The sequence below is a fragment of the Streptomyces sp. CA-135486 genome (genome assembly GCF_050936555.1).
In the GTDB taxonomy this organism is placed as follows: domain Bacteria; phylum Actinomycetota; class Actinomycetes; order Streptomycetales; family Streptomycetaceae; genus Streptomyces.
Window position 1 is genome coordinate 453,604 of record NZ_JBNJMM010000002.1, and the last position, 111,172, is coordinate 564,775.

122 protein-coding genes and 2 pseudogenes (2 of these 124 running past the window's edge) are annotated in these 111,172 nt (G+C 67.4%); 95 read left to right on the forward strand and 29 right to left on the reverse strand.

The features are described from left to right. From ACQEVG_RS21145 to ACQEVG_RS21240, 20 genes are all read left to right on the forward strand, one after another. A protein-coding gene (locus tag ACQEVG_RS21145) for a VRR-NUC domain-containing protein (protein ID WP_432986266.1) crosses the window boundary here: on the forward strand, window positions 1–416 show its 3' portion. 49 nt of this gene lie to the left of the window's left edge; 416 of the gene's 465 nt are visible here — the last part of the coding sequence; its start codon lies beyond the left edge, outside the window; the stop codon is at window positions 414–416. After that, complete coding sequence (locus tag ACQEVG_RS21150; protein WP_432986268.1) at window positions 413–616, forward strand: hypothetical protein; 204 nt, start codon at window positions 413–415, stop codon at window positions 614–616. The genes ACQEVG_RS21145 and ACQEVG_RS21150 overlap by 4 nt, the downstream gene beginning before the upstream one ends. Then, a complete protein-coding gene (locus tag ACQEVG_RS21155) occupies window positions 613–795 on the forward strand; it encodes a hypothetical protein (protein ID WP_432986270.1) in 183 nt (60 codons plus the stop codon). Before ACQEVG_RS21150 ends, ACQEVG_RS21155 begins: the two co-directional genes overlap by 4 nt. Further along, complete coding sequence (locus ACQEVG_RS21160) at window positions 792–1,208, forward strand: DUF6193 family natural product biosynthesis protein (protein ID WP_432986272.1); 417 nt, start codon at window positions 792–794, stop codon at window positions 1,206–1,208. Before ACQEVG_RS21155 ends, ACQEVG_RS21160 begins: the two co-directional genes overlap by 4 nt. Before the next feature lie 15 nt (window positions 1,209–1,223). Further along, window positions 1,224–1,766: a hypothetical protein gene (locus ACQEVG_RS21165; protein WP_432986274.1), complete on the forward strand. Its 543-nt coding sequence runs from the start codon at window positions 1,224–1,226 to the stop codon at window positions 1,764–1,766. After that, the gene (locus ACQEVG_RS21170; protein WP_432986276.1) at window positions 1,763–3,223 is read left to right on the forward strand and encodes a terminase large subunit domain-containing protein; all 1,461 of its coding nucleotides are present in this window, start codon (window positions 1,763–1,765) and stop codon (window positions 3,221–3,223) included. The genes ACQEVG_RS21165 and ACQEVG_RS21170 overlap by 4 nt, the downstream gene beginning before the upstream one ends. Before the next feature lie 83 nt (window positions 3,224–3,306). Continuing rightward, window positions 3,307–4,554 (forward strand): restriction endonuclease, encoded by a 1,248-nt coding sequence (locus ACQEVG_RS21175; RefSeq protein ID WP_432986278.1) that lies wholly within the window; start codon window positions 3,307–3,309, stop codon window positions 4,552–4,554. A gap of 198 nt (window positions 4,555–4,752) precedes the next feature. Continuing rightward, window positions 4,753–6,216, forward strand: coding sequence for a hypothetical protein (locus ACQEVG_RS21180; protein WP_432986280.1), 1,464 nt, complete (start codon window positions 4,753–4,755; stop codon window positions 6,214–6,216). 80 nt (window positions 6,217–6,296) lie between these two features. After that, entirely contained in the window at window positions 6,297–6,953 is a 657-nt protein-coding gene (locus tag ACQEVG_RS21185) for a hypothetical protein (protein WP_432986282.1), read from the forward strand. Between the two features lie 72 nt (window positions 6,954–7,025). Further along, window positions 7,026–8,114 (forward strand): helix-turn-helix domain-containing protein, encoded by a 1,089-nt coding sequence (locus ACQEVG_RS21190; RefSeq protein WP_432986284.1) that lies wholly within the window; start codon window positions 7,026–7,028, stop codon window positions 8,112–8,114. Window positions 8,115–8,207: 93 nt separating this feature from the next. After that, window positions 8,208–8,942 carry a hypothetical protein gene (locus ACQEVG_RS21195; RefSeq protein ID WP_432986286.1) on the forward strand — a complete coding sequence of 245 codons (735 nt, stop codon included), beginning with the start codon at window positions 8,208–8,210 and terminating at the stop codon, window positions 8,940–8,942. A 103-nt stretch (window positions 8,943–9,045) separates the two neighbouring features. Next, a complete protein-coding gene (locus ACQEVG_RS21200; RefSeq protein WP_432986288.1) occupies window positions 9,046–9,456 on the forward strand; it encodes a head decoration protein in 411 nt (136 codons plus the stop codon). A 15-nt stretch (window positions 9,457–9,471) separates the two neighbouring features. Next, window positions 9,472–10,518: a major capsid protein gene (locus ACQEVG_RS21205; RefSeq protein ID WP_432986290.1), complete on the forward strand. Its 1,047-nt coding sequence runs from the start codon at window positions 9,472–9,474 to the stop codon at window positions 10,516–10,518. Then, window positions 10,518–10,703, forward strand: coding sequence for a hypothetical protein (locus ACQEVG_RS21210; RefSeq protein ID WP_432986292.1), 186 nt, complete (start codon window positions 10,518–10,520; stop codon window positions 10,701–10,703). Before ACQEVG_RS21205 ends, ACQEVG_RS21210 begins: the two co-directional genes overlap by 1 nt. Further along, window positions 10,700–11,005, forward strand: a complete 306-nt coding sequence (locus ACQEVG_RS21215) for a hypothetical protein (RefSeq protein ID WP_432986294.1) — start codon at window positions 10,700–10,702, stop codon at window positions 11,003–11,005. Before ACQEVG_RS21210 ends, ACQEVG_RS21215 begins: the two co-directional genes overlap by 4 nt. Before the next feature lie 246 nt (window positions 11,006–11,251). Further along, complete coding sequence (locus tag ACQEVG_RS21220; protein ID WP_432986296.1) at window positions 11,252–11,731, forward strand: hypothetical protein; 480 nt, start codon at window positions 11,252–11,254, stop codon at window positions 11,729–11,731. Then, window positions 11,728–13,827, forward strand: coding sequence for a DEAD/DEAH box helicase family protein (locus tag ACQEVG_RS21225; RefSeq protein WP_432986298.1), 2,100 nt, complete (start codon window positions 11,728–11,730; stop codon window positions 13,825–13,827). Before ACQEVG_RS21220 ends, ACQEVG_RS21225 begins: the two co-directional genes overlap by 4 nt. A gap of 25 nt (window positions 13,828–13,852) precedes the next feature. After that, window positions 13,853–14,017, forward strand: a complete 165-nt coding sequence (locus tag ACQEVG_RS21230) for a hypothetical protein (protein WP_432986300.1) — start codon at window positions 13,853–13,855, stop codon at window positions 14,015–14,017. Further along, window positions 14,014–16,080, forward strand: coding sequence for an AAA family ATPase (locus ACQEVG_RS21235; protein ID WP_432986302.1), 2,067 nt, complete (start codon window positions 14,014–14,016; stop codon window positions 16,078–16,080). Before ACQEVG_RS21230 ends, ACQEVG_RS21235 begins: the two co-directional genes overlap by 4 nt. Then, window positions 16,077–16,568 (forward strand): DNA phosphorothioation-associated protein 4, encoded by a 492-nt coding sequence (locus ACQEVG_RS21240; protein ID WP_432986304.1) that lies wholly within the window; start codon window positions 16,077–16,079, stop codon window positions 16,566–16,568. Before ACQEVG_RS21235 ends, ACQEVG_RS21240 begins: the two co-directional genes overlap by 4 nt. A 106-nt stretch (window positions 16,569–16,674) precedes the next feature. Here ACQEVG_RS21240 and dndE read toward each other — a convergent pair whose 3' ends face one another. The 4 genes from dndE to dndB are packed head-to-tail and all read right to left on the reverse strand — an operon-like array spanning window position 16,675 to window position 21,640. Then, window positions 16,675–17,052: a DNA sulfur modification protein DndE gene (dndE, locus tag ACQEVG_RS21245; RefSeq protein ID WP_432986306.1), complete on the reverse strand. Its 378-nt coding sequence runs from the start codon at window positions 17,050–17,052 to the stop codon at window positions 16,675–16,677. Next, complete coding sequence (dndD, locus tag ACQEVG_RS21250) at window positions 17,042–19,036, reverse strand: DNA sulfur modification protein DndD (protein ID WP_432986308.1); 1,995 nt, start codon at window positions 19,034–19,036, stop codon at window positions 17,042–17,044. The genes dndE and dndD overlap by 11 nt, the downstream gene beginning before the upstream one ends. Further along, window positions 19,023–20,513, reverse strand: a complete 1,491-nt coding sequence (dndC, locus tag ACQEVG_RS21255) for a DNA phosphorothioation system sulfurtransferase DndC (protein ID WP_432986310.1) — start codon at window positions 20,511–20,513, stop codon at window positions 19,023–19,025. The genes dndD and dndC overlap by 14 nt, the downstream gene beginning before the upstream one ends. Beyond that, on the reverse strand, window positions 20,510–21,640 hold the full coding sequence (dndB, locus tag ACQEVG_RS21260) for a DNA sulfur modification protein DndB (RefSeq protein WP_432986312.1): 1,131 nt from the start codon (window positions 21,638–21,640) through the stop codon (window positions 20,510–20,512). Before dndB ends, dndC begins: the two co-directional genes overlap by 4 nt. Window positions 21,641–21,717: 77 nt before the next feature. Between dndB and dndA the strand changes: the two genes are divergently transcribed. Further along, complete coding sequence (dndA, locus tag ACQEVG_RS21265; protein WP_432992782.1) at window positions 21,718–22,860, forward strand: cysteine desulfurase DndA; 1,143 nt, start codon at window positions 21,718–21,720, stop codon at window positions 22,858–22,860. A 5-nt stretch (window positions 22,861–22,865) separates the two neighbouring features. Here the strand turns inward: dndA and ACQEVG_RS21270 are convergent, their stop codons facing one another. The 3 genes from ACQEVG_RS21270 to ACQEVG_RS21280 all read right to left on the reverse strand — a co-directional run bounded on the left by ACQEVG_RS21270 (window position 22,866) and on the right by ACQEVG_RS21280 (window position 29,268). After that, window positions 22,866–24,302, reverse strand: a complete 1,437-nt coding sequence (locus tag ACQEVG_RS21270) for a DNA phosphorothioation-associated putative methyltransferase (RefSeq protein WP_432986314.1) — start codon at window positions 24,300–24,302, stop codon at window positions 22,866–22,868. A gap of 197 nt (window positions 24,303–24,499) precedes the next feature. Continuing rightward, window positions 24,500–25,714: a damage-control phosphatase ARMT1 family protein gene (locus ACQEVG_RS21275; RefSeq protein ID WP_432986316.1), complete on the reverse strand. Its 1,215-nt coding sequence runs from the start codon at window positions 25,712–25,714 to the stop codon at window positions 24,500–24,502. After that, complete coding sequence (locus tag ACQEVG_RS21280; protein ID WP_432986318.1) at window positions 25,711–29,268, reverse strand: NB-ARC domain-containing protein; 3,558 nt, start codon at window positions 29,266–29,268, stop codon at window positions 25,711–25,713. The genes ACQEVG_RS21275 and ACQEVG_RS21280 overlap by 4 nt, the downstream gene beginning before the upstream one ends. A gap of 264 nt (window positions 29,269–29,532) precedes the next feature. Here ACQEVG_RS21280 and ACQEVG_RS21285 point away from each other — a divergent pair, with 264 nt between their 5' ends. The 4 genes from ACQEVG_RS21285 to ACQEVG_RS21300 are packed head-to-tail and all read left to right on the forward strand — an operon-like array spanning window position 29,533 to window position 32,898. Further along, the gene (locus ACQEVG_RS21285) at window positions 29,533–29,889 is read left to right on the forward strand and encodes a hypothetical protein (protein ID WP_432986320.1); all 357 of its coding nucleotides are present in this window, start codon (window positions 29,533–29,535) and stop codon (window positions 29,887–29,889) included. A 5-nt stretch (window positions 29,890–29,894) separates the two neighbouring features. After that, window positions 29,895–31,196 carry a radical SAM protein gene (locus ACQEVG_RS21290; protein WP_432986322.1) on the forward strand — a complete coding sequence of 434 codons (1,302 nt, stop codon included), beginning with the start codon at window positions 29,895–29,897 and terminating at the stop codon, window positions 31,194–31,196. After that, window positions 31,193–32,089 (forward strand): radical SAM protein, encoded by an 897-nt coding sequence (locus ACQEVG_RS21295; protein WP_432986324.1) that lies wholly within the window; start codon window positions 31,193–31,195, stop codon window positions 32,087–32,089. Before ACQEVG_RS21290 ends, ACQEVG_RS21295 begins: the two co-directional genes overlap by 4 nt. A gap of 17 nt (window positions 32,090–32,106) precedes the next feature. Beyond that, the gene (locus tag ACQEVG_RS21300) at window positions 32,107–32,898 is read left to right on the forward strand and encodes a hypothetical protein (RefSeq protein ID WP_432986326.1); all 792 of its coding nucleotides are present in this window, start codon (window positions 32,107–32,109) and stop codon (window positions 32,896–32,898) included. A gap of 70 nt (window positions 32,899–32,968) precedes the next feature. Here the strand turns inward: ACQEVG_RS21300 and aspS are convergent, their stop codons facing one another. The 3 genes and pseudogenes from aspS to ACQEVG_RS21315 all read right to left on the reverse strand — a co-directional run. Continuing rightward, window positions 32,969–34,291: an aspartate--tRNA(Asn) ligase gene (gene aspS, locus ACQEVG_RS21305; RefSeq protein ID WP_432986328.1), complete on the reverse strand. Its 1,323-nt coding sequence runs from the start codon at window positions 34,289–34,291 to the stop codon at window positions 32,969–32,971. Window positions 34,292–34,760: 469 nt separating this feature from the next. Then, window positions 34,761–35,363 carry a hypothetical protein gene (locus tag ACQEVG_RS21310; RefSeq protein WP_432986330.1) on the reverse strand — a complete coding sequence of 201 codons (603 nt, stop codon included), beginning with the start codon at window positions 35,361–35,363 and terminating at the stop codon, window positions 34,761–34,763. A gap of 501 nt (window positions 35,364–35,864) precedes the next feature. Then, window positions 35,865–36,311: pseudogene (locus tag ACQEVG_RS21315) on the reverse strand (class I tRNA ligase family protein); the annotation flags it as partial. A 54-nt stretch (window positions 36,312–36,365) separates the two neighbouring features. On the opposite strand from ACQEVG_RS21315, the gene ACQEVG_RS21320 reads away from it, so the two are divergent. Further along, window positions 36,366–36,554 carry a hypothetical protein gene (locus ACQEVG_RS21320; protein WP_432986332.1) on the forward strand — a complete coding sequence of 63 codons (189 nt, stop codon included), beginning with the start codon at window positions 36,366–36,368 and terminating at the stop codon, window positions 36,552–36,554. Window positions 36,555–36,652: 98 nt separating this feature from the next. On the opposite strand, the gene ACQEVG_RS21325 is transcribed toward ACQEVG_RS21320, so the two are convergent. Further along, entirely contained in the window at window positions 36,653–36,877 is a 225-nt protein-coding gene (locus ACQEVG_RS21325) for a hypothetical protein (protein ID WP_432986334.1), read from the reverse strand. Window positions 36,878–36,964: 87 nt separating this feature from the next. Here ACQEVG_RS21325 and ACQEVG_RS21330 point away from each other — a divergent pair, with 87 nt between their 5' ends. The 13 genes from ACQEVG_RS21330 to ACQEVG_RS21390 all read left to right on the forward strand — a co-directional run bounded on the left by ACQEVG_RS21330 (window position 36,965) and on the right by ACQEVG_RS21390 (window position 51,565). After that, window positions 36,965–37,255: a hypothetical protein gene (locus tag ACQEVG_RS21330; protein ID WP_432986336.1), complete on the forward strand. Its 291-nt coding sequence runs from the start codon at window positions 36,965–36,967 to the stop codon at window positions 37,253–37,255. Continuing rightward, complete coding sequence (locus ACQEVG_RS21335; RefSeq protein ID WP_432986338.1) at window positions 37,245–37,661, forward strand: DUF6093 family protein; 417 nt, start codon at window positions 37,245–37,247, stop codon at window positions 37,659–37,661. Before ACQEVG_RS21330 ends, ACQEVG_RS21335 begins: the two co-directional genes overlap by 11 nt. Then, window positions 37,661–38,089 carry an HK97 gp10 family phage protein gene (locus tag ACQEVG_RS21340; RefSeq protein ID WP_432986340.1) on the forward strand — a complete coding sequence of 143 codons (429 nt, stop codon included), beginning with the start codon at window positions 37,661–37,663 and terminating at the stop codon, window positions 38,087–38,089. Before ACQEVG_RS21335 ends, ACQEVG_RS21340 begins: the two co-directional genes overlap by 1 nt. Then, entirely contained in the window at window positions 38,086–38,511 is a 426-nt protein-coding gene (locus ACQEVG_RS21345; protein WP_432986342.1) for a hypothetical protein, read from the forward strand. Before ACQEVG_RS21340 ends, ACQEVG_RS21345 begins: the two co-directional genes overlap by 4 nt. Before the next feature lie 93 nt (window positions 38,512–38,604). Continuing rightward, window positions 38,605–39,084, forward strand: a complete 480-nt coding sequence (locus ACQEVG_RS21350) for a hypothetical protein (protein WP_432986344.1) — start codon at window positions 38,605–38,607, stop codon at window positions 39,082–39,084. Continuing rightward, on the forward strand, window positions 39,084–39,602 hold the full coding sequence (locus ACQEVG_RS21355) for a hypothetical protein (protein WP_432986346.1): 519 nt from the start codon (window positions 39,084–39,086) through the stop codon (window positions 39,600–39,602). The genes ACQEVG_RS21350 and ACQEVG_RS21355 overlap by 1 nt, the downstream gene beginning before the upstream one ends. Beyond that, on the forward strand, window positions 39,602–39,946 hold the full coding sequence (locus tag ACQEVG_RS21360; RefSeq protein WP_432986348.1) for a hypothetical protein: 345 nt from the start codon (window positions 39,602–39,604) through the stop codon (window positions 39,944–39,946). Before ACQEVG_RS21355 ends, ACQEVG_RS21360 begins: the two co-directional genes overlap by 1 nt. A gap of 19 nt (window positions 39,947–39,965) precedes the next feature. Beyond that, window positions 39,966–44,990: a phage tail tape measure protein gene (locus tag ACQEVG_RS21365; RefSeq protein ID WP_432986350.1), complete on the forward strand. Its 5,025-nt coding sequence runs from the start codon at window positions 39,966–39,968 to the stop codon at window positions 44,988–44,990. Beyond that, window positions 44,990–45,883 carry a hypothetical protein gene (locus ACQEVG_RS21370; RefSeq protein WP_432986352.1) on the forward strand — a complete coding sequence of 298 codons (894 nt, stop codon included), beginning with the start codon at window positions 44,990–44,992 and terminating at the stop codon, window positions 45,881–45,883. Before ACQEVG_RS21365 ends, ACQEVG_RS21370 begins: the two co-directional genes overlap by 1 nt. 17 nt (window positions 45,884–45,900) lie before the next feature. Beyond that, window positions 45,901–46,830, forward strand: coding sequence for a hypothetical protein (locus tag ACQEVG_RS21375; protein ID WP_432986354.1), 930 nt, complete (start codon window positions 45,901–45,903; stop codon window positions 46,828–46,830). After that, complete coding sequence (locus ACQEVG_RS21380) at window positions 46,827–47,927, forward strand: hypothetical protein (RefSeq protein ID WP_432986356.1); 1,101 nt, start codon at window positions 46,827–46,829, stop codon at window positions 47,925–47,927. Before ACQEVG_RS21375 ends, ACQEVG_RS21380 begins: the two co-directional genes overlap by 4 nt. A gap of 4 nt (window positions 47,928–47,931) precedes the next feature. Beyond that, window positions 47,932–50,211 carry a hypothetical protein gene (locus ACQEVG_RS21385; protein ID WP_432986358.1) on the forward strand — a complete coding sequence of 760 codons (2,280 nt, stop codon included), beginning with the start codon at window positions 47,932–47,934 and terminating at the stop codon, window positions 50,209–50,211. Window positions 50,212–50,233: 22 nt separating this feature from the next. Then, on the forward strand, window positions 50,234–51,565 hold the full coding sequence (locus tag ACQEVG_RS21390; RefSeq protein ID WP_432986360.1) for a glycoside hydrolase family 6 protein: 1,332 nt from the start codon (window positions 50,234–50,236) through the stop codon (window positions 51,563–51,565). 47 nt (window positions 51,566–51,612) lie between these two features. On the opposite strand, the gene ACQEVG_RS21395 is transcribed toward ACQEVG_RS21390, so the two are convergent. Then, the gene (locus ACQEVG_RS21395) at window positions 51,613–52,551 is read right to left on the reverse strand and encodes a hypothetical protein (protein ID WP_432986362.1); all 939 of its coding nucleotides are present in this window, start codon (window positions 52,549–52,551) and stop codon (window positions 51,613–51,615) included. Between the two features lie 254 nt (window positions 52,552–52,805). On the opposite strand from ACQEVG_RS21395, the gene ACQEVG_RS21400 reads away from it, so the two are divergent. The 6 genes from ACQEVG_RS21400 to ACQEVG_RS21425 all read left to right on the forward strand — a co-directional run bounded on the left by ACQEVG_RS21400 (window position 52,806) and on the right by ACQEVG_RS21425 (window position 56,706). Then, the gene (locus ACQEVG_RS21400; protein WP_432986364.1) at window positions 52,806–53,681 is read left to right on the forward strand and encodes a peptidoglycan-binding protein; all 876 of its coding nucleotides are present in this window, start codon (window positions 52,806–52,808) and stop codon (window positions 53,679–53,681) included. Between the two features lie 25 nt (window positions 53,682–53,706). Continuing rightward, window positions 53,707–53,973, forward strand: a complete 267-nt coding sequence (locus ACQEVG_RS21405; RefSeq protein WP_432986366.1) for a holin — start codon at window positions 53,707–53,709, stop codon at window positions 53,971–53,973. A 13-nt stretch (window positions 53,974–53,986) separates the two neighbouring features. Next, a complete protein-coding gene (locus tag ACQEVG_RS21410; RefSeq protein WP_432986368.1) occupies window positions 53,987–54,232 on the forward strand; it encodes a hypothetical protein in 246 nt (81 codons plus the stop codon). Between the two features lie 839 nt (window positions 54,233–55,071). Next, the gene (locus ACQEVG_RS21415) at window positions 55,072–55,689 is read left to right on the forward strand and encodes a hypothetical protein (protein ID WP_432986370.1); all 618 of its coding nucleotides are present in this window, start codon (window positions 55,072–55,074) and stop codon (window positions 55,687–55,689) included. An 8-nt stretch (window positions 55,690–55,697) separates the two neighbouring features. After that, a complete protein-coding gene (locus ACQEVG_RS21420; protein WP_432986372.1) occupies window positions 55,698–55,874 on the forward strand; it encodes a hypothetical protein in 177 nt (58 codons plus the stop codon). A 181-nt stretch (window positions 55,875–56,055) separates the two neighbouring features. Beyond that, window positions 56,056–56,706, forward strand: coding sequence for a hypothetical protein (locus tag ACQEVG_RS21425; protein WP_432986374.1), 651 nt, complete (start codon window positions 56,056–56,058; stop codon window positions 56,704–56,706). 187 nt (window positions 56,707–56,893) lie between these two features. Here ACQEVG_RS21425 and ACQEVG_RS21430 read toward each other — a convergent pair whose 3' ends face one another. Beyond that, the gene (locus ACQEVG_RS21430; protein ID WP_432986375.1) at window positions 56,894–57,367 is read right to left on the reverse strand and encodes a hypothetical protein; all 474 of its coding nucleotides are present in this window, start codon (window positions 57,365–57,367) and stop codon (window positions 56,894–56,896) included. A 392-nt stretch (window positions 57,368–57,759) separates the two neighbouring features. On the opposite strand from ACQEVG_RS21430, the gene ACQEVG_RS21435 reads away from it, so the two are divergent. Continuing rightward, window positions 57,760–58,182: an effector-associated constant component EACC1 gene (locus ACQEVG_RS21435; RefSeq protein ID WP_432986377.1), complete on the forward strand. Its 423-nt coding sequence runs from the start codon at window positions 57,760–57,762 to the stop codon at window positions 58,180–58,182. A gap of 2 nt (window positions 58,183–58,184) precedes the next feature. Beyond that, complete coding sequence (locus ACQEVG_RS21440; RefSeq protein ID WP_432986379.1) at window positions 58,185–59,135, forward strand: hypothetical protein; 951 nt, start codon at window positions 58,185–58,187, stop codon at window positions 59,133–59,135. Window positions 59,136–59,232: 97 nt separating this feature from the next. On the opposite strand, the gene ACQEVG_RS21445 is transcribed toward ACQEVG_RS21440, so the two are convergent. Further along, complete coding sequence (locus ACQEVG_RS21445) at window positions 59,233–59,727, reverse strand: hypothetical protein (protein WP_432986381.1); 495 nt, start codon at window positions 59,725–59,727, stop codon at window positions 59,233–59,235. Between the two features lie 276 nt (window positions 59,728–60,003). On the opposite strand from ACQEVG_RS21445, the gene ACQEVG_RS21450 reads away from it, so the two are divergent. From ACQEVG_RS21450 to ACQEVG_RS21545, 20 genes are all read left to right on the forward strand, one after another. After that, window positions 60,004–60,393: a hypothetical protein gene (locus ACQEVG_RS21450; RefSeq protein WP_432986383.1), complete on the forward strand. Its 390-nt coding sequence runs from the start codon at window positions 60,004–60,006 to the stop codon at window positions 60,391–60,393. An 83-nt stretch (window positions 60,394–60,476) separates the two neighbouring features. After that, window positions 60,477–61,604 carry a phage recombination protein Bet gene (gene bet, locus ACQEVG_RS21455; RefSeq protein ID WP_432986385.1) on the forward strand — a complete coding sequence of 376 codons (1,128 nt, stop codon included), beginning with the start codon at window positions 60,477–60,479 and terminating at the stop codon, window positions 61,602–61,604. Window positions 61,605–61,653: 49 nt separating this feature from the next. Then, entirely contained in the window at window positions 61,654–62,697 is a 1,044-nt protein-coding gene (locus ACQEVG_RS21460; protein WP_432986387.1) for a PD-(D/E)XK nuclease family protein, read from the forward strand. Window positions 62,698–62,837: 140 nt separating this feature from the next. Continuing rightward, on the forward strand, window positions 62,838–63,155 hold the full coding sequence (locus tag ACQEVG_RS21465; protein WP_432986389.1) for a hypothetical protein: 318 nt from the start codon (window positions 62,838–62,840) through the stop codon (window positions 63,153–63,155). Continuing rightward, complete coding sequence (locus ACQEVG_RS21470; RefSeq protein WP_432986391.1) at window positions 63,152–64,030, forward strand: helix-turn-helix domain-containing protein; 879 nt, start codon at window positions 63,152–63,154, stop codon at window positions 64,028–64,030. The genes ACQEVG_RS21465 and ACQEVG_RS21470 overlap by 4 nt, the downstream gene beginning before the upstream one ends. Before the next feature lie 54 nt (window positions 64,031–64,084). Continuing rightward, entirely contained in the window at window positions 64,085–64,357 is a 273-nt protein-coding gene (locus tag ACQEVG_RS21475) for a hypothetical protein (RefSeq protein WP_432986393.1), read from the forward strand. Window positions 64,358–64,455: 98 nt separating this feature from the next. Then, window positions 64,456–64,755: a hypothetical protein gene (locus tag ACQEVG_RS21480; protein WP_432986395.1), complete on the forward strand. Its 300-nt coding sequence runs from the start codon at window positions 64,456–64,458 to the stop codon at window positions 64,753–64,755. Window positions 64,756–64,784: 29 nt separating this feature from the next. After that, the gene (locus tag ACQEVG_RS21485) at window positions 64,785–65,471 is read left to right on the forward strand and encodes a hypothetical protein (RefSeq protein ID WP_432986397.1); all 687 of its coding nucleotides are present in this window, start codon (window positions 64,785–64,787) and stop codon (window positions 65,469–65,471) included. Between the two features lie 60 nt (window positions 65,472–65,531). After that, window positions 65,532–66,215, forward strand: coding sequence for a PP2C family protein-serine/threonine phosphatase (locus tag ACQEVG_RS21490; RefSeq protein ID WP_432986399.1), 684 nt, complete (start codon window positions 65,532–65,534; stop codon window positions 66,213–66,215). 25 nt (window positions 66,216–66,240) lie between these two features. Next, window positions 66,241–67,011 carry a hypothetical protein gene (locus ACQEVG_RS21495; protein WP_432986401.1) on the forward strand — a complete coding sequence of 257 codons (771 nt, stop codon included), beginning with the start codon at window positions 66,241–66,243 and terminating at the stop codon, window positions 67,009–67,011. Between the two features lie 20 nt (window positions 67,012–67,031). Next, window positions 67,032–67,751 carry a hypothetical protein gene (locus ACQEVG_RS21500; RefSeq protein ID WP_432986403.1) on the forward strand — a complete coding sequence of 240 codons (720 nt, stop codon included), beginning with the start codon at window positions 67,032–67,034 and terminating at the stop codon, window positions 67,749–67,751. A gap of 23 nt (window positions 67,752–67,774) precedes the next feature. Beyond that, entirely contained in the window at window positions 67,775–68,290 is a 516-nt protein-coding gene (locus ACQEVG_RS21505; RefSeq protein WP_432986405.1) for a hypothetical protein, read from the forward strand. Between the two features lie 78 nt (window positions 68,291–68,368). Further along, window positions 68,369–68,725, forward strand: coding sequence for a hypothetical protein (locus ACQEVG_RS21510; RefSeq protein ID WP_432986407.1), 357 nt, complete (start codon window positions 68,369–68,371; stop codon window positions 68,723–68,725). Further along, window positions 68,722–69,111 carry a hypothetical protein gene (locus ACQEVG_RS21515; RefSeq protein ID WP_432986409.1) on the forward strand — a complete coding sequence of 130 codons (390 nt, stop codon included), beginning with the start codon at window positions 68,722–68,724 and terminating at the stop codon, window positions 69,109–69,111. Before ACQEVG_RS21510 ends, ACQEVG_RS21515 begins: the two co-directional genes overlap by 4 nt. A 184-nt stretch (window positions 69,112–69,295) precedes the next feature. Then, window positions 69,296–70,252, forward strand: coding sequence for an N-6 DNA methylase (locus ACQEVG_RS21520; RefSeq protein WP_432986411.1), 957 nt, complete (start codon window positions 69,296–69,298; stop codon window positions 70,250–70,252). Next, window positions 70,249–70,422: a hypothetical protein gene (locus tag ACQEVG_RS21525; RefSeq protein WP_432986413.1), complete on the forward strand. Its 174-nt coding sequence runs from the start codon at window positions 70,249–70,251 to the stop codon at window positions 70,420–70,422. Before ACQEVG_RS21520 ends, ACQEVG_RS21525 begins: the two co-directional genes overlap by 4 nt. 33 nt (window positions 70,423–70,455) lie before the next feature. Continuing rightward, the gene (locus ACQEVG_RS21530; RefSeq protein WP_432986415.1) at window positions 70,456–71,124 is read left to right on the forward strand and encodes a hypothetical protein; all 669 of its coding nucleotides are present in this window, start codon (window positions 70,456–70,458) and stop codon (window positions 71,122–71,124) included. Between the two features lie 74 nt (window positions 71,125–71,198). Further along, entirely contained in the window at window positions 71,199–71,669 is a 471-nt protein-coding gene (locus ACQEVG_RS21535) for a hypothetical protein (RefSeq protein ID WP_432986417.1), read from the forward strand. Between the two features lie 10 nt (window positions 71,670–71,679). Beyond that, window positions 71,680–72,030, forward strand: coding sequence for a hypothetical protein (locus ACQEVG_RS21540; RefSeq protein WP_432986419.1), 351 nt, complete (start codon window positions 71,680–71,682; stop codon window positions 72,028–72,030). Continuing rightward, window positions 72,027–72,758 carry a YgjP-like metallopeptidase domain-containing protein gene (locus tag ACQEVG_RS21545; RefSeq protein ID WP_432986421.1) on the forward strand — a complete coding sequence of 244 codons (732 nt, stop codon included), beginning with the start codon at window positions 72,027–72,029 and terminating at the stop codon, window positions 72,756–72,758. Before ACQEVG_RS21540 ends, ACQEVG_RS21545 begins: the two co-directional genes overlap by 4 nt. 419 nt (window positions 72,759–73,177) lie before the next feature. On the opposite strand, the pseudogene ACQEVG_RS21550 reads toward ACQEVG_RS21545, so the two are convergent. Beyond that, a pseudogene (locus tag ACQEVG_RS21550) lies at window positions 73,178–74,003 on the reverse strand (tyrosine-type recombinase/integrase); the annotation flags it as partial. A gap of 96 nt (window positions 74,004–74,099) precedes the next feature. Further along, a complete protein-coding gene (locus tag ACQEVG_RS21555; RefSeq protein WP_432986423.1) occupies window positions 74,100–74,294 on the reverse strand; it encodes an SseB family protein in 195 nt (64 codons plus the stop codon). A 189-nt stretch (window positions 74,295–74,483) separates the two neighbouring features. Here ACQEVG_RS21555 and ACQEVG_RS21560 point away from each other — a divergent pair, with 189 nt between their 5' ends. From ACQEVG_RS21560 to ACQEVG_RS21575, 4 genes are all read left to right on the forward strand, one after another. Then, window positions 74,484–75,170 (forward strand): FadR/GntR family transcriptional regulator, encoded by a 687-nt coding sequence (locus tag ACQEVG_RS21560; protein WP_432986425.1) that lies wholly within the window; start codon window positions 74,484–74,486, stop codon window positions 75,168–75,170. Between the two features lie 29 nt (window positions 75,171–75,199). Further along, a complete protein-coding gene (locus tag ACQEVG_RS21565) occupies window positions 75,200–76,558 on the forward strand; it encodes a hypothetical protein (protein WP_432986427.1) in 1,359 nt (452 codons plus the stop codon). Further along, entirely contained in the window at window positions 76,555–78,396 is a 1,842-nt protein-coding gene (locus tag ACQEVG_RS21570) for a GMC family oxidoreductase N-terminal domain-containing protein (protein ID WP_432986429.1), read from the forward strand. Before ACQEVG_RS21565 ends, ACQEVG_RS21570 begins: the two co-directional genes overlap by 4 nt. A 137-nt stretch (window positions 78,397–78,533) precedes the next feature. Then, on the forward strand, window positions 78,534–78,878 hold the full coding sequence (locus ACQEVG_RS21575; RefSeq protein ID WP_432986431.1) for a VOC family protein: 345 nt from the start codon (window positions 78,534–78,536) through the stop codon (window positions 78,876–78,878). A 61-nt stretch (window positions 78,879–78,939) separates the two neighbouring features. On the opposite strand, the gene ACQEVG_RS21580 is transcribed toward ACQEVG_RS21575, so the two are convergent. Continuing rightward, window positions 78,940–79,812 carry a sigma-70 family RNA polymerase sigma factor gene (locus tag ACQEVG_RS21580; RefSeq protein WP_432986433.1) on the reverse strand — a complete coding sequence of 291 codons (873 nt, stop codon included), beginning with the start codon at window positions 79,810–79,812 and terminating at the stop codon, window positions 78,940–78,942. A 125-nt stretch (window positions 79,813–79,937) separates the two neighbouring features. Here ACQEVG_RS21580 and tsaA point away from each other — a divergent pair, with 125 nt between their 5' ends. The 5 genes from tsaA (at window position 79,938) to ACQEVG_RS21605 (ending at window position 83,506) form a co-directional block, all read left to right on the forward strand. Further along, window positions 79,938–80,354, forward strand: a complete 417-nt coding sequence (gene tsaA, locus ACQEVG_RS21585) for a tRNA (N6-threonylcarbamoyladenosine(37)-N6)-methyltransferase TrmO (protein ID WP_432986435.1) — start codon at window positions 79,938–79,940, stop codon at window positions 80,352–80,354. Next, window positions 80,354–80,812 (forward strand): pyridoxamine 5'-phosphate oxidase family protein, encoded by a 459-nt coding sequence (locus ACQEVG_RS21590; protein WP_432986437.1) that lies wholly within the window; start codon window positions 80,354–80,356, stop codon window positions 80,810–80,812. The genes tsaA and ACQEVG_RS21590 overlap by 1 nt, the downstream gene beginning before the upstream one ends. A 114-nt stretch (window positions 80,813–80,926) precedes the next feature. Beyond that, entirely contained in the window at window positions 80,927–81,097 is a 171-nt protein-coding gene (locus ACQEVG_RS21595; RefSeq protein WP_432986439.1) for a hypothetical protein, read from the forward strand. A gap of 103 nt (window positions 81,098–81,200) precedes the next feature. After that, the gene (locus ACQEVG_RS21600; protein WP_432986441.1) at window positions 81,201–81,710 is read left to right on the forward strand and encodes a SigE family RNA polymerase sigma factor; all 510 of its coding nucleotides are present in this window, start codon (window positions 81,201–81,203) and stop codon (window positions 81,708–81,710) included. Window positions 81,711–81,772: 62 nt separating this feature from the next. Beyond that, window positions 81,773–83,506 carry a hypothetical protein gene (locus ACQEVG_RS21605; RefSeq protein ID WP_432986443.1) on the forward strand — a complete coding sequence of 578 codons (1,734 nt, stop codon included), beginning with the start codon at window positions 81,773–81,775 and terminating at the stop codon, window positions 83,504–83,506. A gap of 1 nt (window position 83,507) precedes the next feature. Here ACQEVG_RS21605 and ACQEVG_RS21610 read toward each other — a convergent pair whose 3' ends face one another. Both ACQEVG_RS21610 and ACQEVG_RS21615 read right to left on the reverse strand, forming a co-directional pair. Beyond that, complete coding sequence (locus ACQEVG_RS21610; protein WP_432986445.1) at window positions 83,508–85,205, reverse strand: bifunctional 3'-5' exonuclease/DNA polymerase; 1,698 nt, start codon at window positions 85,203–85,205, stop codon at window positions 83,508–83,510. Window positions 85,206–85,251: 46 nt separating this feature from the next. Further along, window positions 85,252–86,520 (reverse strand): LuxR C-terminal-related transcriptional regulator, encoded by a 1,269-nt coding sequence (locus ACQEVG_RS21615; RefSeq protein WP_432986447.1) that lies wholly within the window; start codon window positions 86,518–86,520, stop codon window positions 85,252–85,254. Window positions 86,521–86,646: 126 nt separating this feature from the next. On the opposite strand from ACQEVG_RS21615, the gene ACQEVG_RS21620 reads away from it, so the two are divergent. The 3 genes from ACQEVG_RS21620 to ACQEVG_RS21630 all read left to right on the forward strand — a co-directional run bounded on the left by ACQEVG_RS21620 (window position 86,647) and on the right by ACQEVG_RS21630 (window position 89,753). Continuing rightward, a complete protein-coding gene (locus tag ACQEVG_RS21620; protein ID WP_432986449.1) occupies window positions 86,647–87,555 on the forward strand; it encodes an NADP-dependent oxidoreductase in 909 nt (302 codons plus the stop codon). Window positions 87,556–87,682: 127 nt separating this feature from the next. Then, window positions 87,683–88,333, forward strand: a complete 651-nt coding sequence (locus tag ACQEVG_RS21625) for a lipoprotein (RefSeq protein ID WP_432986451.1) — start codon at window positions 87,683–87,685, stop codon at window positions 88,331–88,333. Window positions 88,334–88,634: 301 nt separating this feature from the next. Then, window positions 88,635–89,753 (forward strand): DUF2786 domain-containing protein, encoded by a 1,119-nt coding sequence (locus ACQEVG_RS21630; RefSeq protein ID WP_432986453.1) that lies wholly within the window; start codon window positions 88,635–88,637, stop codon window positions 89,751–89,753. An 85-nt stretch (window positions 89,754–89,838) separates the two neighbouring features. On the opposite strand, the gene ACQEVG_RS21635 is transcribed toward ACQEVG_RS21630, so the two are convergent. From ACQEVG_RS21635 to rpmB, 4 genes are all read right to left on the reverse strand, one after another. After that, a complete protein-coding gene (locus ACQEVG_RS21635) occupies window positions 89,839–90,513 on the reverse strand; it encodes a hypothetical protein (RefSeq protein ID WP_432986455.1) in 675 nt (224 codons plus the stop codon). Window positions 90,514–90,709: 196 nt separating this feature from the next. Then, on the reverse strand, window positions 90,710–91,174 hold the full coding sequence (locus tag ACQEVG_RS21640; RefSeq protein WP_432986457.1) for a hypothetical protein: 465 nt from the start codon (window positions 91,172–91,174) through the stop codon (window positions 90,710–90,712). A 38-nt stretch (window positions 91,175–91,212) separates the two neighbouring features. Next, on the reverse strand, window positions 91,213–91,518 hold the full coding sequence (rpsN, locus tag ACQEVG_RS21645) for a 30S ribosomal protein S14 (protein WP_432986459.1): 306 nt from the start codon (window positions 91,516–91,518) through the stop codon (window positions 91,213–91,215). Further along, on the reverse strand, window positions 91,518–91,754 hold the full coding sequence (gene rpmB / locus ACQEVG_RS21650) for a 50S ribosomal protein L28 (RefSeq protein WP_432986461.1): 237 nt from the start codon (window positions 91,752–91,754) through the stop codon (window positions 91,518–91,520). Before rpmB ends, rpsN begins: the two co-directional genes overlap by 1 nt. 68 nt (window positions 91,755–91,822) lie before the next feature. Between rpmB and rpmG the strand changes: the two genes are divergently transcribed. From rpmG to ACQEVG_RS21675, 5 genes are all read left to right on the forward strand, one after another. After that, window positions 91,823–91,987, forward strand: coding sequence for a 50S ribosomal protein L33 (rpmG, locus tag ACQEVG_RS21655; protein ID WP_432986463.1), 165 nt, complete (start codon window positions 91,823–91,825; stop codon window positions 91,985–91,987). Window positions 91,988–91,992: 5 nt separating this feature from the next. Then, window positions 91,993–92,241, forward strand: a complete 249-nt coding sequence (locus tag ACQEVG_RS21660; RefSeq protein ID WP_432986465.1) for a type B 50S ribosomal protein L31 — start codon at window positions 91,993–91,995, stop codon at window positions 92,239–92,241. Beyond that, entirely contained in the window at window positions 92,238–93,374 is a 1,137-nt protein-coding gene (locus ACQEVG_RS21665) for a CobW family GTP-binding protein (protein ID WP_432986467.1), read from the forward strand. The genes ACQEVG_RS21660 and ACQEVG_RS21665 overlap by 4 nt, the downstream gene beginning before the upstream one ends. Beyond that, window positions 93,374–93,616, forward strand: coding sequence for a 30S ribosomal protein S18 (rpsR, locus tag ACQEVG_RS21670; protein ID WP_432986469.1), 243 nt, complete (start codon window positions 93,374–93,376; stop codon window positions 93,614–93,616). Before ACQEVG_RS21665 ends, rpsR begins: the two co-directional genes overlap by 1 nt. A gap of 233 nt (window positions 93,617–93,849) precedes the next feature. Further along, a complete protein-coding gene (locus ACQEVG_RS21675) occupies window positions 93,850–94,140 on the forward strand; it encodes a DUF397 domain-containing protein (RefSeq protein WP_432986471.1) in 291 nt (96 codons plus the stop codon). Between the two features lie 9 nt (window positions 94,141–94,149). On the opposite strand, the gene ACQEVG_RS21680 is transcribed toward ACQEVG_RS21675, so the two are convergent. Next, window positions 94,150–94,659 (reverse strand): ATP-binding protein, encoded by a 510-nt coding sequence (locus ACQEVG_RS21680; RefSeq protein WP_432986473.1) that lies wholly within the window; start codon window positions 94,657–94,659, stop codon window positions 94,150–94,152. Window positions 94,660–94,980: 321 nt separating this feature from the next. Here ACQEVG_RS21680 and ACQEVG_RS21685 point away from each other — a divergent pair, with 321 nt between their 5' ends. The 3 genes from ACQEVG_RS21685 to ACQEVG_RS21695 all read left to right on the forward strand — a co-directional run bounded on the left by ACQEVG_RS21685 (window position 94,981) and on the right by ACQEVG_RS21695 (window position 98,012). After that, complete coding sequence (locus ACQEVG_RS21685) at window positions 94,981–95,844, forward strand: helix-turn-helix domain-containing protein (protein ID WP_432986475.1); 864 nt, start codon at window positions 94,981–94,983, stop codon at window positions 95,842–95,844. Window positions 95,845–95,911: 67 nt separating this feature from the next. Further along, window positions 95,912–97,369: an aldehyde dehydrogenase family protein gene (locus ACQEVG_RS21690; protein ID WP_432986477.1), complete on the forward strand. Its 1,458-nt coding sequence runs from the start codon at window positions 95,912–95,914 to the stop codon at window positions 97,367–97,369. 94 nt (window positions 97,370–97,463) lie between these two features. Then, the gene (locus ACQEVG_RS21695) at window positions 97,464–98,012 is read left to right on the forward strand and encodes a DinB family protein (RefSeq protein WP_432986479.1); all 549 of its coding nucleotides are present in this window, start codon (window positions 97,464–97,466) and stop codon (window positions 98,010–98,012) included. A 31-nt stretch (window positions 98,013–98,043) separates the two neighbouring features. Here ACQEVG_RS21695 and ACQEVG_RS21700 read toward each other — a convergent pair whose 3' ends face one another. Then, window positions 98,044–98,643: a bleomycin resistance protein gene (locus ACQEVG_RS21700; protein WP_432986481.1), complete on the reverse strand. Its 600-nt coding sequence runs from the start codon at window positions 98,641–98,643 to the stop codon at window positions 98,044–98,046. A 40-nt stretch (window positions 98,644–98,683) separates the two neighbouring features. Between ACQEVG_RS21700 and ACQEVG_RS21705 the strand changes: the two genes are divergently transcribed. Beyond that, a complete protein-coding gene (locus ACQEVG_RS21705) occupies window positions 98,684–99,325 on the forward strand; it encodes a PadR family transcriptional regulator (protein ID WP_432986483.1) in 642 nt (213 codons plus the stop codon). A 25-nt stretch (window positions 99,326–99,350) separates the two neighbouring features. On the opposite strand, the gene ACQEVG_RS21710 is transcribed toward ACQEVG_RS21705, so the two are convergent. Continuing rightward, a complete protein-coding gene (locus tag ACQEVG_RS21710) occupies window positions 99,351–100,775 on the reverse strand; it encodes a glutamate decarboxylase (RefSeq protein ID WP_432986485.1) in 1,425 nt (474 codons plus the stop codon). A gap of 121 nt (window positions 100,776–100,896) precedes the next feature. Between ACQEVG_RS21710 and ACQEVG_RS21715 the strand changes: the two genes are divergently transcribed. Next, the gene (locus ACQEVG_RS21715; protein WP_432986487.1) at window positions 100,897–101,655 is read left to right on the forward strand and encodes a MerR family transcriptional regulator; all 759 of its coding nucleotides are present in this window, start codon (window positions 100,897–100,899) and stop codon (window positions 101,653–101,655) included. A 205-nt stretch (window positions 101,656–101,860) separates the two neighbouring features. Here ACQEVG_RS21715 and ACQEVG_RS21720 read toward each other — a convergent pair whose 3' ends face one another. Then, entirely contained in the window at window positions 101,861–102,226 is a 366-nt protein-coding gene (locus ACQEVG_RS21720; RefSeq protein ID WP_432986489.1) for a YbjQ family protein, read from the reverse strand. Window positions 102,227–102,421: 195 nt separating this feature from the next. Between ACQEVG_RS21720 and ACQEVG_RS21725 the strand changes: the two genes are divergently transcribed. Beyond that, window positions 102,422–103,117, forward strand: coding sequence for a DedA family protein (locus tag ACQEVG_RS21725; RefSeq protein ID WP_432986491.1), 696 nt, complete (start codon window positions 102,422–102,424; stop codon window positions 103,115–103,117). Between the two features lie 147 nt (window positions 103,118–103,264). Here the strand turns inward: ACQEVG_RS21725 and ACQEVG_RS21730 are convergent, their stop codons facing one another. Both ACQEVG_RS21730 and ACQEVG_RS21735 read right to left on the reverse strand, forming a co-directional pair. Continuing rightward, window positions 103,265–104,917 (reverse strand): threonine/serine ThrE exporter family protein, encoded by a 1,653-nt coding sequence (locus ACQEVG_RS21730; protein WP_432986495.1) that lies wholly within the window; start codon window positions 104,915–104,917, stop codon window positions 103,265–103,267. Window positions 104,918–105,120: 203 nt separating this feature from the next. Next, the gene (locus ACQEVG_RS21735; protein WP_432992785.1) at window positions 105,121–105,615 is read right to left on the reverse strand and encodes an inorganic diphosphatase; all 495 of its coding nucleotides are present in this window, start codon (window positions 105,613–105,615) and stop codon (window positions 105,121–105,123) included. Window positions 105,616–105,701: 86 nt separating this feature from the next. Between ACQEVG_RS21735 and dacB the strand changes: the two genes are divergently transcribed. The 5 genes from dacB to ftsH form a co-directional block, all read left to right on the forward strand. After that, window positions 105,702–107,102, forward strand: coding sequence for a D-alanyl-D-alanine carboxypeptidase/D-alanyl-D-alanine endopeptidase (dacB, locus tag ACQEVG_RS21740; protein ID WP_432986497.1), 1,401 nt, complete (start codon window positions 105,702–105,704; stop codon window positions 107,100–107,102). Window positions 107,103–107,169: 67 nt separating this feature from the next. Beyond that, window positions 107,170–108,300: a zinc-dependent metalloprotease gene (locus ACQEVG_RS21745; RefSeq protein ID WP_432986499.1), complete on the forward strand. Its 1,131-nt coding sequence runs from the start codon at window positions 107,170–107,172 to the stop codon at window positions 108,298–108,300. 211 nt (window positions 108,301–108,511) lie between these two features. Beyond that, complete coding sequence (gene tilS, locus ACQEVG_RS21750; protein ID WP_432986501.1) at window positions 108,512–109,615, forward strand: tRNA lysidine(34) synthetase TilS; 1,104 nt, start codon at window positions 108,512–108,514, stop codon at window positions 109,613–109,615. A 120-nt stretch (window positions 109,616–109,735) separates the two neighbouring features. Next, window positions 109,736–110,275, forward strand: coding sequence for a hypoxanthine phosphoribosyltransferase (gene hpt / locus ACQEVG_RS21755; protein ID WP_360871490.1), 540 nt, complete (start codon window positions 109,736–109,738; stop codon window positions 110,273–110,275). Between the two features lie 160 nt (window positions 110,276–110,435). After that, window positions 110,436–111,172, forward strand: partial view of an ATP-dependent zinc metalloprotease FtsH gene (gene ftsH / locus ACQEVG_RS21760; protein ID WP_432986503.1) — the 5' end (the start) only. The gene runs 1,285 nt beyond the window's last position; the window shows 737 of its 2,022 coding nt (coding positions 1–737); it begins with the start codon at window positions 110,436–110,438; its stop codon lies off the right edge, out of view.

Consider the following 111,172-nt stretch of genomic DNA (forward strand, 5'->3'; position numbering starts at 1 on the left):
CCGAGCGGTACGGGCCGCTGGACAGGTTGGAAGCCGAACGCTTCCCCGCGGCCGCCGACTCGGTGGAGCGCGGGTTGGGCGCGAGCGAGGAGCAGTGGCGCCGCCAAGTCCGCGAGATCGCCACCCGCTACGGCTGGACGCTGCAGTACCACACCGTGGACTCGCGACGCTCCGACCCGGGCTGGCCCGACGAGGTGCTCGGCCACCCCGCCCAACGCCGCACGCTCTTCGTCGAGTTCAAGACCGACACCGGACGCATCCGCCCAGCCCAGCGCATCTGGCTCGCGCACCTGGCGGACAGCGGCCTGGAGGTCGCGCTGTGGCGGCCCCGTGATCTGCCCACCGTGCTGCAGGTCCTCGGCCCGGGCCGCCATCGCGCCGTACTGCCGACCGACTTCAGGAGGCCCGCCGCGTGAACAGCCCGTACGCCACCGAACTCAACCAGCTCCACGCCGAGCTGGACCACTTGGTCACCGTCCACCGCACCGCCGCGAGTCTGGCCCGCACCCTGGCCGAGCACCTGGCCGACGAACCGTTCCGCCTGGCCGACCGGCTCGCCCGCCTCCTCGACGGCGAGCTGGAGCCCGACGCCGTACGTGAAGGGAACGCGCAGTGAACCTCGCGAAGGATTCCTCATCGTGGGAGCGCACGGTCTCCGTCACCCCGCTGCCCGACTCCGTACGCCGCAAGGCCGCCCTCCAGGCCGCTGCCCGCGCCACAGGACGGGATGAATGCCGTGATCTGCTGGAACACCTGGGGTTGCGCGATCCAGCCCTGCGCAGAATGACGGCATGACCGACATCGTGGAAGCCCAATGGCAGAAGCTCCTGACGACAGCGGGCGAGCCAGAACTGCCCGTGGGCGCCGCGCCGCTCGAACCGTTCTTGGCCCTGGTCCGCGCGGGGTACCAGGAGCCGCAGCTACGGCAGCTGTACCCCTGGACCAGCCACTGGTGTTTGGGCTTCAGCCGTTGCACAGGCTTCCGTTGGACCATGGACATCCCGCTGGTCTATGGGCGCAGCGTCGGCGGCTACCGGGTCGAGGAACCGAAAGCGGGCCCGTACGACACGGAGTGGATCGGTGACGCGAGCACCGCGCAGGAGGCGGTGGCCATGGTGGTTGAGCGACTGCCTCCGGGCTGCGGCCCGGCCTTCATCGGTACCCCCGAGGAACTCGCTGCGTACGAGAGGGAACGAGACACCAGGTAGGAGCGCGGCGATCGCATGGCGGACAGCGCCGAGGCATGGGAGCGGCAGCCGGGCGAATCGGCCGCCGCGTGGGAGGCGTTTGCCTGCTACCGCGACCTCGGCCTGTCTCGCAGCATCAGCAAGGTCGCCGATACTCTCCGCAAGGCCCGAACCCTGGTTGAGCGTTGGTCGACCAACCATCAATGGGTTATCCGCGCCGAGGCGTGGGATCGCGAACAAGACCGCCTCTGGAGGGCCGAGCGTCAGCAGGCATCTCGCGAGGTCGCTCGCCGTCACGCTCGGCTCGCCTCCGCCGCCCAGTCGAAGATCATCGCTCAGTTGCAGCAGCTCGACCCGTCCCGTCTCAGCCCTGGTGATGTGATCCGCTGGCTGGAGGTCACCATCCGGCTTGAGCGGCAGGCGTATGGGATGGACCTCGCCCAAGCCGTCCCCACGAACGGCAGTCCGGACATCCCCGATGTCAGCGGGCTGAGTGACGAGGAGCGCCGTGCCCGCATGGAGCAGCTGCGCCGCGAGCTCGAGTCCCGGATCGGCACGCTCGGCGGTGAGCCGCAGTGACTGATACTCGAACCGGATTCCCGGATCCGGCTGGCATCTCCGATGCCCAGTTGCACGCCGAGATCACGGCCCTGATCGAAGCCGACGCCCGCTCCGCCCGCCGCTGGTCCTGTGACCGGCCCAGCTGCGACGGCCTGCCCCACGAAGGCTGGCTCCACCATCACGCGCGTGCCGCGCAGCGTGTCCCCGACGGGACGTGGGCGGCATGGATGCTGCTCACAGGCCGAGGATGGGGCAAAACCCGCACAGCATCACAAACTGTCCATGAGTGGGCCACCACGCCCGGCACGATGATCGCCGTCGTCGCCAAGAACGCCACTCTGGTCAAGGAGATCTGCTTCGAGTCCCCCAAGTCGGGCCTGCTGTCCGTCATCCCGCCCGAGGCCATCCGCCGCTACAGCCCTGGCAACGGCCTGACCATCCTCCGCCTGAAGAACGGCTCCGCGATCTACGGCTTCGGCGCCGAGACCCCCGACAACCTCCGCGGCTTCGCTTTCGACAAAGGCTGGCTCGACGAGTACGCCGCCTGGAACCGGCACACCGCCCAGTCCGTGTACGACATGCTCTGGTTCTGCCTGCGTGAAGCCCCCGCCCCACAGGTCGTCATCTCCACCACCCCCAAACCCCTCCCACACATCAAGCGCCTCGTTGAGCGCGGCCGCGCCGTGGCCGGCCGCCGTAGCGTCGTCCTGACCACCGGCCGCACTGAGGACAACCGGGCCAACCTCTCCGACGCCGCCCTCGCCGAACTCGACGCCGAATACGGTGGCACCCGCCTCGGCAGCCAGGAACTCGACGGCGTCCTCCTCGAAGACGTCGAAGGCGCCCTGTGGAAGCAGTGGATGCTCGAGGTCGAGGGCTTCCGCGTCGCCCGCCACGCGATCCCGCCCCTTGAGCGCCTTGTCGTAGCCGTCGACCCGGCCGTCACGACGACCGACAGTGCCGACTTCACCGCCTTCACGGTGGCCGGCCGCTCCTACCCGCTGGAGCAGATGTACGGTGACCGCCGCCCCCGGGGCTACGTCCTCCACGCCGAACAGGGCCGCTACACACCCACTGCGGCGATGCGCCGAGCCGCCGCTCTTTACCACGAGCACCAGGCCGACTGTGTGGTCATCGAGGCCAACAACGGTGGCGACTACCTACCTGCCCTCCTCACGGAGGTCGACCCAACGGTCCAGTGGCGCATCGTCCACGCCACGCGCAACAAGCGCGCCCGCGCCGCCCCGGTCGCAATGCTCTATGAGCAGTCCCGTATCACTCACGCCGGCTCGGCCCGCAGCTTTGCGGCGCTGGAGGAACAGATGACGACGTACGTCGGATCCTCCGAGCAGGAGGAGAAGTCGCCGGACCTCCTCGACTCCTGCGTCTGGGCACTCACGGACCTCTTCCTCGACGCCGGAGTGGCCGGCGCACCTTCAACGCCGACGGATGGCCGGCTTGCTGGTAGACGGTGATGGTGTCGCTCAAGAGCCGTATCCAGAAGTGAAGTTGACGAGCACACGCGGCATTGTCAGTGGCCCCTGGCAGGATGAGACGTGTGACGCGGGACTACGAATCTGTTGCTGACCGAGCCGTCCAAATCCTCAACAAGCATCACCGTGGGTTGGTGCCTCTCGACGACCTCGCGAAGGATCTCCTCGTCGGGGCGGAAGGGGACTCGTCTGCGCCGACGTCCCCGGAAGAACTGGCGCAAGAACTACTCCAGGACGATGCCCGACGCACTGAGATGGGTTATCGCCAACGCTTCATGATCACCGGTGGAGCGGTACGGCTACGAGCTGAAGGCAACAAGGTCGAATTGGGCGTTGAGCGCTGGAACGCCCAGGTGAAGGCTGACCTGTTGGCCCAACTGAAGGCAGTACATCCACGGACCTTCGAGAACATCGTGGGCAGGCTGCTGGCAGCGATGGGGTACGAGGAGGTTCGAGTCTCTCAGTACTCGAACGATGCTGGGGTGGACATCGAGGCTGTCTTCGCGTCCGGTGGCATCGCCAGGACCCCAATCGCCGTCCAGGTTAAACGCTACGACAAGCGGAAGACGGTAGGGAGGCCGGAGGTGCAGAGCCTCCGGGGCGCTGCGGTTCGGCATCCCATGGGATTGATCGTGACTACGGCCAGATTCTCACGGTACGCCCGGGTGGAGGCAGCTCGTGCTGAAGAGAAGCCGATCTACCTGATTGACGGCGACCATCTCGTGGACTTGATGACGAAGCACGGCGTCGGCATCAATTCATCCCCACTTGTCCTTCTATCGGTGGATGAGCAGGGTCTGGCAAGCCCTGAGTCTGATGCCGTTGAGGAACTGGCCGCGACGGCTGGCGAGGTGCGGTCCGGGAGTGCGGACTACATCCTCGAGAAGCTGCCAGGCGGACGGAGCGCGAACTACTTCGAAACCGTCGTTGCCATGGCGCGGCTCGCGCTGGGGCAACCGCCGTTGGTCGAGTACGTTGCGGCGTTTCAGCGAAGGTTCCCTTCTATCGGCCGCGCGGATGTTGCTCGACGCAGGATGCGCATCCTGCTCTCCTTGGGACTTGCCGAGATCGAGAGCGATCGAGTGGTGCTGACCTCGCTCGGAGAGGACGTCACCAGGACGGCAGATCCCCAGCTGCTCAGCACTGCCTTCCTGTCTCGAATTGCCGGAGCCAGCGAGATCAGGAATCTAGCGCGAGGCGCATCCGACATGACCGACTTGCGTAGGGAGCTTGGCGAGAATCCGCCACTCGGGCTGAGTCCGACGCAGGCATTGAGAGTGCTCAGGTGGCTCGATCAACTTCAGCTTCTATGAGCTCCCTTGGGAGCAGGGCACGCGTCGAGGATTAGGCTGCGCCGACCCATCAGCCTTCCGACCAGACGGGAGTGGCCTGTGCGGCCCTGGCGCAACTTGATCATCGATACGTGGGGTGCGCTGGCGTTCAAGCCGGCGTTCCAACGCGCCTCCGAGAATCACGGCCTCGGGCTGCCTGGACAGGCAGGTGCGGGGTGGGTGCCGGAGACAGACCGGCGCCGCCTCGCCGCGTATACGGTGCTCGCCGCGTACGACACGAACCAGGCGGCCGTGTTGCTCGGAGAGGATGGAGCGGACCGGCGTGAGTATGGAGACCCGGCGCTCATCGTTGACCAGACGCTGACCCACCTGCTGGGGGAAACACAGAAGGTGGTCGTACATGGGTCCGAGGACGACGAGACCGCCCGTGAGCGCGAGGCCGTGCTGAGGGAGTGGGCTGACGCCGAGCACCTGTGGATGCGCATGCAGCACGCGGAGCGCAGAGCGGTTCTGCTCGGCGACACCGTGTACCTGCTCGCCTGGTCGCGTACGAAGGGCCGACCCGCACTGAAAACGATCGACCCCGGCTTCTACTTCCCGGCCCTCCAAGACGGAGCGATCGACGCGGAGGAGTACCCGGAGCGCGTCCACCTGGCCTGGGAGACACCCGCCGACCCCGCGACCGGCCGGAAAGGCACCCTCCGACGGGTGACGTACGAGCTCAGCCCGATCAGTGAGGATGGCACCGGGACGCGCACGTACCCATGGTCCACGCGACCGAGCTCGGTCACCTGCTACCTCACCGATGCGGAGTGGGATCTGGATCAGATCGATCGGTCCGGTGACATCGATGCGCTGTCGTTGTCCCGCGCGCGGTTCCGCACCAACGCCGATGGCGAGATCCTTCACCGCCTTGATCTGCAGCTGGACTTCATCCCGATCGTCCATGTGCCGAACACGATCAACGGCGCGGAGCACTTCGGCCAGTCGAGCTTGCTGTCTTCCGCCCAGCTCCTCGACGACCTGGCCGCGGCTGATACCGACAGTCAGCGAGCCTCGGCCACCACGGGCTCGCCGATCATCGGCCTGTCTGGCGCCCGGCTTCCCGTGGACCGGAAGACCGGCCAGCCGCTGCCCGTACAGGTGGAGCCCGGAATGGTTTGGCCACTTGGCGACAGCGGCCAGCTCACCACTGTCGACACCTCCACGCAGCTCGCCGAGCTCCGCGCGTACGTCGAAGCCCTCCGCGACCGCCTGTCGGTGGTAACCCGCCTACCAGGCAGCGTGCTCGGCACCGTCGACCCTTCCCAGGTCCCCTCGGGGTACGCGATGGAGATCAGCTTCGGACCGCTGGACGCGATGGTTCGCGCTATGCGGCTGGCCCGCGCTGCCAAGTACCCACTGCTACTGAAAATGGTGCTGCGCCTCTACCAGCTCGGCGGCGTGCTGCCGGCAGGTGAGCAGCCGCGCGCGACGATCGATTTCGGCTCCTACCTGCCCACCGATCAGTCCAGTGTGCTGGACCTCGTGACCAGGGGCGTTGCTGCCGGGGTGCTGTCTTTGGAGACGGGCGTGCGGATGCTGGTGAGTGCCGGATTCCCCATCGATGACGCCGCGATGGAAATGGAACGGCTGCGGGCGGTCCCCGCGGTGCAGGATGCCGCACATGCCCAGGCGGCCTAGCATCCAGCGGGTCTTATAAATTTCGCCCCGCACATGCGGTACGGTTCTTATAAGATCGTTCTGTCGAGACCGGAGGTTTGATGGCCCTGCCCTTTGCTGCGCCTGTCCCCGATGATGTCCATGCGCAGCTCGCTGCCCTCGGAACCAAGCTGGAGTACCTGCATCCAGCCCTGCACGCCGGCGAAGCGGCACGGCGAACGGCAACCCCCAATCACCCGGCGAACTCTGCGGGCACCCGGGCGTACCAGGAGCATGTGCGCGTCGTGCGCGAAGCGCACATCAGGCACGAAGGGTGGAAGCGGCTCCTCCACGACCACCTGGAGCTGGTCTGCAACGCCGACAAGACCATGGCGATTGGCATCATGGTCGGAGACGCGGCGACGGGAAACCCGAGCCTGCGTCCCACGAACTTGCATCGCCGGGGAGCAGCGACGGAGCGTGCGGCCGAGAACAACGCGCAGCTCGAGCTGTTTCCGCGCCCCGGTGCACCGGACGAGATCTTTCTCCGCGCTGAAGAGTCGGTGCAGCTTCAGACCTGGTTCTTGGTGTCCTACCGAGTTCAGGTGGGTGATGCCGTACGGATCCACAGTGAGCTGTCGCTCCCGGCGCGGATGGAGCGTGGTTTTGTCATGGAGTGGAAGAAGCGGATCCCTCTGCCCGTCCTCGAGATGGACGGAGTCGAACTGCCGGACGAAGATGGACCTGACGAGATCGACATCCCTGTCGATTTCCGCTGACGTCCCATCGAAGTGCGGCACCGGCTTCCCGGTGCCGCACCGCGCACTACTGAACAATGAGGCAGCCTCACCATGGTGACTCCATCCCGCATCACGCTGGCCAGAAAGCGCCGGGGGCTGACCCTCGCGGAGCTCTCGCAGCGCGCGGACGTCTCCCTGCAGAGCCTGTCCAACTACGAGACGGGGCGCACCGCGCCTCGCCACGCCACCATCGGGCGTCTCGCCACGGCCCTCGACTTCCCAGCAACCTTCTTCGACGGACCAGAGATCGATGAGCTCCCAGCTGAAGGCATCTCGTGGCGTGCCCGGACCAAGACCCCGGCGCGTACCTTGGACGCCGCCCGCGCCGCGGGAAGCCTCGCCGCCCAGCTGTACGAGTGGATCGATCAGCGTTTCCGGCTCCCGGACTCCGACATTCCCTCGCTCGGCAAGCCCGATCCGGAGACCGCGGCAGAGATGGTCCGCACGCGCTGGGACCTTGGCAGTGCGCCGGCCCCGAACATGGTCCATCTCCTCGAAGCTCACGGCGTGCGGGTGTTCTCGCTGGCTCCCGACTACGCGGAGGTCGACGCGTTCGCAGTGTGGCGAGGCACCGTTCCGTTCGTCTTCCTGAACACGATGAAGTCAGTGGAGCGTGGACGCTTCGACGCGTCCCATGAGCTTGGCCACCTCGTCATGCACGGCAGCGATCGGCAGTGCACAGGCCCTGAAGCCGAACGGCAGGCGAACGACTTCGCCAGCGCCTTCCTCATGCCGGCATCAAGCGTGCTGGGACACATGCCTGCCGGGGCGCACGTCGATCAGATCATCAAGGGCAAACGGATCTGGCGAGTGTCGGCGATGGCCCTGACCTACCGGATGCACGACCTCAGCCTGCTCACCGATTGGCAGTACCGGTCGACATGTGCCGAACTGAGCAAGCGTGGCTACCGGACCGACGAACCGCAGGGCATGAAGAAGCGCGAGACATCGCAGGTGCTGACAAAGGTCTTCCAGGGACTGCGATCGGCTGGAGTGCGGCCGAGCACGGTAGCGGCCGAGCTTGGCATCACCGTGGACGAGATGAACAAGATGCTCTTCGGTCTGACGATCACGTCCGTGGACGGAGGTGGCGAACGTACATCCGAGGGCCCCAAGCGCGCGTTGTCGCTGGTTACTTGAGCGGTGGATCCCCGCAGCGATGTAGGGATATGTGCCTGGTGGGACTTGAGGATAGGCTTGCGCCGCGCGGGGGCGCTTGGGTGAGGAGTGCCCATGGCCGCCCACTGTGCGCGTCCGCCGCTGCCGCTCGCTCCGCTCGGATTTCGCCGGGACGGTCGTCCCATTCTGCCGATCGTCGGAGCGTCCTCCGACGATCCAGGCAACCCGCCGACGGGCGACCCAAATCCGGATGATGCAGAGACCGCGACAATCACCATTCCTCAGGACGAGCTGTCCCGCCGCTTCGCGAAGGAGAAGGACCAAGGCCGCCGCGCGGGTGTACGCGACCTCCTAGGCAACCTCGGCTTCGACTCCGCGAAGGCCCTGACCGACTTCATCGAGTCCCAGCGCCAAGCCGAGCGGGAGCGCAAGGACGCCGAACAGGCCCAGCTGTCCGAGGTCGAGCGTCGCGAGCAGACCGCTGCCGAGCGCGAACGGCAGGCCGAGCAGCGCGAGTCGGCTGCGGCGGCCCGCGAACGGGACGCCGCTCAACGGGCACTCCTCGTCGGCCTCGGCGCCACCGGCAGCGACCTGGATGACGCCGTCGTCCTGCTCAGCCGAGCCGCCGATCCGGATGCCAACGACGCCGCCCTCACCCAGGCCGCCGAGGACCTGAAGCAGCGCCGCCCCGAACTCTTCAGCCAGCAGCACCTCCCGACACCTCCGCCGGCCCCGCCCTCGGGCAGCCCGTCCGGCGGCATCCCGCCGCGTTCCGGCGGAACTCCATCGCGCCCCGGCTTGCTGGGCCTGGACATCGCCCGCCGCCGTGGCCACCTCAACAACACCTGACGCCTCACGGGGACCGCGCCCCATCAGCTGACCGCGGACGACGGCACCGCCCGGTGACCGTACGGACTCGCCGCTCACCCGGCCTGCCCCGAAGGAACCTGGCGTGGATCTCCAGCCGATCACCTACTCCAAGTCCACCACCGCCGACCGCCCCTGGCTCGCCTCCCGGCACGGGCTCGACACCCCGCTCACCGTCACCCTCGACATCGCTCTGTTCACCAGCGGCACGCACTACAGGCCCAGCAGCCTCCTCCAGCCACGCAATACCTTCCTCGCTGGCGTCCCGCTCGGCCGGGTCACCGCCACCGGCCTTTACGGACCGTGGGACAAGGCCGCCACCGACGGCCGCGACACCTTCACCGGCGTCCTGCTCGCCGAGGTCTCCTTCGCCCCGACCAGCACTCGCGCCGGGGCGGCCCTGCTGTGGCACGGCGTCATCGCGGTCGCCCACATCCCCGGCGGCCTCAACCCGGCAGACATCGCCCAGTCGACCGCGCAGATCCACTTCATCTGAGGAGCCGCACCGACCATGCTCGACAACCTGCTGCGCGACATCGACGCCGCCGATATCAATGCTTTCGCCCGCACCATGACCACTCCGGCCGACTACGAGCTAACCCGCACGGTCATGCCCGAACGCCGCCTGAACTCCGTCAAGTTCCGCATCAAGAGCAGCAAGCGCCGCGTGAACGCTGCGAAGTTCCGCGCGTACGAAACACCGACTGCTGTCGCCCGCAGGCAGGCAGAGAAGATCATCGCCGAGGGCATGCTGCCGCCGCTCGGCCAGAAGCTGCTCGTCGGCGAACTCGAGCAGATCCTCCTCGACACTTCCCGAGGTGCAGACGCCTCCGAGTTCATCGAGTTGCTCTACGACGACATTGAGCGGCACGTTGAGTCCATCTACAACCGCATGGAGCTGGCCGCCGGCGACCTTCTGACCGACGGAGTCTTCACCCTCAGCGGCGAGAACGGCTTGCACCTGGAGGCCGACTTCGGTGTCCCGGCCGCCAACATGCCCACCGCTGCCAAGCCCTGGTCCGACCCGACCAGCGATCCCCTCGCTGACGAACTGCGCTGGATCGAGTACCTGCGCTCCATCGGCGCCCCGCTTCCGGCCCGTGTGATCACCTCGTACAAGGCCCGAGCAACCCTTGCCGCGAACGACTCCTACCGTGCTGCGTACTACGGCAGCGTCAACGGCTCGACGACCCCCACCGCGGTCCTCGCCCCGAACGAGGTCGAGGTCGTCCGCGCCCGCTACAACCTCCCGCCGATCACCGTCTACGACGTCCAGATCTCCGTCGACGACACCTACCAGCGCGTCATCCCCGAGGACCGCTGGATCCTCCTCCCGCCGAACCCGCAGTTGTGGGCGGAGACCCAGTACGGCATCACGGCGGAGTCCCTGGTCCTGTCCTCCGGCACGAACCCGGCGATCACCCGCGAGGACGCCCCGGGCATCGTCATCACCCAGGGCTACCAGGACGACCCGGTCCAGGTCTGGACGAAGGGCGCCGCGGTCGCCATGCCCATCCTGTACGTCCCGGACATCCACATCACCGCGAAGGTTCTCTGATGCCGGTCGCCCGCACCCTCGCCGTCGCGGTCTTCGTCATCGACCCAACAACGCACGAGACCGTGCTCCTCCAGCCCGGTACGCAGATCACCGACCCGGCAATCGCCGAGCAGATGACGCACCCCGACGTCTGGGCCCCGGATCCGCCCCGCCAGTCCCGCCGCACCAAGGCCGAGACACAGTGACCCTCACCGACGCCGAATACGCCTACCTTCGCTCCGAACTGGGCGAAGTTGACCGCGCCGATCTGGACACCCGCTACCAGCGCCTCGGATCACTCCCGGCCGTCGCCACCGAAGTCCTCCGCGAGCGCAAGGCCGCCCTCGTGTCCGACCCCCTGGCTGTCACGGTTCAGGGGGTCGCCACTGTCAACAACGCGGAGAACGTCAAGGCTCTCGAGCGCCAGATCGCAGGGCTTGAAGGTGCCGGGGACAGCGGAGGAGAGACCCAATCTCCGACTTTGTTGGTGCGTCGCCCGATGCGCTGACCGCCGAATTGGACGTAATTGTGGCGATGGTTGGCAAGGGATGATGGTGCTGCAAAACCTTTAATCATTACCAATGAAAGCGCTTACTGTCCAACGGAATGTGTTACCCGACAGTATGACATGCGTAGGTCCATAGAATGGTTGTCGACCGGCTACGATGGGTGGCCAGCGCGGCGTATGCGGTCGGGGTATGGGCGTCCTGCGTGCCCGGGCAGGCGCCATAACAGGGGAATGAATGGGGGCGGCATGGAAGAGGTTTCGTTGTCCTCCACGTCCCCGGTGTCGGTCATCGCGCAGCGCCCCACTGTCCGTGCCCGTGAAGCTGCCGCTCAATCCGTCGCCAAACAACTAGTCGTCATCGAGAGCAGCGAGAAGATTGAGAACCTTCTTGGCGTCTCGCGAGCGCCCATGGTGGATGTTCGACCTTTCTGCTCCACGGTGCGGGCGCGAAGAGCGCTCACAGCCAACGGAATGTGGAACCTTCGGGCACTCTTGAGATCAACAATTCCTGAAATTCTTGATTTGCGGAATTGCGGACCAAGGACTGCGGAAGACATTTTGGCCGCATTGCTGCTGTCAATGGCATCCCCTATTCAACATCATTTGCCCATTGAGGAGGGCGAAGAACTTGGCGCCGTGCGACTGGTAAAAGCGGAAGAAGTAGCTGAACCGCTGACGGCACGTGGATTCATGGCGGCAATCCGCGGAAGGAAGAGGGCATCGTGAAAGATCTTCGATCCATCTCTATTGCGGACAGGTATCGGAGTGATGCTGATGATGTCGCCGAGGATTTCTATGATCCTTGCCTTGAGATGGCGGTTCGCTATGACAGGGCGGTCGGATACTTCACGAGTGGGTCCCTGGCTGTCGCGGCGCGTGGGGTGGAGGCGCTGGAACAATCTGGCGGTCGAATTCGACTTGTTGCAAGCCCTCACCTGACGACTGAGGACGTCGAGTCGATCAAAAAAGGATACGAGTATCGCGAAATCGTGAGTCGTGCCATCGTTCGCGAACTAGAAGAAGCTTCTGGGCTACCTCAGTCTGATTTGGCGAGAGTTGGTCGGCTGGGACGCCTAATCGCGAACAGTCAACTCGACATCAAGATCGCTCTGATGAGATCAAGCCGGGGAATCGGGATCTATCACGAGAAGATCGGCACCATTACCGATGGTCACGGTAATCTGGTGGCGTTTACCGGCTCTTTAAACGAGACTGCCGCAGCGTTCCTCGACAACTTTGAATCAATCCAAGTGTTTTCCTCCTGGAAACCAGAAGATAGTAAACGTGCGGCTGGGATCCAGCGAGATTTCGATGCTCTATGGTCGGGCGAGACGTCGCGGTTGGAAGTGATTGATTTCCCCGAAGCTGCACGGCGGAAGCTCATCGAGTTGGGCAGGGCGACAGGCGGTGAGAATACGGGATCGCCGACGTCAAATTCGGCTACTGGATGGCTAACGCTTCCTACTGATATCGAATTGAGGGATTATCAGAAGCAAGCTATCGAGGCGTGGCTCTCCGCCGAAGGGCGGGGAATCTTTCAGATGGCCACTGGCACAGGGAAGACAATCACGGGGCTGGCTGCTGGAGATCAACTCGGACGCCAGCTAAGGGCTGCCGGCAGCCCACTTGTTACCGTCATCGTCGTTCCTCTTCTCGGATTGGCAGATCAATGGACTGCGCAGCTGAGAAGCTTCGGGGTGACCCCGATCCAGTGCAGAGACGCGTGGCAGAGCTGGGAGCCCGATGTTGTAGATGCCATCGCGGCACTAGGATCTTTCAGTAATGCGAGGCATGTGGCGATTGTGGTTACCAACTCTACATTCGCCACTGATCGGTTTCAGCGAATCCTTGAAGGAATCGAATGGCCAATCCTCTTCATGGCTGATGAGGTGCACAATCTCGGGTCCTTGAAGATGCAAGGCTGCCTTCCTGGGCATTCCACGTTCCGTTTGGGACTTTCGGCGACTCCTGTACGCCATCTCGATACAGAAGGCACTGGTGCGCTTCTTGATTTCTTTGGACATATCCTAATCGAGTTGGGAATCAAAGAGGCGATTGAGATGGAAGCCCTCACGCCGTACAGATACTTCCCAATTCTCGTTCCGCTGAATAGCGAGGAGTCGGAATTCTACGCCGATCTGACCAAGGAGATTGGCAAACTCTTCGCACGTGCGAGCTCAGGAGCTGACGTAGAGGATCGCCTGGGGCAGCTTCAGCAGAAGAGGGCCAACGTTCTTGGTCATGCCGAGGGCAAGATCGCCGCATTGCGTACGGAACTAGCGCAACGTCAAGATGACGCGTATCAACTGATCTACTGCGCCGCGGGAGGTCGTCCCAGTCGAGATGGCGGAACTTCAGGTGTTCGTCAAATCGATGATGCCATGGTTGTTTCGGGTTCCGAGCTCGGAATCCCTACACACCCGTACACCGCGGCGGAAAGTCCCGCCATCCGTCGCGACATTCTGAGGGATTTCTCTACGGGAAGAGATATTCGAGTACTGGCGTCTATGCGCTGTTTGGATGAAGGTGTAGATCTTCCAGATGCGCGAATTGCATACATGCTGGCAAGTAGTAGTAACCCCAGACAATTCATTCAGCGGCGTGGGAGAGTGCTTCGTCGAGCCGAGGGGAAGAAGAGGGCTGAAATCATCGATTTTGTGGCGGTTCCCCCAGGGGATGCGGATCTCTACGAAATTGAGAGGAAGCTCTTCCGGCGTGAACTTGAGCGATGCGTAGAGTTTGCTCGTTACGCAGAGAATCAGGGATTTGCCTTGGCTCAACTGAGGGAGTTGCGTGAGTGCTACGACCTCATGGACCTGTAGTAGTGCATGTGAGAGGGGTGCCGGAATGGACGAGGGCAAGGAAATCACGGAGATCTGGGAAGGACTTAGCGAGGAGGCTCGGGACCTGTTGGGCGCAGTACTCGAAATTGAGCATGAGCACCTCAATCTTGACAAGCCTGAAGGGATCGCAGAAATGATCGTTGCGAGGGTTGAGGGGATCGTTAAGTGAAACTTCTGGACATCGAGCTCGAAGATTTCCGTACGTACGGCGGGAAGCAGGGTGCGACGTTTTCCACGTCCGAAGGTAAAAACGTTACGACGTTTTACGGAACGAATGGCGGTGGGAAGACAACCCTTCTGAACGCACTCCTTTGGGCTTTGTACGGAAAGGTCACTGATGACCTCGAAGACAAGGAGGCATTGGTAAATTCTGAGGCTTGGATCGTTGCTGCTGAAGGGGAAGATATCTCCGCCTTGGTCGTCGTCCGCTTCGAGCATGACGGAAAGACTTATCGAGCCACGCGACGCCGGATTGTCAGGAAACGCGGCAACACGCAGAGCGTCGGCAGAGAGCAGTTTGACCTGGACGTGGAGGATGGGAGTGGCGTTTGGCGCAAGGTGCAAAACGCATCCAGCACGATCGATAAGATTCTTCCGAGTCAGCTCAGTGGGTTCTTCTTCATCAATGGTGAACGCATTGAGCATCTTGCCAAGCAGGAGGCGTATTCCGAGATCCAGTCTGCCATCAAGACGGTTCTCGGAATCGAGCCGTTGGTGCGGGCAAAGCGTCACCTTCCGAATGCGATTAAGAAGATGCGTCACAAGTTGAAATCTGAAGGTGGCGGCACCGGGGCCATCGAAAAGGTCAACGCTGAAATTGATCGACGCGAGACAGAGAGAGAAGAGGAGCGCGAGGCACAGGCTCTTCTCAAGTCTGAGATCGGCCACCTCAAAGACGAGATCGTCAGCGTAGAGGCTCGACTTCGCACGCTTGAGGGAGCTGCCGCGATCCAGAAGGAGCGCGATCGTGTAAAGAAACTCAAAGAGAGTGTCGATGATCGACTGGCAGAAGATTTGGAGTCTCGCAATAAATTGGTTCGCCAGCGAGGTTACCTGACCTTTCTCCCAGAAATGTCAGATCGGATTCAGGTGGCTTGTGAGGCTCTGCGGAAGCGTGGCGATCTGCCAGCCCCCCTGAAGAGAACCTTCGTTAAGGACCTGCTTGATGAATCCCAATGCATCTGTGGAACTCACTTGCTGGCGGGGAGCTCTGAGCGGGCCAGTATCGAACAATGGCTGGACCGGGCGGGGCTCGCTGAAGTGGAAAGCGCTTGGGCGCAACTTCAGGGATCTATGGGGGGGCTGGAAGAGCAGCGCAAGTCAGCGATAATGGAGCTCGACTCACTGGATTCCAGGATTGCGCAGAGTCGCAAGGACGTTCGCGAGCTCAATGCTGAGCTCGATGAATTTCGGGCGAAACTCAAGAACGTCCCTGACGAAGACATCGCCAAGCTAGAAGTGTCGCTTGAAGATAAGGCAAGCTCTGTAGAAGATAAGACTCGTCGTCTTGGTGCTGTGCAAGCTCGTATTGGAGAGTTGGACAACCTGCTAAGGCAGAAAAGTGAGGAACTCGACACTCTTCAAATGAAAGACCTGACTAACCAGCTTGTTCAGAAGCGAATCCGAATTCTTCAGGAGGCAGAGGAAGCGCTTCAGCGGACCTTGGACCTCCTATCTGAGAGGACTCGGCGGAGCCTCGACAGCCGTATTCGACGTGTCTTTGAAGAGTCTGCGTTCAAGGATTATGTCCCAGAACTCACCTCAGAATTCGTGCTCGAATTGTGGGTTGGCAGTGGAGACCAACGGCGCCGTGCACCCAAGTCGACGGGGGAGAACATGCTGTTGGCCCTCGCCTTCGTTGCAGCACTTGCGGAGGAGTGCAGGCACGTGGCGCAGAACGACGAGCATGCGATGAGCGACATGAGTGATTTCCCGGTGGTCATGGACGCTGCCTTCGGAAACCTGGACGTGGATTACAGGAGGAGAGTCGCAACCTTCCTTCCGCGGATGGCCTCGCAGGTAATCGTGCTGACGAGTAAGGCCCAGGCCGAAGGCGCAGCCGAGGAGTACCTGGCGCCTACAGTCGGCAAAGAGTACGTGATTACTGCGCACTCTCGGAAAGCCGATGTTGAAGATGTCACGGCTTCAATCAGTGTGAACGGGCGCGGCTACCCGTACCAGATTGTGGGCTCGTCGTTCGACGGTGCTGTTCTGACGGAGGTACAGGCATGACGACTGAGGTGGAGAGTGTGGATCTGCGAGTTCGCCGTCCGCGTGACCGTGAACCGTTGATCGAACAGCTACTCGCGGAAAACGATGGCGTCTTCGAGAGGAAGGCTGAGGTCATGCTTTTCGCGGCGGCGCTAGGATGGGCGCGCCAGCGTCGAGAACCGTTTGAGAAGTTTGTAGATCCGATTCGGTTTAATGTCTTCCAGAAGATTCACACTGGCGAGGCGTTCATCGAAGCCCTCGCTGTGCTGAACTGCCCTGGCGACGCTCAGATTTTGAGCGATGAGAGAGCCCTTGAGCGCATCAATATCTTCGAGGAGTACGCCAACGGTGGGCTGGCAGTACTCCAGGGAGAGATAAACGCGAGTCGATCCCAAGTGAGGGATGTGTTGGTGGGGCTTGTCCGCGAAGCAGCCAACGCGGACAAGGAGAAGTCGAGCAAGGTACCGGCCGACATTCGGAAGCTCATCACGCGTCCGGACTGGTCCTGAGAGTGATCTAGCGTCAGCGAAATGAATGAGGGGCAGGCTACCGATGCTGTTGTCGGTGTCCCGCCCCTCACTCAATGGGCATTGGATTAATAATCTCGATATGCCACTAAACGCTGGCTTCGCTCACCAAGTCTTGGATACTGCGCAGATCCTTACGGCCGGCGAGATAGCCGACTCCACGCTGTAGATGGACGCGGAGGGTATGCGACACGGCCTCGTCCGTCGGCTCCGCTCCGTCTTGCTGGCACCGATGCTTCAGCAGGGCGAGGTAGATATCACCTTGGGAGCCGGCGAAGGTCTTCCAGTCCATCTCCACGTTGGAGTCAGTGGGAACGTCCTTCACCAGCGGTGTCGAGGGGTCCTGCAACGACATGGCGAGAGCCCACCGGCACAGGATGTTCCAGTTCTTGATCCCGGTGGTCCGCTTGAGTCGGCTGAGCTGGTCCTTGGCCTGCTGGGATAGGCGGATTGTCTCAAGCGACATGTGAAGTTCCCCCGGTCCACCAATAGCCGGGCTTAACCGACGTGGTGAACGCCTGGTCGTCGTGTTCGAGCGTGTACGTGTGAGCGATGGATGGCCTGAGCCTGGTCAGAAGAGGTTCGTCAATCTCTTCGTCCGTCGAGAGGAGCAGCACCTGATGGCTCGCGTGCGGGAAATAGCGGTCGACCAAGTGCTCGCGGTGCTTGCTGTCCAGACGACCAAGTGGGGTGTCGATCACGCTTGGCAGCCAGTTTCCTGCGACTCGGGCGAGTCCCCACAGCAGAGAGATGGCGAGAAGCTGCCTTTCGCCGGCGCTGAGACGTCCAGAGTCAATCGGCTCGTCGTCATCGCCGAGGAGAGTGAGCCGGAACTTGTCTGTGTCGATCTGCAAGTTGCGGATAAGGCCGCTCTTCCGCATAAGCCGCGTAAAACTGTCGAGAACCGCAACTTCCAGTCGGTTGATATGACGTTTCAGTAGAGCGTCGCTGAACTTGTCGAGGGTATCCCGGGCTCTGTTGGTGTAGGTGATGAGACGTGCTGAGTCTTCGGCCTTTTCAATACTGCGGACTCGTCCTTGATGAACTCGTTCGAGTTCGCTCCTGAGCCGTTCCTGGCGCTGTAGATTCGCGGCGTAGTGTTCGGCTGCTGCATTGAACTCAGCTTCGAGCATCGCTGCTTCGCGCATCGCGCGGTCCCGTTGCTCAAGTAGCTTAGTAATGGCTTCTTCGTCGGGGACGCTACCGAGGAGCCGGTCGATACTCTCCAGCCGCTTCGCTTGCTTCGCTGCCTGCGCAAGAACTTCCTTGGCACGAGCGCGCTCGTGCTCGAGGAGCTCACTCAGAGCTGAGAGCTTGGACAAGGCGCCATCTGAGAGATTGAGCGTGCAATCCGAGGAGGAGTTGTTCCTGCGGTTCTTCCTGTCGGCGTAGAGTTGCTCAGCGACAGTGTCGCGGTCTGTCTTGGGCAACGCATCCGCGAGGAGCTCCAGGATCCACTGGTCGCGCTGGTCAAGTACATCCACTACCCGGCCGTCTGCCGCCGCTGCGCGTTCACGCTCGCCCTGTTCTCGGACCGCCGTGATCTGGGTTCCGAGCAGCAGCAGCGGCAGAGGACCGGCGGCGACTTTTTGGCGGAGTATGTCCTGCGTGGCGGCGAGCTGTTTCCCCACTTCCTTGCGTTCCGTTTCGAGCGCGGTCTGTCGGCGATATAGGTCGCCCCCTTCCTTCTCAAAGGCGTGGTCGGCCTCAGCAAGCCTCTTCTTGGCCACGTCCAGCTCAGCCTGCTTCTTCCCCTGCATCTGGAAGGCGACGTCCACCTGCTCTTCCGCATCGGCATACGATGCCTGGAGCTCATGGATGCGATCGATGACCTTCTGGTCTTCGTTTGACAGCTTGTGCCGACGCTGGAGGCCAAGCAGGTCGGAGCGCAGCTGCTCGATGGTGCTGACGCCCAGAAGGGAATGCACTGCAGATTCAATGACGTTGGCCGCGCGGTCGGGATCGGCGAGTGACTCGATCCTCTCTCCGTCGAAGAAGAAGAGGGACGCAACTTCCAGCGGGAGCAGGTCCTCAACGTAATCAGGCCAGTTCTGGCCCGCGACTGGGTCGATCTTGTCGTTGATGAAGACGCTCGTGAACTCGCTGAGCGTCTTGCCGCTGACTTTCCAGCTGCGGTGCAGCCTGTAGATACGCTCCTCGCCGTCCACGGTGATGGAGAACTCCAGCGAGATGCTGGCACCAGCGGCGGGATCTGCCTGCCGGTTGATGCTCTCGCGGAGATACGACTCGTAGGGGCGTGAACCGCGCCCGCTGCAGCGGGCGCGTGCTCCGTAGAGGACGAGTTGGATGGCGTCCAGAAGCGTGGTCTTGCCGCACCCGTTGAGCCCGCCGATCAGCACAATCGGCTTGCCAGGCGTCGTCGTCAGATCGAGGAATTGTTTCCCGCGGTAGGCGCCGAAGTCTTGGAGGGTGATGTTACGCAGAAGCATCGGTGCTCGCTTCAGTCAGCGGGAAGAGTGGGGTGTCGCGGCGCTTGCGCCTGCGGCGCGCGTTCTCGACGGCATCCTCTTCGTTCTCGTAGAAGCCCTTTTCGACCGCGGTCTCCAAGGCTTCGAAGAGACCTGAACGACGGGTCATAGTGCGGAACCGGCGCTCCACTGCAAGAAGCTCTCGCATCGTTGAGAAGTGCAGCTCGTCGCCGTCGCAGACTTCGCGGAGCAGGTCGATCTCCTCGGCGCCAATGGCGAGGTGCTCATCCAAGGGGCGGCCAGGGAAGTCCTCGCCGGTCTCCTCCCTGTAGATACGTGGAAGAGAGTCCTCGACCTCGTGCTTCTCGAAGACCCAATGATGACGGATCTCATGGAGCTCTTCCATGGTGATGAGCTCGATGCTGCGTACGTGGTCCGGCACGTTTGGGTTGCCGCGGATGTAGGTCTGGGCGTGGAGTAGCTTGCGGAGCCAGTCCTCCCGAGCCTTCTGGGTGTACGGGCCTGGGACGTTCCGGTCATTGAACAGCTGGATGTTGCCGTGCATCTTGCGGAAGTCACGCAGGTGACGGTCATCGGCGACGTCCAGCTCGTTGCGAAGCTCCAAGAGCGGGAGCATCCACTCCTTCTCCTCGTCGTTCTGGATCATCGCGGACATGGACTTGTCCTGCTCGACCAGCGTGCACGTCCAGCAGCCGAACCGGCTGGATCCGCATGAAGGGGTGGTGTCGTCGACGACCAAAGGGCACTCGCCATCGCTTGATGCGCCTTGGTACATGGTGAGAAGGTCTTTGTTGTCGTGTCCCCAAGGGTTGGCCTGCTGCATGAGGAAGAGCCACACGTCGTCGTTGGTCCAGTCTTCGACCGGGCTGTAGACGAGGGAGTTCGGCAGGTTTCCGTTGGGAGAGAGCCGATCGCGGACGCGACGTTTCTCGTGCTTGGCCATGGCCTTGGCACGTGCCTGGCTCTCAGCCTTGCGGATGCCGAGGACGAGGATTGCCTCACCGTGGCGTCGTACTACTCGGCGGATGAAGCTGTTCGAGGGCCGGATCTTCAGGCGCTCGGTGCACCACCGAAACTTCGGGCGTGGGGCCGGATATCCACGGCCGATCAGCCCGACCCAGAAGGTGTCCTTGACTTCGGGGGTAAGCCGATGCGGCTCGATGGGGAGGGCTTGCTCTGCCGCGGCCTGGCGCATCGTCTCCAGCGACTGAGAGACCCAGCTCGCGACGATGGGGTTCTCTACGAGAGTGTCTGTGCTGATCACATGGACCGGCTTGGTCCGCTGCTCAACCGGAAGTCCTTGGAGCGCTAGCCATACCAGCTGCAGAACCGCAGTGGAGTCCTTGCCGCCGCTGTAGCCAACGACCCATGGCACCTCATCGGCCACATACAGCTCGCGGATCTCTTCCGTCAGTTCCGCGACGACTTCGGTGAGGCTTCGGCCCTGGAACGGCTTCCGCCGAGTCGGGGTGCTCATGCTTCTCCTCGTAGGTACGCGTCTTCCACGCTCTGCTCTTCGGGGGTGAGCTCAAGGCCGAGGTGATGGCGCAGGTAGTTCACGGTCAAAGTGAGATTCTGTTGACTTTTCTGGACACGCCCCCCCGTCATGGCACGCCCTTCCCAGTCGGTGTTGCTGCGGGACCAGTCCACAGTGCGCAAGAGTTTGAGCCGGCTGCGCCACTTCGCCGGGCTGGTTGACTCTTGGAGCAATGTGTTTCCTAGGCGTCCGAGAGCGTGCAGGGCGATGCCGTGACTGTGGATGTAATCGCGGCGTACGTCAGGTGCAGACAGGGTGCGCTGGCGGATCAGAGACCAGTCGGGGACCTGTGCATCGACGGCCTCCCAGTATGCCTGAGCCAGGGCGGCCGCCCTCTCGTTGTCGACCTTGAGTCCCTGCAGCAGGCACTTGGTGCCGAAGTGCAGGGCGCTCAGAGTGAACAGCTTGCGAGAGCGCTTGGAGAGATTGCTGCTCTCCATCTCGATATGGCCCTTGAAGACGGGTGACCGCATCGCGAGAAGGCGGGTCAAGTTGGCCAGGTCGTCGCGATGGTCATAGAGCACCCCGATGGATCGTGCTGGACGCACGGCGTGACGGTTCAAGTCGGCGAACATCTGCTGGCAGCGTTCGAGCCCTGCGTCATGGAAGAACACCACCGCGATGGTCTCGTTGCCAAGGTCCGGGTTCTCTCGAAGAGCTTGCTCGATGGCCGCCCGTCTGTGCTGGCCGTCGTTGATGAGGAAGCGGGCAGACATGGGAATGCGGATCTGGCCTGCACGCATGCCTGGTCCCTCGCCAGCGATGCCCTCGAAGTGCATGTCGCCATCAACTGAGGCAGTGAGCGCACTAAATACGTAATTGTCTGGGTTGTCCAGCAGGTAACGGGTCAAGGCAGGGAGTCGCCCCTTGTTGAGCACGCGCTGCGCTCTGACCTCTGGGGCGAGCTCATCGTCGTCAAACAAGAAGATCCGGGGAATGAGGCGGAGCGGACACATGGACACGTAAAACTCGCGTCCCGCCTGGACTCCGCGGATGGCCGGAAAAATGTAGTCGAAGCCAGCGGACGTCGTCTCGTCGGCGGTCTTCGTAGATGCGTGAGACCCCACGAACGGAACGCTATCGTACGGAAGCAATAAGACGTGCACAGGATGCAGAAGTTACGTTCAAAGACTTGGTGGACCTCTTGATTACGTACCTGGACGCAGCAGCGACGACACGCGTGGACCCGCGTGTGGCAGACGTGGTCTTGCACTGGATGACCGAAGACTTCGGCAACGCGGGCAGCCGTACGCACGAGTACGGGACGCGGGCGAAGAAGGCAGTGCAGCAGGCGCGCGAGTATCTGGCGGGCACCGTCGCCGCAAAGCCGGAAGAGTTGATCTTCACGAGCGGGGCCACGGAGAGCAACAACATCGCGCTGCTCGGGCTTGCTCCCTATGGCGAGAAGAGTGGCCGGCGCCACATCATCACCTCGGCAATTGAGCACAAGGCGGTGCTGGAGCCGTTGGAGGAACTGCAGTCACGTGGCTTCGAGGTGGACTTCCTTCAGCCGGGTGCTCCGGGGCGCGTCAGTGCAGAAGCCGTCATGGAGAAGCTCCGCCCAGACACGCTTCTCGTGTCTCTGATGCACGTGAACAATGAGACAGGCGTCATCCAACCTGTTGCCGAGTTGGCCGAGAAGCTGCGCGAGACGCAGACTTACTTCCACGTTGATGCTGCGCAGGGGTATGCCAAGGTGCTGGGAGACCTAGCTGGGCCCATCGACATGATTAGCGTCAGTGGTCACAAGATCGGGGCGCCGAAGGGGATCGGAACTCTGGTCATCCGTCGCAGGGGCTGGGACCGAGTCCCGCTAGAGCCGATCATGTTCGGAGGCGGTCAGGAACGGAAGCTTCGACCAGGCACCTTGGCAGTACCGCTGATCATGGGGCTGGCTGAGGCTGCGAAGATCTTCCGGAGCGAGCACGCTCAATGGCAGGATCGCGCCACTGAGATCCGGGCTCGGCTGCTGGCAGGACTGGAGAAGACCCGCTTTCGTATCAACGGGGATCAGGAGCACGCAGTCCCGCACATCCTGAACCTGTCCTTTGACGGGGTTGACGCTGAGGCGCTGATCGTCCGGCTCAAGCAACAGGTTGCTGTGGCGACTGGGTCGGCGTGTACGAGTGCCTCGTACACGCCCAGCCACGTTCTAACCGCCATGGGGCTCCCCGAAGCTGTGGCGGCAAACGGGCTCAGGCTCTCGTGGTTCCCCAGCCAGACGGACGACCTGAACGTCGAGGAGCTGGTTGACGCCATTATGGAGCTTCAGCCCGACTCGGCTTGAGGCGATCAGCTCTGCAGGCGGCGTACCAAGCGATGCCCTCGGAGGGTACGGCCGCACCGGATCAGCTCGGCTTCCCAGCCATTCTCGGTGCCGATGAGGTGCGGATGCTCGTACAGGCCCGCCCTCAACTCGGATTCCGTGAGGCGTCGGTAGCGGGGCACATCAGGGTCGTCCGGTGTCAGGAACTCGTGCTTGCGGTGGAGCAAGGGGCGATTCGCGGAGTTCGCGTATGACATGTGTGATGTCTCGAGTGTCTGGAGGTCGACTTGATAGGAGGAGCGGATCCGAGGATGGGGGTCATTGTCGAACTCTGGGTAGTCGAGCCAGCTCACTGCCCGGCCCCGGTGTTTGAGCTTGGCGAGGGTCCATTCCTGGGGGCGACCTGCGGCGATCGAGGCGCAGTGCTCGTACAGGCGCAGGATGGTCGGGATGTGGTCGATCGCCCGGCGGTGCACGTAGAGGGCAGTCGGGGTCAGCTTTCCGACGGTTGAGGCGTTCATCGCACCGCGCACGTACGTGTCGTCCCGGAGCTTGAGGAGAAGCCGGTCGGAGCGCTGGCAGGCTTCCTTGTACGAGGAGAAGAAGGCCCGGACGTCCAGTTGGACGCTGAACGGGAGGCTGCTGAACGGGCCCCGGCCGTTGAAGAGCTCAACGGCGAGGAATAGCAGCGTGTTGAGGGTGGTGCGCTTGCCTCCCTCGGCTACCTTCTCGGGATCGGCTGAGTCGCGGACCAGCCGCTTGAGTTCGCCGGGCTTCAGATGTGCCAGGAGCTCTGCCACATTGCGCGGCATCTCTTCCACCCGTGGCAGACGCCCCCGGTGCTCGACGTGGTCAACAAGGGCGGTGATCGCTGAGGCGGTGTCTTCCGAGGCAAGCCACTCGGCATCCGGGACGATCCGGTACGCGAGGTAGCTGAGGCGCGCGGCATCGTCCTTGAAGGCGTAGACGACGCCTGGAGCAGCGGATACGCAGCGAGTGCCGGTGACCTCTTCGACGTAGTTCCGGAGTTCGCTGGCGCCGAACAAGTGCTGGAAAGTCTGCCGGCTGGTGAGAAGCCCATCGCCGAACTCTTTGCCCCGAACCTTGGACTTCTCCCAGGTGAGTCGGGCTGAGGCGATGAGGACGGTGTTGGCCAACTGCCATGCCTGCATCAGAGTGTGGCGGCGTTCCGCGGGATCCTCGATGACGTTGAGGACGTAGGTAAGGAGCACGACGTCGGCCTGCTCCACTTTCGTCTCTGGGCGGTAATACGGATCCCAACCCGCGATCCGGCAATCCAGTCGATCGAGTGAGCGAACGTCGTCGCCTCGCCCGCAGCCGTAGTCGAGGATCGTCCTTTCCGGGACGAGCTGTCTGTCTGCGAGGGCCTGGCGAGCGGGGACGGAGAGTGCAGCTCGTCCGATCGCGGTGAGACGGCGTTCGCTGTTCCAGGTCTGCTGCATGGAGTCCTCGCATGTGCGGGGATTTGGGACGGTGGCAGAGTAGTAGCGAACGGGCCAGCGCGGAGCGCGATCGCCCGATCACACTAGATCGAGCGGTGGACTGCGCACGTGAAGGCCGGGGCTCGGAGAGCCCGACCCATGTAGGAGTCGAACCGGGAACCAGGGCGGACGGGAGCCAGGGCGGACGGAAGCCTTGTCTACGACCGTGCTTGAACCAGAGCGTGCGTGCCGCTGGTACGCCATTCCTCGTCGGAGGCATCGAGGGCAGTCAGCGTTTGGTCGCTCAGGCCAATGATGACGTCGGACTTCAAGGTGCGCAAAGCAGCGACCGGTCCAGGGAAGTAGGCCGTCAGGTCCGTGAATGGCGTTGTCGCATCCCATAGCTGGTCTCCGACGAGACGTCGGTAGTTGAGGTCGCCCTTCATGATGGTCAAGGAGGATGTCCTGAGCTCCTCCCGCAGGTCCTCGGGCATATCCTTGTACGGCAGTGGGGCGCAGAAGAAGGCGTGGGCGCGCACGTCGAGTCGTCCGGCTCCCATGGCATCCCACAGGCGCTTGCCGATTTCGCCTGCCTGGCCTGGGGCTTCGACGAGGCGGCGCAGGCAGTCGATGACATCGTCCATGGTCGCGTCGGAGACGTAGTACGGATAGGGCTTGACGTGCAGAACGACATCGGCCGCGTAGCCGTGTTGGAGTAGGTAGTCGATGAGGATCAGGTCGGGGATGAGTTCTCGGCCGGCGTTGTCCGCCACCACACTGACGGTCGAGGGTGCTCCGGCGGCGAGGAGTGACCACAGCAGTGAGCTGTCATCAGCGACCAGGTTCGTGGCGGTGTCGCTCTGCGTCGCCGTTCCGGCCGAGAGACAGAAGCCCAGATCGGCGCGGTTTCCCCAGAGCGACGATTGGAGGAGCATCTCAGCTTGTTTGTCCGCGGGCTGGGAGGGGAGTGCGTCGAGTGCTCGGAGTTCTTCATCTACCAGTGCGCTGCGCAGTTCGGCCTGTTTGAAGGGACCGAAGACGTCCACCCCCTGCCATGGGCCGGGCTCGAAGTATCCGGTGGCGGCGAGGAGCTTGCGGTAGAAGTAGCTCTCAGCCCAGAGGAACGGGGCATCGAACCACGATCGTCCGAAGTTTTCGCGGCCCCATGCCGACCAGACTTCGTGGCCGTGGCCAGAGGCGTCGAGCGGTTCGACGACACCGTTGGTGATCTCGTCCTGCAGAGCGTCGAGCGCCTGGTGCTGTCGAGGGCCGTAGGGGAAGGCATCGCGAACCTGTTGGATCAGGGCTGGATGCCGCTTGTCCAGGACACCCCAGGCGAACGTGCCAGGCTCGTTGCTCAAGATCACCGGAGCGCTGGACTCGGGGATCCGGCCGGTCTGGTCGTCTGAGGCGCCGGAGGTCTTCGCTGTCATGGTGTCTGAGCCCTTCGCATATCGCTCATGTGTCCCTTGATGTTCAGAGCCACGACGCCTGCGGCGCTGCCGACGAGCACTTGGTCGGTCCGGCTGTCGAACGCCGCGCAGTGCAGGGAGGCGTCCACCCTGACCTCGGCGATCTGCCGCTGCTCGCTGATCGACCACAAGCGTACGGTCCCGTCTGCCGCAGCCGACACTAGACGATCTCTATCGCTCGTGAAGCCGAGCATGAGAATGCGGCCGGTGTGACCGGAGAGGTGAGCGGTGAACCTGTCGGTGTCGAGGTTCCGTACTGAGATGTCTCCAGTGCCGGCCCCGACTGCGGCCCGGTTGCCTGGTCCGTTCACGGTGACGGCGCGAGCCCATCCGCTGGGGTTGGTGAACCGGCCCCTGAACTCGCCGGTGGGGGCATGCCACACGCGTACAGAGCCGTCGCCGCCGCAGGCGGTCAGAAGGTCCCCGCTGTCGTCGAAGGCGATCGACCGCAGTCGCCCGGCGTGAACGTCCTGGCTCCACAGCAGCGACCCGCCGGGGAGATCCCAGCATCGGATGTGCCCGTCTCCGGTGCTCGCGGCGAGGCGAGGCACTGAGCGGGCCATGGCTACGGCCCATGTCCGTGCGGTGTCCTGGTTCAGCGTGAGGTCCCAGGCGGTGTCGACCAGTGACCAGGCTCTGACCGATCCGTCGCCGCACGCCGCCGCAACGTACTCCGTACCGGCAGCCAGGGACCACACGCGTCCGTGTGCCGCGGAGAGCCTACGGCGGAACGCCGAGGTCGACGCGTCGAGGAGTCCGACGTTTCCGGCACCGTCTCCAACAGCGGCGATACGGCCGTCGGCCGCGAACTGTGTGGACCATACGGTGTTCGAGCCGCTGCCCAGGATTTCGAGTCGGCCGCTTCCTGAATTCCAGATGCGGACCCCGCCGTCCTCGCAGCCCGCGATCACGGTGCCGTCGTCTGTACGGGCAACTGAGCGCACCCAGTCGACTCCGGGCGGCAGTTGCGTCTCACCCACTGGGCCCTCTGCCGAGAACGCTTGGATCCTCGGTTCCTCGGTGGCGGTGACGACGACATCGGCCCGTGGCGACAGGACGACGGCTCGTACACGTGCTTTGAGGTCGGCGATCCGGCGGACGGCCACCAGCTGTCCGCCGGCCGCGTTCCATACGAGGACAGAGCGATCACCGGAGCCGGACGCCAGCAGAGGGGAGTCTGGGGCAAACGCCACGCAGCGCACCCAGTCCCGGTGCGCTGCGCGCTCATCCAGAAGGCGGCCGGTATTGAGGTCGAAAAGGCGAACGAACTCGTCTTCGCCAACGGCGGCCAAGGCCGAGTCCGTGTCTCCGCCGATTGCCACGGACCAGACGGGAGTTCCGGCCGTATGCATCTTGCGCACGAGCACGAGTCGCTCCGCATCCCAGGCGCACACGGCTCCGTCCTCGGCCCCCGAGGCGAGGACGGAACCGGAGGAGCAGAAGGCAAGGCTGCGGATACGACGGGTATGACCTGTCAGAACGCCGACGGGGGCGCCGGTATCGGTCCGCCATAGCCGGATCACTGCGTCGTCTCCCGCGGACGCGACGGTCATTCCGTCCGGGGACAGTGCGGTGGCGAACACCCAGCCGGTGTGCGCCTGGTGGGTCCGTAACAGCCGACCGGTGTCCAGATCCCAAACCCTGACCACTCCGTCTTCCCCACCTGAAGCCACAAGGTTGCGAACAGTGGAGACGCTGACAACAGCGCCTACATGCCCAGGTGCCAGAGCTTGGGGCGCGGCGTCTTCGGGCGGCAGCAGCCACTTCGCGGCAAGCACGGCCTCCGCGCCGGTGACATGGTCAAGGGCTCGGGCAGCAGCGGGAAGCGGTGAGCGCTGCAGCACGATGGAGAGTGTCGAGGCGAGGTCCGCCGGCTTTTCCAGCCCGCTCAGCAGGTATCCGGCGCCGGTCATCATGCGGGCGGTCAGCCACACCTGATGCTGGGGGTGGGTGTCCTCGTGCCGCCGGGGCAGGGCATCCAGAACGATGGCGTCCGCGGTCAGGGACTGGTGGCCGACGAGTCCGACCTTGCGCATGACGTACGGCGGGGATGCCAGGAGGCTGACCAGCTCGGCGTCGAGATCGGCTTCGTGCAGGTGGTAGGGCAGATGGCGCCAGAGGTAGCCGTGGGTCTCGTCCAGCGTCTCCCACTCGCCGTCCGTGGTCTGCCGGTACGCCTCGACCAGGGAGCGATGGAGGGTCGCCCAGCGATCTCCGATCAGATGGCGCAGGTAGGACCGGAACACGTCATGCAGCACGATGGCGTCCCGGTCGGCGAGGTATGCGCTGATGAGAGACCGGTCCGACAGCACGCGGCAGAATTGCCGTACGGCGTGGGGAGACCAGCCGTGTGCGGTATGCCACCAGTGGGAGAGCACTGGCACCGGGATGGGTGCCGCCGGCGGAAAGACCGCGAGGGAGAGGTATCGGTCTCGAAGGTCCGAACTCCCTGCGATCGAAACGCTTTCGTCCAGGCTGCGCAGGCTGGACGTGAGGGCCTGCCCGATCGCGTTCTTCCGCTGGTCCGAGTCCCATACATCGAAAGCCTGGGGACCGTAGGTGCGGATTGCCTCGCTCGCCTCCGAGACGACGCGATCGGCCGGGGCGCCGGCAACCACGTCTTGTGAGACATTTGCCCCGACGATTGCCGCCAACAGCGGCCAACCGCCGCACACATCAGCGAGTCGCGCGGCTTCGGGATGGCCCAGGGCCCCCACATTCCGGGTGAGCAGTTCGCTGATCTCGCTCGGCGTCATGGGCCCCAGCCGTACGACACGAGCAGCGGTGGGGCACACGCGCACGTTCCGCGTGGTGACGAGCCGGACGCAGTCCTCTCCGCCCAGCAGAAACGGCCCGAGATCGGCAGCGGACCAGACGTTGTCGATTACTAGGAGGGCCCGGCGTCCCTGGAGCAGACGGGCCAAGTGGAACCCGGCCTGCTCCGGATCCGTGAGCGCTGGGCGGCTGCCGTCCAGATGAACGCAGAGATCAGAGATCAGCTCGACGACTCTGGCTGCTGTGCACCCCTCGCCGGTCTCCACCCACAAGATCTCCGAGAAGGAGTCCCGGACCCGGGAATCGTGGCAGACCTGGGTCGCCAGCGTCGTCTTCCCGAAGCCTCCCGGGCCGCAGACGGCCACCGTAGCGATGCCGCCAGCCGCCGTCGCCTCCCGCAAAACGGAGACGAGCCCCTCGAAATCATCTGACCTGTGCACCAAGCCGGGCTCCGGAACGGGTATCGGGAGGTAGTTGTCCGGTGCGGGCGTAGGAGCGGGTATCGGAGCACCGACGGAGTCCCAGAAGCGCTGCTGAACATCCGCGCCACTTTGCTCCAGGGCCGTATCCAATAACGCCTGAGAGTCCGGTGCCAGAACGATCTCCTCGCCCCGGGCCTCCCAGTTGGACACTGTCCGATCGCTGACGCCGAGGTAGGCGGCGAAGCGGCGCACGCTTCGACGCGTCGCAAGCCGTAGTGCTCGCGCCTCCCTGCCGGTCCAGCGCTGCACCGTGCCCACCGAAGCTCCTTCGACCGACATCAACGACGGTAACAGCGTAGGGCGCGCTGACCAGCGGCGTAGGGCCTTCGCTGCGACAAGAGTGCAGCATCAGTTCGACAGTCCAGACGCCAGGCGGGCAGGAGCCGGCACCAGCACAGCCACATTCCCAAGCGACGGTGCTTCTGCATGGGTGCGGCACTACGACAGCCCGCTGCTCGACGCGACCCGGCAGTCTGCTCACCGCGGAGCACAGAGGCTCCGGAACCGACGGAGAGGTAGGACATGCCGACACCACGTCGCAGCAAGAACGATCACCTCATCTACGCGGATGTCGTGGACTCCAAGAGCAAGGCCGGCGTCTGGATGGGAGAGCGCGCCTCCTTCCAGGACCGGCAGCGTCAGATCATGGAGACGGTGAAGGACGAACTCGACTGGGTTCCGGTCGAGGGAGCCATCATGGCGATCAGCACCGCACCCGCTGGGATCGTTGTCATCGCCCCGAACCCGAGCCTGCCCGGCGTGATTGTCCTGGCGGACGGTGGCTCCCCCGCGGCCTCGGCCGAGCTGCAGGCCGCCTACGAGGAGGTCGTCCGCAAGTCCATGGCGGAGCTTGGTATCGCTGAAGAGGGAGCGGCCTGATCACCATGGCCGCCTCCCGCCTCCTGTGGGGGAAGTACGTTCAGTACGACCGGGATGGGGAGTCCGTACTCCTCGACCCGGTCGGGCTGGACAGCGTGTACCTCAACCGCGGAGAGGTCAATGACCTCTCCGCGGTTCCCCCGACCGCGACCCACGACGCTCTCACCGAGCTTGGCTTCACACCGGACAACCCGCCTGTCGACCGGCGCGAAGCACTCCACCATCGACTGCGAGACCTCGACCTTGACCCAACTCCCTCCCGAATCAGCGGCCTTCGCGTTGTACTCACCGACCGGTGCAACATGGCCTGCTCGTACTGCTTCGTCGACACCAACTCCGGCAAGCCGGACATGACACACGCTGAGCTCGCCGAGGGTCTGACCTACCTCTTCGAGCAGAATGCCGGCCAGGAGGAAGTGTCCATCCAGTGGTTCGGCGGCGAGCCGACCATCCGCTTCGACCTCATGCGCTACGGCGACGAACTCGCCGATCGCCTCGCGTCCCGCCACCGGGTGCAGCGAATCCGCCGAACCGTGGTCACCAACGGCGCCCGCCTCACTGACGAGATGCTGGACCACTTCCTGCACTACCAATACGGGATCGGCATCTCGATCGATGGGCCGCCAGCGGTCAACTCCGTCAACCGTAAGCTCCTCGGCGGGCAACTGGCCGACGACCGCATCCGCACCAACGTGCGCCGTCTGCTGGAGGCCGATGGCCTCTACGTGGGCTGCAATCTCACCCCCACCGCTGCCAACATCGGGCGTCTCGGCGAGACCGTCTCGTGGATCATCGACGAGCTGGGGCTGAAGTTCATCTACGCCAACACCCCCATCCCCTCGCGCGGACGCTGGCTCGTGAAGGGAAGGGACTTGGCCCAAGAGCTGTACGACGCCCGGATGGTCGCCCTCGGCAAGGGCGGCATGCTCTTCTCCGTACTCGACCGGGCCTTCCAGGCACTGGACACCCGCCGCCCCATGCTCTTCGACCACATGCAGGGCGACCGCAGCCTCAACGCGGCCCTGCTCCCCGGCCACCGAGTCAGCCTTTGCGACATCAACTTCACCGAACCCAGCTTCCTCCGCACCCTCAACGAACTGCGCTACCACCCCGAACTCCTGAGCACGATCGCCAAGAAGATCGCGCCGTACGACGCATGCGTGGACTGCCCCGCGCTCGCCATCTGCGGCGGCCCGTCCCGAAACGAGCAGGCGCTGGTCGGTGCTGGAGCGCCGGATCCGGAGATGTGCGCCTTCTACACCAGCACGGTCGAGATCGCCGCCTGGGACAGCACGGGGGTGCAGTGAGTGCCGAAAACGTGCCCGAGCCCTCCGCTTCGGCGCACCCTCCGTTCCGGACGGCGCTGATCAGTACGGCCGGGCACTGCGCGGTCGCGTGCGGCTTCTGTTTCCGCACCGACCGCGCGCATGGGTTCCTCGACGTCGCGACCTTCACTCGGGCGCTCTCCCGACTCAAGGAGATCGGTGTCGCGAGCATCTGCCTCACCGGCGGTGAGCCGACGCACCACTCTGACTTGCGCCAGCTCGTCCGGCTTGCCCACCAGTTCGGCATGCCCGTGTCGGTGGTGACCTCGGCCCGCACTTCGGCCGAGGTCACCCGACTCGGCGAGATCGCGCATCTCCTGACGAACGTCACCGTCTCGGCCGACTCGGTCAATGCGATGAGGATCGGGCGCACGACACGCTCGGTGTCATCCGGGGTCTCGGTCCTATTGGGAATCGAGACCCCAGTCAAAGTGCTCCACCTCACGTACTGGCAGGTCACGGCCGACGAGTGCCGCGAGATCCATCAGTTGCTGAGCGACACGGACATCGACATTCAACTGAGCCCCGTGACGCTCGACGAGAAAGCCTGCGACCGCGAAGGTCTGTCGCTCTACGACTACGTTCAGCAGCAACGGAGCGATGCCGAACTCCTCGGCGGCTACGTTCTGCTCAGCCCGCGGTTTCAGGAACACCTCGTCGCTCTGCGCGCTATGCAGCTCTATCCGGAACGGCAGCACGCATGCCGATCTGCGGCTCTGTACGTGTCAGCGGGCGGCGAGCTTCGGCGGTGTCCGTACAGCCGGTCCGGGGTCGCCGTTCACGCAGCGCGAACTGACATCGGCCGCTTCCTCGCCCACGGCACGCAGGACTGGACCACACCGGACTGCGCGGCCATCTGCCGCGCGGATCCCTGAAGCTTGCGAGGCCACCAGTGTCCACCGCCGTCATCGTCACCACTCCCGAAGAATTCACCGAGCGATGGAGAACACCACCGAACTTCAGGATCGGTGGCAACCTCGCCCAAATCGGATTCGAGTTCCCTCCAGCCATCGACGTCCTCGACGCCATCCGAAAGGACGACGAAGTCCGCTTCACAGTCCTGGGCACCGACGACTGGGCCGTCCGTATGGACCGGACAGCCGCCTTCCGCGACGCTCCTATCAGGGAGATCGCCACGTGGCCGTTCCGTCTTGTGCACTTCAATCTCAGCCGCTTCTACGACGGACTGCTGCACGACTTTCAGGATCAGGTCATGATCCCCTGGCGGACGTTCGTCTCGTCCCAGGGATTCACCTGGCAGCGGTGCGCGCCCATCCTGTTCATCTCCAGCGCCGGCTGTTCCTCGACGTACCACAACGACAACTCACACGGTCTGGTGTGGCAGGTGGAAGGCACCAAGACCTTCCACAGCTACAGGGACCCGGATCGCATCCTGTCAGCCGAAGCAGCGGTCATCGGGGAGACAACCGCCGAGGAGCCGCCGCCGCACAACCCCGCTGACCGTCTGTCCGTGCGCATGGAACCGGGCGAGCTGCTGTGGAGCCACGCACTCACGCCGCACTGGGTCACGACCGAATCCCCCCTGGCCATGAGCGTCACGCTCTCCCACGGTGGTCTCTGCCACCAGGGCTGCTACGCGGAACGGGAGTTGGCCCTGCGCAGCTACTGGGACAAGCATCCCGATGAAGCGTGGCTGCGGGATCTCCGTACCACCCGCTACTGATCCCGTCTTGGCTGTGCCACGACGAACTCGTGGCACAGCCCAGACACGTGGGCCGGGGACCTGCCGGGCCCTATGGCGTGAGCCGGTTCGGCCCACGGAACAGGAACGTGGCCTCTCGGATCGACTCCAGCCCGAGCAGCACCATCAAGACACGTCCAAGCCCCATCCCCAGGCCCCCGTGGGGCGGGCACCCGTACCGGAACGCGTTCAGATAGTCCTGCATCGGCTCGGTGCTCATGCCCTTCTCGGCGGCCTGCTTGAGTAGCACGTCATAGCGGTGTTCACGCTGGGCGCCGGTGGTGACCTCGAGGCCCCGCCACAGCAGGTCGAAGCTGAGGGTCAGATCCGGCCGGTCTGCGGGCCGCATGTGGTAGAAGGGCCGGATGCTCGTCGGGTAGTGGGTGACGAACACGAACTCGTGTCCGGTCTCCTCTTTGATGTGTGTGGCGATGCCTCGCTCGCCCTCCGGGTCGAGGTCCTCCTTGATGCCTTCAGGGTCCCATCCCTTGGCTCGCAGGATGTCCTGGGTCTCGGCCATGGTGATGCGCGGGAATGGTGTGCGCGGCACCACCACCTCAACCCCGAAGTGCTCTTGGACCGCCTTCCCGTGCACCGTGGCGACCTTCGCGATGGCGTGCGCGAGCATCTGCTCCTCGAAGACCATCACGTCCTCGACGTCGGAGATCCACGCCAGCTCCGCGTCGACCCCGGTGAACTCGGTGGCGTGCCTCGAGGTGAACGACGGCTCGGCACGGAACACCGGCCCGATCTCGAAGACCCGATCGATGCCGGCCGCGATCGCCATCTGCTTGAAGAACTGTGGCGACTGGGCCAGATAGGCGGAGCGGTCGAAGTAACCGAGCTTGAAAACCTCCGCACCGGACTCCGAGGCAGTGCCCATCAGCTTCGGAGTGTGCATCTCGGTGCAGCCCTGGCCGTACGCGTATTCGCGCATGCCCTGCTCCAGCGTGGTCTGCACGGCGAACAGCAGCTGGGCCGTTGGCCGTTTGCGTACATCCAGGAAGCGCCAGTCGAGACGCTGCTCCAGTCCCGTCTGCTCGTCGATCGGCAGCGGGGTCTCGGCCCGGTTCAGGACCTCGACAAGTTCCGGGATGATCTCCAGGCCGCCGAGCTTGACCACGTCATTGTCGACGACACGGCCGACAATCCGCACAGCGGACTCGGTGGTGAGGTGCTCCAGCTGTTCCTCCAGCTCGTCGCCTTCTCCGCCACGCTTGTGTGTCACCTGGGCCGTGCCGGTGTGGTCCCGCACGAGGACGAATTGCATCTTGCGCTGCAGACGGAGAGTGTTCACCCAGCCGGAGATCGAGACGGTCTGGCCGATGTGTTCTCGCAGGTCAGCGACCAACACGCGGGTAGTCGGGTGGATCATCGCAGCCCTCCAAGGGCGTCGTCATGATCCCTTGGGAGCGCGGGCGAGAAGGGTACTCGCGGTGCCACCACGCCTTTGCCGCCACCAGACAGCGGCGGCCTCATTCGTGCCCGATGACGGGGGCCAGCCGGCGGGGCATAGGGCCCGCAGGGCCGTTCCTCCCCGCGCTCAGGAGGGTCTTCACCAAGGGGCGCGAGACTGCCTTCACAGCTACTGGCAGCTCTCTCGGCTCGCGGATCCCGCGGCTACTCGTCTCCGTCAACGCGTTGCATACGAGGATAGAGGCGCCTCTGCTCCGACGGCAACGGAACAAGATCCCTCTCACCGAGCAGTACTGACGAATTGCGTATCCGGTGAACGAAGCTGGCACGCAAAGGTCCGAATCTGAGGATTCGTGTCCGTTGTTCCCCACGGCAGTGTCCCCACGAGCAGCTGAGCGGTCGCGAGAAGCGTTCGCCTGCCCTGTGGGTCAGGAAGACGCATCCTGGCCGCTATCTGAGCTGGACCAGGTGTTGAACCGGGCAGCCCACCGCCGCACTTCTGCATCTTTCTTCTTGTCGGCGGCGAGAAGGAGCTGGGCCCCGCTTGGGTTTTCGATGACTACGAAGATGTGCCGATCGTCGATCTTCTTCTTGGCACCGAGACCAGCGATGACGGCACCAACGGGGCCTGCCAGGGCGGCGCCGGCGACCATGCGGGTCACGGTCGCGCGTCGTGCGATAGCTCCTGACGACTCAACTGCGGCGCGAGCTCCAACGATGCTGATCGATTCCTGGCCAGGGGCTGACGCGTGAGTACCGGAAATCCGAAGATCGAGGAGCTTTCTCGCGCCGCTGGGTAGGGACTGCTCGGTGGCCTTGCGCCGGCCCTGGGCCGCTCGCCCCTCGGGGGAGAGGCCGAAGACAAAGAGCCCAGCAAGGAAGGTGAAGAGTCCGGGGTAGCCGAAGCTACTGCCGGCCCAGATGGCGATGACGAGGAGGAGGACGCCGAGGCAGCTGATGCCCATACCGATGTTGCCTGCGGTGGTGCCGTTGGTCGTGGGAGTGCCTTTGTTGTCTGAGGCGGACGTCATTGGCTCCTGCTCTCTTGAAAGGACGGCGGCCGCGCCACGAGTGCTTAACTTCCAGTACTTCAGGCTGCGTTCGGTCTCATGATCTCCGAGAGGCAGAGTCCATGTCCTCGGTCCAGCCAACTTCTTCGGCTTGCCGTCGGGCCCGGGGGTTCCTCCGGTGAAGACGCCGAACCGTTCTCAGATGACCTTCCATGGCCGCGCCTCCGCCGTCGTCGTGGACGGCCCGGATGTGGGTGGGTGACGATTGCCTGTGGGCTGCTGAGCGGGTTCGGCCCGTGGAAACAGCAACGTGGCTTCGCGGTTCGACTCGAGTCCGAGCATGGCCATCAGCGCACGTCCGAGCCCCAGGGGTACCCGGAGCCGCGGGCGTCATCTGGATCGAGGTCGATGAGGACACCCCTCGGATCCGGCAGATGAACGTACCGTCCGCAGACTTGTCCAGTGACCTCGAAACCCGTACCGCCCGACGAGGAGCGGGCGGTACGGGTGCGAGAAGAATTGTCAGGCGGCTTCTGCACCGCCGAAGCGCACGCGGTAGGACTCAAGGTCCTCCTCCGTGATCTTCGCGAAGAGCACCGGCGGGACCGTGAACGCAGTCCCGGTCGGGACCGCGTCCAGGGCCTTGGCCTGCTCGGCGGTCACCCAGGTCGCGGTGTCACCCTCCAGCGCGAAGGCGCCGCGCATGGCAGCCGCCGAGGTCGGGATGAACGGCTCGGAGACGACGGCGTACAGGTGGATCAGGTTCATCGCCGTACGCAGGGTCAGCGCGGCGCCGTCGGGGTCGGTCTTGATCTCCAGCCAGGGGGCCTTCTCCTCCAGGTAGGAGTTGCCCGCGGACCACAGGGCGCGCAGCGCGGCCGCGGCCTTGCGGAACTGGAGGGCCTCCATGTGCTCCTCGTACTCGGCGAGCAGCCGTGCGATCTCCTCGCCCAGCTTGGCTTCCGCCTCGCGTGGCACCTCGACCAGCCGGATCGAGGCGGCCCGGTGACGGTGTCGTAGCCGATGGGGTCCGCCCAGCTGGTGAGTGGCGCAGCAGGCGAGGAGCCGTCCGGCGGGGTCGGCCGTCTCGTCTCGGAGGATCGTGACCAGGCCCTCCGTGCGGCCGGTGTACCCGCCGTCGAGTGCATCGGCGATGACGTCGTCCGGATCTTCGCCGACGCCGTCGAAGTCGGTGAAGAGGAGCGCCCTTAGCTCGGGGCTCGGAAGCCAGGGGGCGGGGTCTCAGGCATGGGTCTGCTCCGGCAGTGGGGAATGGTCCGGTGACGTACTCCTTGGGACGATTCCGCTGATCAGCGGCGTGTGTTGAGCAGTGCCATCACCGTGTCGGAGACCTTACGGGACTTGCCTTTGCTCAGCCCGAGGTCATCTACGAATTCGGAGATCTTGTCGGGTTGGTCGGGGCGGAGCGTGGAGGGTACGTCGACGTGCTGTCCGGCGACCTTGTCGATCTCGTCGTTGATGGACTGCTGAATCCGCTCTGGGGAGATCCATCCTGTGGGCGTGAGCTGGCTCACGGGTAGGCTCCGCCGGTGACGACGCCAAACCGATTTCAGATGACCTTCGATGGCCGTTCCTACGCGCTCGCCGTGGACGGTCAAGACGTGAGCACTCACGTCACTGCCGTCGACGTGCATGCCGATCCGCACGACCTGCCCCGCGTCGTGCTGCAGCTAAAGCCGACTGGGACATGGCCGACCCAACTTGATCTCCTGGCGAAGGTTGAGATCGGCGTCCCAGCCGATCCTGGGGCCGCGGCCGCTGCCTTCCTGGAGGCGCTAGACCCGTTGGAGGTGGAGCGGGCGGCGCTCGCTCGTCTGGACCTGGAGAACGTGCGGGGCGGCGGGACGGCGGCCGTGCTGCGGCAGCTCGCGGAGTGGGCCCGTGGCGCTTGACCTCTCCGGCGTGCGTCGTGTTGTGGAAGCGATGCTCGACGACCAACTGCAGGTGTGGCGGGACACAGGTGGCAGTTCGGACGACGTGCTCGATGAGACTACCGGCCAGCTGAGGCCGGCCGAGTCGGACACCGAGCTCGTCTGGGCAGGGCCCGGTGCCATCGTGCCGCTTGGCCAGCCCGCGATCACGACCCCCCTGGATGGCTCGGTCGCAGTGCTTCCGGCGGCCACCTCTTATCAAGCCCTGCTACCCCTCGACGCTCCGCGGACGCGCGACGACGACGTAATCACAGTCCACGGTTCGACACGAGACGCCCAGCTCGTCGGACGTCGCTTCCGGGTAGCCGATGCCAACGTCGGGACCTTCGCTGTGGTACGGGTCGTGCGGCTCCAGGTGGTGGCCTGATGCCACCGAATCTGCATCCCAATGCTCATCCGGACGCAGTGGCGTTCCGGGACCCGATTGAGTTGTCGGCAGCCCTGGCGAGGCTGGGCCCCGCCGTGCGGGCCCGCACGCGGGCGATCACTAGGCATCACGCCATGCTGCTTCGGGTGCGGATCCAGAGGAATGCCTCGGGGCGGCCTGGACCGAATGTGATCACCGGGCGGTATCGGGCCTCATGGGACGTGAAGGTGACCGTGGGCGGTGGTCAGGTGAGCGGCGTTGTGTTCACCGACGCGCCGCAGCAGCGGCGGCTGGAGTACGGCTTCGTCGGTGTCGACAGGCTGGGGCGTCAGTACCGGCAGCCTCCCTTCCCGCACATCGAGCCCGCGTTCCGGCAGACCCAGCCGGGGTTTCTGGATGCTCTGCGCAAGGGGGTGCTGCCGCGGTGAGCCCGCCACGGCTTCCGCTGACGCGGGCGCTTGTCGTAGTGCTTGCCGACGGGACCGGGCGGCCGTGCGGGTTGGGGGTACTGCCCCTCGCGGCGGACGGGCAGCCGGCCGCCTTCCCGTATCTGATTCTGGACAGCCTGCCGGGCGAGTTCTCCGGTCCGTCGTTCGGTGACTGGCAGGCCGATGCGACGTGGACGTACCAGGCGACCAGTGTCGGTGAGCGGGCGGATCAGGTGCAGTGGCTCGGTGATCGCGTACGGACGGTGGTGGCCGACCGTGTCAGGAGCCTTGCAGTACCCGGAATGCGGGTGATCGACCGGGAGTTGACGTACGAAGCCGACGGAGACCCGGTTGACGGGTCGTACGGCAATATCGTTTCCTACGTGCAGCGGTTCACGATCACCGTGACACCCGCAGCCTGATCTACAGACTCACCGCGGAGCCACGCGGACGCCCGGCGGATGAGCCCGGCGAGGTTCTCTCCTTTCGGAGTGTCCGTGGCTCAGCAGCGCTTCATGCGGCGCGGCATCACCAAGATCTACTGGTTGAAGAAAGTCGCCGCCACCAACAACATCCCCACTCGTGCGGAACTCACCGCCCCGAACGCCACCGACCTGACCGAGGCGATGAGTGATGTCGACGGCTGGTCTCTGACGAACGAGTCGATCGAGACGCCCGACATGGCGTCGACGTTTTCGTCCTCCATCCCCGGCAACGACAAGGCCGACAACTCCTCGATCACTTTCTACGAGGACCAGCTCAGCGACACGATCGAGACGCTGCTACCCAAGGGCGCCATCGGCTTCGTGGTGTTCCTGCGCAAGGGCGACATCCCCGGCTCGAAGGCCCTGGACAGCTTCCCGGTTCAGGTCGCCTCCCGCGCCGCGCAGTACAACGCAGGCAACGAGGCGGCGAAGTTCCAGGCGATCTTCTCGATCACTTCACCCCCGGCGCTGGATGCCGCGGTGCCTGCTGCTTCGGGTGCGGGCAGCTGATGGCAACGAAGAGCCCCCTGTCCTGGGAGCAGAAGATGGAGCGGCTGCGCCGCCGCTCCCTGCCAGAGCGCGTTCTGCAGATCTGCGACGACGCAGCGCGGCGCACAGAGTACGACGAAGCCAAGCGCGCCGCCGACCGTGCCCAGCTCCTCGCCGACAGCGACCCGGACAACGCGGTGTTTGCCGCCCGGGCGACGCAGGCCGCCGAGCGTCGCGAGATCGCGGCCGAAGCCCTCAACGCGGCTTCGGTCTACCTGTCCTTCCGGGCGCTGCCTCGCCCGGTCCTCGAAGAGCTGATCAATGTCCACCCACCGACCGACCAACAGGCCGCCGACGGCGCTGCATTCAATCCCGACACCTTCCCCGCCGCCCTGATCACAGCCTCCAGCGTCGACGGCATGAGCGAGACCGAGGCCCGCGAACTCCTCGACTCGTGGTCGGCCCCGGATGCGAACGCTCTTTGGGAGGCCGCCTGGCAGGTGCAGCAGGAGTCCCGTACGGAGCTGGGAAAAGGCTGATGGCCGACCCGCGGCTGAGGTCTGAGCTGGCGATGTGCGAGCAGTACGGCATCCCGCACTCGCAGTTCCTCGGCGGCGACGGCCACTGGAGTGAGTTGGACCGGGCCAAGGCCCTGGCCTGGCAGGAGTGGCAGCGCAGCGTCTGCCCGGACTGTCGTACCCGCATGGGCGAGTGGCAGCACGACAAGCACGCGTACGTCACCGACACCGTGCGCTGCCCCGGCTGCGAGCTGATCGCCCAGGAACGCGACCGGGTGCCCGAGGGCCGGGCCGGCTACGGCATCAAGGTCACGCTCCTGCCCCGGCAGGCGTACGAGCACCTGAACCGCGACGACGACACGTAGAGGGAGGTGAAGAGGGCGGGTGCCGACGTACAACCTGACCGTCCAGCTGACTGCGCAGGCCAACAGCCTGATCTCCGGGCTCCGCGCTGCATCCCAAGCGGCAACGGATTTCGGGCACCGCACCCGCGACCTCGACCGGCGTCTGGCCCAGCTGGACGCGTCCAGCCGCCGCACAGCCCAGCGGATCGACGCGCTCGGCGATCGAGCCCACACGGCGGCAACCCGACTCGGCGCGCTCGGCACCCACGGCGTCCAAGCGGGAGGCAGTCTCCGCCGTGCGAGCGCTGAGGCAAGCGGCGCCGAGCGGTCACTCAAGGGTGTTGGGCAGCAAGTCGCCGCGTTGTCCCGGCTTCTCGCCGGCGGGGCACTGGTCCTGGGCACCGGGCAGCTGCTGGAAGAGGGCAATCGCTACCAGCGGCAGATGAACATCTTCTCCGCCGTGACCGGTGCCACGGCTGCGCAGATGCAGCGCGCCGCATGGATGGCCAATCAGCTCGGCATGGACCTCAACCTGCCGACCACCACCGCGGCCGACGCGGCTGAGGCGATGGTGGAGCTGGCGAAGGCGGGCTTCCGTACCGACCAGGCGATCAGCGCGGTGCGCGCCTCGCTCCAACTCGCCTCCGCGGCCGGGGTGAACGCCGCAGACTCCGCGAAGTACCTCGGCGACATCATGGATCAGTTCGGCCTCGGCGCCGATCAGGCCGGGCGAGCCGCCGACATCCTCGCCGCGACTGCCAACAACGCCTCCGGCGGCATCATCGACATCTACTACGCCATGCGCTACGCCGGGCCGGTTGCCGCAGGACTGGGTGTGAGCATGGAGGACGCGGCTGCGGGCGTCGGCATGCTCGGCAAGGCCGGCATCCTCGGCCAGACCGCCGGCACCGCGCTGCGCGGCATGATGGCCAACCTTGCCGCCCCCACCAAGCAGATGAAGGACGGCTTCGAAGCCCTCGGCATCGAAGCGTGGACCGCCGAGGGCCGCTTCAAGGGCCTGCGTTATGTCATCGCGGAACTCTCCCGCGCCCAACACGAGATGACGCAGAAGGACTTCACCCAGGCGGTGAAGCTCGGCTTCGGCAAGCCCGCCATGTCCGGCGCGATCGCCATGGCGCACCAGGGCACGGACTCCTTCGACGCGCTGTCGCTGGCCGTACGGGAATCCGGCGCGGCCGCGCAGATCACCGCCGCCCGCGGTCAGGGACTGTCCGGCGCGATGACGCTGCTGGAGAAGCAGGCCAAGCAGACCGGGCTCGCGCTGTACGACGCGATGGCACCGGGCCTGGAGCACGTGACCCGGCTGATGACGCACGGCCTGTCCGGTGCGACGCCGTACCTGGTCGCGGCGATCGAGTACGGGCGTGACCTGGCGACGCTGTACGGGCCCGAGCTAAAGAACCGGGCACGCAGCGGTCTCGGCGGGCTGATCGACGAGGCGGAACAACTCCTCGGCCCGCTCGAGGCGCTTGGCGAGCACGCTCTCGCCTCCGGCCTGAACCTGCTGATCAATGCGGCCCGCGCGCTTGGTGACGTACTGGAAAACGCCGCCGACGGCGCGCAGCCAGTTGCTCATGCCCTCGGCTCGCTGGGAGGCGAGTCCGGTGGCGCGGCCAACGCTCTGGACATCCTCGTCACGACCACGAACCTCGCATTATCTGCCGTGGCCGGGCTGTCCGCCGTTCTGGTTCCGGTGGGCGAGAGCGTCGGGACGCTGGTGCGTGCCTTCGGTGCCCTGCCGGGTCCGGTGCAGACGGCAATCGCCGCAATGTTCCTCGCCCGACGGGTCGCTCCCGCCCTGGGCGGGCTCGCCTCCACCGTCGGTGGACGGCTGACCGGAGCGTGGCAGAGCCTCGGCGCTCAAATGCGTGTTCAACAGGCCCTGGCTGCCTCGACCGGCACGTCGATCGGGCGGCTCGGCGCGGCCTTCTCCGTACTACAGGCCCGTATCCCGATCGTCGGTCAGATGGGCGCCGCCTTCCGCAGCGCGCAAGGCCCGGCGGCTGGCTTCACCGGAACGCTCACCGGCATGGCCCGCGCAGCCGGTGTGGGAGTGCGCGGAGCGATGTCCGGGCTGGTCGGGTTCATGGGCGGCCCGTGGGGTGCCGCGCTGGTCGGAGTCACCCTCGGGCTTGGGCTTCTGGCTTCCCAGCAACAGAAGGCCGCCCGTGCGGCGGCTGAGCACCAGCAGCGGGTGAGCACGCTGACCGATGCGCTGCGCGAGTCCGGCGGGGTCATCGATGACAACGTGCGGCGGGCCGCCGCTCAGATGCTGCTGGACACGAAGGTCCGCGACGGCAAGGCGAGACTTGTCGAGGTCATGGAACGGGCCGGTGTCTCCATGACCGAACTTACCGACGTCTACCTGGGCCAGGGCCGTTCGCTGGAAGAGCTCCAGACGGAGCTGAACGCCACCGCCGAGGCCAACGTCCAGTGGATCGCCACGCAGGGCGGCGCGGCGAAGACGTACACCGACACCGGTCTGAAGGCCAAGCATGCCGCCGACGCCCTCGGCGAGGTCAAGGACGAGATGGCCGCGTCGGCAAAGAACGCCAAGCGCCTCGCCGACGTCGACAGTGCCACGAAGAATGGCGCGAGCGCGTACGACCGGCTCAAGACCGCCGTCGGGGCCCTCGCCGACAAGACCGCGGACGCCGACACACGCACCCGCGCCCTCAAGGACGCCCTCGACCTGCTCTCCGGCGGCAGCATCTCCCTGCAGGCCGCCGAAGCACGCGTGAACAACGCGATCCTCGACGTGAACGAGGCCCTGGCCGACGGGATCGACAAGGCAGACGGCTTCGGCAAAGCCCTGGTCGGCAACAACGGCTCGCTGAACACCGCCACCCGCAACGGCCAGCAGCTCTACCAGTCGCTCACCTCGCTCAGCGATGCCGCCGCGGACGCCTCGGTATCCGCATACGCGCTCGCCCAGCAGAACAACAAGACGCTGCCCGAATCCCTGGCCGCTGCGCGTGAGCAGATGGACAAGGCCCGCGAGGCGGCCATCAAGGCCGCCCAGGGCTACGGGCTGACCCGCAAGGAAGCCGAGGGGGTAGCGGACAGCCTCGGACTCATGCCGTCGAAAGTATCGCTGCTGCTGGAGACCGAAGGCATGGACTCCACGCTCGCGCAACTCCTCGCAGTCCAAGCGGAGTTCGACCGGTTTCCGAAGGCCGCCACGATCCGGGTGGACGATGTAAGCGAGGAGGCACAGAAGAGCCTCAAGGACCTCGGCTTCACCCTTGAGACCGTTGCCGGCACTCGCCAGATCAAGATCACGGCGCCCACCAAGGGAGCCCGCGCGGCCCTGAAGACACTGATCGATCAGCTCGCCGCTGTACCGGACGGCAAGAACGTGAAGGTCAGTGCGGCGACCGCGGCCGCCGTCGCCTCCCTCCGGTCGGTCCAGGAAGAGCTGCGCGCGACCCCCGGCGCGAAGACCGTCACCGTCTACGCCCCGACCGCGGCCGCGCGCACCGCGCTGGAACAGCTCGGGTTCAAGGTCAAGACCCTGCCGAAGGGCAAGGCCGAGATCACCGTCCCCACCCAGGCCCCGATCGACGCGCTCGGCAGCATCCAGAGCGCGATCAACAACATCACCGGCCGCAACGTCGGCGTCGGCGTCTTCCTCAAGCCGACCTCCTGGGACACGGATGCCAACGGCATCCCTGACGCGATCCAGGCCCGCGCCGACGGTGCGGTCGTCGACTACTACGCGAACGGAGGCGTACGGGGCGCACGGCGTGAGCGTCACGTCGCGCAGATCGCCCCGGCCGGGTCCTGGCGTATCTGGGGCGAACCGGAGACCGGGGGAGAGGCGTACGTACCGCTCGCCGCCGGCAAGCGCGGGCGCAGCAAGGCGATCGTAGAGGAGGTTGTCACCCGCTTCGGCGGCGACGTCACCTGGTACGCGAACGGCGGGCTGTCCGGGTTCGACTACACCCCGCCGAGCCTCTACACGCTCTCGGGGATCGCCTCGGAAGCCACTGGCAGCAAGGGCCGCTTCAACCTCGCCACCTTCACCAAGAAGCTCAAGGTGTCGAACAAGGTGGCAGTCCAGTGGCGCAAGGACCTCGCCACCGTCGCCCGCCGCGCCGGCCAGGATGTGGCCGACGCGCTAGCCGACATGGGCGAGGACGGCATCGCGCTGACCCGCAAGATGGCCTCCGGCTCCAGCAGTTACGTACGGCAGATGGCCAAGGAGCTGGACAAACTCGCCGCCAGCGCTCGCGCCTCCCTCAGCGAATTCACCACACAGCTCAAGGACGCCGCGAAGGACCAGGCCGGCTTCGAGAAGAACCTCGCCCGCCTCGCTGCCCTCGGCTACGGCGATCTCGCCGCGATGCTCGCCGAGCAGGGCGATGAGGATGCCGCGCATCTGGCAGCCGAGGCGGTGCGGGACCAGAAGAAGGCGAAGCAGGCCAATGACGCCGCGAAGGCTGCCGCCAAGACCCTGGCCGCCGAGGACCTGGCCGACCTGCTCACCATCATCTCCGCGATCAAGACCGGCACCACCGGTATCCACAAAGTCGCCGACACGACTGGCCTCGAGGAAGACCGGATCATCGAGGTGGCTTCCCTCGGTCAGTCGCGCATCAAGTCCGTCCTCGGCTCGCGCGCGCACCAGTTCCTCGCCGACCTTGCGAAAGCGACCAAGGGTCTGGCGTATGCGAACGGTGGTGTGTGGGAGCCCGGCATCTACTCCTCACCGACGGCGCTGATCAAGTTCGCGGAGGCCAGCACCGGCGGTGAGGCGTTCATCCCGCTCGCCGCGAGCAAGCGCGCCTCGGCGACCGCTGTCCTCGGCGATGTCGCGGGTCGCTTCGGCCTCCAACTTTCCCCGTCTGCACAGGAGACAGCGCCGGTGAGCACGGTCGATGCCCGCCCGACGGGTGCCGTGCAGGTCGTGGTGGTCCGCGAGCAGCAGCCGCTGATCGGCACCATGCCGGTCACCGTCTCGGCCACCTCCGCCACCCCGCACCAGATCGGCGCCGAAGTGATGCGCCGCCTGCGCAGTGCCCAGCGAGGAGGGCGGTTGTGATGGCCGAACTCGACGAGTGGCAGATCGAGCTGGCGGGAGTTCTCCTCGGGCCAGGATCGGACATTCTGGTCAGCGAAGTAGAGGGACTCGGCGTGCCCGATCTTCGGTCCCAGGATGTGGAGAACCCTGTGGATGACGGGGCGTTTGCGGGCGTCGACCTGTACGGGCCGCGCACCATCCGAATCGAAGCAGGGATCCGCACACCGGCCGACCCGGCGCGCGCCCTCGACATCCTCGCCCAGCTGCAGCGCGCTGCGAACGACCCGACGGTACGCAAATCGCCGGGCGCCGATGCCGCGCTGCGGCTGCGCTGGCCCGGCCGGACGACCCGCCGCCTGTACGGACGGCTGCGCCGCGTCGAGGCCACCAGCACCACCAGCACCCTGCACGGCTGGATCCCCTTGGACGTCGAGTTCGCCGCCCTCGATCCACGCTTCCACGCCGACGACGCCTCCGCTGTGACCCTCGCGCTCTCTGCCGACGGGCTCGGTGGGTTCCGCGCCCCCCTCGTCGCGCCGTTGACCACCGGCGTCGCCATCCCCGACGAGCGCCGCGGCTGGGCGGCCAACGAGGGCGATCTTCCGGCCTGGCCGTCGCTTCGGATCACCGGCCCGTGCACCAACCCCCGTATCCGGCACGTCGAATCGGGGCGGGTGATCGAGCTTGTTGCCTCCCTCAAGGCCGGGGAGTACGCGGACATCGAGACCCGTCCCGGAACCCGCTGGGCCTTGAAGAACGGCACCGGCAACCTCGCCCCCGCCCTCTCCCCAGCCTCCCGTCTCGACACCTTCACCATCCCGCCCGGCACCAGCGAGCTGTGGTGGACCGCCCGCGACTACACCAACACCACCCGGCTGGCCGTGACCTGGCGCGCGGCCTACGCCGCCCTGTGACCGGAGGACGCACCCGTATGACGCTGATCAACCCGCCGCTGCTCACCCACGGCGGCACCCACGCCGCCCGCGCCTTCCGGATGATGGTCCGCGACCTCGCCCGCGGCTCCCAGGGCGTCACCGAAGGCAACGACCTAAAGGTCAGCCAGCTGGCCACCCCCGGCGCGGGCGTGAGGGTTGGCGACGGCTCCGGGGTGATCCGGGGCGCGGCGTGGGGCCAGGGCTCCTACACCCAGTACAACGTCGGCGACGCCACCGTCCCCATCGCCCCCACCGGCGCGAGCGCCCGCTCCGACCTACTCGTACTCCGCGTCGAAGACCCGGAGTTCGAGGGCACCCGCAACCCGGAAACCGACGAGATCGGCTTCTTCCACGCTGTCTCCAACGTCTCCGCCACCGCAACCGTGCCACCGTCCGGGATGACCGCGATCCCGCTCGCTCGCATTGATATCCCGGCGAACACTTCGGTCATCACCAACTCGATGATCAAGGACGTGCGCCAGGTCGCGAACCCGCGCCGGGACCGCAGGCTCTACACCGCGTTCCCGAGCGCCTCCTCTACCCTGGGCTACTCCGACAACAAGTGGCATGTTTGGCCAACTGCCGCTCGATGGAACCTTCCTGTGCCCTCCTGGGCGACCAGCGCCAAGATCGTCACAACCATCACCGGGCTGGCACTTCGCAGAGCCGATGTCTTCGCGCTGATGCGCAACGTCCTCGGCAGCACGACCGGTCAGCACATCGCCATCGACGACGACCAGGGCACGGGCACCCGCCGCAACACTGTCGTCGTCGCCGACGCCCTCGCTGTCCCTGCCACGCTGCGCGGCACCAGCGTGCCTGTCTACGCCGAGACGTACATGTACAAGTCCGAGACTGGGGACTTGGTGGTCGACGGTGCCACGACGTTCATCTGCGACGTCGAGTTCACCGAGGGCGTGGTGTGAGCATGCCGGCCTACCGCTACCAAACCCGCCACGTGCTCACCGGCGACCTGCTCGCGGCCGATCTCCCGTTGTCCGACGTGGAATTCGGCCTCGCGCTCAACGCCGCGGGCGGCCTCTCCGCCACCCTGGCACAACGCTTTGCCCACCTGCTCCCCGCCCAGCTCGACCCCGGCAACACGGTGCTGACCGCCGAACGCGACCACACCCTGCTGTGGGGCGGGCTGATCTGGCGCGCCGAGCCCCAGGGCAGCTCGTACCCGATCGAGGCCGCCGGATGGGGCAGCTACCTGCACCGCCGCCACGACGTGCACGGCAACCTGAACGGCCGGGGCCCGTACACGCACGCCGACCCCTGCCAGGTCATCCGGGACGTCTGGTCGTACGCGCAGTCCCAGCCCGACGGCGACCTCGGCGTGACAGTGGATTCCACGGCTAGCAGGGCCAAGGCCGGCACCCCTGCCGAGCCGTTTCACACCGATTGGTGGGAGGCCCCGGTCCTCGGCGAGGTCGTGGACGACATGACGCAGATCGAAGGCGGCCCTGAGTGGACCGAGACCACCGACTGGTCCACCGCCGCAGGCAGACCAGTCGGGCGGATCCGGCTCGGCTGGCCCCGCCTCGGCACCCGCCGCACCGACATCTCCTTCACCTCCGGAATCAACGTCGCCACCACGGTCCCAGTGACGTACGACGCCGACAGCTACGCCCAGATCGTCATCGCCTTCGGCGCCGGCGAGGGCCGCGGCCGCCGCCGCGCCATCGACGCCATCCGCAACGGGCGCCTCCGTCTGGAGCACGTCCTCGACGCTCCGGCCGAGAAGTCCAACGATCGGCTCGCCGCCCGGGCCCGCACCGAACGCACCTCCCGCCAGATCCTCGGCCAGGTCACCGAGATCCAGATCAACGACCACCCAGCGGCCCGGGTCGGCAGCTGGCAAATCGGCGACGACGTACGGGTGTCCCTGCACGACCAGTGGTCAGACTTCGACGGCTGGTGCCGCATCACCGGCTGGACCCTGCGCCCACCCCAGGGCGACGACCCCGAACGCATCACCCTCACCCTCGCCCGCGCCGACCGCTTCACCTACGGGGGCTGACGCCATGGCCAACGACCTGGCGCGCCTCGCAGCCCGCATCGCCGATCTCGAGCGCCGCCTCGCCCAGCAGACCCGCACCTCCCGCCTCGCCTACTCCTCCATCGAGGACGGCGCGGTCGAGGTTTACGACGTTGGCGGATCGCTGCGCGCCGTGATCGGCCAGCAGTCGGACGGCTCGAGCGGTGTGATCGCGGTGAACGGGCCTCGGCCGCCCATCCCTTCTGCTCCGCAGGTGGAACCGGTCCTCGGCGGCCTGAGCATCACGTGGGACGGCGGCTTCGCAGAGGCGGACGCGGCGCCCCTGGATCTGTCGCGGGTGCAGGTGCACCTGCTGACGTCGGCGGATGCGCAGCCGGACGTGATGTGGCCTGCCGCGACGATCGAGGCGGCGTCCGGCTCTTCGGTCACGCTCGCCGTGAACTACTACGGCGACATCTGGGTGGGCCTGGTCGCGGTGAACACCTCCGGGACCCCCAGCCTCCCCTCGGGCGCAGTCCGTACGGCGGCGCGTCGCGCGGCATCGGGCGACCTGGGCAACGGCGTGATCCAGCAGGGGCACATTGCGGTCGGTGCCATCGCTACCCAGCACCTGGCGGTCGGTTCGATTACTCCGGACCGGATCGCGGTCGGCCAGGGCACCAACCTGGTTCCGGATCCCGGCTTCGAGGGCGTCGTGATCGTGGGCGCCGTCGCCGCGGCCGGGGCACCCTGGTCGCTGGCGCGCGGCAACCGTACCGGCGTCGGCGTACGGGTGGACTGCCTTGCAGAGACGGCGACGTACTTCACGCTGCCGCTCGCAACGGTGCCGGTACTGGCTGGCGCCCAGCTGTACCTTGCGGTCGACGTACTTGTCTCAGACGATCTCGACGCCCAGGCCGTGAAGATCCTCGCCCGCTGGGAGAACGCGGCCGGGACCGTGCTCGGCTACGGCGTGGTGGAGAAGATTGGCGCCGTGCCAGGCATGTGGCAGCGCATCACCGGACAGGTCGCCGCCCCGCAGGGCACCACCCAGGCGGTGCTCGCCTTGGAGGCGTCCGCGGCCACGAGCGGCTGGGCGGTCTTCGACAACGCCGAAGCCCACAGCATCTTCGGCCGCGTGGTTGGCGGAGCCCGAGCGGAAGTCGGTCCCGACGGGCTGCGGCTGTACGACGAGACGGGCGAGACCGCGGTCTCTCTCGTCACCGGCGCCCCGCAGTACCTGACGCTGCGCAGCAGTGGTCAGGCGGTGGCGACCATCGACAGCGCGGGAAACGCCGGGTTCGCCGACCTGGCGGTGGCCGGGGAGCTGACGGTCGGCGGTGACCCGGTGACGGCGCTGCTCGGCCAACAAGCCCGTGGTCTGGCAGCTGTCCACTACCAGACCAGCGCCATCACCGCGGGCACCACCGACTACGGCTTCACCGAGCTGGCCTTCGAGGCCGACGCCAGCCGCCTGTACCGGGTCGTCCTGGACTGCTACGCAGCCCCCTCCGTCGCGGGCGGCGAACTCGTCCTCGCTCTCAAGGACGGCGGCGCGAGCACACCGACGATCTCGTCCCCGCAGATTCAGTCCGCCATCTACCCGATGCCCACCAACGGCATCCGCCGCGTCCGCATGGAGACAGTGCGCTCCGGGTCCGACTTCGGTGCCGGACAGCACCGGCTGCTGGTCACCTTTCGCTGCCAGGGCGGCCCCAGCGAGCAGACCGCACGGCTGTTCGGCGGCGCCAGCTATCCGGGCCTCATGTACGTCGAGGACATCGGCCCGTACCTCCCGCCCACCGGTCAGTACAACGACGGCAGAGGCACCACCATCCCGCCGAAGACGACCTACACGAAGACCTACTCCGCCTCCTGGTCCGGCTCGTACGCGAATCGATCCGGCTACAACAGCTACTACGGCAACAGTTGCATGCAGGGCTACTACAGCTCGAACAACGGCGTACAAGCGAGCCTGATCGGCTTCCCCGCGCAGCTGGCTACGGACCTGTCCGGAGCGACGATCCAGAAGGCGGAGATCTACCTCTACTTCGAGCACTGGTACTACGCCAGCGGCGGCACAGCCGTGATCCGGGCGCACTCACACGCCTCCCGGCCCGCCAAGTACTCCTGCGACACCGAGGCGAAGAGCATCTCTTGGTCCCGCAACCAGGGCAAGTGGGTGGATATCACTGCGGTTTTCGATTCGACCAAGTGGCGGGGAATCGCGCTGGATCCCAATTCCAGCAACCGCATCTCCTACGGGCGCGCCCGCGGTGTGGGCCAGACCTACCCGCCCAAGCTCCGCGTCACCTACACCAAATGACAGCCTACCGAGGGGAGTTGTAGTGCCCGAACGCTACGGGGACCTGATCGTCAACGGCACCTTCAGCAACGGCACGACCAACTGGTGGACCGGCGATCCGGCGTACGTCGCCGTCGCTGCGCCCGACACCGGCCTGGAGGCCACCGCCACGACCGACGCGGTCAACCTGTGGGACGCCCTGGTCGGCCAGGACAACCTGCTACTGCGCCCCGGCTGCCGCTACACCCTGACCTTCACAGCCCGGGCAAGCCAGGCCGGCACCACGCTGCGGATGCAGGTCGGGCTCGGCGCCGATCCCTGGACCTCGGCGATCGACAAGACCGTGATGCTGGGCAACGCGGACACCTGCTTCACGTTCCCCTTCAGGTGCCCGCTGGACACGTCTACAGGGCAGATCTCCTTCCAGTTCGGCCAGTCCACCGCCGTGACCGTGTACCTCACCGAAATCCGGCTCACGTGCTCCACCGTTGACGAGGGGCTCTACGACGACCCGCATTCCAACGCGGCGAAGTGGCTGGCCGCCAACCCTGACGACCCGCGCGCCAAGAAGATCGAGCGCGCCCTGGTACGGCGCCCCGGAGCACGCTGGTTCGGCGACTGGAACGGGGACGTCAAGACCGACATCGATGCGTACGTGGCGGCCGCGGCCGCCAAGGGCCAGCTACCGATCACCACGCTCTACAACATGTACAACCGCGACAACGGCGGCCAGAGCTCCGGCGGCGCACCCTCACCGGAGGCGTACCGAACGTGGATCGAGTCAGCCGCCGCAGGCATCGCCGACCGCCCCGCGCTCGTCATCGTCGAGCCGGACTCCCTCGCCCAACTCGGCAACCTCCCCAGTGACGCGGCCCGCGCCGAACGCGTCGGCCTGGTCTCGTACGCCGCGCAGACGCTGGGCACTCTGCCTGCCACCACTGTCTACCTCGACGGCGGAAACGCCACCTGGATCCGCCCCGCCCAGATGGCCACCCTCCTGAAGGACGCAGGTATCGCTCACACCCGCGGCTTCGCGGTGAACGTCGCCAACTTCGACGCGATCGACATCTGCTGCACGTACGCCGCCCAGATCACCGCCGAGCTCGGCCGCCTTGGCGTTCCGGGGGCGGGGTTCGTTGTGGACACCTCCCGGAACGGGAATGGCGCGATGAACGCCGACGGACAGCACGTCGACTGGTGCAACCCAGCCGGCCGCCGCCTCGGCGTCCCCTCCTCGATTGGTGTCGCAGGTGCCGACTACTTGCTCTGGATCAAGGTCCCGGGCGACTCGGACGGCTCCGGCGGCATCGGCGAGGGGATCCCCGCGGGCACGTTCTCCCCGTATCTCGCGGAGCGGTTGATCGATGGCACGTAGACGGCAGCCGGGCCCAGTAGCACACTGCGGCCACGGTCTATTGTTCGTCAGCTGTTCTTCTCTGAGGCGGTCTCTTCATCGAGCTCAGATAGCTGCTCCCGCAGCTGCTTGGCTTCTACCTCAGCCTGGCGGAGACGACGCTGCAGGCTCGCACGAGATGGAGGTTTCGGCGTTTTCGGTTGCTTCGGTTCCGGCTTCCGTGGGACGAGCCAACCGACACGCTGGTAAGCCACGATCCACTTGGCCCAGGAGCAGGTATGACACTGCTGCTCGGGCCTCGGACACGGCCAGCCGTCCTCGAGCATCCGCCTCGTGTGCTCGCGTTTGTGCTCATCTTGGCCCTCCGGGTCCGACGCCCAGAATTCCTCGAAGGCTGCCTTCATCTTCGGCAGCCGCTTGGCGATGGCCCTTTTGGGACCGTTCGTCGGCTTCCACTGGAGGTCTGGGGCTACGACCTCGGTGAGATGCCCGCAGGACAGCGTCACGGTCCAGAACGCCGAGGTGTGCGGCTCATCGTGGCGGATCACAGCCCAGCTTTCCGCGTCTGTCCAGTCAGGTGGTTCGACGGGGTCCGCGGGAAAGGAGACTTCTCTGCGCTCTCCCCACGCGACAATGTTCCGGTACGGTGCGGGCGGCGGGTCGTCATGTGAGCAGCGCACCTGCCCTGCCGGAAGCCGTCCCTTGTGAAGGGGATCGTACCCCTGCCCCTCGGCTGGCAGCTTTTCGCTGCCGTTTGTCAGGACTTCGGTGATGCAACCACACTCAAGTTGGACTCGCCACCGATAGAACTGCTCCGGGTCCGGAGCCCAGAACGGCCACAAGGCCGCCGGAATGCGGCTGCGGCGCTTGGCATTGAAGTCCTGGTACTCCCGCAGGGCTTCCTCACGTGGCGTCGCAGCCCCGGGGAGCCGTCGTTGAACTGCGGTCGGCGCCGCGGAAGTGACTTCCTGGGGGCACCGTCCCTCACGAGCAACTGAGTTCGGCATCTGTGAGTCTCTATCTACTTGCATGGTGCGGCCTCTGCTTGCCGATGACGATCCCAGAGGCCACGGCCCTGTCGGCCCGGTCATCTCCAACGCCGGACACAGCGACGCGCCATGCATTAGGCTCCGCCCGCCCGGGCGACCCTCCTCTCTGGCGACTTGCTTCAGCGCTTCAAGGCGACTGCCTTGCCGGGGGACCGCCAGATGGTTCCTGGTCGGAAGACGTAACGGAGGCGTGGGGGAGAAAGAGTCCCGAAGTGGCCCAGCCACTATCTGCAGACCAGTTCCTCGCCATCCTGAAGAAGTCCGGCGTCCGCGTCGTCGAGCACGGCAGTTGGCGTACCCACAACCGCAACCACAAGGGTGCCTGGGGTCCGATCCACGGGGTCATGATCCACCACACCGGCCCGTACTCCACCGAGGCCAGCATGGTGGAGCTCTGCCGCACCGGCTACACCTCGCTGCCTGGGCCACTGTGCCACGGCGTGATCGACCGCTCCGGCACGGTGCACCTCGTCGGCTATGGCCGCGCCAACCATGCCGGGGCGGGTGACGGCGACGTCCTGAAGGCCGTCATCGCAGAGAAGGACCTGCCGCTGGACAACGAGGCCGACGCCGACGGTAACCCCCACTTCTACGGCTTCGAATGCATCAACACCGGCGGCGGTCAGGAGTGGCCTGAGGCCCAGCTCGTCGCCATGCACAAGATCAGCGCCGCCCTGTGCCGCGCACACAGTTGGAGCGCACGCTCGGTCATCGCACACAAGGAGTGGCAGCCCGGAAAGCCGGACCCCGCGGGCATCGCTATGGATGGCTTCCGCACCGCCGTCGCAAGGCTCCTCGACGGCAAGCCGACAAGCCCCAAGCCCACGGAGCACAAGCCGGAGTACGCCCCGTTCCCCGGCGCCGACTACTTCCGCACCGGCCGCCGCTCGGCCCTGATCACCGCGATGGGCAAGCGGCTCGTCGCGGAAGGGTGCGGCAAGTACAGCAAGGGCCCCGGCCCGCGCTGGACCGAGGCCGATCGCCGCTCCTACGCGGCTTGGCAGCACAAGCTCGGCTACTCCGGCAGCGACACCGACGGCACCCCGGGCCCGACCAGCTGGGCCAAGCTCCGCGTCCCCAAGTCCTGATCCACGTTTCGAGAGGACCCAGTCCATGGTCGCCATCAACAACACCCCAAAGCTGCTCGCCGATATCACCGAGCGCGCCGTCCTCACGTACGTCGAGGCGTTCCTCGGCATCCTTCTCGCGGCCGGTACGACCAACGTGATCACCCTGTCCGCGTTCGAGTCGGCGGGCATCGCCGCGATCCCTGCGGGCCTCGCCGTGGTGAAGGGTGCAGTCGGTTCCCTGCTCGGCCGGTCCGGCACAGCGTCGTGGCTCCCGGCCAAGAGCGATCCGGCCTCCACCGCCATCAGCTGACAGGAGAAGAGCATTGCCCGACGGAGAGGTCGCCCTGGAGCTCGCCGAACTCCGCCGCGCCCTCGAAGTCGGGCTGGCACGTATCGACGGCCAACTCGCGCTCCTGGTACAGCGATCTGACCAGATCGACAAGGACGTCGAAGAACTGGATGCCCGAGTCACCGCGCTTGAACGCAGTCGCTGGCCTCTTCCCACTATCAGCACGCTCACGGGCCTCGCGGCTCTCTGCGTCGCTATCTGGTCTGCGATGGACCGCTGACGGCACCGGACTGACTACAGAGGAGCCGAGGGGTGAATGTGGGACGCCGTCGGATACGCCGTGGTGACGCTAGTCGGCCTTGCAGTAGCCGTACTTCTCGGAATTGCCGGGGCGGTCTGGATGTGTTTCCTCGCGGGCATTGCCTGCTTGGGGGCCAGCTCGCTGTTCATCTCCTCAGTCCGTCCTCGTCACCGACAGCGGACGTTGACGGAACTCTGAAGAAAGTCTCCTGGCCTCCGCCTGCTCTGCCACCGCAGCCAAGGTGGCTCCCGCTCGTCCCTGTAAGGGCTGCAGGCCAGCAACAGAGGTGGCAGCGCCCCGGGCAGAGTGCGAGTCAGATCCCGGGGCGCCCTCCCACAAAGGAAAGAGGTGGTCAGGGTAAGGGTGTAGGCACGCCTCACTCAAGGGCGTCTTCCTTCTTCCTCGGCCCCTGCAAATGCACAAGCACCCGGACGACGCTCGTTGATCAGGCGGCGCAGCGCCCCAAATGAGGTAGCCGCTCGTCGGGCAAGGGGGGCGAGATGTTGCGGCTTCTGATCAACGCTGCGTTCGCGGTGCTGTTCCTGGCACCCGGCGCGATCGTTCCCCCTCGGCGCTGCTGACCGGCGCAGGCGCGACCTTTGAGAACACAACAGCCGCCCCCAAGCCTGTCTGATTGCACTCGCTCACCAAGGAGGCTGGCGGGCGCGGCTTTTGAGTCGACCGGTGATGTCCGCTGCAGGTGATGGGGACGTGTTCTGGCCACGTGTACTCAGAGGTCACATCCGCCAGAAGTATCGAACTAGTGTGCCCTTACTGCCTGGTTCGACCGGCCGGGCATGCAACGGAAGGGAACACCTATGCGCACAGCAAGAGCCCTCTCCGATGTGGCGATCGGGCTAGCCACAGCCGCTGTTGTTGTATTCACTACGTCCGCGGCCGCAGCGGCACCGTCGACCGCGGGCACGTCGGACTCCTCGCCCGGCTACGTGATGGTCGAGGGGCATCGCGTGGTGCAGGGGACCACGATCGGGGAGTGGGGGAAGGCGAAGGACGGCCAGCTCTTCTCCTACACATATAAGGCTGGCCAGGCCAAGCCTGCCGAGGCCCCGGCCGCGCCGGCTGCCGCGAGGTGCTCCGTCTACATCTCCGACGTCAAGTTCCACGGCGCTGGCGCCAACGCATGGTTCCAGTGGGAGACATCGCAGGTGTGCAGTGGCTCCTTCGGCTCGCAGAAGCTTCAGACGCAGATGTGGCGCAGCTCGTGGAGCGGCCCGCGCGGCTACAACGACTGGCACAGCACGCGCTCGACGACGAACAGCTTCATCGACTACGGATGGTCGTCGGACTGCAATGACGGCGGCGGAACCTACACCTACTACCCTGTAATGAAGGGCTACGCCAGCGGTATCGGCTGGGGCCCGACGACCCGCTCCGACAATGAACTGCGCAAGGGATGCGGGACCAGGCAGCCGTAGGAGGCCCTATGGTCGACAAACCCCCAGAGCGGTATCCACGCGAGGGGATCCCGCTGGGCCGCAGCGCGGACAGCATCTGGTTCGGCCACAGCTACTCCACCGAGACGCCGCGCGCCCGCAAGCTGTGGTGGCGGATCCGGGACGTTCTGCACTGGCCCGTGAAGAACAGCAAGCGCCGGTACTGATGTCGCCGCCGTCCCGGTGATGATGCTGGAACGGACACCCTTACGACTGGCGGTGGGCCCTTCCCTGGGCTTCGGGAGGGGCCCACATCCCGTGCCGACCCACTGACGAATCCGCCCGGCTGGCATCAACTATGCTTGACGTGTCAAGTTCGTTCTATGGATATGCGGGCACGGAGGCGTCGTGGCGAAGAAGCGGTTCCCTTATCTCCTGGGGCACGGCGAGATCGCGTTCCTCTACGGAGTGGAACGGCAGACCTCCCAGCTCTGGAAGACACGCAGCGTGCTGGGAGAGCCGGACGCCGTTATCTCCGGGAACCCGTACTGGTTGCTGCTGACCGTGCTCGGGCTCGCCGAGGACGGGACACGCGAGTACTCCCCGCAGCGGCTGAAGGACTACAAGGCAGGCATCGTCGGCGGGTACGAAGTCGCCGACGCGTCGGAGCTGCCGGACATCGTCGGCCTGAAGGAGATCCCCTGGGTCTTCGGCAAGAAGTACATGGACGTCTACCAGTGGCGGGTCCGCAAGAGCCTCGTGCCCGAGGATGCGGTGATCTCCGGCTCGCCGCTGTGGCTGCTGGACACCGTGCTCGAGGACGCTGAGCAGCGCGGGCGGGTCATCGTGCAGGAAGGCATCGGCCGGATCCGGGCGGGGGAGCGCGAGCAGGTCAAGCCCCGCGGCCGCAAGCCCTCGGCAGAGCCCAAGCCTGAACGTCTGCCGCTCCCGGAGGCGCGGACGTTCCTGCCGGATGAGCACTCTGGAGAGGACGTCGCCGCGTTCGCGGCGGAGCTGTTGAAGGACGGCTTTTCGCTGACCGTACGCCCCAAGCGATAGCCGGCACTGCTGCGGGCAGACCGGGGCCGCCTGTTCAAAGTGGCCTCGGCGTGACTGAGTACTTCAGATGGCTGGCCGCGCATCCGTGACCTCTACGATCGGTGCATTGTCGGGCTGTACCCCATCGAGTCGACCCTTCACGGAAGTGCGGCCACGACCTTGCTCATTCAGGGCGCACCAGATGGGATCACGAGGCAGATGCCCTCCTCGCCCATTTCTCCTTGTCCGCATCCCAGACGATGCGTATCGCCGAGGCAGTGGGCTCTGCTCTCACGAGGTCATCGAAGTCCCGTATCAGGGCCAGGTGTGCCTCATCTGGGAGGCCGCCGGGGATTCGAATTCTCAGTTGCTCGTCCCCCGTCTGGACGATTGTGAGGTGCAACCGATCGTCTCCACCCTCTTCACGCAGGTTGCGGAGCTGCGAGAACACCTTCCGGAATGACTGCCAAAGAGCGTCAGCCACGTGGGAAGCAAGAACCTGGGCGAGCGGTGGCCCCGTCCAGGTCAAGATGACTACGGCCACGAGCCCATCCCACCCTGGGCCGTCCATGTTGTCCCCGCCCGCAGGCACGACATCCTCATCATCGGCGACCTCTTGCCTTACCCGGACAGCACCCAGCCGCCAGTGGCTCGGCTCGAAATGAAATACTTCGTCAGACACTTTCCCCCTCCTGTCCGCTGGGTCAGCCCACCAGCAGGGTCACTTTGGCGGACCTACCCGGCAACTGGGAAGAGGTAAGAAGGGCAGTACGACCCGCACTCCCACAGGTCCCGAGAGCCGCCATCCTCCTCCAGGCGTAGCCATCACGGAGGCGCGGTAAGGACCCTTCAGATGGCCAGTTGAGCACAACCGTGTGCTCGCGCATATGAGGCTGACCGGGATGTTCGCGTTCATCCGGACTTTCGCGGCGTTGTAAACCAGTGCATCAACGTCGCGGCGCCAGCCGAACGGGCATGAGCTACTTGGCAGTTGAGACCTACGAGTCGGGATCACCGACGTACCCCCGGCCTTATGCTGGCTGCGCGATCAGGTCATCAGCGGACGGGGGCGGCGTGGACCTCATCATCTCTCTTCCTGACGAGTCCGCAGCGGCTTCACTGGCGCGCTGGCTCCTGGAGCAGCCCTCGGTCAGCAGTATCGTCCCCCGTCCACCGCAGCCCGGTATCATTCCCGGTCCACCGCAGATCCAGGTGTTCGTTGCTTCGGCCTCGGAGCTCGCCCCGCTGGGTGTGGCGATCAGGATGTGGCTGCTTTCCCGGATGGGATCCGTCCAACTCACCATTGAGGGTCCGTCGGGCCAGGTGGTGACCCTCACGGACGCGAGCCCCGACGACGCAGCCGAGCTCAGCCGCGTCCTGGCGGCACCAGGAAGCCAGCAGCGGGACGAATCGATCACCACACCAGATGGTCACACCTCTCCCGGACCCCCGCTCGACCCAGATGATGACTGGCCACGGGAAACGCCGGAGCGGTAACCGTGGGAGACATCGCCAAAGGCGCGCTTGGAGGCGGTTGGGCACTGCTGGTGGGTTGGATCCTGCCCACGGCTCTCAACCTTGCCGTCTTTACCCTCGCCGTCGCCCCGAGTCTGCACCGCCCCACCGTGCTGGATCCTCTGTGGCCGGCATCCAACGGCCCCACCGCACTCCTGCTGCTTGTGGCCGCCGTCCTGCTCGGACTCGTCCTGAACGCCCTGCAGACACCCCTCTACCGCGTCCTGGAGGGGTATGCCCTGTGGCCGGCTGCCGCATACGAGCGAGGCTGCCGATTGCAGCGATCCCGGCGCCAAAGGACAGCCGACCGCCTCGCCGACCCCGCCTTCACGTCGCCCATCCGACGCGCCCTCCTCCGGGAGAATCTCAACCGCTATCCGGTGAGCGACAGACAGATCACCCCGACCCGGCTCGGCAACGCCATCCGCCGCTTTGAGGAGTACGGATACGACCGCTACCGCCTCGACACTCAGGTGCTGTGGAACGAACTGGCGAGCGCCGCCCCGGAGCCGACCACCAAGCAGGTCGTCACCGCCCGCACGAGCGTCGACTTCTTCGTGGCGTTGCTGTACGGGCACGCGGTCGTGGCCGTCACCGCGTTCGCCTCGCTGTCTGCCTCCCACGCCCACCGACCAGTGCTCGTCATCACTGGGGTCAGCCTGATCGTCCTGACCCCGGCTTGGTACCACGCCGCAGTGGCCGCCACGGACGAATGGGCCGCAGCCGTACGGGCCATAGTCAACCTGGGCCGCAAGCCCCTTGCCGATGGGCTTGGACTCGCCCTCCCCAAAAGCCTGGAAGACGAACGCCGCATGTGGCAACTGGTCACACGCATGTCCACCAAGCCCTACGCTCCGGCCGCTGACACCGCTTTCGAGCCCTACCGCATCGACCCGCCCCGTGCGACTGGAGAGCCTCCACAGTCCGTTTCCTGACCCGATGCCGTGCCTCAGCGCGGGAGTCGTCATCCAGGCGTAGTCATCACGGAGATCGGTCCAACCGACTGAAGCGCTCAGGCACCCGGCATGCGTATCACTGCCCAGCGCGGACTTCCTTCCAGCGCTCGGCGATGGTCTCGCTCACCGTGTAGAAGAACTCAGACTTGAACTCGGGATTTTGGCTAGCCCCTTCCACCCAAGTCATGGGCCAATTCCTTCGGCGGTAGTGCTTGTGGACGACACGGGTGAACGCGGCCAGGGAGCCACGCAGTTGGTTCCTTTCGACGGCGAGCCTGTCGACAAGAGACGTGTAGCTAACCCGGTTGCCTGGCTGTTCGGCCAGGACGTCTAGCACGCCGGCAACCGTCTGGACCGACGACAGCTGGGCCGCTGTCAGATCGCGTAGGTCTTCCACGCTCCACTCGACGTAGGGGTACTTGCCGTCCTCTTCTACTTCCGCCTCGCCATCGACAGGTGACTCCGACGGCAAACGTGCCGTGCCTGAGAGCTGCGCAAGGTAGGCGTACACCTTCGTGACATGTTCACGCGGCACCGGCACGGAGATGAACTCCAGTTCTTGCTGCGTCATGGATCCCCCACCCCTTCGTATGGTCGCCCCTGTGGCGACGAGAGCGATGCTGGCACGCCTTGACTCGCCGCGTCTAGCGGTTGTCTTGAAGTAGTGAGGGCTTTTCTGGGAGATATAGGTAGTGCGTCTTCTGGATGCATCGTGAGCTCCTTTCGTGACCGACGGCTGGCGCACTCCGATTGGTGATGGCCCGGCTCGCGCGTATCCCGGTCGATGCCTCTAAGGTGTAACTCCGACATGTGTTCAGACGGTACGCAATCGTGTGGGGGGTGAAGTGTGTACCGACAAGTTGAACTCCCGCTGGGGCTCGACGAGCAGAACTCCGGGCAGGATGAGAATGCGCCAACGCTGGACGACCGGTTCGAGGACTTTCACGCCGAGCATCCCTGGGTGTACGAGGCGCTGGAGCGGCTTACGTCTCGGTGGGTCGCGTCCGGTGGTGGCCGGATCGGCGTCAAGGCGCTGTTCGAGCAACTGCGCTGGATCGCAACGGATCTCGCCCATGGCGAATCGTTCCAGCTGAACAACAGCTTCACTTCGCGCTACGCGCGCCTGCTGCGTGCGCGTCACCCGGAATGGCGCGACGTGTTCGAGCTGCGGCGCCTGCGTGTGGGCGAGCATGATGGAGAATATTCGACACTTGACGATAATGATCAAGTGAAATAGATTTAGATCAGCTTCAATTGCTCTCAACATGTGTTGCGACAGTTGAACGTCAGTAAAGGGGAACGAGGTTGCTTGGAGGGGATGTGGCCGATGCTCCGGTCACCTGGCTCGCGATCCGCGAGGACCAGAAGGCGTTCGAGGACCAGCAGTTGCGCGCGCTGCGCGCGGCGTTCCCGGACCTGGCAGAAGCCAGTCCGGCACAGCTGGGGATCTTCTTCCACTACTGCAAGGCGTCCGGGCTCGATCCGTTCGGCCGCCAGATCTACATGATCAAGCGCAAGTCCCGCGGGGAGATCCGCTGGACCATCCAGACCGGCATCGACGGCTATCGGCTCATCGCCCGCCGCGCGGCTGACCACGCCGGACAACCCATCGCGTACGAGGACTTCGTCTGGTACGACGCCGAGGGCGGCGAGCACACCGTGTGGCTGCGCGACGAACCCCCGGCCGCGTGCCGGGCCGTCCTGTGGCGCGGAGACTCCCGCTTCCCCGCCGTCGCCCACTGGCGCGAGTACGCGCCGAAGGTCTGGGACTACGAGTCCCAGGAGTACAAGCTCGGCGGGCTGTGGCCGCAGATGCCGGCCAGCCAGCTCAGCAAGGTCGCAGAAGCCCTCGCCCTGCGCCGCGCCTGCCCGGCAGACCTGTCCGGGCTGCACGTGGACGAGGAAATGCACGCTGCGGACGCGGCCGAGTCCCGCGAGCGTGTCCAGGCCGCCGCGGTCCGGCTGCGCACTCCCGGCGAGAAGCCGCCCGCCCAGCAGCCGGAGGCACCGGCCGCCTCGGAGTCCGGCGTCGTGGACGCCGAAGTCGTCGAACCGGCCGCCACGCAGGAAAAGAAGGACCAGCTCGGCGGGCAGGCCGAGGAGGCCGAGACCGGCGCGGCCGTCGATCCGCAGGGCGCGGTGGAAAAGGCACGCGGCACCGTCCGCGACGTTGCGAAGCGGCTCGGTATCAGCTTCGACGCGGTCAACGAACGCTGCTTCGACGACTTCAGCGTCTCCTTCCAGGACGCCAGCCCCGAACAGCTCCAGGAGCTCGCCGGGGCACTCACGGTGGATACCGAACCAGCCAATGCAACGGAGGCTGCCACTCCCAGCCGACGCAGATCCGCAGGCTCCCGTACGCGCGCACCCGCGAAGAAGGCCGCCGCGAAGAAGACGACCGCCCGTACATCGGCAGGCACCAAGTCGGCCCGCAGCACCGCGAAGTAGCCGCCAGCCACCCCGCGGGGTGGCCAACCCATCAGAGTGCGAGAAGACCTTGTCCATCGATCCTGGCACGATCACTGTCCCCGACCTGTGGAAGGGCGCTCACCGCGAAGACCGCGCTCGGCCCCGCTCCCGCCAGCGCCTCCTCGGCCCGTCCTCGATCGGTCTGTGCAGACGCCGCGCCGCCTACGAAGTGCACGGTGCCTGGCCGACCGATCTCGACGACAACATGCACGCCGCGATCCTCGGCACCTGGCTGCATGAAGGCATCCTGCGCGTGCTGGCCGAGCAGTACGGCGCCCATACCGAACTGGAGCTGACCAACGGCGTCATCCTTGGCCACGCCGACGCCTACTGGGCCCCGAGCGGCGCGACTCCCGGCGTCGTCGAGGACGTCAAGACCAAGTCCACCCGCGCCCTAGACGTTGTCGTACGCCAGGGCCCCAGCCTGCACGAGTGGTTCCAAGTCCACTTGTATGCCCACCTGTTGCGCACCGGCGGCCTCACCGATCACCCGTACCTGCCCACCGGCAAACCGTTGGCCGTCGACGCGGTACGGCTGCGCTACGTGGGCCGCGAATACGGTCAGGTCGTCGTCCACCAGCGCATGTACGACGAGGACATTACCCAGCAGGCGCTCGCCTGGGCCGAGGACGTCGTTGAGAGCACCGAGCCGGAGGCCATGCCACGCGACCTCGACGGACCCGGCCTGTCGATCATCTGCGACAACTGCCCGTTCAAGACGGCCTGCTGGAACCTCGACCAACTCGCTGGCGACGGCCGCGCCCCGCAGACCATCCTCGCCGAGGACGAAGCGGGCATCACCGACGCCCTGCGTGCCTACGCGGATGCCGCGGAGATCGAGAGCACAGCGAAGAAGCGCAAGGCCAAGGCCCGCAAGATGCTCGATGCCGCGGACCCCGGTGCCTACGGGGACTTCAGGCTCTCCTGGTCTGGCGGCAACCCGCGCCCGCCCGAACCCGATGCCGAGGCGATGATCCGCATCCTCGAGGGCCTCAGCGTCGACATCCCGATGAAGTCCGGCGGCCGCACCTCGCGCACCATCGGCGTCACCCGCGTCCCCGACACGACCTGACCCGCGCCTCCCGACACCGGGGCCCGCACCTCGCCGGCCCCGGTGCTCGGCGATACCGCATACCCAACCCTTGGAGGGGAAGTTCCTCATGTTCACACCCACCTACGGCAGCGACCTCGACGACGAGGAGTGACCGCGCCGTGGCCAGCACCTACACACCCAGGCCGCACAGCGTCGCCGCGCCGTTCTCGCTCCTTGGCAGCGACCCCACCCGGCAGCTCTGCCACGTCTACGTCAGCACCACCGCCAGCAACGAAGACGGCATGGGCTTCATTGCCGTCGAGCGCGTCGTCCACGGCGAACTCCCTGCGCCCGAACTCAACGAAGCCGAGCAGGAGCTCGCCGCCCGGATCACGACCCGCGCAGGCCACCCGGCGCGGGCCATCGCCGAGCCCGTCGGTGTGGAGGCCCGCACGGTCATCCGCTGGCGGGCGGCATGGAGGAAGGAAGAAGCGTGAGTATCGAGGCGATGGCGTGGGCGTTCAAGCAGCAGATCCCCAACCCGGGCGCGAAGCTGGTGCTGCTCGCGCTGTGCGACTTCGCGGACGAGTCCTGGTCCTGCTTCCCCGGGCAGGAAACGCTCTCCACGAAGACCAGCCAGAGTCTTAGCACCGTGCGCCGTCATCTCAAGTGGCTTGAGCAGCAAGGCTATATGTCCCGCAGCCCTCGCTTCGTCGAAGGCCGCCGGACCAGCAACCGCTACGTCCTGCGCACCCCCCGGCTCGTCGGCCCTCCACCACACCCGCAGTCCCCCGCGGACCCCGGAGACTCCGCGGAACAGGCCGACGACGAGGACACCAGCCAGGAGAGTGAGCCGGACGACATCGGGGCAAAGCAGGCGGTCAAAATGACCGCTGGTCACAATGACCTGAGGTCAAATCCCACGGGCCTACCGGTCAAAATGACGGGGGAACCGTCAGGGAACCACCAGAGAAACAACCCCCTACCCCCGGCGGACGGTGACGACCGTGAAGGGACCGATAGCACAGGGGGAGCCGGTGGCAAGAACGACGGTGGCTCGAGCCGAGGTTGCACGGCCCACCCACACACCCCCGCACCCAACTGCCGTGGCTGCGGTACCAATCCCCGCAGCCGCCAGGCGACCGCCGCCGCTCAGGAGAGGCAGGCGAAGGACGACCGCGCCCGCGACAGCGACCGCCGGTGGTTCCAGGAAGACGGCGCGCACCGCGCCCAAGTGCAGGTGCTGGAAGCCCAAGGAGCCATCGAAGGCCCCCGCCAAGCCGCCCGCGACGCGATCCGACTCAGCCGCCAGCGCGACAGCACCCGACCCCGTAGCCGTAAACAACACTTGACGCAAAGTGATCAAGGATGATAAAATCATATCAGTTCCACTGGAAAACGCTCCCAACTTCGGAGGTTCCGACCGGTGTTCAGCTTCCTCACTCCAGCCCAACGCGCCACCCTGAGCGCCAACCTCGCCGCCCGCGGCGTAGACGAGGCGCAGTTCGAACAGGCCCAAAGGCTGGCCAAAGAAATGGGCGAGCAACTGGCCCGCGCTTACGGCGACGTCCTCGGCCGCGCCGTCGAGCCGCTCGACTTCGTGCGCGATGTCCTCGGCGTCGAGATGGCCGGCCGTTTGCTCGTGTGCGCGCTGCGCGAGGTCACCGGCCGCCCGGACCTCTACCGCGACGCCTTCTGACCTGCGTGTACGCCTTTACGCCTCCGACATGTGTGGAGGCAATAACAAGCCTCCCCGGCGTGTGCCGGGGCGAGGCCACCAGAGTGCGAGGAACCTCCATGAACATCACCCACATCGCCGCCATAGTCGTCGCCGCCCGCGTCCTCTGTGCCCCCACCGAGCGCCATGAGAGCGGCGGCCACGCCGTCCGCGTACTGAGCCTGCACGGCCAGCAGAGCGGCCAGATCTGCGACTTCACCCTCGACGACGGCCACCGCCGGTGGCGGCTGGAGTCGGTCACCGACAACCACGGCGTCGACATGGTGGGCCGCACCCTCGGCAAGCGCCTCTCGGCCCGCCTCGACGCCCTGCACGCCCAGACCGCCGAGCACTTCACCCTGCGCCCGACCACCGAATAGCACAGCGCCCACAAAAAAGGGAGAGAGAAGTGGACCAGCCCACACGCGAACAGCTCCTGTACGCGGAGGCCGCCACGCACGGCGTCCGCCCCGACCAGATCCACCGAGCCGTCGACCTCATCGCCGCAGTGCAGCGTCGAGACCGCGAGGACTTCCGCACCACCTTCGGCGGGGAATTAACCCCCGACCGGTGGCTCGCCGGCTACGGCGTCGAGGGCTTCAAACAACTGTGCGCCAAGGCCGCCCAGCAAGCCGGACTCGGGGACAGCGGCGACCTGATCATGCGGATCGTCTCCGCCGTCGCCCCCGAGCCCGAACTCCGTGATGACGACCGGCCCGTCCACTTCTGGGCCCGCCCACTCACCGACCCGGCCGAGGCGGTATTCCCGGCCTACCGGGTCACCTACGACCACCCGAAGGCCGACACCATCCCCGGCTTCGACTGGTCCGGCGCGCTCGTACGCACCATGCTCCGCGCCGCCACCATCAGCAGCCCCGGCGCCGCGAGCCTGGAGGAGGCCACCGGCGTCATCGTCTTCACCGACGGCGACCTGCCCGGTGCCTACATCGCCCGCCCCGCCCCGAAGCACGACCGGCCTGCCTGCATCCGGTGCCGCCAGTGGGAGAGCGAGCACCCCCTCCACGAACGCTTCGGCGCCTGCCCGCAGTTCACCGCCACCACAGCCGACCTGCCCACCGCCATGCCTGTGACCTAACGCACCCCGAGCCCCACCCAGCCATCTATCCACCACTGCTGTACGGAAGGAGAACAGGCCATGCCACCAACCCCCTGGCGTGTCGGCGGCGCCCAACACCAAGGCCACGGCGAGTTCCAGGCTGACGCCTTCGCCGTCAGTGGCGACCAGGCCACCGGCCGCATCGCCGCCTGCGTCACCGACGGCCTCGGCGACACCCTCGAGGCCGCCGAAGCCGCCCAACTCGCCGCCGAGGCGGCCGCCCGCGCGACGCTCACTGCCACGCCCGAGGCCGGCTGTGCCGCCGCCCGCGAGCGCCTCGCCGCCAGCGACAACATGGCGGACGCGTCCATCGTCACCGCCCTGTTCGACCCCGACCAAAGCTGCGTCGCGATCACCTGGGCCGGAATCTGCCGCGCCTACGCGCTCACCGACGACGGCCACCTAACGCGTGCCACCTACGACCACTCCCTCGGCGAACACATCCGTCGCCGCACCACCCAGGGCGGCCCGCTCACGCTCTACGACCGCAAGGCCACCCGCACTGTCGCGCGCCACGAGTTCGTCACCACCAGCCTGCCCATCCACACCGTCCGCAGCGTGTTGCTGTGCAGCGACGGGATCAGCCAGAACCTCGCCGACGACGTCATCCTGCGCGCCCTGGCCGAGCCCGACCCCGACGACGCAGCGCAGATCCTCGTCACCGCCGCCGGCATCCACGGACCCGACAACGCAACCGCCCTAGTTCTCCACTACCAGCCCTGACCTGATACCTAAGGAGCCAACCCACTTGAGCGACCAGCCACTTCGGCCCACCGAAGAGCCCTTGAACGACCTCGCCGTCACCTACATCCAGGCAGGCGAGACGCTCTACCTCGCCATCCACGACGACATCGCCGCCCGGGTGCGCGCCGCCCACCCCGACGCCCAGCACCTCGAGGTCAGCGAAGACGCGGACGGCGACCTCGAACTGCACGGCATCTGGAGTACCCAAGCCCCCGGACTCGGCACCTGCCGCCTCCTGTACGACGCCCACACCACCCCCGCACAAGACGAGACGCTGGACGGGCCGCTGGACCTGGAGGAACTCGTCGACGACCTTGAGCGGGTCCTGGCCGGACCGTACCTCTACCACTGGGGACTGGCCGAGCCGCATCCCGAATACCAGCACCGCGACCGCCGCTGGATCACCCTCCCGCCCGCCGACCGCGCCGCGCACATCGCGCGCATCGTACGCCGCTACGTCCCCGACGCCATCTCCCTGATCTGCCTCTTCGAGGCGAACCACGGGCGCATCGCCGTCGGCTTCGAAAAGGTTATCCGCGCCAGCGGCGAGTCCGTCACCATCCCGTGCCCCCGCTGCTCACCGGAGACGCCCGACAGCCTGTGGCCGCACGACGTCTCCCATCAGCTCGCCGGCGTCCTCGGCCAGCTCTACGCCCTCCCGCACCTGCGCAGCCGACACCTCACTCCGTGCGTGGACGTCACCTCCGAGCACGGCGACCAGCTGTGGCTGCTCACCTTCCCCTACCTCGAGCCCGCCCTGCACACCACCCCGTGACCCGGAAGGACACCATCCCGATGACCGATACGAACCAGATCGCCGCGACCCTGCACCACCGCAAAGCGGCCGTCACCGCCTTCAACGAAGCTCTGGCCACCTACGAGATCGCAGTCCTCGACCACGTCAGCGCCCGCATCCGCGCGGCGTTCCCCAGTGCCACGCACCTCACGTTCGTCCACTACGCGAGATCCCGTGAACTGGACCTGCGCGCCTTCTGGACCACCAGTCCCGACGGCACTCAGACGCAGATCCTCGATGCCACCGTCGGCGTGCCTGCCCTCGACCTTGACGAGGTCGCCGACGACCTGACCCATGCCCTCGCTGGGCTGCAGTCGTCCGCCTGGAGCGCCGTACGCTCTGAGCCGACCGGAGCGGGGGAGTGGGTCCTGGAACTCCCGCCGCAGGACCGGGCCGCCCGCATCGCCGAACTCGCCCGCGCCCACCATAGGCACGCGATCCTGCTCACCGTCGACTTCACCGACGACTCAGCCCACGTCCTGGACCTCACCAGCGCGGACATCTCGGAGTTCGGGGGCGCCATCGCCGAACCCATCCAGGCCCTGCCGCACCGGCCGCTGTGGCCCGCCGAGACCGAATGGCAGATCACTGCGCTCGCCACGCAGATCCGCGCCCTCCCACACCTGCGCGCCCAGCACCTGCTGCCCATCGACAACCCGGAAGGCCGCAAGGCGATCCTCACCCTGCCCAAGCTGGCCATCGGCAACGGAATGTCATGAACCTGACTCCTGAAAGGTTGCTCGTGCCCGCTGTCCCCGCGCAGCACGCCCAGATCATCGCCTCCAACGTGCTCAAGACCTGGCCGATGACGGTCGGCCTGACCGTCGAGTACCTCGCCCACCACAACCAGGGCCCGAACGGAGCCGTCACGTTCGCCGCCGTCCGCGCCAGCGAGCCCTGGCCTCAGCCGGTCCTCATCCGCTGCGACGGCTACGGCCAGCTCACCCGCGGCTGCGAACACCCGCGCCCCGACGGCCAGCCCTGCTGGCACCCAGCCGCCTCCCACCTCTCCCTGCGCGATCCCGGCCTGTGCCCCCAGCACCTGCCGCCGCTCGCCGTCGGCGACTGGGTCCGCCACCCCGACCAGCCCCTCTACGGACGCGTCACCCGCACCGAACCGGACGGGACCGTCGCCATCGACTACGGCGGCGGCGAGATCACCCTCCACACCACCCAAGTCCCGCGCATCCCCGCCCACATCGCCGCCGAACTCGACCACGGCCCGCTCCGAGCAGGCACACCACTCCTCGACGACTAACCGCCCACCGTGCCGCGTGCGAGGCGGCCACCTGGCGGACCACCACCCCATCCACACAGCGGAAAGAGAGCTACCCCCATGAGCAGTCACGCCGTGATCACCCTCCCCTTCACCAGAATCGTGTACGCGCACGAGCTCCGCCCCGGCGACGTGTTCACCTTCCCCGACGCCCCGGCCACACCACTCGCGATCACCGCGGTCAGCAAGACGAACGTCTCCTCCGAACTCGCCCTCATGCGCATCACCCTCCCCGGAACCCAATTGCACCTGCCCGCCAACACCCCGGTGCGCGCCCGCCGCATGACCCGCACAGTCACGCTGACCTGCCTGCTGTGCAAACAGCCCGAGGACATCCACCTGAACCTCCCGCACGACGGCGAACCACTGTCCTTCGTCTGCGGCCGGCACCTGCCCGACCTCGAGGTGAAGCCGTGACCCTCACCTACCTCAGCGCCGTCCACCAGCTGCGCCGCGCAGACGAGGACCAAGCCCGCGCCCTGTACACGGACGTCATCGAAGCCCTCGAACAGCACTGCACCAACGTCGGCATGGACTTCTGCGGCAACGAGCTGAACATCACCATTCAGCTCGCCGAGGAGCAGTACGTCACCATTGCCGGCCGCTACTCCCTCCCCTGGCACGACGACCGCAGGGAGCTCGGCGGCTGGATGGCCGTCCACATCGACGACGCCCACGGCACGCACAAGGTCATCTACGACACCACCACCCCCGAAGGCGACCCGCCCGGCGACCTCGCCCTCGAACCGCTCGCCGAGGAAGTCGGCGCGTACGTGACCGGCTGGCACGCCGAACACGACTGACCAACCACCGCAACCACCGGGGCCGCGCCCATCCAGCGCGGCCCCGGCCTCACCCATGCCCCAACGCTAGAAAGGCACCCCTCGTGCTCAACTTCACCGTCGGCCAAGCCGGCCCCATTCCGGCGCCCGCGAGCGCGCCACCGCACCCGTTCGCCGCCACAGAGACCTGCGGACGGTGATCACGATGGTCCAGTTCGACCTCTTCGGCGAGGTAGAGAGCAAGCTCGAAGCCCGCGCCGAACAACGCAAGGCAGAAGCCGCGAAGCCCCGCCCCGTACCCCGCCGCAAGAAGCACGCGCCCCCCGCCGATCCCCACCAGCACGCCCACAAGATCGCCGAGAACGTGATGGACGCCTGGTACAGCAACTACGGCGGCAGCCGCATGGACATCCCCCTCGGCACCGTCGCCGCTCTCTCCTTCTTCCGCGAGCCCCTCGTCGGCGACTGGCTCCTCACCCTCCAACCCGAACAGTTCCTGCCGCTGTTACGCGAGATCTGGGGCGTCCAGTGGTACCACCGCCCCGACCTGATCGAATGCGCTCGCCCCTTGCACGACTGGATCGAAGAAGAGCCGCACGACCAACAACTCCGCGCCGTCCAGGCCGTCGTCCATACCGCCGTGAACACCGGACTCCTCGACATCGCCAGCCACGGCGACCCGTACATGCGAACCGGAGCCGACATCCTCGGCCCGCTCCTCACCGGGCTGCGACACAAGAGCGACAAGAAGTGGCGCGGCGAGTACCACACCCCGCCCTGCGTCAGCGACCTCATGGCTCGCATCCTCTTCGACGGCGACCACGGCCCCACCATCCGCGAACCGGCCATCGGCAGCGGCGGCATGTTCCGCTCGGTCGCCCACCTCCTCCACGAACGCAACTTGAACCCGCACGACTACTGCTGGATCGGCAACGACATCGACCGCCTCTCCGCAGCTTGCGCCGCCGTCAACGCCATCTACTGGGACCTCGGCCCGCAGACCGTCATCTGGTGCGGTGACACCTTCGAAAAGAACGGCCTCACCAATGCCCTGGCCAAACGCACCGAGATCATCGAGCACCGCAACAACGTCGTCGGCAACGCCCGGATGATCGGGCTGCTCCGCCACGTCGACCGGCTCCTCGAAGGAGCCGCCGTGTGAACACGATCCCCTATGGCGGTGGCGTCCACTCCACCGCGCTCCTCGTCCTCACAGCCCAAGGACACATCCCGTACGACGCCTTCCTGTTCGCCAAAGTCGGGGACGACAGCGAACACCCAGCCCGCTGCCCTTCGACGACGACGGTCTGTGCGAATCCGGCTGGTGCATGACCTGACCCACCCACGGCAGAAAGGCCACCCAGAGTGACCTCCACCAACTCGACCACCAAGAAGCAAAAGCGCATCTTCCCGGCGGACTTCGGCGCGTTCATCACAGCCGTCCTCGAAATCCTCGGAGACGGCTGGGCCCTCGACGACGACCACCCCACTGGCCTCACCGCCTTCCTCACCCATACCGACGGCCGCCGCATCGGCATCACACACCTCTGGCGCGGAGAAGCCATCCAGACCTGGGCCATCGACGTACCGCTCCGCCAATTCGACGAACAGCAGGACAAGGACAGCTACGCCGACAGCCTCAAGCATCTGACCCCAGGCGTCCGCTACAACGCCGGCGTCACCTTCACCACCAGCCCACCCGCCACGGCCACCGCGGACACCATCCGCGCCCGGCTCCTGCCCGCCTACGACGGCGAACGGCCAGCCCTCCGCGCCTTACCGCGCAAACGCCGACGAACCGCCGCCAGCAAGAAGACCGCCGCCGCGACTACGGAGGCGAAGAACGCGACCAAGACGGAGCCCCAGACCCGCGGACGCTCGACCGCCAAACCGGCCGCGGCCAAAACCTCGACTCCCAGCCGCCGCAGCACGAAGGCAGCGGCTCCCGCCAAGCCCCGCCGCACCACAACGACCGCCACCAAAACGGCGAAGCCGCGCACGAGCAAGGCACAGCCGACCGAGACCAACAGCTGACCACCAGCCCTCCAGTGTGGGGCGCACCAACGCTGCCCCGCACCCATTACATATAGAGAAGACAGACAACTGCCATGACACAACTCGACATCTTCGGCGAACATCAAGCCGCCCACGACCGAGCCTCCGCCCGCCAAGAACAAGCAGCAGCCCGCGCCGCCCGCTACACCGCGCTCCGGGATTCCCTGAAGATCGACTGCTGCGCCGGAGAACCCATCCCGCGCAGCGAAAACGGCTGCGAGCAATACCGCTGCGGACGCTGCGGCGCACTCGCCTTCGTCGGCACCTTCGCCTTCAACCACGACTGCGGATGGGGCGGCTGCTACGCCGACACCGAACCCACCCGCGCCACCGGCCAGACCATCCACGAAGTCGGCCTCTCCGCCTACCGCCACGACAACCAGCACCACCCCCACTGCGCCCGCCCCCGCTGCGGCCACGCCCGCGGCGTCCACCAGAGCGTTCCGCACCCCTCCGTCCCCGAAGACTCCCGCTGCTACGAGTACTGCGGCTGCCCGGGCTACCTCGCCCCCACCACCACCTGAGGAGCCCGGCATGCCCAACGCCAACGACCCGTACGCCGCCATCAAAGCCCTGCGCGACAAGACGATCCCCGGCCCCTGGGGCGTCATCCAAACCAGCTACGACGAGGACAACGTCACCTTCCTCATCGTCGACAGCGACGACTCCCGCGTCGCAGCCGTCGAAATTGCCCACGAAGGAGACGCCAAGGCCGTCCAAGGAGCCGAAGCCGACGCCCACTTCATCGCTGACTCGCGCACCTGGATGGACCTCCTCCTCCAAGAAGTCGAGACACTCCGCGAAGAACTGCACCAAGCAACCAGACGACGCGGCCTACGAGTCCTTCTCTTCAGGCTGCGCCGCAAGAAGGCGAGCGCCCGGTGATCGCGCACTCGACCAACCTGGAGCGCACCTTCCTCGTCGGCAAGCTCCCCATCACCCTGCGCACCTCCACCCGACGCACCAAGGGCCTCGAAGTCACCACCGACGGCCAGATCATCGTCCGCGCCCCACTCGGCACCAGCAACACCGAAGCCGCAGCCCTCGTACGCCGACGCCGCGAATGGACCTACCGCCAGCTCCACCGAGCCAACCAGCACCGACCCGAACGCCCCGCCAAGGAACTCGTCAACGGCGAAGTCTTCACGATCCAGGGCGTCCCCCACCACCTTCGCCTCGTCGACCACGACTCCCAGGAACACCCGATCGTCCAGCACCGCCACACACCCGCCGGGCCCCGGCTCCACATCCACCGCAGCCTCGCCGCCCACCCCGAACAGGCCCGCAATGCCCTCATCCGCTGGTACGCCGAGCGCGCCCAAGATTGGCTGAATGCGTACGGCCCGGGGATCGTCCAGTACAGGGGCAAAACGGATCTCGGCCTTCGAGTCTCAACGCGACTCGCGAACGCTCTCGTGGCCTACAAACCCGCCAGGAACTCGTCCTCTCCTGGGCCGCCGCCCAGCTGGCCCGCAGCAACCTCCACAGGCTCGTCGCGGATGCCCTCGGCCTGGCAGTCACCGGCGACCTCGACCAGCTCCGCCGGGCGTACCGCCGCCTCTGGTTCGGCGACATCCGCCCCACAGACAAGGTGGGCTGAGGCACACTCATAGGAACAAGCTTCCGGGGACACAGAAGTACGCAGCGGCCGAGTGGCAGTGCGTAGGCCCAAAGAACCGCGCCACGCCCGACAACTGCGGCTTCGGCAGGACCCCTTTGGGGCAGGTCATCAGCCACGGTCCCAGGCGGGACCATCGGGGACGCTCCGGGGACAACTGGACTAACGGGGACGCCCAGGGGGCAGAGTGTTCGAGAGTGATCAGGAGTGACCGGGATCGAGAAGGAACCTCAGGGCTGGAATAGCCCCAGGTCAGTGGCACGGTGCAGTCCCGGATCCCCAAAGGCGCAGGTGAGTCCCGTGATCGTGTTCGATACCCGTTACTGCTCGTAATGCGTAGGTCTCGGGTTCGAATCCCGAAGGCGGCTCCACTGGAAGCCCAGCTCGGACAGGGTCCGAGCTGGGCTTTTTCGTTCAGCGGACCCAGCTACGGTGCCGCGCGCGTGCTGCTCGGCTGTCTGTGGTCTCAGTTGTGGTCTCAGACGTGGGTTTCAGGCTGGGGCATGAAGGTGTCTCCCATGCGGCGCATGGCGTCCTTCGAGAGGTGAGATCTCCCTTCACGTCCGCCGGGTCTGACCGATCTGGGTGTGTCGAAGGATTTTCATGATGGTCGGCATGTCCACGCCCAGCGCGTTTGAGGATTGTGCCCACGGTGTGGCGACTGCCGTCGTACAGGCGGCGGTCGTCGATGCCCGCCTCTTTCAGCAGCTCGTTGAATTCCTCCCAGTCGGCCCGGGGATCGAGCGGCCGGCCGTCCGGCCGCGTGAACACCGCGCCGTACTCCTGCCACTCCTCACCGGCCGCGGCCCGCATTTCTTCCTGCCGCGCCTTGTGCTCGAGCAGGTAGGGAACAAACGGCGGAGGGACGGGCCCGGGACTCCGGCTCTTCTTCGTCTTGGGACGGGTGAAGACCAGTCCACCGCCCCTGCGCTCGGGGCACGCGCTTGCGTGCCGTGTGCAGGTCTTGGTGCATGGCTTGGGGCAGCCGCGCGTATCGGCCTTGGCGTCGTGCAGTCCGGCGAGCACGGCTCGAAGCGGTGAAGGCGAACTCCGCAGGCGTGCGGGTCCTTGCAGCCGTGTCGCCTGTGAGGCGCTGAAGCTGCCACTGGGGGTGGAACAACTTGCCTTCGAAGTCGACGTACGGCCACCGTAAGCCCTGGGTCTCCCCTTGCCGGAAGCCCATCCCGACACCGACGGCCCACCGCATGAAGGTGGGACGCTTGGCTGCGGCTTCCAGGTGCCCTTGCCTCATCTCCGTCCGAGCTGCTGATCGGTCCGCTCCATACGCATCAGGGCCGGGCCGGAGCAATGCCCCTCCGGCCCGGCCCTGATCGTTTCAGGCGAGGCAGCGGGCGAGCAGCCACCGCGCTTCGTGTGCGGACAGGGTCAGCGAGTCCTCGTTCCCGGCATCGATAAGCAGCACCACTTCGTCGGTCGGCCAATGAGCGGCCAATTGCCGCAAGGTGACAGGCCGGTAGCAGGGCACCTGGGGGAAGGCCCTGAGCAGCCGCTCCTCCGAGGTGAAGACCATGACCGTGGGGCGAAATTGTCGACCGGGCTCGGCCCACTTTTTGGGCCCTTTCGGACGGCCCTGACATGGGAGGAGTCGATCAATTGGGACAGCGAGCTGGGCTTTCAGGCTTTCCGGCGCCGACCTCATTGACTTCCCTCGCTCACGTTGGTTCAGTGGCTCATCCACTGAGCCAATGGGGGGGATGGCATGGAAGCACTGCCCCGCGAAACCATCGTCGATGTCCTGGAGGTCCGGCTGCGCGAGGACATCCTCGCGGGGCGCCATCCCGCCGGGAGTTATCTGCCGCCCGAGCGGCAACTCGCCGACGGGTACGGCGTCACTCGCACCACCCTCAAGCACGCCTTCGGGCGGCTGGTGCAGGCGGGGTTGCTGGAGACCAAGCACGGGGTGGGGACCCGGGTACGGGACTACGCGCGGCTCGGTGGCGCCGACTTGCTGCCCATGCTGGTGCGGCACAGCCCGGACTGGATCGGGGAGATATTCGAAGTGCGACGCAGTGTCGGTGCGTTGATCGCCGCCCGCGCCGCGGCGCGGGCGGCCAAGGAGCAACGGAACGAGTTGCGCGGTCTGTTGGAGGCCGTGCGTCTCGCCGAGGGTGGGGACGCGGTGCAGCTGGCCGACATCGAGGTGCATCGGGCGTTGGCGCGTGCCACCGGGAATCGGGTCTATGTGCTGCTGACCAACACCCTCTTCAACGCGTATCTGCCGGTGCGGGCCGCGCTCGTGGGGCCTTTCCTCGACCCCGGTGCGGCGCATGACCGGCTGGAGCCCGTCGTCGAGGCCGTCGCCGCGGGTGACGAGGATGGCGCGCGCCGGGCTGCCGAGGCGTATCTGACCGCTACTGAGCGGATCATGCTGGAGGGGCTCGCGTGAGGGGGAGGGGGACTGATTTCAGGGAGACCATGCTCGGTCACGTCCGGCTCGACGGTGAGGGCCGTACCCGCCGCATGCGGCTCGACCTGTGTGTTGTCGCGGACCGGCTCCTGCGGGCCCTCGGTACCACCGAGGCGCGGGCATCCGGGCGGGTCCGCATCGCCGGATGGTGTGACGATCCGGGAGCCGAAGGCGAGTTGGAGATATCGCCGATCGCCAGACGGCGTATCCGCTACCGGATTTCCTTCACTGCCGACGGCCGCCGGCTCACCCTCGACGGCTGGAAGTCCGTGTCGCCGCGCAGGCCGGTGAGGTCGATGACAGTGCTGCCGTTCACGCTGTGCGAGGGCGGCGTCCGGGTCGGTGCGGGCACGCTGCGCTTCCCTCTGGCGAGCGGGCTTGCGCCGTTTCTCGCCAGTTTCCGTTTTCCTCGGCGCGAGGAGGCGGATCGGCTCTTGGCGCCCCGCTGGAACGGCGCGCCCGGCCGGACCGAGGTCTGGTACACCACCGCGACGGATCCGGCGACCGGGACCGGGCTGTGGCTGCACCATGAGCTCACCGCGCCCGCCGACGGGGCGGAGCCGTACGCGCACGGCTGGGCCGCCGTGTTTCCCAAGGACGGGCCGGTGGTGCACGCCCGCTTCGGGCCCGCCAAGTGGACCCGGAATGAGCACGGCTTCACCGCGGATGGGGTTTCCGTCGCGTCCGGGCGGTTGACCGGGGTGGCTGGGGCGCTTCGCTGGGACGTCGCCGAAAAGAACCAGGACGCGCCGCTGTTCACCTTCCCCCGCTGGTCCTGGCGGCGGCCCCTGTTGCCTGCCGCGCAGATCCTTCCCGCCGCGCGTGCGTCGTACGACGGGACGCTCTCCTGCGGTGACATGACCCTGACACTCAACAGTGCGCCCGGTGCCTCCGCGCGGATCTACGGGCATGGCAACGCGCGTCGCTGGGCCTGGCTGCACGCCGATCTCGGCAAGGGGGACGTGCTGGAGATCGTGGCCGCCGTCTCCATGCGGCCGGGGCTGCGACGGCTGCCCCCGCTGGTCTTTCTGCGGCTGCGACGGGGCGGCCGCACCTGGCCGCGGCGAGCCGAGCGTACGGCCGTCGGCTGGGGCGGGATCGGGCGGTTCCGTGCCGCCGTCGGGCTGCCCACCTGGACGGTGACCGGGCGCGCGGGCCTGCGGCGCATCCGCGTCGAGGTCACCCAGCCCGAGGAGCGGACACTGGCGCTCGACTACACCGACCCCGACGGCTCCCCCGCGATCTGTCGCAACAGCGAAAGCGCTGACGCGCATGTCCTGTTGGAGCGGTGGTGGTGGGGCGGGTGGCGTACGGAGGCCGAGTGGACCCTGGCCGGCACGGCCCACGCGGAGGTGGGCACCCGATGAGTCTCGGCGGGCTTGTGGCCGCGCTCATCGCCGATGACGGCACCGCCGACTGGCCCGCGCGCGTGCCGCGGAGGGTGGAGTCCGTCCTCGACTCGATGCCGCTGCGCGCACGGGCCGGAGTACGGGCGGCGGCCGGCGCCCTCGACGCGTACGCCATGGCGCGCACCGGGCGCAGGCTCGGCTCCCTCACCGGCGCCGAGCGGGAGGCGGTGCTCGAATCCCTCGGCGGGCGCGCCGCGCTGCTGCCGCTCCTCGACGTGCTCAAGGTGCCTGTGCTGCTGGCGGCAGGAACCGAGCGGATGCTCCAAGGAGTCGTGCATGCACCCCGGTTGACCCGGGAGGATCCCGCCCTCGATTGCACACCCGGGGATGCGTGGGCCGCCCGCTCCACCGCAGACGCCGTCGTCATCGGGTCCGGCGCCGGCGGGGCCATGGCCGCCCGGACCCTCGCCCGCGCCGGGCTCGACGTCGTCGTACTGGAGGAAGGACAGCATCACCCGACGGCCTCCTTCGGGAAGCGCACCCCACTCGACCGGTTCGCCGAGCTCTACCGGGACGGCGGAGCCACCGTCGCCGTGGGTTCCCCGCCTCTGCTGCTTCCCGTGGGGCGCGCCGTCGGCGGTACGACGGTCGTCAACTCGGGTACCTGCTACCGCACTCCGGACCATGTGCTCAGCCGCTGGGCGGGTGACTTCGGGTTCTTGCTCGCCGAACGTTTCGGGCCGTACCTCGACGAGGTCGAACGCACGCTGCGCGTGGCGCCCCAGCCGCTCGATGTCCTCGGGAACAACGGCCGCCTCGCGCTCGCGGGGGCCGAGCGTCTCGGCTGGCGGGCGGCGCCGCTGCGCCGCAACGCGCCCGGGTGCAAGGGCTCCTGCCAGTGCGTGGTCGGCTGCCCCACCGGCGCCAAACAGAGTGTGCAGCTGGCCGTGCTGCCCGACGCCTGCGCCGCGGGTGCCCGCATCGTCACCGGCGCTCAGGTCCGGCGGATCCTCGTGGACGGCGACTGTCCCGGCGGCCCGCGGGCGGCCGGTGTACGGGTACGGCGCGAGGGCGGAGGCGAGTTCGAGATTCTGGCTCCGCTGATCGTCGTGGCCGCGGGTGCCCTGCAGTCGCCGCCCCTGCTGCGTCGCTCCGGCCTGGCCGGGCATCCACGGCTCGGCCGGAATCTCAGCGTTCACCCCGCGACCAGCGTCGCCGGGCGATTTGCGGAGCCCGTCACCGCCTGGGAGGGAGTCCTGCAGAGCGTGGGCGTCGAAGAGCTGCACGACGGGGGCGTACTGATCGAGGCCACCGCGACGCCGCCCGGGATGGGTTCCTTCGTACTGCCCGGCCTGGGCAGCGAGTTGCGGCGCGAGCTGGAGAACGCGGACCGGCTCGCCACGCTCGGAGCCATGATCGCCGACCGCCCGTCCGGCCGTGTGCTGGGCCGCGAACGGACCCTGCTCCGCTACGACCTGGACCGGCGCGACGCGGACCGGCTGATGCGATCCGTACGCGCCATGGGGCAGCTCCTGTTCGCCGCGGGCGCACAGGAGGTCCTCACCGGAATTCCTCGCGCGCCCCGCGCCCGCACTCCGGCCGAGCTCGACGACACGCTTCGGCGTGTGACGTCACGGCAGCTGCATCTGTCCGCGTACCACCCCACCGGTACGGTCGCCGCCGGCGCCGATCCGCAGTACTTCCCGGCCGACGCCGCCGGGCGGCTGCGCGGCGTGCGCGGGGTGCTGGTCGCCGACGGCTCGGTGCTGCCCGGCTGCCCCGAGGTCAATCCGCAGCTCACCATCATGGCCGCGGCACTGGCGGTCGCCGAAGTCCACCTCGTACGGGAGCGGTAGCCGGCGGTCTTTGCGGCAAGGCCGTTCTCAAACCGGCCTGACCTGGGGTTTCCTGCTTCTCCTCGGTCTCCTGTCACATACTCGCGCCGGCGCGGGTCATGCCTGTGACGGACCACGAACAGCATGAGGAGCACACCATGAACGAAGGCATCAAGACCGTCATCTACCCCGTCAGGGACCTCGCGAAGGCCAAGGCCCTGTTCACTGAACTCCTCGGGGTGGAGCCGGTCATGGACCAGGCCTATTACGTCGGCTACCGGGTCGGCGGCCAGGATGTCGGACTGGACCCCAACGGCCACAGCAAGGGGATGACGGGCCCGGTCGGCTACTGGCACGTCCACGACATCCGGGGGAGCGTGAAGGCCCTCATCGACGCCGGGGCCGAGGAACAGCAGGAGGTCAAGGACGTCGGTGGCGGCAAGCTGACCGCCGTGGTGAAGGACGTGGACGGCAACGTCATCGGGCTTCTCCAGGCCTCCTGAGGCCAAGGGCGCAGACCGGCACGCGGGCGCTCGGCCGTGCCCCGCGCGCCGGTCCCTGGGGTCAGCCGGGCAGAACCTCCAGGTCGAGCAGCGCCAGCTGCTCCGGGTCGGCCAGGATGTCGATCTCGGCGATCCGGCCCTGCCTGATCGTGAAGCCGAAGACGACGCGGGGCTGTCCGCCCGGGGCCCAGACGAGACCGGCGGCGCCGTTGATGAGGGCGGGCTGCGCGGCCTTGGCGCGGCCCGCGAAGGTGTCGGCCACGGCCGCCGCGCCGCGGGCCCCGGCCGCGCCCGACAGGACGGCCGCGCTGTCCGCCCGCAGGACGACGTCGGGGTCGAGGAGCGCGAGCAGGGCCTCGAATTCGCCGCCGCGAGAGGCGGCGAGGAAGGCCTCGACGACTTCCCGCTGCCGGGATACATCGGTCTCGGGAGCGGCCGGCGCGCCCTGGACCCGGCGGCGGGCGCGGCTCGCGAGCTGCCGGGTCGCGGCCGTGGAGCGCTCCACGATGGGGGCGATCTCGTCGAAGGGCACGGCGAACATGTCGTGCAGTACGAACGCGAGCCGCTCGGCGGGGGTGAGGGTGTCGAGGACCACCACCAGCGCCAGGCCCACCGAGTCGGCGAGCACCGCCTGATGCTCCGGGTCGACGGTGTCCTGGCTGCCGACGGCCGGTTCGGGCCGGTCGGCGTCCCAGGGGTCCTCGCGCCGCGTCTCGCGCGAGCGCAGCATGTTCAGGGACACCCGCGCGACGACGGTCGTGAGCCAGCCGCCGAGGTTCTCCACGTCGCTGCTGTCGGACCGGCTCAGGCGCAGCCACGCCTCCTGAACCGCGTCCTCGGCCTCGCCGGTCGAGCCGAGCATCCGGTACGCCACGGCCCGCAGCCGGGCACGGTGCTGCTCGAAGCGCTCCGCCAGAAACTCGTTCTCGTCCATCGGGCGCATTCCTTCGGTCATGGTTCTGCTGTCACATTCCTCTGGTGCGACGTGTCATAGGAGTGACCCACGAGACCGAGCCGATGTGACACGCGAACGGCAATCATGGCGCGAAAGGAGGACCGATGACCGGCATTGAGTATGTGCTGCGGCCGATCGGCCGGGTCGAGTCACCGTTGGTGGACCTCGACAAGGCGCCGAAGCAGGGTGACGAGGGAGCGCCCGACGCCTGGCTGGTGTTCGAGCCGGGCGTGTGCGAAGGGCTGCGTGACCTGGAGGCGGGATGCGAGGTCATGGTGCTGACCTGGCTCGACCGCGCGAGCCGCGATGTCCTGGTGGTGCACCCGCGCGGCGACGCGGCACGGCCGGAGACGGGTGTGTTCTCCACCCGTTCCCCCGCCCGCCCGAATCCCATCGGGCTGCACCGGGTGCGGATCCTGTCCATCGAGGGCATGAGGGTGCGCGTACAGAACCTGGAGGCGCTGGACGGCACGCCGGTGCTCGATGTGAAGCCCGTACTCGACGAAGGAGTTGAACGCTGATGGCCCCGCTGCCCCGCGCCCCGAAAGAGCGCAAGCAGGACACGCTGGACCGGCTGGAGCAGGACACCGACGCGTGGGTCGCCACGGCCGACCCGGAAAGCGGTACGCCGTACATGGTGCCGTTGTCCTTCCTCTGGGACGGCGAGACCCTGCTGGTGGCGACACCGGCGTCCAGCCCGACCGGCCGGAATCTGCGGGCCACCGGACGGGTCCGCCTCGGCATCGGACCGACCCGCGATGTAGTCCTCGTCGAGGGGGAGGCCGAGACGCTGACGGCCGAAGGGCTCGAGGAGGGCGTCGGCGACGCCTTCGCGGCGAGGACCGGCTTCGACCCGCGCCAACTCGTCGGCCGCTACCTCTACTTCCGGGTCCGTCCGCGACGGGTCCAGGCCTGGCGCGAGGCCAATGAGCTCGCCGGTCGCGAGCTGATGCGGGAGGGGCGCTGGCTGGTCGACTGACGGATCCCCGGCCGACGAACGGGCCGGGCGGCATGCTCTTGGGACCGCTTCGGGGAGGCGCCGCCGGACTTGCTGCGGACCCGGCCGTGGCCGCGACACCCCCCCGAGTGTGGCTTGCCACGCCGAGCACCACCAGGGCACCAGCGCGGTCTGCTGCTGCAGTCCGAGGGGCGCGAGGACGAGGCGCGTGAGCAGTGGCGGCTGGCGGTGGCGATGCTGGAAACGTTCGACGGGGCGTACGAGTCGACGCTCGGCGAGCTGCGGGAACTGCTGGCCGCTCGCTGACCGCCTGAGCGTTTCCTGTGAAACATTCCCCTGGTGCCACCGCGTCGATGAGATGAAGGGGTGAGAGACCCCGCTCGACACAACGGTGATGAACGGGGAGGGCATGAGACAGTCCCGCGCGGACGAGTTCATGGAATTCGCAGCTGGTCGCACAGGCCATCTCTTTCGTTCCGCATGCCTGCTCACCAGTGGCGACACGCATCTCGCCGAGGATCTGGTGCAGGAGACGCTGAGCCGGATGTATGTGGTGTGGGGCCGGATGGCGCGGGTGGACAACCCCGCGGCGTACTCCCAGACCGTCCTGGTGAGGGCGTTCCTCAGCCACCGCCGGCGGCGCTCGGCCGCCGAGCGCCCGCTGGCCGAGGTGCCGGACGCGACCGCGGAACCGGGCACCGACCCGGAGGTACGGCTGTCCCTGCTGACTGCGCTGGGGGAACTGGCCCCGAAGGACCGGGCGGTGGTGGTGCTGCGGTACTGGGAGGACCGCAGCATCGAGGAGACCGCCGAGGCGATGAACGCGAGCACGGCCGCGGTACGGACCCGGTCGACGCGGGCGCTGGCGAAACTGCGGGCCGTGCTGGGCACGAGCCTGGCCGAGTTCGTCGCGACGTGACCCGATCCGACCCGATCCGACCCGAGCAATCCCCCGGACTTACCCAGAACTGGTGGTTCCCCATGTCTTTCGAGGACGAACTCGGCGAGGCGCTGCGCCGTATCGGCAACACCTTCGACAGCGACCAGCAGACCCTGCTCACGTCGGGCCTGGAACGCGGCCGCCGGACGGTCCGCCGCAGACGCGTCCTCGCGGTCACGGCGAGCGTCGTGGCCCTGGGACTGATGGGTTCGGGAGCGTACGCGGGCGGACTGCTCGACGAACTCCGCGGGACCGAGGTCGCCAAGGAGGCACCCTCGGTGGACAGCGGCCGGGTCTTCGAGATCTGGAAGAAGCTGGTCCCGACGGGGACGTTCAGCCAGGAGCGGGTGCTGCCGCGGAAGGCGGGGGAGTACGCGCATGTGTCGTTCGTGTACGACGACGGCAAGGGGGCGGGCCTTGTCGAGTTCCGGATGGGTGAGTTCGACCCGCGCCGGGCCGCAGACAACTGCCCTCCGGGCAACGACCCGAAATGCTCCTCCTGGACGGCGCCCGACAACGCGAGGGATCTGCACGTCGAGAGTCACGCAGCCCCTTACACCACGCTCGAAACCAAGTCCGTGCGGAATCAGATCGTCACGCCCGAGGGCTTCTTCGTCGAAGCCACCGTGTGGAACACCCCCGACCCCAAGCAGGCCACAGGGACGCGGAAGGTGCCGGTTCTCATGCACGACCTGCGCCGGCTCAACGCCAACGAGTGGCGGGACGAGCTGAAGAAGTTCCCCAAGCCGGATCCGCTGCTGGGCGAGCCCGCGATGAACCCGGGCTTCGTCACGCCGTCCGCCAAGGTGTCCGCCGCTCAGTTGGTCGGCACGCTCAAGGCGCTGCTGCCGAACGGCACGATCAGCGCGGAGCAGGGCCGGGGCACGGGTGACCAGTTGGGCCCGGCCGCCTCGGTCGTGCACGACGACGGCAGGGGCAGGGCCGGCATTGACGTCAGGCTGTACCGCGTAGACCCGGACGGTTACTCGACCCGGCAGTACACCATGTGCCGGACGACCGGCACCTCGATCCCGTACGACAAGTGCAAGAGGGAGAAACTCCCGGACGGGTCCGTGGTGCGGGTCTACCAGCTCGACTACAGGGTGAAGGGACAGGACAGGAAGGAGTGGCGGGCCACCTATGTCTCGCCGCGGGGGGACATGGTGGAGGTCGTCGAACGGGACGGCCTCGCGGCAGAGGGGCCGGCGACGCGGGACGAGCCGCCGCTCTCCCGTGCGCAGGTGAGGGCCTTGTCGATGTCTCCTCAGTGGCGAGCCGCGCTCAACGAACTGCCTGTTGCGCCGGAGGAGACGGTGGGCGGTCCCACCCGGCCCACCTGGGACCAGGCCGCAATGGAGGCGCGGAACCTGAGCTCTGCGCGCCGTTACCTCAAGAACCGGCACTCCGACGAAAAGGTGTGTGCCGACGCGTGCTGGTCGCAGGACATCGTCAACAGCGACGGCCTGGGACCCGGAATGATCCAGATCGGCTTCGACGACAGCAAGGTGAACAAGGGCACTCAGGAACGTGTCAGCGTCCGGCAGGAGCGGGTGGAGGGCGGCGGTAAGGGCGTGATCCGCTGGATCGTCACGGCCAGCCGGCCGGGCGGCCGCGAGGTGACCGTGACCGCCTACAACGCGCCCGGCCCGGATGCCGACGCGACGCGCAACAGCCCACCGATCAATGTGCCGATGCTCAAGATGATCGCGCTGGACAACGAGTGGAACAACAAGGCCTACCTCAAGACGTTGGAGCAGGAGTTCCCCACCGGGTGACTCACTTCGCGTCGGCGTAGCACTGCACCACCGCCGTCGTGAACGGAAACCGCACCGGCGTCTGTCCGAAGGCGATCCGCCCGGCCAGCTCCCCGGCCGCGCGGATCGCCTGCGCGACCTCGTCCGCCTCCTCGGCCGGGCAGTGCACGATCACTTCGTCGTGCTGGAAGAAGACCAGCTCCGCGCGCATGCCCGCCGTCGCCTGCCGCAGCGCGGCCAGGAGCAGCAGCGCCCAGTCCGCCGCGCTGCCCTGCACCACGAAGTTACGGGTGAAGCGGCCCCGCGCCCGGGCATTGGACGATGCGTAGCCGGGCGTGAACCCGCCTTCCTGGGGCCGGAGTCCGTCCTGGGGCGGGAGTTCCTCCTGGGGGATGCCCGCCTCGTCGTCCTCGCCCGACCCCGCCGCGCGCGGGCTGGTGCGGCCCAGCCAGGTGCGTACCAGACGGCCTTCCTCGCCCGCCCGCGCCGCCTCGTCCACATACGAGACGGCGAGTGGGAATCTGCGCCGCAGCATCGCCAGGTTCTTCAGGCCGTCGCCCGACGTCTGGCCGTAGATCGCGCCCAGCAGCGCGACCTTGGCGTGGTCGCGGTCGCCGGAGAAGGCCCGGTCCGACAGGGCCTTGTACAGATCGCCCTCGTGGCCCGCGACCTCCATCAGGCCCCGGTCGCGGGAGATCGCGGCCAGCACCCGCGGCTCCATCTGGTCGGCGTCGGCGACCACCAGACGCCAGCCCTCGTCGGCGACCACCGCGCGGCGGATCACCTTCGGTATCTGAAGTGCCCCGCCGCCATTGGTCGTCCAGCGGCCCGAGACCGTGCCGCCGGGCAGATACTCGGGCCTGAAGCGCCCGTCCCGGACCCAGTCCTGGAGCCAGCTCCAGCCGTGCGCCGTCCAGATCCGGTACAGCTTCTTGTACTGGATCAGGGGCTTCACCGCCGGGTGGTCGATCTCCTCCAGCTCCCAGCGGCGCGTCGACTTCACCTTGATACCGGCCTGGGCGAACGCCTTCACCACGTCCGCGGGCAGATCGGGGCGCACCCGGCGTCCGAACGCCTCCGACACCTCGTCCGCCAGCTCAGCGAGGCGGCGCGGCTCGCCCCCGCCCGCGTACCGCTCGCCCAGCAGCTCGTGCAGCACCCGGCGGTGGACGTCCGCGCGCCACGGCAGTCCCGCGCGGTTCATCTCGGCGGCCACCAGCATCCCCGCCGACTCCGCGGCCGTCAGCAGCCGCATCCGCCCGGGGTGCTCGGCGGCGTCGTGTCTTCGCTGCTGATCGGCATAAACATCGAGCAGGGCCTCGAGCGGTACGGGCATGGGCTGCGGCTCGAAGAGCGAGGACTGCGAGCCCGGTTCGGCCCCGCGCTGCGGCGGATCGGGCGGTACGGGAGCGTTCCGCAGCCGGGCCCAGGCGGCCGCGGCCGACCGGGGCTCCCCGAGGCGTCCTTCGTGGCCGAGCAGCAGCAGCTCCGCGTCCTCGATGTCGTAACACCGCTCGACGTGCACGCCGGCCGCCAGCAGGCGTGGATAGATCTCGGCGGTGGAGCGCCACACCCAGCGGCCCACCTCCGGCCGGGAGCGGACGGCCCCGACCAGATCGGGCTCCTCCTGGACGGGCCCGGCGGGCAGCCCGTCGGAGCCGAGGGGGACGGCCCGCGCCCCGTCGCCCTCCGCAGCCGCCAGAGCCCATCGTTCGCCCATGGGTTCGAGTGTGGCAGCCGCCACTGACAACCGCCGGGTACGACAGCTACGCCACGGCGTGGAACAGCGCCGACGCCTCGCCGCGCGACGCGACCCCCAGCTTGGTCAGGATGTTCGCGACATGGAACTTCACCGTCGACTCGCTGATGTGCAGCTCCTGCGCGATCACGCGGTTGCGGTGCCCGCGGGCCAGATGCGTCAGCACCTCCAGCTCACGCGCCCCCAGCGAGCCGAGCGGATCGGTCGGCATGGGCTGGGGCGTCCCCAGCGGGAACGTCGCCGTGACCGTCGTGCCCCAGCCCGGCACCGCGTCCACGGCCAGCCGCCCGCCCAGTGCGTCGAGCCGCTCCCCGACCCGGTGCGCGCCGAGCGCGCACGAGGTGAGCTCGCCGGGGCCGTCGTCCCGTACCGTCACGCGCAGCTCGGTCTCGGTCAGATGCCAGCCGACATGGATCCGGCCGAGCCGGTCCTGTTCGAGGACGGTCAGCAGCACGGCCCGTGCGACCGCGCGCGCCGCGTGCGCCACATCGGCGGCCAGCGGCCGGGCGCTGTCCGGCGCACCCAGCTCAAGACGGACCGGGCTGTAGCGCAGCATCGGCCGCAGCGAGTCCGCGAGCCGGGCGAAGGCCTGACCCGCGGGTTCCTCGGCGACCGCCTGGTCCCGTTCCCGTTCGGTCCGCAGCTCCACCAGCGCGGTGACGGCGAGGTCGACGGCGGCGGCGCGGGCGGCGCTGTCGTCGAGGCCCCGGCTGCGCAACACTCCGAGCAGCCCGGACAGCGCGGTCGCATGAGTCTCGGTCAGCTCGGCGATCACCCTCGCCCGTTCGCCGGCCGAGGCCCGCGACTGGGCCAGCGCGCCCGGCACGGCTTCGGTGGCGAGCCGGTCGAAGTGGCTGGTCACCAGGTCCCACATGGCCTGTACGACGGCGGTGTCGGGCGCTGCGAGGACGCTGTCCGCACTCCGTACGAGCACGAGCAGGGCCCCTCGCGCGGTCGCGTCGCTGGCCACCGCGAGCACCGGGTACTCGCTGCCGCCCATCTGCGCCGTGCCCTGCCAGGGCTGCCCGGCGGACACGGTCGCGGCCAGCGGATGCAGTTCGGCTGCGGTGATCTGTCCGGCCGGCGAACCGCTGTCGCCGTAGGTCTTGAACGGCGAGTGCGCGCAGTGCGTGGAGAGCTCGGCCGCGGCCAGATGCGGGACGAGCCCGTGCAGGGTCGCGGACAGCCGGGGCAGGGTCTCGCCCAACGGCTGCCGGATCACCTCGTAGGCGGCGGCCAGGACGGGCGCGGCGGGCGTGGATCCGGTGAGTTCCATGAGCGTCAGCGTACGGCCGCGAACGGCGTCGGCAGCTGTCCCTTCGGCCAGGTCGAACCATCCGAAAGACGGGCCGGGTCCGGCCCGCCGGCGATCGAGGGTTGATCCCGGCGGAAGGAGCCAGACATGGAAGCGATCGTCTTCGAAGAGTTCGGCGGACCCGAGGTGCTGCGCCTGGCGGGGACCGAGGAGCCGCACGCGGGACCGGGACAGGTGCGGGTCAGGATCAAGGCCGCGGGCGTCAACCCGCTTGACTACAAGATCCGTTACGGCTGGATGCAGGAGGTTCTCCCGACGCCGCTGCCCGCGACTCCGGGCCTGGAGTTCGCCGGGATCGTCGACGAGGTGGGCGAGGGCGTGACCGGCGCGGCCGTCGGCGACGAGGTCCTGGGGTGGACCGTCACCGGTGCGTACGCGCAGTACGCCCTGGCCGAGTCGTTCGCCGCCAAGCCAGCCGAGCTCGACTGGGCGGAGGCGGCGGCCCTGCCCGTCGCGACCGAGACCGCCCGGCGGGTGCTCGATCTGCTCGGGGTGCGGGCGGGCGAGACGCTGCTGCTGCACGGGGCCGCGGGCGCGGTCGGCGCGGCCGCCACCCAGTTCGCGGTGGCGGCGGGCGTGACGGTCATCGGCACGGCCTCTGAGGCCAGACACGACTATCTGCGGGAGTTGGGCGCGACCCCGGTGGCGTACGGAGACGGTCTCGCCGAGCGGGTGCGCGCGGCGGCTCCCCAGGGTGTGGACGCGGTCTTCGACGCGGCGGGCAAGGGTGTGCTGCCGCTCTCGATCGAACTGCGCGGGGGCACGACCGAGCGGATCGTCACCATCGCGGACCCGGAGGCACAGGCGCACGGGGTGACGTTCTCGTCGGGCGGCACGGAGCGGCCCGAGACCGCGCTCGCGGGTCACGCCCGACTGGCGGCCGACGGGCGGCTGCGTATTCCGGTGGGGGAGGTCTTCCCGCTGGCGGAGGCGGCGAAGGCGCATGCGCTGAGCGAGACGGGCCATGTGCGGGGGAAGTTGGTGATCACCCCGTAGCGGGCGTCCTTCGTGACCACCGGTCCCATGATCTCCCTGTCGGTCGGCCTCTCTAGGATCGAGCGAGTTGTTCGAGCTGAACCAGGGGTGGGGAATCGTGGTACGAGGTCGAGGTTTCAGACGCGTTGTGGGCGGGGGACTGGTCCCTGCGGCGCTGGTGATGGAGGTGCTGAGCGGCTGCTCGTCGGAGCCGAAGCCGGACCGGCCGGCGGGCGCTGCGAAGGGCACGGCGAATGACGGGGCGAAAGACGGGGCGCAGGGCACGGCGAAGACCGATACGCCGACCGCGGCCAAGGGCGGCACGGTCGGGGGCGCGGGCTCGCCGTGCGCCCTGCCCGTCTCGTTCGACCTCGCCGCCGACTGGCAGCCGAAGGCGGTCAGGGACGACCCCACGTTCGGGCTGACCAAGCAGGGTCCCGTCACGCTGGTCTGCGAGATCGACGCCAAGCCCGCCGGGCACCTCGGCTTCATCCGCGTCTGGACCGGGGGCGCCGGTGGCGACGACCCGCGCAAGGCGCTCGAAGCCTTTGTCGCCGAGGAGGCGAAGAGCCGGGGCAAGGTCGTGTACGCGCAGACCAAGGCGGGCGAGTACGCGGCGGCCGAGGTGAGCTACCTCAACACCAACGAGTTCCTGGACGAGCCCAAGAAGGAGCGGGCGCTGGCCTTCACCACGGGAAAGGGCGTGGTCGTCGTGCATCTGGGCGGACTGGACTCCGAGGAGCACGAGGCGATGCTCCCGGCGTACGAGCTGGCGAAGAAGAGCGTCCGCGACGCGTGACGCAGGGGGCGCGTCGTACAGCCCGCTCCGCGCGCGGCGGAGCGGGCTGCTCCCGTACGGCGATGTGGCGCACCTGCCCCTCGCCTGCCGTCGGGCCTGTGGCGGATCGCCCTGGTCGCCGGGGCGCCCGTGCTCGACGATGTCGTCCCGAACGGGGGCGAGGCCTGCCGGCCCGGGCTCCGCTGCTGACGGCGGTGACGATCGCATACCACCGGCGCAGGCGCGGGAGCCCGGCGACGGCCTGAGGCCGGACGGGGGGCGTCCCCGTGGGCCTGTCATACCGGCCTGGGATCATCGGTATGTGAGTACGGTCGAGAAGGCGCTGGCAGGCGCGCTGTACGTGGAGGACGACTCGGCGCTGGACACCGCGGCCTCGCTGCTCGCGGCGGACCCGGCCGCCGATGCGGAACTGCGCCTGCGTGGCGCGGAGTTCGTGCGCCGGGCGTGGGAGCGGGGCTGGCAGCCGGCCGATGTCGTACGGCTCGTGAGGCGCGACCTCGACGAGACGCACGAGCGGCTGGCCGCCGAACTGATCACGGGGGAGAGCAGGCGGTACGAACACCTCACCCCGCGCTGGACGGCGCAGCTCACCGAGCTGGAGGCGCACGTCCCGTACCGCGCCGACCGCTTCTCGTACGCGACGACGGTGCTGGAGCTGTACCGGTTGCTGGTCCGGCTGCCCTCCATCGAGCCGGTCGGCCCGGTGCCCGGCGCGTCCGTCCTGCACGTCGCCCCGTCGGCGGGGGAGCCGCGCATGCTCCCCCGTATCCGTGCCCTGCTCGCCAAGGCGGAGGCGACGGGCTACCCGGACGAGGCGGAGGCGCTCACCGCCAAGGCGCAGGAGCTGATGGCCCGCCACAGCATCGACGAGGCCCTGCTCGCGGCGCGGACCCACCGCCCGGACGCCCCCGCGGCCTGCCGCATCGGAGTGGACGCTCCGTACGAGACGGCCAAGGCGATCCTGCTGGACGCGGTCGCCTCCGCGAACCACTGCCGTGCCGTGTGGAACAGCGCCTTCGGCTTCTCGACGGTCGTCGGCTTCGAGGCCGAGCTGGAGGGGGTCGAGCTGCTGTACACCTCACTGCTGGTGCAGGGGACGGCGGCGATGACGCGGGCGGAGGCGGGCCAGCGCGCCGGTGGCCGCAAACGGACGAAGACTTTCCGGCAGTCGTTCCTGATGGCGTACGCGAGCCGGCTCGGCGAACGACTGGCGGCCGCGAGTGAGCGTGTGACCGCCGCCGAGGATCTGCTGCCCGTGCTGGCGTCCCGGGACGTGGCGGTCACGGATCGCGCGGATCAGATGTTCCCGCAGACGACGAGCACACGGGTGCGCGGGGTGACGGACCTGGCGGGCTGGGAGCACGGCACCACGGCGGCGGACGGCGCGCAGATGCCGAAGGCGCACCCAACGCTTCCTTGATGGCTTGCTTGATGCCCGGGATCGGGGACACGCAGTTCCACGGCGGACCCCTGCCCCGCCCGGAGACAGGGCAGGGGGCCGTGGTTCAGCGCTGCTGGACGAGCGCCTTGCCCGCCCGGGCGTCTGCGGAGCAGGAATTCTTCTCCGCATCGGTCATCTTGCGGCTCTTGACGACCACCGCGTTGCTCCTGCCGTCCGTGCCGTTCGGGGCCGGTCCGGTGATGGTGTCCTGCCAGAACCAGTAGTAGTGACCCCACTTGGGGCTGTCGTAGTGGGTCTGCCAGGTGCCGGAGACCTTCTGCATCACCTGGGCGCGGGAGATCCAGCCCACTTCACCGGGCTTGACCGTCATGCCCAGGGAGCTGCTCTCGGAGTGCGTGCTCGACCAGGTGTGGCTGTAGGTCGCCGTCACACTCAGGTCGATGATGCCCGCGATCTTGCCGCCCGCGGTGACCGAGACGCCGGCCGAGTCGGTCGAGCCCACGGTGTCGTTCCAGGTCAGGGACTGAGTGGCGTCCGACGTACTGCAGTTGAAGAGCGAGTCGGAGACCTGGCGGAACTCACCCAGGTACGCCTCGCCCAGCTGGGGGGAGTTGAAGGAACACTTGCCCTCGCCCGAGGCGCAGTCCGCAGACAGCTGCTGCAGTGTCGGCTGCTCGTCGGCGACCGCGGACGAAGCGGCCGCCGCCGCTATCCCGCATGCGGCCACGGCTGTGACCAGTAAACGGCTGCCGTACCGCATGGCGCGGTTGTTCGTCATCCTGTTGCCTTTCGCATGTGCTGGGGGGTCGGTGAATCCACCTGCGGGCCATGGGAGTTGAGGCGCCCGATGCCCGGCGGAGATCACCGCCTGTTGCGTCTGCGATTGTTGCGACAACGAGTCCGACACGCCAGGGGCGGCGCAACGACAAAGGGCCACGGACCCGGTGAAGGTCCGTGGCCCCTGGGCCCTTACGTCAGGGAGTCGGGAAGCCGGTCGGCAGGCCCGGCGGCAGCTTGCCCGCCGCCGACTTGGTCAGCGTGTCCTTCGCGCCCTTGTCCCACGAGATGACCAGCGTCTTGCCGTCGTTGGACTCGATGGAGCCCATCGTGCGGTCGGTGTTCCCGTCCGCACACTTCAGCGACAGCATCTGCTTGCCCATGTCCGACACCTCGCCGGTGCAGGCGTGCCCGTCGGCCAGCAGCACCGCCTTCGTGCCGGTGACGGCCAGGGACACGGCCTTGCCCCCGGTCACGCCTGCCCAGGCGCCCTCGATATTCCCGCTGTCCCCGCCGGCGTCGCCGCCCGCGTTCGTCGGCGCCGTGGACGCCTTGTCCTTGCCGCCGTCATCACCGCCGTCGCTGCCACAGCCGGACAGCACGAGAGCGGCGGCCGTGGCAAGACCTGCCGCGGCGAGTGACGTACGTACGCGCTTGTGCACTTCTCTGTCCCCCTTGTCGGTTCCAAGACCGCGCCAAGCTACCAGGAGGACTTCCGCACCCCCGGCAGGAACCCGGCGTGCGCCTGCTCACGCACCCGCACCCGCGACAGGCCGAACTGCCGCAGATGCCCGCGCGGCCGACCGTCCACGCTGTCCCGGTTGCGCACCCGCGTGGCGCTGGCGTCGCGCGGCTGTCGTCGCAACTCCTGCTGTGCAGCGATGCGTTGGGCCGCGTCCGTGCCCGGACGCCGGATGATCTCCTTCAACTCCGCCCGCCGCGCCGCGTGGCGCTCCACGACCGCCTTGCGCCGCTCATTGCGGACGATCTTGCTCTTCTTCGCCATCAGACCTTCACCCCGCGGGCGCGGATCCGGGCCACGGCCGCCTCGATCCCGATGGTGTCGACGGTCTTGATCGCGCGGGCGCTGAGCGTGAGCCGGACATGGCGGCCCTCGCTCGGCAGCCAGTAGCGCTTGCGCTGAATGTTGGGGTCGAAGCGGCGCGATGTGCGCCGGTGCGAGTGGGAGATGTTGTTGCCGAAGCCGGGCCGGGCGCCGGTCAGCTGGCAGTGCGCGGACACAGGGTGATTCACCTCTCGTTGGACGAGGACCCATTTGGTAATGGAAACCATTTCCATATACTAGCCCCATGGCCCGCAACGAAATCCGTCCGATCATCAAGCTCCGCTCCACGGCAGGTACCGGCTACACGTATGTGACCCGCAAGAACCGCCGTAACAACCCCGACCGCATGACCCTGCGCAAGTACGACCCGCTCGCCCGCCGCCACGTCGACTTCCGAGAGGAGCGCTGAGCCCCATGAAGCCCGGTATCCACCCCCCGTACGACCCCGTTGTCTTCCGCGACAAGGCGGCCGGTTTCGCCTTCCTGACTCGCTCCACCCTCACCAGCGACAAGACGGTCGAGTGGGAGGACGGCAACACCTACCCCGTCGTCGACGTTGAGGTCTCGTCCGCGAGCCACCCCTTCTACACGGGGACCGCGCACGTCCTCGACACCGCCGGCCGCGTGGAGCGCTTCGAGCGCCGCTACGGAGGCCGGGCGTGAGCCTTCCCGTCGCGCTCGTCGCCGGGCTGCACGCGGATGCCCGCAAGGCCGCGGTGGAGCGGCTGCTGGCCACCGTGCCGGGCAGCGTCGCGCTCCACCACGACCTCTCGACTGCCGTACAGGGCATGGTCGTACGCACCGTCCGCGACGCGCTCGGCACGCGCAGCACCGGCGAGACACCCCTGGTCAACGACTGTGCCTGCTGTGCGCTGCGCGAGGACCTGGTGCCCGAGCTGGAGCGGCTCGCAGACGACGGCACGACCCGGCTCGCCGTCGTCGAGCTCTGGGACTCGGTCGAGCCGAAGGCGATGGCCGAGGTCATCACGGCGCACGGCGGCGAACGCCTCGCCGTCACCGCCGTGATGACCGCCGTCGACCCGGCGCTGCTGCTGCCCTGTCTCGGCAACGGTGACGACCTGATCGAGGCGGGGCTCGCCGCCGCCCCCACCGATCAGCGCACGATCGCCGACACCTGGGCACGCCAACTGGAGTACGCGCCCGTACTCGCCGTCGTCGACAGTGAAGAGGCCGACGACGAGGACCGTGCGCTGCTCGCCCAGTTGCATCCGACCGCCCGACATGTCGCCGTGGAAGGGCCCGACCTGCCGCACGCGGCCCTGGCCGGCTTCGACGTGGAAGCGGCCGCGGCCGCCCAGCACCCGGCCTGTGCGCTGCTGCCCCAGGAGGCGGACGACTGCGGAGTCGGTACGTATGTCTGGCACCGCCGCCGCCCCTTCCATCCGGAGCGGCTCTACCGGGCGCTGGAGGATCTGACCTGTGCGGCGGCCCGCAGCCGCGGCCGCTTCTGGCTCGCCGACCGCCCGGACACTCTGCTGGCCTGGGACGCGGCGGGCGGCGCGCTCTGTGTGGAGAACGCGGGTCCCTGGCTCGCCTCCCTCCCGGACGCCGCCTGGGAAATGGTCCCGCCCGTCCGCAGGGCGGCCGCCGCGCTCGACTGGCACTCCGAGCACGGGGACTGCTGCCAGCACCTGGTCTTCACCTCGCCGGGCCTGGATCGCGACGGCCTTGAACAGCTCCTCGAATCCTGCCTGTTGACCGATGCCGAATACCTCGCGGGCCGCGAGGCCTGGAAGCGGCTGCCGCCCGCCTTCGACTCCCTCCTGGAGGTCTGATGTCCCCCCGCCGCACCGACCCGCGCAAGCCCGTCAAGTCCCGCCCCAATCCACTGGACCGGGACGGCATCACGTACATCGACTACAAGGACACCGATCTGCTGTGGAAGTTCATCTCGGACCGCGGCAAGATCCGCAGCCGCCGGGTGACCCGGGTGAGCGCCCAGCAGCAGCGGCAGCTGGCCCGCGCGATCAAGAACGCGCGGGAGATGGCGCTGCTGCCGTACTCCTTTGGCAAGTGATTGCGTGAACGAGGGAGCCAGAACGGTCCGGCATACGTCTCTTCCTTGTGAAGGCGCCCTTCAGGGCCGCGGAGGACGCGGGACCGGCTCGGGCCGCGGCCGTGGGTGCTGTAATCGGGGGACCACCCCGCGTGCACGTGCATCTGCTCGGGCGTCTGCTCATGCATTGGCATATGAACACAGCTATGATCCGGGATAGTTGACACCTGCACCTTGCATCCCGGGAGCGACTTGTGCACCACGTGTACAACGGCATGGCGGCCACGGAGCTTCACGGTGTCGTCTGGCAGAAGAGCAGACACAGCAACTCCCAGGGCTCCTGCGTGGAGTTCGCCAAGCTGCCCGGCGGGGACGTGGCGATGCGCAACTCACGGCACCCCGAGGGCCCCGCACTCGTATATACGCCTGCGGAGATCGAAGCGTTGCTCCTGGGTGTCAAGGACGGGGAGTTCGATCACCTGGTCGCGGGGAGCCGGCCCACCGAGGGGCCGGCTCAACCTGCGAGAAGCTGGCCGGAACCGTAAGACACCCCCCTAGCCGAGGCGGAACAGCGCCCAGACCACCTTGCCGTGCAGTGACCCGGCCAGCGGGTGCCACCCCCAGCTGTCGCTGAAGGAGTCCACCAGAAACAGGCCCCGGCCCGACTCGGCCGCACCGCTGGGGTCCGGAAAAGGGGCGTCGTCGCTCTCGCCGGCCGCCCCCGGGCTGTCATGGCTGGGATCGCGTACCGCGCACACCAGTCGGGTCGTCCAGCGCATCAAGTGCAGCCGTACGGGAGAGTCCTGGTTCTCCCGGGGAGTCTCCGCGGGCAGCGCGTGCCGCAGTGCATTGGTGACGAGTTCGGAGACGACCAGCGCGACATCGTCGAAACGGTCGCTCAGATCCCACTGGCCGAGCGTTGCCTTGGTGAACTGCCGGGCCCCGCGCACCGCTTCATAGCGGGCGGGCAGGGCGCACGAGGCGGAGCCGGAGACCGCTGCGGGATCGATGGGGGGAAGCCCCTGCCGTAACGGCTCGAGCATGGTCGATCCATTCATCCCCATGCGAGGCACTCCCGGGAATCGCGGCTGTGACGCTACAACACGTACGAGCATGCAGGTGCGCGACCACCATGCTTCCGAATGCGTAGGGCAGATGCAAGGGCAGATGCACGTGCACGCGCCGGACCTGTCCAAGCCCGTGCCGATTCTTGCTCATTTCTTCCCCCAATCTCTTTCGCCCCCTTCCCAACGTCTTCTCATCTCTGTAATCGAATGAGTACGGGCTGAAGCGTTTTGGTGGCAGAATCCCGGGTCTCGGGGTTCGGGGGAGCTCCGTCAGGCCAACTGAAGTGGCGATGAAGAGCGATGGGGAGGGCTGGAGTCGTGACCGCAAGCGAGTCGAGCGGTTCCGTGGTGCGGCGCATCCTGTTGGGCTCGCAGCTGAGGCGGCTGCGCGAATCACGCGGCATCACCCGCGAGGCCGCCGGCTACTCGATCCGCGCATCCGAGTCAAAGATCAGCCGCATGGAGTTGGGACGGGTGAGCTTCAAGGCGAGGGACGTCGAAGATCTGCTGACGCTTTACGGAGTCACCGACGAAGCGGAGCGTGGATCCCTGCTGGGCCTCGCCAAAGAGGCCAATGTCGCCGGATGGTGGCACAGTTACGGCGATGTGCTGCCCGGCTGGTTTCAGACATATGTAGGGCTGGAAGGCGCCGCCTCGCTGATCCAGATCTACGAGGTGCAGTTCGTGCACGGACTGCTGCAGACCGAGTCGTATGCCCACGCCGTCGTCAGCCGGGGCATCCCCCACGCCCCTCGGGCCGAGATCGACCGCCGGGTCGCGCTCCGCCTGGAGCGTCAGAAGGTCCTCGTCTCCGAGCGTGCGCCCCGTTTCCACGCCGTACTCGACGAGGCCGCGCTGCGCCGCCCGTACGGCGACCGGGCCGTGATGCAGGGCCAGTTGAGGCATCTGATCGAGGTCTCCGAGCAGTCGAACATCACCCTCCAGGTGATGCCGTTCAGCTTCGGCGGTCACGCGGGCGAGAGCGGCTCCTTCACCATGCTGCGCTTTCCCGAGTCGGACCTCTCCGACATCGTCTATCTGGAGCAGCTCACCAGCGCCCTGTATCTCGACAAGCGCGAAGAGGTGGCCCAGTACGAAAGGGCCATGAGGCGCCTGCAGGAGGACAGTCCGGATCCGGCCGAGAGCCGTGACGTTCTCCGTGGTCTACTCCAACTCACCTGAAACGCAAGTACTATGACGCGACATCAGCCATAAAGCCATCTGCTTCTGCCGTAAGGAATCAGATCACATGTCCTTCTTCACCGAGCTGGCCCACCAGTACATCGATGGCGAGTGGAGGCCGGGAAGCGGCTCCTGGGACATCATCGATTTCAACCCGTACGACGGCGAGAAGCTGGCCTCGATCCCGGTCGCCACGGCGGTCGAGGTGGACCAGGCCTACCGCGCCGCCGAACGCGCGCAGAAGGCCTGGGGCGAGACCAATCCGTACACCCGGAGGCTGGTCTTCGAGCGTGCCCTGCGCGTCATCGAGGAGCGCGAGCAGGAGATCACCGAGACGATCATCGCGGAGCTCGGCGGCACGCATCTGAAGGCGGGCTTCGAGCTGCACCTCGCCAAGGAGTTCCTGCGCGAGGCGATCCAGCTCGCGCTGCGGCCCGAGGGCCGGATACTGCCCTCGCCCGTCGACGGCAAGGAGAACCGCGTCTACCGGCTGCCGGTCGGTGTCGTGGGCGTCATCAGCCCCTTCAACTTCCCGTTCCTGTTGTCGATCAAGTCGGTGGCCCCGGCGCTGGCGCTGGGCAACGCGGTGGTCCTCAAGCCGCACCAGAACACCCCGATCTGCGGTGGATCCCTGGTGGCCAAGGTCTTCGAGGACGCGGGCCTGCCCGCCGGACTGCTGAACGTCGTCATCACCGACATAGCCGAGATAGGCGACGCGCTCCTGGAGCATCCGGTGCCGAAGGCCATCTCCTTCACCGGCTCCGACAAGGTGGGGCGCCATGTCGCCACGGTCTGCGCGGCCAACTTCAAGCGCGCCATCCTCGAACTGGGCGGCAACAGTGCGCTGATCGTGCTGGACGACGCGGACATCGACTACGCGGTGGACGCGGCGGTCTTCAGCCGTTACGTGCACCAGGGCCAGGTCTGCATGGCCGCCAACCGGGTGCTGGTGGACCGCACGGTGGAGCAGGAGTTCACCGAGAAGTTCGTCGCCAAGGTCAAGACCCTCAAGGTCGGCGACCCGTCCGATCCGCTGACCCACATAGGCCCGCTCATCAACACCTCACAGGCCGACGCCGTCACCTTGCTGGTAGAGCAGACCGTGGAGGCCGGAGCGACGGCCCTGCTGCACGGCGGCACCGACGGCAATCTGGTGAGCCCGTCGGTGCTGACCGGCATCGCGGCCGACTCCCCGGTCCTGACGCAGGAGATCTTCGGCCCGGTGGCGCTGATAGTGCCGTTCGACGGGGAGGACGAGGCGGTCAGGATCGCCAATGACACTCCGTACGGGCTGAGCGGCGCGGTGCACACCGCGGACATCGAGCGGGGTGTACGGATCGCCAAGCGGATCGACACCGGCATGATCCACGTCAACGACGGCACGGTTCACGACGAGCCGATCGTGCCCTTCGGCGGCGAGAAGCACTCGGGCAGCGGGCGGCTGAACGGCGAGTCGATGATCGAGGCGTTCACGACGCAGAAGTGGATCTCGGTGCAGTACGGCCGTTCGCAGTTCCCCTTCTGAGGCAACGGACCCTTGCGGACAGAAACTGTCCGCAAGGGTCCCTAGCCTGGTTGTTGTCAGGACGGCAGCAGCCAGGCTCGGAAGGGCGGACATCATGGTCACTCACGTTCCCGCAGAGGCTCACGGCGACGAGCGCGGCGCGCTTCTCTCGTTCGTCGAGGCGCAGCGCGGCGCGCTACGCCGCTCGGTGCTCGGACTCACCGAGGAGCAGGCGGCCGGCCGCCCCAGCGCCAGTGAGCTCTCGCTCTCCGGACTGCTCAAGCATGTCGCGGAGACGGAGCTCGGCTGGCTGCGTCGTGCGCAGCAGCGGCCCAACTTGAGGCAGCGCACCGAGGAGACGTGGGCGGACAGCTTCCGTCTGGTCGGCGACGAGACGGTCCCCGGGACGCTGGCGTTCTGGGATGCGGTCGCCAAGGAGACGGCGGAGTTCATCCACTCCGTGCCGAGCCTGGACGACACCTTCCCGCTGCCCTCGCAGCCCTGGTTCCCCAAGGACGGCAGGGTGTCGATGCGCTGGCTGCTACTGCACCTGGTCGAGGAGATCGCCCGGCACGCGGGCCATGCGGACATCGTGCGCGAGTCCCTGGACGGAAAGACCGCGTTCGAGCTGGTGGCGCTGGAGACCGGCCAGAGCTGGGGTTAGGGCCTGTCCTGGAGTTGAGTCAGAGCTGCGGTCAGGGGGTGTCCTGGAGCCGCTCGGCAATGTCCGCGCGCAGCTTGAGGAGTTGGACGCGCTGTACGGCGGTGGGCTGCTCGTCCGTCAGGGCGAGCACCCGGTCAAGGATCTTCGCCGCGCCCTCCGGATCGTCCTTGGAGTCCGCGAAGAGCGTCGCCATGTGCAGGGCGCGGGCGAAGGTCTCCCGGGGAGCCGGCTGGTGATGCTGGTCCTCGCTGATCTGCTTGCCGACCCGGATGCAGTTGCCGCCGGGGTCGGTCATCAGGAACTGGCGCATTCCGTAGCTCATGTCCCTGAGCTGCCCGATTCGCGGCAGACCGCGGGTCGGGATCTTTCCGTACGCTGCTTTCAGACCACTGCGGAAGGACTCGTACAGCGTGTCGACGTCGTCCGTGACGACGTAGCACGTGCTGAACGACACGGCGGGGTCGTACTTCCTCCTCCCGAAGAACTCCAGTTGGATGCCACCGCGCTCGACCACGGCGTACGGATTGGGGCTCTTCTGCTGGAAGGTCACCTCGAAGCCCAGCGCGGTGTAGAAGTCGAGCACTGGCTTCAGGGTCTGGCACGGCAGTATCGGAATCGTCTTCTCGGCCATGCCGACTACTCTAGTCAAAGTTGAATAGAAAGGTGCGCGGATGTCAGCGATCCGGCTGCTGGTACTCGGCGCCGTACGCCAGCACGGGCGGGCGCACGGCTACCAGGTGCGCAACGACCTGGAGTACTGGGGAGCCCATGAGTGGTCCAACGCCAAGCCGGGTTCGATCTACCACGCGCTGAAGCAGATGGCGAAGCAGGGGCTGCTGCATGCCCATGAGGTCGCGCCCTCCACGGCCGGCGGGCCGCCGCGGACCGAGTACGAGATCACCGAGAAGGGCTCCGAGGAGTTCTTCCAGCTGCTCCGCGAGGCGCTGACGTCCTACGACCAGAAGACGGACGTGCTCTCGGCGGGGATCGGCTTCATCGTCTGTCTGAAGCGGGAGGAGGCGGTGGCGCTGCTGAAGGAACGGGTGCGCGGCCTGGAGGAGTGGCGGACCTCGGTGACCGGGTACTACACGCCGGAGGACGGGCCCGAGTCGATCGGGCACATCGGCGAGATCATGAACATGTGGGTGCACTCGTCGGACGCCGGGGCCCAGTGGACGCGGGGCCTGATCGAGCGGATCGAGGGCGGGGCGTACACCTTCGCGGGGGAAGGCGACCCCTTTGTGGGAGTGCTCGCGGAGGGCGAGGAGAACCCGTACGCGACGGGCGAGCCGCATGAGGGGGACCACGGCTGACGGTCACCACGGCGGGGGGTGGCCATCAGTGGTGGAACGCCGTCGCAGCCGCTGCGTCCTTGCTCATAGGGTGCGGCTGGCGGCGCAGTTCCGGCAGCAGTCCTTGCAGGTCCTCCATCAGCAGCGCCGCGAGATCCGCCGAGAAGCCGTTGCGGCACACCACCCGCAGTACCGACAGATCCTCGCGGTTCGCGGGGAACGTGTACGCGGGCACCAGCCAGCCCTGTTCGCGCAGCCGCCGCGAGACGTCGAAGACGTCGAAGTTCCGGACGTCCGGCGCCGTGGTGAGCGCGAACACCGGCAACTCGTCGCCACGGGTGAGCAGTTGGAAGTCGCCCAGCTGCTCGAACTGGTCCGCGAGCCGGCGCGCGACGTCCCGGGACGTCTGCTGGACCGCCCGGAAGCCGTCCCGGCCGAGCCGCAGGAACGTGTAGTACTGCGCCACCACCTGCGCCCCGGGCCGCGAGAAGTTGAGGGCGAACGTGGGCATGTCGCCGCCCAGATAGTTGACCCGGAAGACCAGTTCCTCCGGCAGTTCCTCCGAGGTGCGCCACAGCGCCCAGCCGACCCCGGGATACACCAGGCCGTACTTGTGCCCCGAGGTGTTGATCGAGGACACCCTCGGCAGCCTGAAGTCCCAGACCAGATCCTCGTCCACGAAGGGCGCGACCATCGCGCCGGACGCCCCGTCGACATGGACGGGGATGTCCAGGCCCGTGAACTCCTGCAGGGCGTCCAGCGCGGCGCAGACCTCCGCCACGGGCTCGTACGACCCGTCGAAGGTGGAGCCGAGCACGGTCACCACCCCGATGGTGTTCTCGTCGCAGAGGTCGGCCGCCGCCTTCGGATCGAGATGGAAGCGGTTCCCCTCCATCGGCACCAGCCGCGGCTCGACCTCCCAGAAGTTGCAGAACTTGTCCCAGCAGACCTGCACATTGACGCCCATCACCAGATTCGGCCGGGCGGTCGCGGGATAGCGGTCGGCGTTGCGGCGCGCCCAGCGGCGCTTGAGAGCCATCCCGGCGAGCATGCAGGCCTCGCTGGAGCCCGTGGTCGAGCAGCCGACCGTCGTGGACGGGTCCGGCGCGTTCCAGAGGTCGGCGAGCATGGCCACACACCGCCGCTCCAGTTCGGCGGTGCGCGGATACTCGTCCTTGTCGATCATGTTCTTGTCGCGGCACTCCGACATCAGCACACCCGCCTGCGGCTCCATCCAGGTGGTGACGAAGGTGGCGAGGTTCAGCCGGGAGTTGCCGTCGAGCATCAGCTCGTCATGGACCAGCTGGTACGCCGTCGACGGCGGCAGCGGGCCGTCGGGAAGCCGGTGCGTGGGCGGAGCCACGGTCATTTCGCTGACCGGGTCGGCCTCCCCGAAGAACGGATTGAGGGAGAGCCTGCGTGTGTCCGCGTCCCGCTCGGGGGTGCTGCCCGCGCCCTGGTGGAGTGGCATCGTCGGTGTCCGCCTTCCCAGCTCTGGGGTCTCAGCTCTCAGGCTCGTACGGGCTTGCACCTCACGCAACGTGAGGGCTCAGGCTGAGGTGCGTACCGAGAAAACGAAGGAGCGGTAAGCGATGGGCTACTCCGTGGGACAGGTCGCCTCATTCGCCGGAGTGACGGTGCGCACACTGCACCACTACGACGGGATCGGACTGCTCTGTCCGAGCGGGCGCAGCCACGCGGGTCACCGGTGCTACGACGACGGCGACCTCGACCGGCTGCAGCAGATCCTGTTCTACCGGGAGCTCGGCTTTCCGCTGGACGAGGTCGCGGCGCTGCTCGACGACCCGGACGCGGACCCGCGAGAACATCTGCGCAGGCAGCACAGTCTGCTGACCGCCCGGATCGCCCGGTTGCAGGAGATGGCCGCCGCCGTCGAACAAGCCATGGAGGCGAAGAAGATGGGCATCAACCTCACGCCCGAGGAGAAGTTCGAGGTGTTCGGGGACAAGGACCCCGAGCAGTACGCCGAGGAGGCCGAGCAGCGCTGGGGCGACACCGCGGCCTTCGCCGAGTCGCAGCGCCGGGCCGCGGGCTACACCAAGGACGACTGGAAGCGCATGCAGGACGAGGTCGCCGACTGGGGCGCGCGCTACGACGCCCTGATGACGGACGGTGAGCAGCCGACCGGCGAACGGGCGATGGACATGGCCGAGGAGCACCGGCAGCACATCACCAAGTGGTTCTACGAGTGCACGTACGAGATCCACACGGGTCTCGGCGAGATGTACGTCTCGGACGAGCGGTTCCGTGCGTTCTACGACGCGACGAGGGAGGGGCTCGCCGTGCATCTGCGCGCCGCGATCCTCGCGAACGCGGCGCGCAACAGCTGACAGCGCTCCGGCCCGGGCCCGACGCGGAGCCGTCGGATGCGGACGTACGAGCCCCCGCGGACAGGCCCGACGCCAGGGTCGGGCCCCGATGCGGACGTACGAGCCCTCGCGCGGTGGCCCGACGCTCGGTCCGGGCCCGGCGTCCGGCCCCATGTCCGGTCGGTCCGGGCCCGGTGCGCCGTTCGGGTTGGCTGTTCGGGTCGGCTCAGGTGCGGGCGATGACCGCCGCCGTGCCGTACGCGCAGACCTCAGTGCCCACGTCCGCCGCCTCCGACACGTCGAAGCGGAACATCAGCACCGCGTTGGCGCCGCGCGAGCGCGCCTGTTCCACCAGGCGCTCCATCGCCTGGTTGCGCGTCTCGACCAGGGTCTTCGTCAGACCCTTCAGCTCGCCGCCGATCATCGACTTGAGGCCGGCGCCGATCTGGCTGCCCAGATGCCGCGAGCGCACCGTGAGGCCGAAGACCTCGCCGATCACCTGCTGCACCTGGAATCCGGGTACGTCGTTCGTGGTGACGACCATTACGTCGGACTGCGGCCCCTGTCCGCCGCCGTAATCCTCGATGCCCATCCGAGTCCACCTTCCGTGCGTCTGCTGGAGGCTTGTGACGCACAGCTTTGTCCCAGTCCGCGCACAGTGCATCCTGGGCGGGCCGATGGAACGTGGACCGGTGGCGATGCGTTGATAGCTTTAGGTGGCCGACCACGCCGAATTCGACGGCCGAATCGACGATCGACCGACTACCGACTCAGGAGCCCGGACCTCGTGACTACCCTTGCGCTCGGACCGAGCTGGCTGGACCCGGACTATCTCATCGGTGCTTTCGGCCTCATCGGTGTCCTGGCCATCGTCTTCGCCGAATCCGGCCTGCTCATCGGCTTCTTCCTGCCGGGTGACTCGCTGCTGTTCACCACCGGCCTGCTGGTCACGACCGGAAAGCTCAACACTCTGCCGCTGTGGGCGGTGTGCCTGCTTGTCGTGGTCGCGGCCGTGCTCGGCGACCAGGCGGGTTATCTCTTCGGCCGCAAGGTCGGCCCTTCGCTGTTCAAGCGCCCGGACTCCAGGCTCTTCAAGCAGGAGAACGTGGAGAAGGCGCACGAATTCTTCGAGAAGTACGGCCCCAAGTCGCTGGTCCTGGCCCGCTTCGTGCCCATCGTGCGGACGTTCACGCCGATCATCGCGGGTGTGAGCAGGATGAACTACCGCTCGTTCGTCACGTTCAACGTGATCGGAGGCGCGCTGTGGGGCGCGGGCGTGACGCTGCTCGGCGCGGCGCTCGGCAACGTCGAGTTCGTCCACAAGAACATCGAAGCGATGCTGATCCTGATCGTGCTGCTCTCGGTGCTCCCGATCGCGATCGAGTTCCTGCGGGCGCGGTCGAAGAAGAAGAAGGAAGCCGCGCAGGCCGGCCCGGCGGCGGACGAGCCGCCGGCGCAGCGCGGCCGCCACGCCAAGCGCTGAGCGCTCTGCGCGAGCGCATCGCTGAGCGAATCGTCCCTGCGCGTGCCCTGCGCTGAGCGAATCGTCTCCGCGCGTGCCCAGCGCTGAGCGCACGCTGTCCTCCGTCGCCGGGAGGGCCCGCCCTTCGAGCCCGTCCGGCGACTGACGTCAGAAGCCTCGCGTCCGCTTCGCCGCGCGGCGCCCGGACGGGGCCTCCGCGCCCGGCACCCTGAAGAACAGCCGGGAAAGCTCGCCTCCCAGGTTCACCCCGATCGCGATGGCCAGCGCCAGAGCCGCCGCCGTGGTCAGTGAGGCGAGGCCAGCGTTCAGGTCGTTCCTGGCGATCTCCAGGAGTCCGAAGTACGTCGCGCTACCGGGCAGCAGCGGCCCGATGGCGGCGGTGACGTACGGCAGCGCCGAAGCGAACCGGTACCGCGAGAGCATCTGCCCGAACAGGCCCACCAGGCCCGCCGCCACAGCCGTCGCAGCGACCGGCGAGACCTCCGCGATGTCGGCGAGTGCCGCGTACACCACCCAGGCCACCCCGCCGTTGAGGGTCGCGAGCAGCACCGTGTTGCGCTCCTGCTGGAGGAGTACGGCGAAGCACAGCGAGAGCGCCATCGCCGCCAGCGTCTGGATCACCGGCCGCTCCACGCTGTGGATGGCCGTCTCCGGGTTGAGCCCCGCGTCCAGTGCGACGCCCAGATACAGCACCATCAGTACGCCGACGACGATCCCGACGATGAGATAGCCGACCTCGAGCAGCCGGGCCGCCGCGGTGATGTAGAAGCCGGTCAGACCGTCCTGTACGCCCGCGACGAGGGCCCGTCCCGGGATCAGTGCGAACAGCCCACCGGTGATCACCGCGGACGCGCGTACGTCCAGCGGCGTCAGCGTCAGCGCGACTCCCATCCCGGCGGGTGGCATGGCCGCGGCCACGAACTGGTAGAACTCCGGCAGCCCGCGGCCCGCGCAGAGCCAGGCCAGCCGGTCGCCGAGCATCGCGCCGATCGCCGCCGCGAGGAAGACCAGCAGGTCGCCGCCGACGAGGACGGAGGCCGCGCCCGCCAGCAGGCCGCCGGCCGCGGTGAGGGCCCAGCCCGGGTACGGGTGCCGGTTGCGGCGGATCTCCGCGAGACGCCGGTAGGCCTCCTCCAGGGAGACCTCCGACTCCTCGGTACTGATGTCGTGGACCAGCCGGTAGACCGCGGCCAGTCGGGTGTAGTCGGTGCCCCGGCGGCGTACGGTCCGGTTCGCCGTCACCGGATCGTCCACCAGCGACGGCTGGTAGGTGATGGACAGCAGCGTGAAGGTGACGGTCGGCTCGCAGCGGTCGAGGCCGTACGAACGCGAGATGGCGAACATCGCCGCCTCGACGTCCTCCGCGCCCTCGCCGCCCGCGAGCAGCAGCTCGCCGATACGCAGCGTCAGGTCGAGGACGCGCGGGACGGCGGGGCCGCCCTCTTCGTGCCGCTGCACCGTCTCGGGCACGGGCCGCTCGCCCACCGGCATCCGCAGCATCGCCCGCATCCGGTCCTGCCAGGGCGCGTCCCTGGTGAGGCGGACGACGGGGACGCCGTGGGCGGGCGTGAAGGCGGGCGGCGACTGCTTGGTGCTGTAGGTGCTCGGCGGGGCGAACGCGGAACCTTCGGGCTCGGCGGGCACTTCGGGCGCCAGGCCGGCCGGAACGGCGAACTCCGAGGTCGGATGGTCCTCTTCGGGCGCATCCGGTGTTCCCACCCCGGGCGGCGGGGTGAAGGCGCTGTGCGCCTCGTCGGACTGGGGCTTCCGGTCTTCCGGAACGTCCGGCTCCGCCACCACGTGCTGTCCTCGCTCCCTCTCGTGTCGCCGGTGTCTGCCCAGTATGGGCATGGTCACGCACTCCGACGCACGACGGGTGGGCGCGCCCCTCCCCGACTGCCTCCGGCCGCCCGGTCCGGGCCGGTCCGATTGCGGGACGCACGACGGGCGGGGCACCTCTCGGTGCCCCGCCCGCTGTCAGCTCGATGCCGGCGTGCTGCGCGTCAGTGCGAGCCGCCCTGCGCCTCCAGGCGCTTGTAGGAGGCCTCGATCTCGGCCTCCGCCTCGGCGCGGCCGACCCAGTTGGCGCCCTCGACGGACTTGCCGGGCTCCAGGTCCTTGTAGACCTCGAAGAAGTGCTGGATCTCCAGGCGGTCGAACTCGGACACGTGGTGGATGTCGCGCAGGTGCTCCACACGCGGGTCGGACGCCGGCACACACAGCAGCTTGTCGTCGCCGCCCGCCTCGTCCGTCATCCGGAACATGCCGATCGCACGGCACTTGATGAGGCAGCCGGGAAACGTGGGCTCGTCAAGGATGACCAGCGCGTCCAGCGGGTCGCCGTCCTCGCCGAGGGTGTTCTCGACGAAGCCGTAGTCGGCCGGGTAGCTGGTCGAGGTGAAGAGTCGACGGTCCAGGCGGATCCGACCGGTCTCGTGGTCCACCTCGTACTTGTTCCGCGAACCCTTCGGGATCTCGATGGTGACGTCGAACTCCACGGGTGGCTCCTCCATGATCAACACATACGTCTGGTGGTTAAGTGTCCCTCACGCAGGTGTGTGATCGCGAAAGGGGTTGGTGCGAGGTGCCAGAGGTCAGGACGTGGCAGCTCGCATCGGGCGCCGCCGTGGTCGGCCTTGCCCTCGCTGCCGGGGCGGTGGCCGCGGCGGGCCCCTGGGACTCCGGCCAGCGTAAGGCCGAGAGGGAGTGGGCGGCTGCCCGGAGCCCTGTGGGTGGCGCACATCACGAGCGGCCCAGGCCCAAGGGCCCGGCGCCCGCGCCCAGCGCACCCGGCGTGCTCGCGGCACTCGGCGCGCCCAGGGCCGCGACCGCCTCGGCCCCGAAGGCCGCCGCCGACCTCGCCAAGGTGCTCGCGCCGCTGCTCGGCGACCCCGGTCTCGGGACGGTCCGTACGGCCTGTGTCGTCGATGTCGCGACAGGCCGGCGGGTGTACGAGAAGGGGGCGGCCGAGCCCATGACCCCGGCCTCCACCATCAAGATCGCCACCTCCGTCGCGGCCCTGTCGGCGCTCGGCCCGGACCACCGGATCCCCACCACGGTCGTCGCCTCCGAGGACGCCAGGTCGCTCACGCTGGTCGGCGGTGGCGACCCGACCCTGGACTCGGCCGGACTGCGCACGCTCGCGGACCGTACGGCCCGGGCACTGCGCGCCCGCGGGGTCAGCCGCATTCGTCTTGCGTACGACACCTCGCTCTACAAGGGGCCCGTCCGGCATCCCATCGGCCCCAACGTGAACATCTCGCCGGTCAGCGCGCTGATGGTCGGCGAGGGGCGGCTCGACGAGAGGTCCACGGGCGCTGCGGCCCGCAGCGGCGATCCGGCGGGCGACGCGGCCCGTGCCTTCGGGCGGCTGCTGACCGAACGCGGCGTCGCGAGTTCCGCGGCGCCCGCCCCCGGCCGGGCCGCCACCGGGACCAAGCCGCTCGCCCGAGTGCTCTCCGGGCCCCTGTCGGCCCTGGTCGAGCGGGCGCTGACCAACAGTGACAACGACATTGCCGAGGCCCTCGCCCGGCAGACGGCCCTCGCCGTGGGCGAGGAGGCGAGCTTCGCGGGCGGCGAGCGGGCCGTCACCGGGCAACTGAAGCGGCTGGGGCTCCCGTTGGCCGGCGCCCGCTTCGCCGACGGCAGCGGCCTCAACCGCGAGGACAGGCTCACCGCCCGCCTGCTGACCACGCTGCTGATCCGCGCCGCCGACCCGGCCCACCCCGAGCTTCGCCCGGTCCTGACCGGTCTTCCGGTCGCGGGCTTCAGCGGCACCCTGCACTCCCGCTACACCGAGACCTCACCGGGCACCGGTTTGGTCCGGGCCAAGACGGGCACCCTGACCGGCGTGAACACCCTGGCCGGCACCGTCGTCGCCCCGGACGGCCGACTGCTCGCCTTCGCCTTCCTGGCCGCCAACACGCCGTCCCGCGAGGCCGCGCAGCCCGCCCTCGACCGGCTGGCAGCCGCGCTGGCCTCCTGACGTTTTCGCCGTCCCGGCCGTTGCCGACACCCCACCGCTGCCGGAGCCGACAACGTACGGTTGACGCATGACGAGCATCGGTGGTGCCGAGATGGTCGACTGGAACCTTGCCGTGGCAACCGCGACCCGCTTCGTGCGGCCCGGACCCGAGGTGAGCCGGGACGAGGCGCGTGCCGTCGTCGCCGAGCTCCGGCGGCATGCCAAATCCTCCGAGGAACATGTGCGGGGCTACACCCGGATGATCCCGGAGGGCCATGAGCCACAGGACACCCCCATCCTCGTCGTGGACCGGGCCGGCTGGGTGAGGGCGAATGTCGCGGGCTTCCGTGAGCTGCTCAAGCCGCTGCTGGAGAAGATGCAGGAACGGCGCGCGTCCAGCCCCGGCGGCGCCGTGCTCGGCGCGGTCGGCGGCAAGGTCACCGGCGTCGAGCTGGGCATGCTGCTGTCGTTCCTGGCCTCGCGGGTCCTCGGGCAGTACGAGACCTTCGCCCCCGCCACCCGCGAGCTGCCCGCGGGCGAGAGCGGCGCCGGACGGCTGCTGCTCGTCGCCCCGAACATCGTCCATGTGGAGCGCGAACTCGAGGTCGACCCGCACGACTTCAGGTTGTGGGTTTGTCTGCACGAGGAGACGCACCGCACCCAGTTCACGGGTGTCCCGTGGCTGCGGGACCATCTCGAGGGCGAGATCCAGTCATTTCTCGGCGAGACCGAGGTCGACCCGATGACCGTTCTGGAACGGTTCCGGGAGGCCGCCCAGTCGCTCGCAGGGGCCCGTCCCGAGGGTGAGCAGGACGAGGGCGGCCGCTCCATCGTCGAGCTGGTGCAGACCCCTGCGCAGCGGGAGATCCTGAGCCGGCTGACCGCCGTGATGTCGCTCCTGGAGGGTCACGCGGACTATGTGATGGACGGCGTCGGACCCGATGTCGTGCCGTCGGTGGCCGAGATCCGGGAGAAGTTTCAGCAGCGCAGGGCACGGGGGGCGAGCCGTCTCGACCAGGCGCTGCGCAAGCTCCTGGGGCTCGATGCCAAGTTGCGTCAGTACCGCGACGGCGAGCGTTTTGTGCGCTCCGTGGTCGAGGAGGTCGGTATGGAGGGATTCAACCGGGTGTGGACGTCCCCCAACACCCTGCCCACCAAGGCGGAGATCGCCAAACCTGCGGACTGGGTCGCGAGGGTGCACCGCAAAGCGGAGTCGTGAGCGGGTGGCGACCACAGGCAGCGGCGCGCTCTGTGGGAGCTGGGGGTGTACACCCGAAGCCGCAGCATCACCCATCCGAGGGACCGTAGCCCATGGGTAGGCGTGCAATGCTCGGGGAACGGCCCGGTTCTGTCACCATCGACGCACTCTGAGTGACTGACTCCGACTTCGACCGAGGCTCCCCCCAAACTTTTCACGAAGGGCACCGGACATGGGTCCCCATCCTGCGGTCGCGGCGATACGCCTGGCGGTCCGCCGCGTACTCCACGACGTACTCACCGAACACTCCGAACGTGTCGCGCGCTCCGTGAGCCACGCGGCCTCCGCGCGCTCCTGCGCGAGCCGCCCGGCCTTTGCGGCCTCGGCGGCCCGCTCCCCGCTGGACCCCGCCTCCGACAGTGAGCGTCCGCTCGTGCTGGTGGCGTGCTCCGGCGGCGCCGACTCCATGGCCCTCGCCTCCGCCCTCGCCTTCGAGGCCCCCAAACTCTCCGTCCGGGCCGGCGGCATCACCGTCGACCACGGCCTCCAGGACGGCTCCGACCTCCGCGCCGCCGAGGTCGCCGCCCGGCTCACCGCGATGCGGCTCGACCCCGTCGAAACCATCGCCGTACGGGTCGGCCGCGGCGGCGGGCCCGAGGCCGCGGCCCGTGACGCCCGCTACGCCGCCCTCGACGACGCCGCGGAGCGCTACGGCGCCGCCGCCGTCCTGCTCGGCCACACCCGCGACGACCAAGCTGAAACCGTCCTGCTGGGCCTCGCCCGCGGCTCGGGCACCCGCTCGCTCTCCGGAATGGCCGCCGTCTCGGGGGCGGCCGGCCGTTACCGCCGCCCCTTCCTCCAGCTGGACCGGCAGACCGCCCGCAAGGCCTGCATGGCCCAGGCGCTGCCCGTCTGGGACGACCCGCACAACGCCGACCCGGCCTACACCCGCTCCCGGCTGCGCCACGAGGGCCTGCCCGCCCTCGAGAAGGCGCTCGGCAAGGGCGTCGTCGAGGCCCTGGCCCGTACCGCACAGCTCTCCCGCGACGATGCCGATGCCCTGGACACCTGGGCCGCCGACGCGGACGCGACCGTACGGGACGAGGCGGGCAGGCTGGACTGCGCCAAGCTGTACGGGCTGCCGCCCGCCGTACGCCGCCGGGTGCTGCGCCGGGCCCTCATCGAGGCCGGTGCGCCCGCCGGTTCTCTCTTCGCCCGGCATGTCGAGGAAGTGGACCGGCTGATCACCGGCTGGCGCGGTCAGGGAGCCATCAATCTGCCGGGTCGCGTCGAGGCGCGACGGCAGGGTGGCAGACTGGTCATTCGGCAAGGCTGACTCAGTCACTGCTGAGGCCCTCCGGACCCCGGGCAACAGGCTGTGTCTGCCCGGGGGGTGGTCCGGGGGATGACCCCCGGACCCCCGGCAACAGAAAGCGACCGTGTGAACGAGCAGGACATGGGCACCGACCTTCAGTCGGTGCTCATCACCAAGGAAGAGATCGACGCGAAGCTGGCCGATCTGGCCGCGAAGATCGATGCGGAGTACGCGGGCAAGGACCTGCTGCTCGTCGGTGTCCTCAAGGGTGCCGTGATGGTGATGGCGGATCTGGCACGTGCGCTGTCCACCCCCGTCACCATGGACTGGATGGCGGTGTCGTCGTACGGCGCGGGCACCCAGTCCTCCGGCGTGGTCCGGATCCTCAAGGACCTGGACACCGACATCAAGGGCAAGCACGTCCTGATCGTCGAGGACATCATCGACTCCGGCCTCACGCTCTCCTGGCTGCTGTCGAACCTCGGCTCGCGTGAGCCGGCCTCGCTCGAGGTCTGCACCCTCCTGCGTAAGCCGGATGCCGCGAAGGTCGCGATCGATGTGAAGTGGATCGGCTTCGACATTCCCAATGAGTTTGTCGTTGGGTATGGCCTGGATTACGCGGAGAAGTACCGCAATATGCCGTTCGTCGGCACGCTCGCGCCGCACGTTTACGGCGGCTGAAGCCCCGCACGGAGACGGGAACCCTGGCCCCGCTCCCGCCGTTGGAGCAAAGGAAGGCGGTCGCGGGTGACAATGCTGGGGTACCGTCCGAAGAACAGTCTTTTCTCACAGCAGCATTTACCTACGGGCAGGAGGGACGGGGCGATTCCGCTCCGTATGGATGGACGTGAAGCGATACTTCCGTGGGCCGGTCATGTGGATCGTGCTGGCCGTCCTCGCCGTGGTCGTGTTGATGCAGGTCGTCGGCTCGTCCGGCGGCTACAAGACGGTGGACACCGGCGAGGTCGTCCAGGCGATCGACAAGAACCAGGTAGACCAGGTCAAGCTGACCACCGGCGACGAACAGATCATCAAGGTTGATCTGAAGGACGGCCAGAAGGTCAAGGGCAGCGACAAGATCCAGGCGAGTTACATCGGTTCCCAGGGCGCCTCCCTGGCCGACAAGCTGCAGACGAAGTACGAAGCCGGCGACATCGAGAAGGGTTACACCGTCTCGCCGTCGAAGCAGAGCCCGTTCGTATCGGTGCTGCTCTCACTGCTGCCCTTCGTCCTGATCGTCGTGGTCTTCCTCTTCCTGATGAACCAGATGCAGGGCGGCGGCTCCCGAGTCATGAACTTCGGGAAGTCCAAGGCCAAGCTGATCACCAAGGACACCCCGAAGACGACCTTCGCCGATGTGGCGGGGGCGGACGAGGCGGTCGAGGAGCTCCACGAGATCAAGGAGTTCCTGCAGGAGCCGGCCAAGTTCCAGGCGGTCGGCGCCAAGATCCCGAAGGGTGTGCTGCTGTACGGCCCGCCCGGTACGGGCAAGACGCTGCTCGCGCGCGCCGTCGCGGGCGAGGCGGGCGTCCCGTTCTACTCGATCTCCGGCTCCGACTTCGTCGAGATGTTCGTCGG

What these genes read in the sequence shown, in the direction of transcription:
- tsaA (WP_432986435.1), top strand. Translation starts at nt 79,938, where the DNA reads ATGACCGGCATTGAGTATGTGCTGCGGCCGATCGGCCGGGTCGAGTCA.
- ACQEVG_RS21695 (WP_432986479.1), top strand. Translation starts at nt 97,464, where the DNA reads ATGGTCACTCACGTTCCCGCAGAGGCTCACGGCGACGAGCGCGGCGCG.
- ACQEVG_RS21350 (WP_432986344.1), top strand. Translation starts at nt 38,605, where the DNA reads ATGCGGCGCGGCATCACCAAGATCTACTGGTTGAAGAAAGTCGCCGCC.
- ACQEVG_RS21500 (WP_432986403.1), top strand. Translation starts at nt 67,032, where the DNA reads ATGACCGATACGAACCAGATCGCCGCGACCCTGCACCACCGCAAAGCG.
- ACQEVG_RS21310 (WP_432986330.1), bottom strand. Translation starts at nt 35,363, where the DNA reads ATGACGTCCGCCTCAGACAACAAAGGCACTCCCACGACCAACGGCACC.
- ACQEVG_RS21420 (WP_432986372.1), top strand. Translation starts at nt 55,698, where the DNA reads ATGGTCGACAAACCCCCAGAGCGGTATCCACGCGAGGGGATCCCGCTG.
- ACQEVG_RS21610 (WP_432986445.1), bottom strand. Translation starts at nt 85,205, where the DNA reads ATGGGCGAACGATGGGCTCTGGCGGCTGCGGAGGGCGACGGGGCGCGG.
- ACQEVG_RS21535 (WP_432986417.1), top strand. Translation starts at nt 71,199, where the DNA reads ATGACACAACTCGACATCTTCGGCGAACATCAAGCCGCCCACGACCGA.
- dndE (WP_432986306.1), bottom strand. Translation starts at nt 17,052, where the DNA reads ATGTCGCTTGAGACAATCCGCCTATCCCAGCAGGCCAAGGACCAGCTC.
- ACQEVG_RS21680 (WP_432986473.1), bottom strand. Translation starts at nt 94,659, where the DNA reads ATGGGGATGAATGGATCGACCATGCTCGAGCCGTTACGGCAGGGGCTT.
- ACQEVG_RS21520 (WP_432986411.1), top strand. Translation starts at nt 69,296, where the DNA reads ATGGTCCAGTTCGACCTCTTCGGCGAGGTAGAGAGCAAGCTCGAAGCC.
- ACQEVG_RS21185 (WP_432986282.1), top strand. Translation starts at nt 6,297, where the DNA reads ATGGCCCTGCCCTTTGCTGCGCCTGTCCCCGATGATGTCCATGCGCAG.
- rpsR (WP_432986469.1), top strand. Translation starts at nt 93,374, where the DNA reads ATGTCCCCCCGCCGCACCGACCCGCGCAAGCCCGTCAAGTCCCGCCCC.
- dndC (WP_432986310.1), bottom strand. Translation starts at nt 20,513, where the DNA reads ATGAGCACCCCGACTCGGCGGAAGCCGTTCCAGGGCCGAAGCCTCACC.
- tilS (WP_432986501.1), top strand. Translation starts at nt 108,512, where the DNA reads ATGGGTCCCCATCCTGCGGTCGCGGCGATACGCCTGGCGGTCCGCCGC.
- ACQEVG_RS21370 (WP_432986352.1), top strand. Translation starts at nt 44,990, where the DNA reads ATGGCCGAACTCGACGAGTGGCAGATCGAGCTGGCGGGAGTTCTCCTC.
- ACQEVG_RS21195 (WP_432986286.1), top strand. Translation starts at nt 8,208, where the DNA reads ATGGCCGCCCACTGTGCGCGTCCGCCGCTGCCGCTCGCTCCGCTCGGA.
- ACQEVG_RS21415 (WP_432986370.1), top strand. Translation starts at nt 55,072, where the DNA reads ATGCGCACAGCAAGAGCCCTCTCCGATGTGGCGATCGGGCTAGCCACA.
- ACQEVG_RS21565 (WP_432986427.1), top strand. Translation starts at nt 75,200, where the DNA reads ATGCTCGGTCACGTCCGGCTCGACGGTGAGGGCCGTACCCGCCGCATG.
- ACQEVG_RS21160 (WP_432986272.1), top strand. Translation starts at nt 792, where the DNA reads ATGACCGACATCGTGGAAGCCCAATGGCAGAAGCTCCTGACGACAGCG.
- dndD (WP_432986308.1), bottom strand. Translation starts at nt 19,036, where the DNA reads ATGCTTCTGCGTAACATCACCCTCCAAGACTTCGGCGCCTACCGCGGG.
- ACQEVG_RS21290 (WP_432986322.1), top strand. Translation starts at nt 29,895, where the DNA reads ATGGCCGCCTCCCGCCTCCTGTGGGGGAAGTACGTTCAGTACGACCGG.
- ACQEVG_RS21210 (WP_432986292.1), top strand. Translation starts at nt 10,518, where the DNA reads ATGCCGGTCGCCCGCACCCTCGCCGTCGCGGTCTTCGTCATCGACCCA.
- rpsN (WP_432986459.1), bottom strand. Translation starts at nt 91,518, where the DNA reads ATGGCGAAGAAGAGCAAGATCGTCCGCAATGAGCGGCGCAAGGCGGTC.
- ACQEVG_RS21275 (WP_432986316.1), bottom strand. Translation starts at nt 25,714, where the DNA reads ATGACAGCGAAGACCTCCGGCGCCTCAGACGACCAGACCGGCCGGATC.
- ACQEVG_RS21560 (WP_432986425.1), top strand. Translation starts at nt 74,484, where the DNA reads ATGGAAGCACTGCCCCGCGAAACCATCGTCGATGTCCTGGAGGTCCGG.
- ACQEVG_RS21320 (WP_432986332.1), top strand. Translation starts at nt 36,366, where the DNA reads ATGGGGTCCGCCCAGCTGGTGAGTGGCGCAGCAGGCGAGGAGCCGTCC.
- ACQEVG_RS21355 (WP_432986346.1), top strand. Translation starts at nt 39,084, where the DNA reads ATGGCAACGAAGAGCCCCCTGTCCTGGGAGCAGAAGATGGAGCGGCTG.
- ACQEVG_RS21615 (WP_432986447.1), bottom strand. Translation starts at nt 86,520, where the DNA reads ATGGAACTCACCGGATCCACGCCCGCCGCGCCCGTCCTGGCCGCCGCC.
- ACQEVG_RS21715 (WP_432986487.1), top strand. Translation starts at nt 100,897, where the DNA reads ATGGGCTACTCCGTGGGACAGGTCGCCTCATTCGCCGGAGTGACGGTG.
- ACQEVG_RS21190 (WP_432986284.1), top strand. Translation starts at nt 7,026, where the DNA reads ATGGTGACTCCATCCCGCATCACGCTGGCCAGAAAGCGCCGGGGGCTG.
- ACQEVG_RS21405 (WP_432986366.1), top strand. Translation starts at nt 53,707, where the DNA reads ATGGTCGCCATCAACAACACCCCAAAGCTGCTCGCCGATATCACCGAG.
- ACQEVG_RS21705 (WP_432986483.1), top strand. Translation starts at nt 98,684, where the DNA reads ATGTCAGCGATCCGGCTGCTGGTACTCGGCGCCGTACGCCAGCACGGG.
- ACQEVG_RS21240 (WP_432986304.1), top strand. Translation starts at nt 16,077, where the DNA reads ATGACGACTGAGGTGGAGAGTGTGGATCTGCGAGTTCGCCGTCCGCGT.
- ACQEVG_RS21555 (WP_432986423.1), bottom strand. Translation starts at nt 74,294, where the DNA reads ATGGTCTTCACCTCGGAGGAGCGGCTGCTCAGGGCCTTCCCCCAGGTG.
- ACQEVG_RS21700 (WP_432986481.1), bottom strand. Translation starts at nt 98,643, where the DNA reads ATGGCCGAGAAGACGATTCCGATACTGCCGTGCCAGACCCTGAAGCCA.
- ACQEVG_RS21205 (WP_432986290.1), top strand. Translation starts at nt 9,472, where the DNA reads ATGCTCGACAACCTGCTGCGCGACATCGACGCCGCCGATATCAATGCT.
- ACQEVG_RS21590 (WP_432986437.1), top strand. Translation starts at nt 80,354, where the DNA reads ATGGCCCCGCTGCCCCGCGCCCCGAAAGAGCGCAAGCAGGACACGCTG.
- ACQEVG_RS21340 (WP_432986340.1), top strand. Translation starts at nt 37,661, where the DNA reads ATGCCACCGAATCTGCATCCCAATGCTCATCCGGACGCAGTGGCGTTC.
- ACQEVG_RS21660 (WP_432986465.1), top strand. Translation starts at nt 91,993, where the DNA reads ATGAAGCCCGGTATCCACCCCCCGTACGACCCCGTTGTCTTCCGCGAC.
- ACQEVG_RS21540 (WP_432986419.1), top strand. Translation starts at nt 71,680, where the DNA reads ATGCCCAACGCCAACGACCCGTACGCCGCCATCAAAGCCCTGCGCGAC.
- ACQEVG_RS21230 (WP_432986300.1), top strand. Translation starts at nt 13,853, where the DNA reads ATGGACGAGGGCAAGGAAATCACGGAGATCTGGGAAGGACTTAGCGAG.
- ACQEVG_RS21360 (WP_432986348.1), top strand. Translation starts at nt 39,602, where the DNA reads ATGGCCGACCCGCGGCTGAGGTCTGAGCTGGCGATGTGCGAGCAGTAC.
- ACQEVG_RS21605 (WP_432986443.1), top strand. Translation starts at nt 81,773, where the DNA reads ATGTCTTTCGAGGACGAACTCGGCGAGGCGCTGCGCCGTATCGGCAAC.
- ACQEVG_RS21490 (WP_432986399.1), top strand. Translation starts at nt 65,532, where the DNA reads ATGCCACCAACCCCCTGGCGTGTCGGCGGCGCCCAACACCAAGGCCAC.
- ACQEVG_RS21285 (WP_432986320.1), top strand. Translation starts at nt 29,533, where the DNA reads ATGCCGACACCACGTCGCAGCAAGAACGATCACCTCATCTACGCGGAT.
- hpt (WP_360871490.1), top strand. Translation starts at nt 109,736, where the DNA reads ATGGGCACCGACCTTCAGTCGGTGCTCATCACCAAGGAAGAGATCGAC.
- ACQEVG_RS21220 (WP_432986296.1), top strand. Translation starts at nt 11,252, where the DNA reads ATGGAAGAGGTTTCGTTGTCCTCCACGTCCCCGGTGTCGGTCATCGCG.
- ACQEVG_RS21510 (WP_432986407.1), top strand. Translation starts at nt 68,369, where the DNA reads ATGAGCAGTCACGCCGTGATCACCCTCCCCTTCACCAGAATCGTGTAC.
- ACQEVG_RS21395 (WP_432986362.1), bottom strand. Translation starts at nt 52,551, where the DNA reads ATGCCGAACTCAGTTGCTCGTGAGGGACGGTGCCCCCAGGAAGTCACT.
- aspS (WP_432986328.1), bottom strand. Translation starts at nt 34,291, where the DNA reads ATGATCCACCCGACTACCCGCGTGTTGGTCGCTGACCTGCGAGAACAC.
- rpmG (WP_432986463.1), top strand. Translation starts at nt 91,823, where the DNA reads ATGGCCCGCAACGAAATCCGTCCGATCATCAAGCTCCGCTCCACGGCA.
- ACQEVG_RS21570 (WP_432986429.1), top strand. Translation starts at nt 76,555, where the DNA reads ATGAGTCTCGGCGGGCTTGTGGCCGCGCTCATCGCCGATGACGGCACC.
- ACQEVG_RS21580 (WP_432986433.1), bottom strand. Translation starts at nt 79,812, where the DNA reads ATGGACGAGAACGAGTTTCTGGCGGAGCGCTTCGAGCAGCACCGTGCC.
- ACQEVG_RS21445 (WP_432986381.1), bottom strand. Translation starts at nt 59,727, where the DNA reads ATGACGCAGCAAGAACTGGAGTTCATCTCCGTGCCGGTGCCGCGTGAA.
- ACQEVG_RS21375 (WP_432986354.1), top strand. Translation starts at nt 45,901, where the DNA reads ATGACGCTGATCAACCCGCCGCTGCTCACCCACGGCGGCACCCACGCC.
- ACQEVG_RS21575 (WP_432986431.1), top strand. Translation starts at nt 78,534, where the DNA reads ATGAACGAAGGCATCAAGACCGTCATCTACCCCGTCAGGGACCTCGCG.
- ACQEVG_RS21690 (WP_432986477.1), top strand. Translation starts at nt 95,912, where the DNA reads ATGTCCTTCTTCACCGAGCTGGCCCACCAGTACATCGATGGCGAGTGG.
- ACQEVG_RS21710 (WP_432986485.1), bottom strand. Translation starts at nt 100,775, where the DNA reads ATGCCACTCCACCAGGGCGCGGGCAGCACCCCCGAGCGGGACGCGGAC.
- ACQEVG_RS21600 (WP_432986441.1), top strand. Translation starts at nt 81,201, where the DNA reads ATGAGACAGTCCCGCGCGGACGAGTTCATGGAATTCGCAGCTGGTCGC.
- ACQEVG_RS21745 (WP_432986499.1), top strand. Translation starts at nt 107,170, where the DNA reads ATGACGAGCATCGGTGGTGCCGAGATGGTCGACTGGAACCTTGCCGTG.
- ACQEVG_RS21480 (WP_432986395.1), top strand. Translation starts at nt 64,456, where the DNA reads ATGAACATCACCCACATCGCCGCCATAGTCGTCGCCGCCCGCGTCCTC.
- ACQEVG_RS21635 (WP_432986455.1), bottom strand. Translation starts at nt 90,513, where the DNA reads ATGACGAACAACCGCGCCATGCGGTACGGCAGCCGTTTACTGGTCACA.
- ACQEVG_RS21620 (WP_432986449.1), top strand. Translation starts at nt 86,647, where the DNA reads ATGGAAGCGATCGTCTTCGAAGAGTTCGGCGGACCCGAGGTGCTGCGC.
- ACQEVG_RS21270 (WP_432986314.1), bottom strand. Translation starts at nt 24,302, where the DNA reads ATGCAGCAGACCTGGAACAGCGAACGCCGTCTCACCGCGATCGGACGA.
- ACQEVG_RS21165 (WP_432986274.1), top strand. Translation starts at nt 1,224, where the DNA reads ATGGCGGACAGCGCCGAGGCATGGGAGCGGCAGCCGGGCGAATCGGCC.
- ACQEVG_RS21385 (WP_432986358.1), top strand. Translation starts at nt 47,932, where the DNA reads ATGGCCAACGACCTGGCGCGCCTCGCAGCCCGCATCGCCGATCTCGAG.
- ACQEVG_RS21720 (WP_432986489.1), bottom strand. Translation starts at nt 102,226, where the DNA reads ATGGGCATCGAGGATTACGGCGGCGGACAGGGGCCGCAGTCCGACGTA.